The following is a 113214-nucleotide window of genomic DNA, read 5'->3' as shown; positions in this document are numbered from 1 at the left end:
TTTCACCCTGCTCGACCGTCCCGCGTGATTTGACTCGCATGGCGGCTCCCATCACGACCAGTGCGCGGGCACCCAGACACGCCCGACCCAATGGCCCGGCATCCAAACCACCGGACGCGGCGCCGGCGCGACATAGACCACCCGCGGCGCGACGTACACCGCAGGCGGCGGAGGCGGCGGTGCGTAAACAATTGGCGGCGGCGGCACGTAGGCCACCGGCGGCGCGACCACGACCGGCTTCGGTGCGATCACGACTGGCGCAGGCGCCACGACAACGGCGGGCGGCGGCACATACGCGAGCGGCGGCGCCACGACAACCGGCTTCGGTGCCACGACGACCGTCGTGCCGCCGGTCGCGACAACACCCGTACTCGCCACAACCGTCCCGCCCGACGTCACCGTGTTGCCGTGTACGCCCGTCACGCTCGACGAGGTCGCCACGACGCCCGGCGCAACGCGCGTGGCCGAACCCGAGTGGTCGACGGTTCCGCCATCCGGTCCGCTCACCGTGCCCGACCGCGAACACGTTGAACCGGCGCAATTCGTCGACGCCGAATGGCTGACCGTATTGCCGTTCGAACCGGTCACCGATCCCGACGACGAATACTGCCCCGGCCCGGTCTTCGTAACCTCGCCTGAGGTGCTCGCCGTCTTGCCGCCCGGCCCCGTGAGGGTGCCGGTATGCGAACACGTGCCACCGGCGCAGCTGGAGTCGCCCGAGTGCTGAACAGCGTTGCCATAGCGGCCCGTCGCGGTGCCCGCATTCGAGAACTGGCCCGGCGCCGTGCGGGTCACCGTGCCGGTGTTGGTGGCGAGGCCGCCGTAGGGGCCGACGACACCGCCCGCATGCGAACAGCTGGCGCCGCCGCACGAGCCGTAACGCGCGCCGTTATAGGTGCCGCGCGACGTATATGCGGTGCCGTGTTCGGACCACGCGAACGCCGATGCGCTACCGAGCGTGAGCACGGCCGTTGCGGCGCAAAGGACGAGCTTGCGCAGCGCGCCGCGTGCGGACGAAGGCGGCGTCACCGGGGCGGGCACGGAGGCAGCGGCGCATGCGCCGGCCGGAACGACGAACGAACGATTCTTCACGATATATCCTTCCTGGATTCGGGCCACTTCGATCACTGCGGCGTGGCAACGAACGGACTATAGAAGGACGCGCCGACATAATCGACAGGGAAGATATGTCACGCTGTTTCACCGGCAGGAGGGCCGGTGAAACAAGGGTTTTGCGGGCGTTTTCCGCACAGCGTGACATATTTCGACATAGATTGAACACGCTGCTTCATTGGGCGAAGCCACAATGGCGCTGTAGATTGTCACAATCCAATTGGCTACGCGCGTTTTGTTTTCCCACTTATCATTGCGCCAGTTGCAAACCGGCCCACACGAGCTGGCACAGAATGGGCCTTTCGACGCGAACCCACGCTCGTCTGTGCATCAGCCAACGTCGAGCAGACCCTGGAGGAGTGCAAAGCGTGACAATCCGCATACCTGAAATCTCCCCATCACTGCGCAAGTGGACCGAGAAAGCGGCGCTGGATCACGCGAGCGTCATCGATCGGGTCTATGCGGCGTTGATGAATATCAAGCCGTATGCCGACCTTGCTTTATCCGCCAAGCTGGATATCCGCAATTCGATCGCTCTGTCTTCGAAGCTATGGTTCGGCACGCTGTTGTCCGGGAGCGCGCCTTCCGGGGAGGAGCTTGAAACGTTCCGCGAGTACGGACGCCGGCGGGTTCAGCAGGGCGTACCCCTCGAAGCGCTGTTGCGTGCGTTTCGACTGGGCTCGCGCGAATTATGGTGCTTTTATATTGAGCTCGACGAGAAAGACGACAGCCTGCGGGATGAACTGCTATTTCAGATTTCCCCGTATTTGATGGAGTTCTTCGACATCATGGCGCAAATCATCTCGCAGACTTACCTGGAAGAACAATACAAGCAGGCCCGCTGGCGTGAATCGCTGCGATATCAGTTACACAGCATTATTTTCAACTTCCCCGAAGACACCGAAGGATTTGCCAAAACGGCAGCCGCGCTACGCCTCGACGGGACCATTCCCCGCATAGCGCTGGCCATTGACGTCGAGCGGATCGACAGCAATTCGCCCAGCTTCAAAAGCGAACTCGACCGGATCGTCGCCGCGACTGCCCGGCACCTCAAATTGCCCGCCGACGAACTCGTCGCCATCTGGTTTCGTGGACAACTACTCGTGTGGATACCTTCGCGGCTCGGCGACCTGATGAGCATCAATGATCGGCAAGTGGGCAAACAGATTGCGTCGATCGCGGAGACATTGCCGGAAATCAGGGCGATTGGCGTCGGCCTCATGGGCGAAGGCGCGGCGGGCTGGGCCACGTCCGCGGACGAGGCAAGCCGGGCACTCGGCTTTGGCCGCAGCCGCGGCGGCGAAGAGCGCGTGCGTTTGTATTCGGAGATTGTCGTCGAAGAAAGCGTACGCGGCGCGAAGAACGCGCTGCGCTATCTCGTCTCGCTGGTCGAACAGCTTGCCAGTGAGCCGGACTTGCTCGAAACACTCGGAACCTACTTCGATCAGCTCCAGCGAAGAAAGGTAACTGCAAGCGTGCTGGGTATTCATCCGAATACGCTCAACTACCGGCTGGAGCGAATCGAAAACATTCTCGGCGCAAGACTGGACGACGCCGGCTGGGTATCGAAGCTCGACATCGCCATCAAGCTGCGCGGCTCGCCCGGATAGCCGGATATCGTGTGTCCCGGCATTGTGAAAAGAGCTAACTTCATTGTGTGTTGTTACATAGGCGAGAGGTCAGGATAACTTTAAGATCTCTCGTGCTCTCCGCCGTCGATTTGAACTGGCATGCCGGTAAAGAGAAGTCAGGATCAGGACCGCCGGGTCGGATTGCCGTATATGGGCGCACATGGCGGACATGTCTTGCAGATCGGGATCGGGATCGGCATGCGCACGGCAGTCGCGATGATCAGGATGGCAAACATCTTCTTCCCCTGTTCCGGCGAACCCGGCAACTGACACAACCTATGGCCGGCAATTGACGACCCGCAACAGGCGCAGCATCGCAATCGACCTCAAATCAGGCGGGCGGCCGCGACGAGTTCTCAGGGCCGCCCGCCTCCGCGGCCCGATGGTACACTTCGACGGCGACCGACGACGCCGTTCTCGAAACCCGAATGACAGGATGGTCATGAGGCAACGACACGCACTCCTCATATCACTCGCCCTGGGCACCCTGAACGGGTGCGCCACCCGCGGCGCACCTTCTTTCGCGCTGTTCGGTGCCTTCTTTCCCGCCTGGATGTTTTGCGCGGCGCTCGGCGTCCTTGCCTCGATCGGCGCGCGAGCGCTCTTCGTGTTCTCCGGGCTGGCCGACGTCCTGCCCTTTCAACTCTTCGTTTGCACGGCGATCGGCGTCTGCGCGGGCCTGCTCGTGTGGGTGCTCTGGTTTGGGCACGGACCATGAGGGCTGCGGGCAGCCATCGTCGCCCGCTCTGGGCCAAGCTGATTTCGCTTGCAATCGTCGCCGCCGCCGTACTCTTCGCACTCTATGTGTTGCACAGGAGTTCGGTGATGCCGTCCACCGACGACGCCACGATCGACGCCGATGTCGTCCACGTGGCCGCCGTGGTCGGCGGCCGCATCGTGGCTATTCCGGTGGCCGAGAACATGCACGTCGCAAAAGGCGATCTGCTGTTTCAGATCGACCCGGTTCCGTATAGTCTGACCGTGGCGCAGACTCAGGCGGACCTGAGCGTAGCGCAAGCGGCACTGGATACCCAGCGGCGGGTGCTGTCGACCCAGCGATCCACCGCGACCGTCTCCGCGGATCAGGTGCAACGGGCCAAGGCCAATCTCGCCCTTGCGGAGCGCACGGTGGAGCGGCTTGGGCCGCTGGCGTCGAAAGGCTACGTGCCGGCCCAGCAGTTCGATCAGGCGCAGACCGCGAAGCACGATGCGACCACCTCGCTCCAGCAGGCTCGCGAACAGCAAACGGCAGCCGTCCAGGCAATCGACACGGAAGCCGGCGCCGAGGCAACGGTGCGCGCGCGGCAGGCGGCGCTCGACATCGCGCAGCACGCGCTCGGCGACACGACCGTACGCGCGCCGCACGGCGGGCGCGTCGTCGGGCTCAGCGTGCTGACCGGGGAGATCGTTGCACCGGCGCAGACATTGTTCACGCTGGTCAACGACGATGAATGGTTCGTGGTCGCGAACTTCCGGGAGACCGATCTGCATGCCATCGCCGTCGGCGACTGCGTGACGGCTTTCTCGATGATCGACCGCGCCCGGCCCATCAAGGGTACCGTTCAGGGCATCGGCGCCGGCGTACTCGACACCGACCGGATCTCCCTGCCCCGCTCGGTGCCCTATATCGAGCGTTCGCTCAATTGGGTCAGGGTCGCCCAGCGCTTTCCGGTGCGCATCCGGCTCGAGAGTCCCCCGCAGCAGCTCATGAGACTGGGCGCTACCGCCGTCGTGGAGGTCAGGCATGGCGACGCCTGTCGATAACGGGCGGGCCTTCGCGGCGGAGCGGATTCGCGCCATTGTCGAACCGTTTCCCGGGCGGCTCGAATTCGCGATCCGGCTGGCTGTCATCTGCGCGCTGACGACGCTCGCCGTCGAGATCTATCAAACGCCTGAGCCGGCGCTCACCGCCTATGTCGCCTTCTTCGTGATGAAACCCGATCGCGCGACGAGTGTCGTCATAAGCGCGGTCCTGCTTCTGCTGATTACGTTGATCGTCGGCACGGTCCTGCTGATCACCATGCAGGTGATCGACGCACCGCTCTGGCGGGTCGTCGCGATGACGCTGGTGTCGTTCTGCATGCTGTTCGCGGCGTCGGCGAGCAAGCTCAAGCCGATCGCCGCCATCGTCGCGCTGATCGCGGCTTATGCGCTCGATCTGCTCGGCACGGCGCATATCGGCGAGATCGCGACCCGCGCGTTGCTGTACGCATGGCTTTTCGTCGGCATTCCGGCGGGCGTGTCGATCGTGGTCAACCTCGTCGCCGGGCCGGCGCCGCGGCGGCTTGCCGGGCGCGCGCTGGCGCATCGGCTGCGCGCCGGCGCGAAACTGCTTCGCTCACCCGACGAGAACACCCGCAGGCTTTTCCTCGCCTGCCTGCATGAAGGACCCGGCGAAATCCCGGCGTGGCTGAAACTGGCCGGCGCGGAGAAGACCTCGCCCGCGCAGGACATTGCGGCGTTGAAGCAGGCCACTCAGGCAACCGCCGCGATCCTCGCGACGCTGGACGTCATTGCGCGCGAACCCGCAACGCCGCAAACCGGGCGCCTTCGCGAGCACATCGCGCAGACACTCGACGGGATGGCGGCAATTCTCCAGACGGGCGGCTATCCAGTCGACATCACGCTCGCGCAGATCGACGGCGAGACCGCGTTGTCGCCGCTCGCGGCGGCGGCGCTGGCGGAACTGCGTGCCGCGCTGGCCGCCTTCGCCGAGCCGCCGCCAGCCGCATTGCCGCCGCCACCGGCAGCGAAAAGCGCGGGCGGTTTTTTCGTACCGGACGCGTTCACCAACCCGGCCCACGTTCAATACGCGCTAAAAACGACCGCCGCGGCCATGTTCTGCTATGTCGTCTACTCGCTGCTCAACTGGCCCGGCATCCATACCTGCCTGATTACCTGCTACATCGTGTCGCTCGGCACCACCGCCGAGACGGTCGAAAAGCTGACGCTGCGGATCGTCGGCTGCCTGATCGGCGCGGCAGCCGGCATCGCGGCCATCGTGTTCCTGATGCCGAACGTCACGTCGATCGGCGCGCTGATGGTCATCGTGTTCGTCGCCACGCTCTTCTCGGGCTGGATCGCGGCGGGCAGCCCGCGCATTTCGTATATCGGCTTCCAGATCGCGTTCGCGTTTTTTCTCTGTGTGATTCAGGGTCCGTCGCCTGCTTTTGACATGACCACCGCTCGCGACCGGGTGATCGGCATTCTCTTCGGCAACCTCGTCGTCGCAGTGGTGTTCACGCAGATCTGGCCGGTCAGCGTGGCGAAGCGCATCGACCCCGCCATTGCAGCCCTGCTTCGCCGCCTCGCCGCAATGGCCGGCTCCGACACGCGGCCAAGGCGCTGGACGCTCGCCGCCGAGGCGCAGGCAGCGCTCGGCGCCATCGAGCAGGACCTCGATCTGTCGCGCTATGAACCGTCCTCCATTCGCCCGGCGCCTGGCTGGCTCGAGCGGCGCAGGCGCGTTGCGGAGGCCGTCGCACTGCTACAGGGGCCGCTCCTGGTCGACTTCACGCGAGCGCCTCTTGCAGCGGCTGGGGTCGCGAGCCGGCTCGATCGTCTGGCCGACGCATTCGGTCCTGACACGACAGGGCAAGCGACTCCGCCAGCGTCGGAACATGCGGCTTCACCGCGCCACGCCGGGGATGCTGCGAAAGCGAATGCGAACGCGAATGCGCCGGGCGCGACGCATACATTCGTCGATCCCTTTCTCGCCAGGCTGGAAGACGCAATCAACCAGCCGGTCAAAGACGAGGACGGGAGGCTCGGCTATGCGCGTGCGTAACGGCTCCATCGTCGCTGTCGTTTCCTCACTCCTGCTGACCGGTTGCGCAACATCGGCACTCGATATGGCGCCGCCCCGGCCGGACCAGCCCTGGTCGCCCGCCACCACGTCCAGCGGCGAAATCATCGCGGGCGAACGAAACCAGGCGGGAGCGGCGAACAGCTATGTGCTCCCGGTGAACTCCGCGTTGACGAATATCCCGCCGCCTCCCGCGGTCGATCCCACCGAGGTCTATTCGCTGTCGAGACTGATCGACGTTGCTGAGTCGAACAACTCGGCGACTCGCATTGCGTGGAACGACGCACGACGGGTGGCGCTCGCCGCAGGCATCGCCGAGAGCACCTATCTGCCAAGAATCACCGCTACGGCGATCGGCGGTTTTCAGGGCAACAGCGGCAGCGATTCCGTGCAAGGCGTGAACTTCAACAATAGCGGCTCGGCGAACGGCACCGTCTCGGCGGTGTCTCTGCAATGGCTGCTATTCGACTTCGGCAAACGCGCGGCTGTGGTCGAGGCGGCGAAGCAGGCGTCGGTCATCTCGAACATCGCCTTTAACGCCACCCATCAGCAGGTCATCTATAACGTCACTCTTGCGTTTTATACGCATGCCGCCGCCAAGGCCCGCGCCGCGACCGCCGCGCAGTCGCTGAGCGACGCGCAAGCCGTTCAGAACGCTGCGGAGGAGCGCTACAAACACGGCATAGGCACCGTGATCGAAGTCGCGCAGGCACGCCAGGGCACCGCACAGGCGAACCTCGCACTCGTGCAGGCCACCGGCGGCGAACAGGATGCGTATCTGGCCTTGCTGACGGCGATGGGCGTGTCGCCCCTCACCCACATCAAGGTCGCCGATGTAGCGGGACGCAACCTGTCACCGTCAATGGCGACCTCCGTGGAAGCGATCGTTTCCGAATCGCTCGGACGGCGGCCCGACGTGCTCGGCGCTTACGCGGCACGAAGCGCAAGCCTCGCGAACATTCGGGCGGCGCAAGCCGAGTTCATGCCGAAAATTTTCCTGTCGGCGATCGGCTCGTACAACGAGGGCGGCCTGAATCTAACCGCGCTCCCCTCGGCCAGCCAGGAACCGCCGACCGTCAATGTGAACGGGCACCGTTTCAACGGCGGCATCTTCGTCGGCCTGACCATACCGATCTACGACGGCGGCACACGCTCGGCGGTGCTGGCCCAGGCGCGGGCCGATGCCGATAGCGCCGATACCCGCCTGACGCACGTGCGCGACGAAGCGGTCCGCCAGATCGTGCAAGCCGACAATGCGTTGCGCACGAGTCTTTCGGCATACCAGGCATCGAAAGCGCTCGCCGGCGCCGCCCAAACTACCTTCGACGCAGCGCTCGCGGCGTATCACAGCGGTGTCGGCTCCATCACGGACCTGACGTTGGCGAACAGCCAGCTTCTGCAGGCACGAAACGCATCCACCGACGCATACAGCACGGCTTTGTCCGCCGCTGCCATGCTGGCGCTGGCGACCGGCACGCTCGGCGCCACACCCGAATAGCGCCAAAGGAGAACGAGGTGAATCTGACTCTGCTCTCCGCCGCCATGCTGGTGGCGATCACACTCGTGGGAGTGCTCGGGCTGCGGCGCTTCCCGGACAAAGTCCGGATCACGTTCGACGTCTGCTGTTTTCTCGTCATCAGTTTCTATTTTCACAAACAGGGCATCTTCTTTCCGGTCTTCCCGCCCTTACCCGATCATGCCGACAGCGGAGCGCTGTGGCTGCGGGCGATAGGCGGCGCCTGGTGGCTGCTGGGTTCGCGCATCGTGGTCGCCGGCCTCTGGTTCGCACTCCATCGCGACCGGCGCTCGCGCGGGGCCCGGCTTTTCTCGGACCTGTTCGCTGCCGCTATTTATATCGCGACCGCCGCGATCGTGCTGAACTCGGTCTTCGCGCTGCCGATTACCGGCGTGGTCGCCACTTCCGGCGTCGTGGCGATCGTGCTCGCCCTCGCACTGCAGAACACATTGGCGGACGTCTTTTCCGGCATCGCAGTCGGCATCGAGGCACCGTTCGGCGTGGGAGATCGAATCCAGATCGCAGACAAGATCGAAGGCGTCGTCGCGCAGATCAACTGGCGGTCGATCCGGATTCACACGGATGGAGACGACATGGCCATCATTCCAAATAGCCTGATTGCCAAGGCCGAGATCGTCAACCGAAGCAGTCCGAGCCAACGCAGGGCCGCATCCGTGGAGATTACCTGCCCCGAAAGTGCGGTTCCGGAACGCGTTATCGAAACCCTGCTTCACGCGACACTGCTGTGTCCGGATATTCTTTCGGTGCCCGCGCCGAGTGCCGTGCTCACTCAACTCGGTGCAAGGCGCAATGCCTACAAGATTTCCTTTTTCGTCGGCAACACGCGCCACCTTTCTTCCACCAAAGACATCCTGCTGCGGGCCGCGCGCCGTCAACTGCACTATGCCGGCTTTCTCGACCAGGACCGCCGGGACGACACAGCAACCCCCAACCTCTCCGATGAGGCGCTGACGGTTCGCAGACTGCTTCGCGACATCACCCTGTTCGAGTGCCTCGACGAGCGGCAACTCGACAGTCTTGCCGATCTTTTCGAATTGCTCCGGCTCGAACCCGGAGAGGCGCTTTTCTCTGAAGACACAGCGGACGCCGCGCTCTACATGGTAGCCGCGGGGATCCTGGAATTGACGCGAAAATCCGGAGCCGTAGCCGGGACGGTCGACTGCATTGGCGCCGGCGAATATGTCGGCGAGATCGGCATGCTCACCGCGGCGCCGCACGCGGCTACCGGAGTCGCACGCACCCATTGCAGAATCTACCGGCTTCCGCGCGAAGCGATCGCACCCCTGCTGGCAAAAAACACGGAACTGGCGTTTGCTTTCGACAAGTCGGTACGCCGTGGAATGGAGATACTCCATCGTGAGGTAGCCGTTCGTGCGTCGCCCGACATCGGTCCGCAAGGGCAATTGCTACAGCGAATCCGGAGCATCTTTCATTTCGGCTCCGATTGAGTTCGATGCGACAGGGTAACGAATCGATCAAACGCGTCAATACAATTCCCCGCTGCGCATATTCTCCACGTCTGCAGGTTCACTGTCCCGACGCCGGCGCCGGATGTGCCGTCGGCCCGGACTTGCGCTCGGCGTTCTGAATATCCTGCGGATAGTCGGCCTGGTCCTTACCCGGCTTATAGCCATTGCTCTCGAGTTGTTTGAGTTCCGCGGTCCGGTTCGCGCGCGCGGCTTTTCGCTGTGCTTTTCGAACCTGCTTTGGCGAAGATGCACTCGTGTCCGTACCCTGTGCATCAGCCAGCGGCGAAAACACGAATGCGACCGATATCAAGGCAGCAACGGCGGATACCCGTGCGGAAAACAGGCGGATCATGGTGGCGTCTCCAGATGTAAGACGGACCGTGTTTGATCCGTCGAGAGAATTTCTTATCGGCTACTTCTACTTTGCGACAATGCCACGCGAACGGAAGAGCGCACTCCAGGTCTGTGCTTCGGAAGCCAGCCTGCGGGCGGCAGCATCTCCCGTACTACTGACGGCGGCAAATCCCAACTGCTCGAATTCGGCTCTCACCTCCGGCGTTTCAATGGATTTAACGAGTGCGGCATGCAAACGGGCGACGATCGGCGCCGGTGTCGCAGCGGGCACGAAGATGCAATTCCAGGTCGTGAACTGATATCCGTTGAGCCCCGCTTCTTCCAGACTCGGCACGTTGGGCAAACGGGGCGCCCGCTGACGGCTCGTCACGCCCAGTGCCAGCAAGGTACCGGCCTCGATGTTGCCGGCAACATCGGTTACGCCGCTGAATTCGAGGTCGGCGAATCCGCCCAGAACCGCCATCGTGTCTTCGCCTCCGCCCTTGTACGGAATGTCGGTGAAGCGCACGCCTGTCTTCTGCTCGAACTCCAGCTTGGCAAGCGCAACCGGACTGCCGATACCCGCCGTCGCATTGGTCAGCTTCCCCGGATTGCGCGTGGCGAAATCAACCAGTTCACGGACTGTCCGCAGCCCGAGACCCGGTCGAACGGCGAGCACATAAGTCTGTTCGGACAGCATGCTCACCGGCTTGAGGTCGGCCACCTGATAGCCGATGTCCTTATAGACGAGCGGATTGGTTTCGAAAAAGGTGTTGGAGCCGAGCAGAATCGTATAGCCGTCAGGCCGCGCTCTCGCAACGTAGGCCGAGGCGATATTGCCGCCCGCGCCCGGTTGCGCCTGAACAATGATCGGCTGGCCAAGATAGGTATTCAGTGCTTTGGCAAGAATGCGTGCCTGTGCTTCGCTCGATCCTCCCGGGAAAGCAATCACCAGCCGGATGGCTCCTTCCGGCCACTCCGCCCGCGCGTCAGTCTGCGTGAACACGCCAAGCACGACGGTGCAGGCCGCCAGCATCGCACGCCAGCGCAGGTGTTCCGTGCCGGTTCGGGCGGAACTCAAGCCGCAACCATCTCGAACGCGTCGCTTTCAGGGACGCGCAGAATCCGGCCGACCGACGGCGTGGGGAAATGCGCCGTGCAGCACAGGGTCTCCGTTTCAGCGTAGCGTTCGAGAAAGCGTCGGCGGGTTGCGGTCGCGACGAGCGGATCGAAATCGCGAAGCATCGACAGTTGCGGATGCCTCAACTGCAGCGGCGAATGAATCAGATCACCCGTGACCACTGCCGAATCACGGTTCCGTCCGAGTGCGATGCTGACGTGATCGACCGTATGCCCCGGCGTGGGAACGAGGCGGACATATTCGCTACATTCATGCGTATTGCGCACCAGCTCCGCACGCCCGGCCTCGATCACAGGCAGCACACTGTCGATCAGATGCGGTACGGGCTGTTCCCGATTCTGCGCGGACCAGAAGGCCATCTCCTTCGCCGAGAACAGATAGCGCGCGTTGGGAAACGTCGGCACCCAGCGTCCATTCTCGAGGCGCGTATTCCAGCCCACATGATCGACATGCAGATGGGTGCACAACACGAAGTCCACATCCGCGGGCGTAATGCCGATGCGGGCCAGCGCGCGAAGATAGGTTTCATCCCGCCTGTGATGCCAATGCGGCCGCGTCTGCCGTTCCTTGTCGTTGCCGATACAGGTATCCACGAGTACGACATGGTCCGGTGTCTGGATCAGATACGACTGGAAACACAGCACGATGCGGTCATCCGGCGAGAGCGCGCCGATTCCCTGGAGCCACGAACGATTCACGGCGAGCACGTCTTCAGTGAGATCGGGAAACATCGTTGTTGCCGCGACCATCGGCCCCTGATAGTCGACAATACGATGGATCTTCAGTTCGTCGCAGTGGAACATCGCACTCACTATTCGTCAGGGATGGTGGGCAAGCATGCACCATCATATTCACCACACCGCGAGGCCCACAAGTTCGTTTATGTCACGCGCGAGGTGACATGCAGGCCATGTCGGCCAGACGCAGATGGAGCGCGTCGCCGTGCGTGCCTGAACGCGTAGCAGCGCTAAATGCAAGGGCTGCGGCCTCGCCACCCAGGCTGCGCACAATCTGCTCTTCCAGCACGGATATCACGGCGCCACGCCGGCGCACGACACCGACACAGCGCCAGATTTCCGGACCATCCACCGGGCGAAAGACAGTGGATGGCGTCGCAAACGCATACGCGCACAGCGCCGGCAGTACCGCAATGCTTCCGCCCTGCGCGGCGAGCGCCACCGCCGCGTGAACGGTCGAGACTTCAACGCGGGAACCGGCGCTTGCACGCAACGCGACGGAGTCATCGAAGAGTCGGCGCAGGCAGTTCTCCTCCGTGAGCTCGACCAGCGTTTCTCCCGCGAGCATGGACCAGCTCAACGCCGGCTCACCGTTTGCAAGCGGATGATGCTTCGCCATGAGCGCGCCGAACCGGTCCGACAACAGCGGGCGCGCATCGAGCTCGGGTTCGCATCCGTCGAGTGTCGTCACGCCAAACGAAACGTCACCGCTTTGCACGAGACGCCGGACATGTTGCCCGTTTGTCTCGATGACGCGCAGCGTCAGCTGCGGATGGCTCTCACGCAGCGCCGCAACGACAGGCGCAAGCAGAAGCGTGACGACCGACCCGGCGGCCGCGATGGCTACGTGAGCGCATGGCTCGCGCGCGAGCGCGCTGACCTCGATCAACACCGCGTCCATGTCGGCGAGCGCGCTGCGCAGTCGCGGCAAGAGCTCGCGACCTGCCGGCGTCAGCGCGACACTGCGCGTGGTGCGCTCGATCAACACGACCCCTAACGAGCGCTCCAACTGTCGGATATAGCCGCTGACCGCCGGCTGCGTTGCATGCAGCGCTTGCGCGGCAGCGTTGAATCCACCACGCTCGGCAACTTCACAGAACGCCCTCAACTGCTTCAGTGTCGCGCGGCGCGAGACCGTGCTTCCGTCATTCATCTCGTTCCCTTATCAAGGCGCCGGAATTTGCGATTTATCGCGCGCCGCGTTAGCCGATACAGTGGCCGAACAACTCAGCGCGAGGTAGCCAATGTCGACCGACTGTCTGCAAGAACTCGAAAACGCGCTCGGCCGCGCCGCCCTCGTGCGCGACGAAGACCGCGCACTGTACGACGTCGACTGGCGTGGCCACCTGCATGGCCGATCACTCGCCGTGGTGTGTCCATCGCGAGTCGAAGACGTAGGCGAGACGATACGCATCGCGAGGCGACATCAAATTTCCATCGTTCCACAAGGCGGCAATACCGGCCTCGCTGGCGGAGCGACCCCGGATTCGACCGGCAGGCAACTCGTGCTATGCACACGCCGCCTGAATCGCATTCGCGGCGTCGACCTGCTCGGCAACTTCATCACGGTCGACGCCGGCTGCATCCTGCAGAACGTGCAGGATGCGGCGCAAAGTCATGACCGTCTCTTTCCACTCAGCCTCGCCGCGCAAGGCAGTTGCACGATCGGCGGCAATCTCGCCACCAATGCGGGCGGCAACGCGGTGCTGCGCTATGGCAATATGCGCGAACTATGCGTTGGCATCGAAGCCGTCGACGCGCAAGGCCGCCTTATCGGCGACCTCAAATGCGTGCGCAAAAACAATACCGGCTACAGCCTGCGCGATCTGCTGATCGGTAGCGAGGGCACACTCGGCATCATCACCGGCGCGGCGCTCCGTCTGTTCCCGCGCCCCTTTGCTTACGCGACCGCGCTGGTCAAATGCGCGGACATCGACCATGCACTGCAAGTGCTCGGCATATTGCGCGCTCACTGTGCGGACTTTCTGAGTGGTGTCGAATGGATGTCGAACGGTTCGCTCTCCAATGTATCGAAGCAGTTCCTGGACACGAGAATACCGCCCGGCTTCGACGAATCGTGTCTGTGCCTCGTCGAGCTATCGGGATCCACGCCGCCCGGTCTGCTGGACGACATACTCGCCAGTGCGCTCGATCAGGCCATCACGTCGGGCTTCGCCGCGGACGCCGCACTCGCGTCGAACCTTGCCGAGCGCGACGCATTCTGGGCCCTGCGCGAACGTCTCCCACTGGCCGAAGCACGGTGCCGCTCGTTGAAACACGACGTCTCCCTGCCCGCCGGCAATATGAGCGAATTCGTCGCGCATCTCGAAGGCTATCTTTCGAGCATGACGCTGCGCTGCGCGTGGGCCGGCTTCGGACACCTCGGCGACGGCAACCTGCACGCCAACGTGCTGATTCCGGATACCATGCCGGATGCACTTTGCGACTGCATTGACGAGTTCGTGTACAGCGAGGTGCTGCGACTCGAGGGCAGCATTTCGGCCGAGCACGGCATTGGCAGCCGAAAAAACGATCTGCTGCACCGGGCGCTCGACGTCGCCAGCCTTCAGGCCATGCAAGCGGTCAGGAACGCGCTCGATCCGCACAATCTGTTCAACCCCGGCAAGCTGCTCTTCAATTGACCCTTGAGAGCAGCGGCTTGCCGGCAAGATGAAGCTTCGCATTCTCGATGAAGCGCACGACTGAAGCGTGAATCGCCTGCGGCGAGATTCCGCCGACATGCGGCGTCAGCACCACGTTGTCGAATTCGAACAGCACTCGCGGCGGCTCGGGTTCGCCTTCGTAGACATCCAGCGCGGCGTTGTACACCCGCCCCTCGCGCAACGACTGCGCCAGCGCCACCGTATCGACCACCCCGCCGCGCGCGACATTCACGAGCACGCCTTGCGGCCCCAACGCATCGAGCACCTCGGCATTCACCATATGCTGCGTCTGCGTGCCGCCGGGAACCGTGACCATCAGGTAATCGCACCATGCCGCGAGGGCAACGACGTCGGTAAAGTAGCGGTATGGCACATCGTGCCTCGGCGCGCGATTGAAATAGCCGATTTCCAGGTCGAAGCCGAGCCCGCGGCGCGCGATCTTGCGGCCGATCGCGCCGAGGCCGAGGATGCCCATGCGTCTTCCGGAGACATGCGGCGGCCGTGGGATATCGTCGCGCCAGATACCTTCGCGGCATTGCTGATTCAGTTTCGGAACGCCGCGCACCGCCGCCAGCAGGATCGCCATCGCGTGATCGGCGACGCAGTCGTCGTTGGTGTTGGCGGCATTGCAAACCGCCACGCCGCGTTGCCGCGCATAGTCGAGCGGCACGTTTTCATAGCCGACGCCCAACGTGCAGACAATCTTCAGGTTGGGCATGGCGTCGAGTTCATCGGGGGTAATGCCGTTGGTGCCGTTCGTCAGCACCACCTCGATTGCCGGTCCATGCGCGGCGATCTGCGCCGCGCCGTTCGAACGGTCCGCGCCCAGCGCGGCATTGGGCGCATAGATCAGATCGAACGATTGCGCGACCAGTTCACGATGTGCCTCGGTGATAAACACCAGCACGAGCGCAACGGGTTTGCCGGAGTTCTGCGATGTCGGTGCGTCGCCCATGTTATTGGTATCCAGAGTGATTGAGTGCGAGGCACGTCGCGGACCGTCCTGTCAGGGTTGCGGCGTGCCGTCCGGCGCACGGTTGACCGGGTTAGCGCTGTCCGTCGTTGACCGATATCTGCTCGACGCGCAGCCCGCCGAGACGTTCATGAATACGGCTGCCGGTCGCCATCACCAGCGCGTACAGCAGTTCGTCCGGACGCGGCGCGTCCACCACGCCCATGTCGAACGTATTGAAATGGCTGCGCACGTACGCGGCGCGAATGTGATGCAACGGAATCTGCAGGTGAAAGCCGGCCGACGCGACAACCTTCGCCGCCGGCACGATCGATCTGGCCTCGGTCAATACCGCGCGCATGGCCCAGCCGCCCGCTTCATGCCAGATCGCCCCATGCTCCAGTTCGCCGTTCAGACCGACGATCGCGCCCTTCCCGTATGCCTCTATCCTGTCCTTGCCGCCGAGCGCCTCGACGAGTTCGGGCACCATCTCATTGGCCATCTCGCGCGCGTCGCGCACAAGCGGACTCAGGTCTTCGACATAACGTCCGGCAAACGGGTTGTCGATAATGCACGCGATAGCGCCGAGCTTCAGCGGCACATCCGCGCGCGGCCCGCCCTCGTGATAGACGGTTTCGACGGTGAGCAGTTTCTTGCGTATCTTGATCAACGACATGGGAGCCTCTCCGGTTAAACGTGGCAAACGCCGGCGAACGCAACGGACAGCCGTTATTCGCCGGATGTTTCGGACGTCGATCCGAACTGCACGCGCGCCCATTTTTCGAAATGCTCGATCGTGTGCGCATAGTCCTTGCCGCCGTCGCCCTGCGTGATCGCGAACGACAGAAACGCGCGCGCCGCCGGACTGACGATCATCGGCACGCCGAGCTTCTCGGCCTCTTCGATGCACAGCTTGACGTCCTTGTGAATCAGTTCGGTCGTGAAACGCATCGGAAAATCACGGTGCAGGATGCACTGCGGAATCTTTTCGAGGGTCGCGAACGAGCGCCCGCTGGATACGTTCAGAATGTCCAGCATCATTGCCGAGTCGAGTCCCGCTTTCACGCCGAACACGAGCGCCTCGCAACTCGCCACCATGCCGACAGCACACAGCGTGTTGTTGATGATCTTCATGGTTTGCCCGAGTCCGGCGCCGCTACCCAGATAGAAGATGTTCTTGCCGATCACGCGAAGCCACGGTTCCACCGTTTCAAACGCTTCCATCGGGCCGGCCGCCATCACGGTGAGCGTTCCCTTCTCCGCGGCCACCGTGCCGCCGCTCACCGGCGCACCGAGAAACTGGATATGGCGATCCGCGAGTTTGCGCGCAATGACATTCGATACGCTGGGCCCCGTGGTGGACAGGTCGACTACGATGCGCACGCTGCTGCCTTGCGACACGCCGTGCGGCCCCGTAGCCACCTCCTCGACGACGGAAGGAAGCGGCAGACTGAGGAACACGACCTCCGCGCGCGACGCGAGATCGACCGTGTCCTTCGCGAGTTCGGCACCCAGCGCGCCGAATCGCTGCATCGCTTCGTCGCGCGTGTCGTACACCACCAGCGGATGACCCGCGGCAAGAAGCCGGGTGGCGAAATGCTGTCCGATGTTGCCCAATCCGATGAGTCCGATTTTCACGTCGTCATGCTCCCGTTAAGCGTTTGTTCCGAGATCCGTATGGACGCTCATCGTCCGTGGCCGGTGCGGCCGAACCGGTTTGCGACCATCCGTATGGAAATCTTAGGGATCGCGGTGACTTTCGTCGCATGCAAAAACAGCGGTCGGATATAACACGCGGTTAAGGCCCGGCGTGTTTCCGCGCGCGGGATTCGTTCCACGCACTTGACGCACAGCCCCGTCCGTATTGGCTTACGGCGATGGAGCCGGCATCGGTGCTGCGCACTCCTCGCGATTTCGTCACATTCGCTGTGACTAAAACGCGCTTTGATCCGCTCATGCGGCCTGCCTAGCATGACTACAGCCCGCTTACGGAAGCACGATATGGAAGCCGGGTTCGCCGCGTGTCGTTGCAGACAAAGTTTCGTTCGGCGAAGGTGTACGGTAATGCGAAGAGCGGTTAAAAGGCGCGGTAGCTCGTCAAGATCAAATACTAAGGAGACCATTTCATGAACATGAAATGCGCGACATCATTCGTTCTGGTTGTATGTGCCGGCGCGGCCCACGCGCAAAACAGTCTGACGCTATACGGCATTGCCGAAACCGGTATCAACTACGTCAGCAATGCCAACGGCGGGCGCCAGTTCAACATGGTCAGCGGCGAATGGTACGGCAGCCGCTGGGGCCTGAAAGGCACCGAAGACCTCGGCGCCGGTCAGTCGGTGATCTTCCGGCTGGAGAACGGTTTCGACATCGACACGGGCAAGCTCGGACAGAACGGCCTGCTGTTCGGCCGCGCGGCGTATGTCGGCATCGACTCGAAGCAGTTCGGCACGTTGACCGTGGGACGCCAGTACTCCACCGTCTATGAGTTCGTCGGCGCGAATCTCGTGGCATCGAGTCGCTGGGGCGGCGGCTTCATTGCTCATGCCGGCGACGTCGACAATCTGAACAATACCTTCCGCGTGAACAACTCGATCCGCTACAACAGCATCAGCTATCACGGCTTCACGGTTGGCGGTTTGTACAGCCTCGGCGGCACGGGCGGCAATTTCAACAAGAATTCGGGCTGGGGTGCGGGCATCGGCTATACGGGCGGTGGCCTGCAGGCCGCAGTCGCGTACACCGATATGCAGGATCCGTTCGTGTCCGCCTACAACAACGGCGCCAATGCACCCGCTGCGGTTACATCGCCGATTTATAACGCTTATGCTTCGGCCCGCAGCCTCAACATACTCGCAGCGGGCGCCATTTATACGATCGGCAAGCTGTATTTCGGCGGCACCTATTCAAACAGCCGTTTTCTGCAACTGGGTGCCGATCCGGGCAACGCGGGCGCAGGGGCCCGTCTGCGAGGCACCGCGGCACTCAATGATTACGAAGCGGAAATAGGCTATCAGTTCACCCCGGCATTTTCGACGACTGCCGCCTATAACTACACCCGGCGTGCCTCGGTGAACGGCGATGTCGGCGCGAAATACAACCAGGTGTCGATCGGGGCCGACTACATCGTCTCCAAACGCACCGACTTCTACCTGGTCGCTTCGTATCAGAAGGCCTCGGGTGTCAATTCAAACGGCACGCCAGCGGTGGCCGCGCTCAACTTCCTGTCGCCGTCCTCGGTCAATCACCAGGGCGTCGTCCGGCTTGCCATCCGGCATCTTTTCTGAGCGCGGCTTTTTTTCCCCACCCTGCCCGCCGGACAGAAGCCATCGCGGCCCTCTGCCCGACGCGCGTTTCACGCATGCCGCAGGAGCGCATATGATCATTGAAGAACGGACTTACGATCTGCAGTCCGGCCGGCTGGGCGAGTACATCGAGCTCATTCAGAACGAGGGCATCGCGATCCAACGCCCGATCCTCGGCCGACTGATCGGCTATTTTCATACCGACCTCGGTCCGCTGAACCAGATCGTCCATATCTGGGCATACGAAAGCTACGCGGACCGCGCCGCACGCCGCGCGCGGCTCGCCGCCGATCCCGCCTGGATGGAATACTCGAAGAAGGTGCGCGTACTCTCCATCCGTCAACGCAACCGGATTCTGCTGCCCATGTCGTTTTCACCGTTGCCGGACGCGTGACGGCGCGCAACCCTACACGAGTTGCACACTCACCTCGCCGAGCCCGCCTATCACGACATGAATGCGGGTTCCCGTTCTCGCGACGTTGAAACCCGTGCGGTTTCCGGTGATCACGACCTGGCCCGCGCGCAACGGTTCACGGTTCCGCGCATTGGCCAGCGCGACAAGCGTGGCAAGCGGATCGGCGCCCTTGCCGCCGTCCACGTGATCGACGACCGTTTTGCCGTCGAGCATCATGCGCACGCGCAAGGCCGACCAGTCGATTGCGCGCCATCCACTCGTGCCCGCACCCCAGACGATCGCGCCGTTGCCCATGCTGTCGGCCAGTTTATGCACCAAGGACGCGGCGTCGAAATGAACCATGCGGGGATTGCCGATTTCTATCGCTGCGTGACAGCGGTCCACGGCTTGCGCGACCTCGTCGTCCGAATACGGTTGTACTCGCGGCGGCAGGTCATGTGCGAGAGAAAACGCGACTTCGCCTTCGACGAAAGCCGTGGCCTCGCCCTCCGACGGCACACAAGGCAACCGGTACACGGCTGGGCTCTCTAGCACGTCCGCAGCAAAGACGGCCGCGCACGTGAAGCGCACACCCGGTATCAGGCCCGCTTTCCAGCCCGCCACCGCGGCGCCCAGCCGGCGGCCGACCTCGCGCTGCACCGCCATCGCATCTTCGAACGAGAGCGGCACGTCGGCGCATGGCAACGCCTGCAACGGCCGGCCGCATAGACGTGCACTCGCGAGCGCCTCGGCAAGCCGGGAAACATTCAGCGGGACCGGTTCAGCGGCGCCTTGCACGCCGGCGTCGGGTCCGGTGTCGGGTCCGGTGTCAGCTCCGGTGTCAGCTCCGGTGTCAGCTCCGGTGTCAGCTCCGGTGTCAGCTCCGGTGTGAGCGCCGGCGCCGGCTCCAGCATCAGCGCCGGCTCCAGCGTCAGCATCAGCGGCGGCGCCGCTGGCGCCGGCCTGCGCGATATCGCGCGCGCCCTCAACGTCGCGCATGCTCGTCTTCGGGTTGCCACAGCGGCGGCAGTGGCGGCGAGAACGACATGGGCAGCAGAATCTTGTTCTGCATGCGCACGAGCAACGGCTGGATGTTCTTGCGCACATACTCCTGCCATTCGGGCATGGCCAGCAGAATCGCGCGGCGGCGCGCGCGATCCTCCAGATCTTCGTAGCCCCACAGGTGCACCACCTGATTCAGCGGACCGATGTCGGTATAGAAATAGCCGATCAGCCTGCCCAGCACCGGCCGCTGGATCGCAATGCCTTCGCGCTCGAAGTGCTGCGCGAACTCACGCGCGCCGTTCGGCCGCAAATCATAGATTCGTTCCTCGACGATCATCGCTGCCTCCTGTATTTCATCTCGAACCGGCAAGGGTCATTGCGCTACGGTCTGCGGCGCGATCTTCTGAAACTTCTGCAAACTGCGCAGCGTGGCCGGCATGGGCTTGTCGGGGAACAACAGCGGCCACGACGTATACGACGTTTCTCCCACATAGATATCGCCGTGCGAGTCGACCGCGACGCCATGAACCGAAAGAAATTGCCCCGGCGCCGTGCCGGCGGACGGCGTGCTTTGAATCCGCACCAGCACTTCACCCTTGTTCGACAGAATCGACAGCCGCGGACCGAGGTTCGGCGCGCCACGATTGAAGCCGTACATGGGCCCCGTCTCGCCGACGTAACACAGTGGACACTTGCCGCGCGGCATATACATGCCATTCGGACGATGCAGGTTGTGCCACTGCGTCTCGAAGCGCCCGTCGCTGTCGAAAATCTGGATGCGGTGATTCTCGCGGTCGGCGACATAGAGCCAACCGTCCTCGTCGCAGGAAATGTTGTGCGGCAGGTTGAACTGGCCGGGCTCGCAACCCGGCTCGCCCCATGATTTGATCAGCTTGCCGTCGGGGGTGTACTTGTGAATGCGCGCATTGCCGTAGCCGTCCGACACGAACAGGTCGCCCGCCGGAGAGAGCGCGGTATGCGTGCAGTGATTGAACGGCAGGCCGCTCATGAACGGCGTCGGCTCGCGAGGCACGCCCACCGTCATCAAGGTCTTGCCGTAGAGATCGCATTTGTAGACCGCGCTGGCGCCGTCGTCGGTCAGATAGATGGTGTCGTCGGGTCCCATGTGCACGCCATGCGGACGTGCATAGAAACCCTCGCCCCAGGAGCGCAGAAACCGGCCTTCGCGATCGAACACGATCATTGGATGTTCGCCGCGATTGAACACGTAGACGTTGTCGTGCCGGTCCACGCCGACCGCGGCAACCTCGCCCATCTTCCAGCCGTCGGGCAACTGCGCCCAGCCGTCCACGGTCTGATAGGTAAACTCACCGCTGCCCACAATGGTTGCCATGAAGTCGATCCTCGAAAGTCGGAACAGGGACACGCGCGCGGCATGTGTACACGTGAATTGCCGCTGTGCACGCAACATGTCCGGTTCCGTTACAGTCCCACGGCGAAAGACCCGGTCGCAAGGTTATTTTTTGCACGCCGCATATGACCTTCAGGCTGCTCGGAGCGGCTGCCGGCGCGCGCGCCGAACCGTGGCGAGGCTTCCGTTTTGTGATGCTCGCTGTGACTTTATCTGGCTTGTGAAAGGCTTTCATTGCCCGTTAGCATGACGTGTATCCGGTATCTCGCCGGAGCCGGGCGGATGGAGACGCCGCGCCCTCGCAGCGGTTCAGCAATGCAATAGGGCGCCGCCCGCAGAACAACACGGAGGACTTCAGCGATGGTTTCCCGACGCCAATTCGTCGCCTCATTGGGCGCCACGGCACTGGCAGCCTGGCCCGCCCGATACGCAATGGCGGCCTACCCCGAAAGTCCGATCCGCTTTGTGATTCCATTTCCGGGCGGCACCCAGGAAGCCCAGGCCCGGCTTCTCGCCAAATCGCTGGGCAAGTACATCGGCCAGCCCGTGATCGTCGAAGCTCATCCCGGCGCCGGCGGCAACATCGGCGCCGCCTACGTCGCGAAGGCGCGCGGCGACGGCTATACGATGCTGCTCGGCGTCAGCACCTTCTTCGAGACCAATCCGCTGATCTACAAGGACATCGGCTACAAGCTGAGCGATCTGACGCCGGTGAGCCTGTTGTCCGAACAGCCGTTTCTGCTGGTGTCGCGGCCCACGCTGCCGGTCACCAACGTGCCCGATCTGATTCGCTATGCGAAGCAGAACCCTGGCAAGATCACGGTCGCGACCGCGGGGCCAGGCAGTCCGCTCGATCTGGCGAACCGGCAGTTCATGGCGCACGCGGGCGTGACGACGACACCCGTGCCGTACAAGGGCGGCGGTGAAGACACAATGGCCGTGATGAGCGGATTCACCGACCTGGAGTTCGGCGGCATTCCGAACGTGGTCGGCAACATCCACGCGGGCAAGCTTCGCGCGCTCGGCATCACCGGCTCTCGCCGCCTCGCGAGCCTGCCCGATATTCCCACCATTGCCGAGGCGGGCCTGCCGGGTTTCGACTTCTCGGTGTGGAGCTGCCTGTCCGTTCCCAGCACCACACCCGCGCCGATCATCCAGCAGCTCAACGCCGCCGTCATCAAGACGATTGCGGATCCCGAGGTGCGCAACGGGTTCGCGCAATTGAATCTGATACCCGTGAGCAGTTCGAGCGAAGCGGTCGTGCAGCGTATCGCTTCGGAGACCGCGCAATGGCGGTCCATTTTCGACAAGTCCGGGTTCAAGCAGATGTGAGCGCGGGCCGGAACTCCGCGCCCGGTTGATTGGGTATCCGTATCTTTTTTGGTGCGGGAGCGCCGGCTGCGGCCGGCGCTCATTCATTCAAGCGTTGACGCGGGCAAACTTCTGCAGACAGCGCAGCCCTTCGTCCGGCACGGGCACTTCCGGAAATAGCGACGGCCACGCCGTATAGCCGACCTCACCGACATACACATCGCCTCGCGAGTCGACCGCGAGTCCGTGCGGCGACAGAAACTGACCGGAACCGATGCCCGCCGCGGGATTGCTCGTGATCCGCGCGAGCAGCTCGCCCTTGTTCGACAGGATCGACACGCGCGGTCCGAGGTTTGGCGCACCGCGGTTGAAACCCCAGTACGGGCCGGTCTCTCCGACGTAGCAGACGGGGCACTTGCCCGCCGGCATATACATGCCGCAAGGCCGATGCAGTTCGTGCCACTGCGTTTCGAAGCGCCCTTCGCCGTCGAAGACCTGGATGCGATGATTCTCGCGGTCGGCGACGTAGACCCAGCCGTCCTCGTCGCAGGAAATGTTGTGCGGCAGGTTGAATTGACCTGGATCCGAACCGGACTCGCCCCATGAGAACAACAGCTTGCCGTCGGGCGAGTACTTGTGGATGCGCCCGTTGCCGTAGCCGTCGGAAACGTAAATATCGCCGCGCGGCGAGAGCGCCGTGTGCGTGCAGCGGTTGAACGGCTCGCCGCTCATGAAGGGCGCGGCTTTGCCGGGCGTCCCCAGTGTCATCAGCAGCTTGCCGTCCGGTGTGCACTTCCTGACGGTGTGAGCGCCGTCGTCGGTCAGATAGACGTCGCCGTCCGGCCCGATATGCAATCCGTGCGGGCGTTTGAACAGTTCGTCGCCCCATGCGCGGCGAAAGTTGCCGTCGCGATCGAACACGATCACCGGATGCGCTCCGCGGTGGAACACGTATACATCGTCGGCACTGTCGACGCCCACCGCGGCCACGTCGCCGAAACGCCAGCCGTCAGGCAGTTTTGCCCAATTGTCGACGAGCCGATACGTGTATTCGCCACTGCCGTAAAGTCTGTTCATGTGCTTCGCCCCATGTGGAAATGCCGGTCGTGTAGCTCAACGATCACATGGGGCATGAAGCGCCGGCAAGTCACATTTTCGTACAGCCGGTACAACCACGGTGAGGCATCGACGCCACCCACGCCATACCGACGCTATACCGGCTCGACGCCCGCCTTGCGGAAAATCTCCCGCCACATCGGCGCTTCGGTTTCGATCCGGCGCGCAACGTCGGCGCCGTTCAGATGCAACGGGAACAGCCCCATCTGTTCGAGGCCGGCGCGGCATGCAGGATCGGCAATCGCTTTCTCCGATGCCGCCTGCAGCCGCGTCACAACCTCGTCCGGCGTGCCTGCCGGCAGCGACAGGCAGGTCCAGATCGTCACGTCGTAGCCCGGCACACCGGCCTCGGCGATCGGCGGGATGCTGGGGAAATTCTTCAGCCGCCGGGTGCCCGTCACGCCGAGCGCGCGCATCTTGCCCGCCTCGATATTGCCCGTCACATCCGTCACGCTGCCGAACATCATGTCGGCGAATCCGCCCAGCAGCGCGAGCGTGTCTTCGCCACCGCCCTTGTACGGCACGCTCAGTATCTTCGCGCCGGTGCGCGACATGAATTCACGGCTGCACAGATCCAGCGGACTGCCGAGTCCGCCGGTTGCGTTGGTCAGCTTGTTGGGATTGGCGCGTGCATACGCCACCAGTTCCTGCACGGAATGGATCGGCAATTGAGGCCGGACCACGAGCACGAACTCCTGCTCGGACAGCAGCGACACCGGCCGCAGATCACGCGCCGTGAAGCCCGGATTGCGATAGATGAGCGGATTGATCTCGAAGAACGTGCTGACGCCGAGCAGCATCGTGTAGCCGTCCGCGCGGGCTTTTGCGACATACGCCGCGGCGATGTTGCCGCCGGCCCCGCCTTGACCTTGCACGATGATCGGCTGGCCGAGAATCTGCCCGAGTGTCTTGGCGACGATGCGCGCCTGCGCCTCGCCCGAGCCGCCCGGAAAGCCGACGATCAGCCGCAGCGGACTGTCCGGATAGGCGGCGCGCGCGTCGAGCGCCCAGCTCATCAATGGCACGCCGAGTCCGGCGATGAACGCACGTCTGGTCAACATGATTGTCTCCTTGCATCCCGAAGATGCGCTGGCGCGGGCGGTTCGTTGTTATCCCGGCCGCCTCGCCGAGTCTTCCTGCCGACCTCGTGCGCGCGGCCGCCGTTATGTAAGCGGGTCGTCAGTCCATACGGTCGTGCTCTCCCACGCATCGAGGTCCGCTGCCACGCGCGCCAGTTTGCTTCGCACCATCGCGAGACCGGCGCTGCCGAGCACGAGGTGCTCGGGCGGTTCGCGGTCGGTGACTGCGGCGATGATCGCTTCGGCGGCGCGCTCGGGGCTGCCCGGTTGCCGGCCGCTGCGCTCGACCACCTGCGTGCGTCGCTTGCCGGCAATCGACGCGTAGTCGTCGATCGGCGTTCCCGTCTGCTTCAGCGATCGTCCCGCCCAGTCGGTTCTGAATGGACCGGGTTCGACGGCCGTCACCCGGATGCCGAGCTCCGCCGTTTCGCGCGCGAGCGACTCGCTCAATCCTTCGAGCGCGAATTTGGTAGCAGCATAGTACCCGCTACTCGGATTGCCGACGAACCCGCCGACCGACGTGACGTTGACGATATGGCCCGAGCGGCGCGCGCGCATGGACGGCAAGACCGCCTTGACCATATTGACCGCCCCGAAGAAATTGACCTCGAACATGGCGCGCATCTCGGCGTCTTCACCTTCTTCGACTGCGGCGAGATAGCCGTAGCCCGCATTGTTCACGAGGAAATCGATCTGGCCGTAGGCGTCCAGCGTCCGGGCCACGACCGTTTCGATATCGCTTGCGCTGGTGACGTCGAGCCGCGCGGCAAGCGCGTGCGTTTCACGGCCCTCGACCAGATCCGCGATCGATGCCGGATCGCGCGCCGTGACAACCGTGCGCCAGCCGCGCGCGAGCACGGCGGCAGCCAGTTCACGGCCGAAGCCGGTGGAACATCCGGTGATCAACCAGACGGGTGGGGTCTCGACGGACTCGGACATGGGCGCTCTCCTTCCGGATGAGTAAGGCAACGGGGAAGGCGGCGGATTACTGCCATCCGGCGCCCGGGACATCCACTTCGATGGTTTCGATGCGGCCGTCGCGCAGCCCGGCCATCTGCGGCCCGCTCGACGTGTTGGTGACGATATACAGAGTACGCTTTTCCCGGCCGCCCAGCGTGCAGGTGTAGGCGCCGCGGCCCGGCTCGAAGGTGATCTCCCGCGCGACGCGGCCGCCCTCGAACACGCGCAGCACGCGCTTGCCGGCAGGGTCGGCGATCCAGATCGCACCCTCGGCGTCGAGCGCGATTCCATCCGGATTGCAGCCGTCGATCTCCGCGAAAAAACGGTGCGCCAACAGATCACCCTTGCTGTCGATATCGAACATGCTCACGCGGTGCGCGAAGGTTTCGGCGACGATCAGATGACGTTCATCCGGCGTGATCACCATGCCGTTCGGAAAACTGACCGCGCTGCCGGTCTGATGGATCGAGCCGTCCGGGTCCACGCGAATGATGCGCGTGAGCTTCGGCGGCTCGCCGTTGTTCTTGTCGTAGCCGAAGTTGCCGACATACGCGCGCCCATGCCGGTCCACCACCATGTCGTTGCACGGGCCGCCTGCCACATCGCGCAGATCGGCGACGAGCCGCGTCGTTCCGTCGGGGTTGATGGCGAGCAGGCAGCGGTCGAGCATCGACACGACGAGCGGCGTGCCGTCCGGCATGAAGCCGAGCCCCGAAGGACGCTGCGGCACTCGTGCAACGATTTCGGCGCGCCCCGCCAGATCGATCGCCTCGACCTGGTGGGTGTACAGGTCGGAAAACCACAGCCGGCCGTCGTGCCAGCGCGCGCCTTCGGCGAACGACAGCCCGCTGCGAATCGTGTGAGTGGTCGTTTGACCCGTCGTTTGACCCATCGCTTGAAACAAGGATTCTGGCATGACGTCCCTCGCGCTTGCGCCGGCTATCCCGCCAGCGCAATGGTTTTTGGACGGACCCACGTGAGGTCGTCGATGGTGGAGGCGCGATGCATCTCGCGCACGTCGGTATCCGGAAAATGGCGGCGCGCGCGATGCATCAGCGAACGGTTGTCCCACATCACGAGGTCGCGGACCGACCACTCGTGCGTGTAGACGAACTGCGGCTGCGTGGCGAATTCGGTCAGCTCGCGCAGCAGATCGAGTCCTTCCGGAACGGGCCAGCCGACGACATGCGATGCGTGCCCGGAAAGGTACAGCGACAGGCGTCCGGAAACCGGATGCCGCCGCACCAGTTTTTTATGGGTCGCCGGAAAGCGCCGCCGTTCCTCTTCGTCGAAATCCGTGAAGCCGGCCACCGCGCGCGAATGCATCACGTTGTGCTCCAGCGTCAGATCTTCGACGAGTTCCAGCCACTCGGCGGGCAGCGCGTCGTACGCCGCGCGCATGTCGGCGAACTGCGTCTGCCCGCCAACGCGGGCGACCGTATACGCGAGCAGCATCGAATAGCGGTTCGGCGTGGGCAGATAGGAACCGTCCGTGTGCCAGCGCCGGCTGCTCAGGAAATTCATCCTGCGCCGGTCGCCGGCGGGGAACGTCCGGTTGTTCTTGTCGAGGTTGGAGATGTCCGACACCATCGGCGAGAGCCGATGATCGGCTTTCGCCGTATGAAACGAAACCACCGGCTGCAACGGACCGAAGTTCTGACTGAACGCCATCAGCTGCGCGTCGTCGATCAACTGATTGGGGAAGATCAGCACAGGGTAAATGGCGCTTGCCTGGCCGATCTCATCGACCTGTTCGTCGCTGAGCGGCTGGCGCAGATCCAGACCGCGAATGCGCGCTGCGATTGTTGGATGGGCAGGTTCGATATCCAGGCTCATTTGCAGATCTCTCTGATTGGGTTAAGCGGATTCCCACGCACGGGCAGCGCCGCAGCGCGTATGCCGGTGCGATGATTCAGCACTATCGTAGGCTTGCCGGTCGCGTCGTCACAAGACAGATTAATTCACAGCATGCGTGACGTCCCGATCTCCCGCAGGCGCTCACTGCCGCGTTTCAATGCACACCGAAGCAATCCGGTGCGCGCATAGGCACCAACCCGACTGGACGCGCGGCCAGATTTCTGTACGCTTGAAAAAGCGGTGCCGCCGCCCGCCGGGACGCCCTGCCATCAGCCTCGAAGCACCGCCCGGCGCCGGCCCGGAACCGGGCTGCCTGCCCGCTTGGAGACGTCATGGACTTCCGGCTGCGTCAAATGGAGATATTCCGCTCGGTCATGCTGACCGGCTCGATCAATGGCGCAGCCAAGCTGCTGTTCATTTCGCAGCCCGCCGTGAGCCGCATCATTGCCCATACCGAACAGACGCTCGGCCTGAAGCTTTTCAATCGCGCGAAAGGCAAGCTGATTCCGACACCCGAAGGCGTCGCGCTATTCCGGCAGGTCGATGAGTTCTACGAACACGCGCTACAGGTCAACAATTTCGCGCGCGATCTGGCGCAAGGCGCGACCGGTACGCTCAATCTCTCGTCCAGTCCGTGTCTGAGCTATACGGTAATGCCGCGCGCCATTGCCCAGTTCATTGCGCGCTATCCGAAGATCCGGGTGGTTTATCACACGTCGCAACTGAACTGCATGGCGACCGAGGTACTCAGCAACAAGGTCGATGTCGCTGTCGCCGTGATGCCGATCCAGCATCCGAACGTGAAAGTCGAGGTGTTCACGACCGGCAAGATGGCCTGCGTGCTGCCCAAGGATCATCCGCTCGGCAGTCAGACCGTGCTGTCGCTCGCCGACGTCTCGGCGTATCCGCTGATCGTGCATCATCCGAGCATCACGTTCGGCAAACTCGTTTCGACCGCGTTTCGCGACGCGGGCCTCGAAATGCGCTCGCGCGTCAACGTGTTCCAGACCGACGTGGCATGCTCGCTGGTGCGGGCCGGCGCGGGTATCGCCATCGTCGACGAATACACGGCGTGCGCGGGCGCATGGCACGACCTGATGCAACGTCCGCTTGCCGAGCCGATCACGCTGACGCCGTGCATCGTGCGCTCCGCGTTTGACAATCAGGCCACCCACGCCGACAAGTTCATCGAGATCCTGCGCGGCGTCGCCCACGCGCGCTGAGCGGGCGCCGACGGTCCGCGGCGCGCGGCCGCTTTGAAGCGCCAGCGTGGTCACACGCAATGTGCGTTTATTGCGCTTGCGAGCCTTTTACCGACTCTTAAAATCGGACCGCATAGGGGGCGGCATTGAGCTGCCGACGAGTTGCCGGACAGGCCGCCCCTCTCCTTCATGCGCGCACCGGAGTCAAGATGACCGCCGCTCAACGCGTCACAGAAACGACCGATATTCTCGGCGAATGCCCGCTATGGAGCGAGGCTGAACAGGCGCTGTACTGGATCGACATCCGGCGGCCGGGCATCCAGCGCTGGCATCCCGCAAGCGACGCGCTGCGCTACTGGCCCATGCCCGACCTCGTCGGCTCGATTGCGTTGTGCCGCGACAACCGCTTGCTGGTCGCGTCGCGATCACTGTTTTACCTGGACACGCGCACGGGAGAAATGACCCGCTTCGCGCCGCAGCGCGCCGAAGATGCGGCGCTGCGCTTTAACGACGGCAAATGCGACCGCCAGGGCCGCTTCTGGGTCGGCACGATGAACGACCGCACGCGCGAGCCGGTGGGAGAACTGTTTCGCGTGGATGAGCGCGGCGCCGTCAGTATCGAGGCGGACATCCGGGTGCCGAACGGCACCTGTTTCAGTCCCGATGGCCGCACCATGTACTTCGCCGATTCCGATCTACAGACCATTTTCACTTACGCGCTCGATCCCGGAACGGGCGCGCTCGGTGAACGCCGCGAGTTCGCGAAGACGACACTGCCCGCCGTGCCAGACGGCGCGACGGTCGACGAGCAAGGCCATATCTGGGTCGCGGAATACGGCGGCTGGTGTATCAAGCGCTATGCGCCGGACGGCAGTGTGGACCGTGTGTTCGACATGCCCGTGCAGAACCCGACCAGTTGCACGTTCGGCGGACGCAATCTCGATACGCTCTACATCACCACCGCTTCGCAAAGACTCACGCCGGATGAACTGGCGAAGCAGCCGTTTGCCGGCGCCCTCCTCGCGTTCCAACCCGGCGTGCGTGGCCTGCCGGAGCCGCTTTTCCGCGGCAATGCCGAGAACTGAAACGCGTGCAGGGCGCTGCGCGACGCGTGCTGCGTGCCCGTGCTGCCGCCCGCGCGCCGGGCCGGCACACGTGACGAGCCTCGCCGGCCTCGCACCCTACTGCGGAGCAACCCCCGCCTTCTTCAGAACGCCGCGCCAGACCTCCGTTTCGGTCGCGATACGGCGCGACAGTTCGGCGCCCGTACCGCTCACAGGAAAGAACCCGATTCTGTCGAAGCCCGCCTGAACCTCGGGCGAAGCCATAGTCTGCACGATCGCGGCGTGCAACTTTTCGACCACGGGCGCAGGCGTGGACGCGGGCGCAGACAGGCAGTTCCACACGCTGAAGTCGTAGCCCTGCAAGCCCGCCTCGGCGATCGTCGGCAGGTCGGGAAAATGCGGCAGGCGGCGGCTTCCGGTCACGCAGATCGGCCGCATCTTGCCGGACTGGATCCCCGCCGTCACATCCGCCACGCCGCCGAACAGCATGTCGCAGAAGCCGCCGAGCACGGCCATCGCGTCTTCGCCGCCGCCCTTGTACGGCACGTTGATGATCTGCACGCCGGCGCGCACCATGAACTCCTTGCCGATCAGATCGAGCGGACTGCCGGGACCGGCCGTGGCATTGGTGACCTTGCCCGGCCGCGCCCTGGCATAAGCAATCAGTTCCTGCAAAGAGTGAACGGGCAGCGAGGCGTTCACGATCAGCAGGAACGGCTGCTCGGAAATGATGCTGACGGGTTGCAGGTCCGCAGGCTGGTAGCCGATGTCGCGATAGATCATCGGATTGGTCTCGAAGAACGTGCTCACGCCCAGCAGCAGCGTATAGCCGTCGCCGCGCGATTTCGCCACGTAGGCGGCGGCGATATTGCCGCCGGCGCCCGGATGCGCTTCGACGATCACCGGCTGGCCGAGCTTCGCGCCGAGCGTCTTTGCGACGATGCGCGCTTCGGCCTCGCCCGCGCCCGCGGGAAACGCGATGATGATGCGAATCGGGCTGTCCGGATAGTCCGCCCGCGCCGCCGGTATCCAGGCGCTCGCGGCAAGCGCGGCGAGCGAGGCGAGACAGGTGCGTCGCGTGACGACGTTTCTGCGCGTGGGCTCATCCATCGAGCGTGTCTCCGTTGATTCGATTCGTTCGCGTTCCGCAGAATGCCCGAAGGCAGGCGCGCGATTATGCGTTGTCGTGCGAGGTGGTTTGCGCCGAGCCTGTCACGCGAAAGGCCTTGGGTTTGCTCTTGCGTCTGCGGATCGCGGCGCGAATCGCAAAGCCCACCTGCAAGGCGATCAGCAGCACGGAGATGGCGATGAACACCGCGCTGATCGGGCGCTGCACGAACACCGCCATATCGCCGCGCGAGAGCAGCAGTGCGCGCCGGAAGTTGTCTTCGACCATCGGTCCGAGCACGAAGCCGAGCAGAATCGGCGCGACCGGAAACGCCAGCGCGAGCAGAATCGCGCCGATCACGCCGAACGTCAGGACTTCGCCCACTTCGAACAGACTGTTGTTCGTGCTGTAGACGCCGACCGCAATGAACAGCAACGCCGACGGATAGAGATAGCGATACGGCACGCGCAGGAACTTGACCCAGATGCCGATCAGCGGCACGTTCAGCAGCATCAGCAGAATGTTGCCCACCCAGAAGCTGGCGACGAGCCCCCAGAAGAGGTCCGCGTGATCGGTGATCAGTTGCGGCCCGGGCTGAATGCCCTGGATCATCAACGCGCCGAGAATCAGCGCCATGACGGCGTCGCCGGGTATGCCGAGGCTCATCGTCGGAATGAAGTCGACCTGGGTTTTCGAGTGCGAGGCAGCCTCGGGCGCGGCGACACCTTCGATCGCACCCTGACCGAACTTCTTCGGGTTGCGGGAGATCTTCTGTTCGAGTGCGTAAGCAATGAAGGTGGTGATCGTCGAGCCCGTGCCCGGCATGCCGCCGAACAGCGCGCCGACCGCCGTGCCGCGAACCATCGGCAGGAAGGCCTGCTTGAGTTCCTGCCAGCTCGGGCGCATGTCGCGCAATCGCACATGCGTGGCCCGGCTCACGACCTGCAGGCGGTTCACGTTGCGCAGGAAATCGGCCACGCCGAACAGCCCCAGTGCGAGCGCAACGATCTCGACACCGTCGCCGAGCTTCGGAAAGCCGAACGTAAAGCGCATCGTACCGGTGTTGATGTCGGTGCCGACAACGCCGATCAGCAAGCCGAACAGCGTCATCGCCACGCCCTTCAATACCGGCCCGCGCGACATCGTTCCGCCGGCCAGAAGACCCAGCAGCATGATCGAGAACAGTTCCGCGGGGCCGAACTTGAACGCGATGCTGACGAGCAGCGGCGAGGCGAAAATCATCAGCACGATCCCGCACGACGCCGCAAAGAACGACGAGATCATCGCGATGCCGAGCGCGGTTCCGCCTTTGCCCTGCCGCGTCAGCGGATAGCCGTCGAGACACGTCACCGCATGAGGCGGATGACACGGCAGATTCAGCAGGATGGCGCCGATCGCGCCGCCGTACTGCGACCCGTAGAAGATGCCCGCCAGCATCATGATCGCGGGGACGGGATGCATGGTGTAGGTGAGCGGCAACAGCATGGAGATGGCGGAAAGCGGCCCCATGCCCGGCAGCACGCCGATCAGGTTGCCCACCACCACGCCGAAGAACGACCACGCGAGGTTATGCCATTCCAGCGCGACGCCGAAGCCATACCAGAGATCGATCAGAGACTGGCTCATGCTTATCTAGCCCCATTGAAAGAGCGGGAACTGCAACGACAGCGCCCACCAGAACACCAATACACAGAGCACCGTCATTCCGGCAGCGAGCAGCAACGCGCGCCATATCGTGTTCTCGCGATCGCCGAGCGCGGAAATGAAGACGATCGCGAAAGTGGCCGGAACAAGACCGCCGTATTTGCCGAGCACGATGAATGCAACGATGCTGCCGAGAATGAAGCACCATGCCTTGCGCTCGGGCGCCAGCTTCTTTTCGCCGTCCTGCGGCGCCGCATATCTCGCCACGACCGCGATCGCCACGCCCGTGCAGACGAGCGCCACGCCGATCGAAACGGGAAAGAAGCCCGGCCCCATCTGGCTCAACGTGCCGATGCTGTAGCGTATGCCGTCGTAGATCGCGCCCAGCCCCACGGCGGCCATCAGCATGCCGGCGTAGTAGTCGCGGCGTCGCGCATCCACGTGTTCGGTCGAATCGGTCGATCCAGTCGCGTCCATCGCATTGCACTCCTGTGCGGGTCGTTGCTGCCGTGCGGTCGTCGTTCCGCCATCTACCGCCGTGTACTGCCATGTGCTGCCGGGTGCTGCCGGGTGCTGCCGTGAGCTGCTTATGCACCACCAGCCAGGTACTGGCGGGTCCACTCGTCATATTCCGGAACGCCGGTCGCCTGTTCCAGCAATTGCTTCGACGCCTGGCCAGGCAGGTGCAGCGACAGCGTGCCCGAACGCACCAGTTGCATCGAATCGTGCAACGCCTTGAGCGCGACCGAGAAGGTCTGGTGTCCCGCCGACCACGCCTTCACCCGGCGGGTAGCAAGATAGGCTGGATCGCATAGCGCTTCCGGTGCGCCCGCCATCAACAGCGGCACTTTGACCGCGTCCGAGATCGCGTCGATCTGTTCGCGCTGCTGCGGCCCCGGCAGAAAGATCGCATCGACGCCTGCCGCTTCGAATGCCTTGAAACGCGCGACCGCATCCTCGATACCGTTGAGGGTCGCGGCGCTCGTGCGCCCGAGCACCAGCAGGTCGGAGTCGCCGCGCGCCGCGACGGCCGCCTCGACGCGCGCCACGGCTTCGTCGAACGAAACCAGCGCCGGTTTGCCGGAGCTTCCGTAGGGCCGGGGCAGCAGCGTGTCTTCGATCGTCACGGCGGCGGCGCCCGCGCGGTCCAGTTCGTGCACGGTGCGCATCACCGATAGCGCGTTGCCATAACCGTGGTCGCCGTCCACGACGAGCGGCACGTCCGACACCCGCGTGCACCGATGCACCTGTTCGGCGAGCTCGGTCAGCGTCAGCACGATCAGATCCGGCGCCCCGAGCACCGCGTACGACGCGAGCGAGCCGCCCATCAGGCCCGCTTCATAGCCGAGTTGTTCGGCAAGCCGCGCGGAAACCGGATCGAAGATGGTTGCCATCGTCACGCAATCTTCGCGATCGAGAATCTGGCGCAGCCTTCTGCGCTGTGTAGTCGGTCCCAACAAGAGCCTTCTCCCGTGTTCGTTCAACATTGATCAGCAGTGTTCGAGTTTCCTGACGGCCGCAAAGCACGGCTGCCCCTATTCCAGCGTCACCGATACTTCGCCGAGACCTTCGAATGCGACGCGCGCTTGCATGCCCGCACGCGCCGGATAAATCCCCGTGCACGTTCCGGTAATCACGACATGCCCCGCGCGCAACGGCTCACGTTTATGCGGCGCGTTGGCAAGCGCCACCAGCGCATCGAATGGATTGCCCGCCGCATTGCCGCCGTGGGTTTCGGTGACCACCCCGCCGTCGATCGCGAGCGTCACGCGCAAGCTCTCCAGCGCAATGTCCCGCCAGTTGCGCTGACCGCTGCCGTAAATCAGCGCACAGTTGCCCATGTTGTCAGCAATCTTGTGTTCGAGGGGAGCTTCCATGAAATTTCCGAGGCGTGGCGCACCAATCTCGATGGCGGCACATACGGAACTCACGGCGTCGGCGACTTCGTCCGGTGTATAGGGTGAGGCTCGTGGCGGCAGGTCGCGGCTCAGGACGAAGGCCACCTCGCCTTCGACGGCCGGCGCAAGGGTCGAGGTCAGCCGGACCCGCGCGCCGCTCGCAACACACGCGTCGCGATAGACGGGCGCATGCGTGAGCCGCACGTCGCGCACGTAGCCGACCTTCCAGCCCGCGATCGGCTGACCGAGCAGCCGCGTCATGTCGCTTTGCACCGCGAATGCCTCGGGCATGGAGACGGATGCGTCCTGCGCGGCGAGCATGGGCAGCACACTATTCGAACGCCGTGCGCCGAGTAGCGCGTCGGCAATGTGCGCTATGCGCGTCACCTGCGCTGCGTCGATGTGGGCCAAATCCGTCTCCTGTTCTGTTCGCCGCATTCGCTGGTCGAAGTCCGCGGGCGCCGAGGTGATCGGTGCCTGCGTCCGCCAGTCGGATGCGTCGCGCGGCATGCGTGCCGCGATACGTCGTGAACCCAGTTTGCTCACACGGGCATGGACCCGCAACGTCATTTATGTCACAGCGCGCGTGCGATTTTCGAAAGCTTTTTGCATGTTTCGCATGCGCGGCCGGTCAACCTCGTTCAACGTGTGGGCCGCACCATCGACTGGCTTCGCCAGTAGTCGAACAGCGTCTCGACACTGTTGACGCCGCCACCCATGCCGCTCCTGTTCACTCCGGCATACGGCACGCCGAGTGGAAACAGGTTGTGTGCGTTGATCCAGCTATTGCCCGCCACCATCGCTTCCGCAACCCGCGACGCGCGTCTCGGGTCGTGGCTCCATACGCTGTTGGCAAGGCCGTAGTCGGTGTCGTTGGCGAGTTCGACGGCTTGCGCTTCGTCCCTGAACGGCGCAAGAAAGGCGACCGGACCGAAAATCTCTTCGCGCGCGGCCACGTTCTCGAGCGAGCCCGCGAGCAACGCGGGGCTCACGTAGAAACCGTCGTGCCCGGCCACGTCGACTGCGCCGCCCTTGAGCACGGCTCGCGCGCCGTCGCGTTGTCCACGCTCCAGATAGCCCAGCACCCGCTCGCGCTGTTTCGCGCTCACGACCGGTCCCATCTCCGCGCCGGGGTCGAGTTGATAACCGATCTTTGTGCGCTGCAACGCAGCGACGCTCGCATCGACGAAACGCTCGAAGATCGATTCGTGCACGAGCCAGCGAGTCGCATCGCAGCAGACCTGGCCCGTGTGGAATGTGATTGCGCGCGCAAGTTTGTCCGCGGTCTCCTCGATATTCACATCGTCGAAAATCACGGCTGCGCCCTTACCGCCCAGTTCGAGTTTGCATGGCACGAGATTTCTGCCGCAAGCTTCCGCCACCATGCGTCCGACTTCCGGCGAACCGGTAAACGACATGCGCCTGAGTCCAGGATGGCGCGACAACGCAGCGCCCGCTATCTCACCCAGACCCGTCACGACGTTGATGACGCCATCTGGGAAGCCGATCTCGCGCGCGAGCCGAGCCAGGTAAATGGCCGACAGCGGCGTGTCCTCCGCCGGTTTGATGACCACCGTATTGCCCGCCGCGAGTGCCGGAGAGATATTCCATCCGATCAGTACCATCGGGAAGTTCCACGGAACGATGAATCCGCACGCGCCCCAGGGCTGCCGCGTGGTCCACGCCTCGTAGCCGGATACCGGCAATGCCGAGCGGCGCTCCGTGTTCAGGGCCAGTTCGTTGAAGTAACGCAGCGTATCGACGAAGCTCTGCACGTCGCCTTGCGCCTGCTGTTCGATCTTGCCGGCGTCGAGCGCTTCGATCTGGCCGATGATCGCCTTGCGCCGTTCGACTTCGTCCGCGAGCCGGTGCAGCCAGATCGCGCGGTCGTTCGGGTGCATCGTGGCCCAGCCCGACCGGGCGAACGCGCGCCGCGCCGCGTCGACCGCACGATCGACGTCCGCGGGTCCCATCGCGGCAACCGTCGCGAGATGTTCGCCGGTGCCGGGGTCCAGCGTCTCGAAGGTGGCGCCGTCGGCGGCCTGTTCATCGCGGCCGTCGATCACGCCGCCGAGCGGCCCCGCATCGAGAAAGCGCGCGACCTCGGGCAATAGTGAAACAGAGCTTGATGTCAGGGTGTGCATGAGGATTCTCCAAGGCTAAACCGGAATGGCGAATTCAGGCGCGGACCAGCGCGTGCATGGCGCTGTCACGCCGCGATCTTTTCGAACTTCTGCAGGCATCGCAAACGCGGCGGCGGCTCGACACCCGGAAACAGCGACGGCCACGCGGTGTAGGAGACCTCGCCCACGTAGATGTCGCCGCGCGAATCGACCGCGAGACCATGCGGCCCGAGGAACTGGCCGGGGCCCGTGCCGGCCGCCGGCGTCGTCGTGATACGCGCGAGCAGTTCGCCCTTGTTCGACAGGATGCTTACGCGCGGTCCGAGATTGGGCGCGCCGCGATTGAAGGAATAGTAAGGACCGGTCTCGCCGACGTAACACAACGGGCACTTTCCGGGCGGCATGTACATGCCGCAAGGCCGGTGCAGGTTGTGCCACTGCGTTTCGAAGCGGCCGTCGCCGTCGAACACCTGGATGCGGTGATTCTCACGGTCCGCGACATAGACCCAGCCGTCTTCGTCGCATGAAATGTTGTGCGGGAGATTGAACTGGCCCTTGCTCGATCCTGGCTCGCCCCATGACAGGATTCTCTTTCCGTCAGGCGAATACTTATGGATCCGCCCGTTGCCGTAGCCGTCGGCCACGTAGATGTCGCCGCGAGGCGAAAGCGCCGTGTGCGTGCACCGGTTGAAAGGCACGCCGCTCATGAACATGGAAGGCTCGCCGGGTACGCCGATCGTCATCAGCAATTTGCCTTCGGGCGTGCACTTGCGCACGGTGTGATCGAAATCGTCGGTCAGGTAGAGCGCGCCGTCGTGGCCGATGTGAATGCCGTGCGCGTGGCGGAACAGATCGTCACCCCACGCACGCAGGAAGTTGCCGGCGCGATCGAACACGATCACGGGATGGCGCCCCCGGTGAAACACGTACACCTGATCGTTGCTGTCGACGCCCACCGCCGCGACGTCATAGAGTTCCCAGCCGTCGGGCAAGGTGCCCCAACCCTCGACGATCCGGTACGTCATTGCTCCACTGCCCACCACGTTGCTCATCTGGAAGTGTCCTCAAAGGAGCCAGAGCGGCCGTTCGGGAGTGAAAGCCGCAATCGCAGACACCGGTCAAGGCATGCGGCGTTTCGCGTCGAACGGTGACTCCGGCGCCCCAAGAATCACATGCGCCAAAGCGGCGTCGCAAGACACTTTTTGGCACACGCAGTATGCGCATTATCGACGGGACGCCCGAGCGGCGGGGCTTTCAATGGAAAACCCTATCTTGATAATTAGTCGCGCGAGTGCGAGCCTTTTTTAGACAGTGAGACTGCGACGCAGTTACTCACTGTTCGAACCGACATCGATCCGCGTCAGATTCGTCGCTCGAAATAATTGGCGCGACCGGGACAGCCCCCCACTGCTCCCGGATGATTGACGGAGACACGCGATGCCCAAACGCCGACTTCCTTCATTGAATGCGTTGCGCGCTTTCGAGTCCGCCGCGCGCAATCAAAGCATGACGCGCGCGGCGGAGGAGCTGTGCGTGACGCACAGCGCGATCAGCCGCCATGTCGCGAAGCTCGAGGACTACCTCAACGCCAAGCTGTTCGAGCGCGGCCACCAGCAGGTCGTGCTCACCAAGCGCGGCGCAGCTTACGCGTCCCGCTTGCAGGTGCTGTTCGACCAGATCCAGGACGTGACCGCCGAATACTTCTACGCGCGGCCGGACAATGCGTCCTTGCGTATCGGCGTGCTGTCCACGTTCGCGATGCGCTTTCTGATTCCGCGGCTCGCGCGCTTCAAGAAGCTGTATCCCGAGATCACCCTTCAGGTGGAAAGCGCGCACGAACACGTGTCGCCGCGAGACGAAGAGGTCGACGTTGCGATCTGGTTCGGCAACGGCGACTGGCCGGGTCTGGTCAGCGAGCATCTGTTCCATGAAGAACTGGTACCGGTCGGCAGCCCCACGTTGCTCGCCGGACATGAACTTGGCAATCCGGACGATCTCGAATCGTTCCTTCTGCTGCACGCGGCGGCACGCCACGACGACTGGCAGCGCTGGCTGAGCGCGACCGGCGCGACACGTGTGGACGGCTACAAGGGATTGAAGCTCGAATACTCGGGCCTTGCGTATCAGGGTGCGGTGGACGGTCTGGGCCTCGCTATGGCGCAAACGCTGTTCGTGCAGGAAGACCTCGCCAACCGGCGGCTGGTCGCGGCGCTTCCGCAGCGTGTGAAGACCGGCAGATCGTATTACCTCGTGCACAACGAAATGAAGAGCGAGCAGCCGGTCATTCTGCGCTTCTCCGAATGGCTCAAGGACGAGGTGCGCAAAACGATCGAAGAGATCGACCGGACCCAGGCCGAGCACATCGAAGTGGTGTAGCGCCGCCGCCCGACGCAACCTCACACCAGGTGTTCAATAAACTCGCTTGTGAGCCGCCGCATGCGGTCGGTACGATGGAATGGAGCGAACTCGTAGTGCGCATCCGCGCATGCCTGACGAACTCCACCCTCGTCCGATACAAGGAACATCCATGAGCCTGAACGTCGAAGCCGCCCATCCTTTCATCGCCGCGCGCATCCACGGACTCGATCTGTCAAAACCGCTTTCCGATGAGCGTATCGTCGAAATCGAGCAGGCCAGCGGCCAATACCCGGTGCTGATCTTCCCGCGCCAGTACATCGACGACGACCAGCTGCTTGCATTCGCCGCCGGCTTCGGTCCGCTGCAGGTTGCCGTCTCGTACTCGACGCGCCCGGAGGATCACCGGCTCGCCCCGATGATCAACGACATCTCCAATCTCAGCAAGGAGAACCAGACCTACCGGCCCGGTGACCGGCGCAGGATGAACAATCTCACGAGCCGCCGCTGGCATTCGGATGCTTCGTATCTGCCGCTGCCCGCACGCTATTCGTTTCTGCTCTCGTATATCGTGCCGGCGGTCGGCGGTCAGACGCAGTTCGCCGACATGCGCGCCGCGTATGACAAGCTGCCCGACCATTTACGCAAGGTTGTCGAAGGCCTGAGCTGCCACTACGACATCATGGCGTCACGCGCGGCGGCCGGCTTCTACGACGCATCCGACGAAGAACGCAAGGCGCTCGCGCCGTGCATTCACGAACTGGTCCGCACGCATCCCATCTCTGGACGCAAATCGCTGTACCTGTCGAGCCACGCGACGCATGTGGTCGGCTGGCCCGAGCCGGAGGGCCGCGATCTGCTGCGCGAACTGACCGAGTTCGCCACGCAGCCGCAGTTCGTGTATTCGCACGAATGGTCGGTTCGCGACCTCGTCATGTGGGACAACCGTGCGCTGATGCATCGCGGCCGCCCGCATATTCCGGAAACCGACGTTCGCGAGATGCATCGCGCAACGACGCTCGACGATCGCACCTGGACGCGCGGCAGCAATCAGCCGGTCGCGGCAAGCGTCGCCTAGGGTTGTGCGCCTGCCCATCTGAAAGCGCGATAAGGCCACGCCCTCGCGAATGTCACTGGGTGCATAGCGAGGGCTTCGCGAAGGCGTTTCTGTCGTGCCGCGGTCTAGTCGTGCGAGTAAGGACGGGCGCCCTGGAGCGGCACGGCGGCACGCAGAATCTGTCCGGATTCAGACTCCGTCATGTAGACGACACCGCTGTCGGCGGGATCGAATGCCACATTCGAGGTCTGCAGCCCGGCACACGAACACACCCGGGCAACCGGCTCGCCGATCCTGTCGAAGAGCCAAACCGCACCCAGGCCGATGTGCGCAACCGCAAGACTGCCGTCGCTAGCCGACGCGAGGCCATCCGGCCCGGTGCCGCCGGACAATTGCAGATAGTGGCCGACCCGCGCGACCGAGCCGTTGCCGAACGGATCCAGCGGCACACGCCAGACGGCATTCGCGCGCGTTACCGCCAGATATAGCGTGCGCTCGTCGGGGCTCAACGCGAGTCCGTTGGGACTTGGGATATTGTCGAGCAGCCTGTCGAGCCTGCCGTCCACATTCAAACGATAAAGACAGCCGAACGGCCGATCGAGGCCGGTCTGCCCCTGGTCCGTGAAGAACAGTTCGCCGGCGCGATTAAATATCAGATCATTGGGACCGCGAAACGGTTCGAACCCGCCGGTCCTCACCAGATCTTCGACCGTGCCGCGCAACGGGTCCAGCACGACGATTCCGCGCAATTGATCGGCAATGAAGATGCGGCCGTCCCGATGAATCGCAATGCCGTTAGGCCGCCCATCGTACTGGCAGACGAGTTCGAATTGACCGCTCCGCGTGATCCGGAAAATACGGCCATACGGTATGTCGACGCAATACAGATTGCCTTCGCGATCGAATGCGGGTCCCTCCAGGAATGAGTCGCGAACCACGCCGAAGCGAACTTCCGCATGGTCGGTAACACGAAAGGCGGCGGGCAGACTGGCGAAGACTTCCGTCTTGATTCTGGGTACATTGAACATGGCGGCACGCGAGCAGTGAGTGGATGAGTTTTCACACACCAGCCGCCGCCTCTCCATGCAATTCGACATGGAGTCTATCCGCGGCGCGGCCGTGCAAATGTCTCACGCTCGCACCGCCGCCGAAGACCCGCAAGCGACTTTTCGGCACTTCAGGCGTGCCATGTGTACATCACAGCGGTTCATCACAGCGGTCGTGACTTATTCGCGCTTGTCAGGAAGCTCACGCGACAACTAGCATCCGTGCAAGCTGTCCGCATGCGAACGCATGGAACGATGCAAACCGGGCGCCCCTTCGGCGGAGCTCCGGAAATCAGACTGCGCAATAGCCGACGGAGATCACATGCAATGAATGCGCGGCGCGCTTTTCTTGCTGCATTGGGGGCGGCCGCGCTGTCCGGCGTATCGCGCCCGGTTTTCGCGGCGAACTATCCATCAAGCGCGGTGCGCTTCGTCAACCCGTATGCGGCAGGCTCCGACGACGTGCAGGCCCGCATCGTCGCCAAAGCACTGCAGAGCCTGCTGGGCGCGCCTGTGGTGGTCGAGGCGCATCCAGGCGCCGGCGGCAACATCGCGGCCCACTACGTGGCCAATGCGGCGCCGGACGGCTACACGATGCTGCTCGGCATCAGCGCGATCTTCGAAGCGAATCCGCTGCTGTACAAAACGCCCGGCTTCAGTGCGAACGACTTTCGGCACGTCAGTCTGCTGTCGGAGCAGCAGTTCGTACTGGTGGTGAATCCGTCGGTCCCGGCGCGATCGATTCCGGAACTGATCGCTTACGCCAAACAGAACCCGAAGAAACTGACCAACGCAACGGCGGGCATTGGCAGCAATCTCTATCTCGCCGCACTGGAGTTCACATCGAAGGCGGCAATCCAGTTGCAGGACGTGCCCTATAAAGGAGGCGCGGAAGACACCGTCGCCGTGTTGAGCGGTATTGCGGATATGGAATTCGGCGGTGTGCCGAACGTCACCGCGCATATCCGTTCGGGCAAGCTGCGTGCGCTCGGTGTTACCGGAAAGTCGCGAGTGCCCGTGCTGCCCGATGTGCCGACAATTGCCGAAGCCGGCCTGCCCGGTTACGCGTTCGCGGTGTGGAACTGCATCTCGGTGCCGCGGGCGACGCCTGACAAGGTGGTTGCAACGCTGCACGATGCCACGGTCAGTGCCATCGCGCAGCCGGATGTCCGGCGTAGTCTCGAACAGCTCGGCTTTCTGCCGGTCAGCAGTTCACCGGGCGAGATAGATCAGCGCATTCGCACCGAAGTGCCGCTCTGGAGTCAACTTTTTGCACAGGCGGGTCTCAGGGCGCAATAGCGGCGCGTTCTTTCTGGGTTCTTTCTGCGTTCTCTCCGATAGCCAGACGTGTGACGTGCGTAGCGCCGGCGGCGGTTTTCTCGCAACCGCCGCCGGCGCATGTTTTACGCCACGCCACGCCAAGTCACGTTCCCGCTTCGCTGTGCACGCTGCTGTCCGCTCGCGTCCACGCAGGATCGTCCATTACCGTCGCGCGATGCATCTCGCGCGGGTCAGTATCGGGAATATGGCGGCGCCCGCGGTGCATCAACGCGCGGTTGTCCCACATCACCAGATCGCGTTCGTGCCATTTATGGGTATAGACGAACTGGGGCTGCGTCGCGAATTCCATCAATTCGCGCAACAGGTCGCGGCCTTCGGGAATCGGCCAGTCCACTACGTGCGTCGCGTGCCCCGACAGATAGAGCGTCTTGCGTCCCGACACGGGATGCTGCCTGACGAGCTTGTGCTGCGCGGGCGGCAGCTTCGCCCGCTCCTCGTCCGGAAACTCGGTGTAGCCGCTCAGCATGCGCGCCCACAAGATGTTGTACTCGCAGCTCAGATCTTCGACTACCGGGCGAAGATCTTCAGGCATCTCGTCGTACGCCGCCCGCATATCGGCGAACTGTGTCTCGCCGCCCCGCTGCGCCACGGTATACGCCAGCAGGAACGAGTAGCGCGCCGGAATTGCTTCATATGAAGCGTCCGTATGCCACCGCTTGCTGACGAAGTTGTTCATCCGGCGATGATCACCGCGCTTGAACGTCTGATTGTCCTTGCCGAGGTTCGAGATGTCGGTGATCTTCGGCTGCAACCGGTGCTCTTTCTCACGCGTCTGATACGACATGGCGGTGTGGACCGGCCCGAAGTTCGCGCTGAACGCGAGCAGTTCGTCGTCGTTGATGAACTGCTTCGGAAAGATCAGAACCGGATAACGGCCGCTTGTCTGCTCGATCGCCTCGACATCTTCCAGCGCGACGGGTTGATGCAGATCGAGGCCGTGAATGCGGGCGGCCAATAACGGGTGCACGACCTCAACGGTAAACGCCATAGCTGCTCCATGATGCCCCACACGAGGCGAGTATTCAGCCATCGTAGAAGGTGTCGGCATGAGCTCACAAGCGCATTTAGATCACACCGCGTGTGAGCGCCGCGCGCGAATGCGCGCAAGTGCGCCGGATCGAGCCGCGGATAGCAGTCAGCGTCTGCAAAAGTCAGACCGTGTGTGTAAAAAACGGGCTTGTGGGAATCGCTGCCGGTGTGGGATCGTAAAACGCAGTGGCGCGATTGGCCACGATCGCGCACGACAGCTTTCAATCGAGGACGAAATGACATTCTTCAGAAAAGGCGACGTTTCGATCCGCTATGAACAATATGGAGGCGGCTTTCCTTTGCTATTGCTTCCTCCTGGCGGCATGCGGGCAACCATCGACGACTGGCAGCGCATGGCGTTCAATCCCGTCGAGATCTTCCGCCACGACTTTCGGGTGATCGCACTCGATCAACGCAACGCCGGCCAGTCCACCGGGCCGCTCGCCGACGGCAATCCGTGGGATCAGTATGCGGCTGACCATCTCGGCTTGCTCGACCACCTTGGTATCGAGCGCTGTCACGTGATGGGATGCTGCATCGGCGCGTCTTACGCATTGAATCTTGCGCGGCTCGCGCCGTCTCGCGTGGCGTCGCTGGTGCTCCAGCAGCCCATTGGTATCGACGAAGCCAACCGTCAGGTCATGCCCAACTCATGGCGCAAGTGGGCCGATGAACTGACCGCCAACCGTCAGGACCTGAGCCGGACAGCGCTTGAAGAGTTCGGCCGCAGAATGTGGGCTGGCGATTTCGTCCTGAGCGTGAGCCGGGAGTTTGTCGCCGCGTGCCAGACGCCCATGCTGATCCTGCCGGGCGCCGACCTGGAGCACCCGGCGGTCATTGCGGAAGAACTTGCGCGGCTGGCTCCGAATGTCCGCACCCTGCAACCGTGGAAAGAGCCCACCGGCTGCATTCCTTCCGCGGTGGCCGTGGTTCGCGATTTCCTCGCGAGAAACAGCCATTGAGCTTCGCGGCAACAACGAAGCACGAAGCAAGCCGCGTATCACGCGGCGGGACGCTTCCGAATCGACTATTAGTGCGCGTAAAAATGCATGCCGCCGTCCACTGGAATCACATCTCCCGTGATGTACCTCGCGCGCGGCGACGCAAGAAATGCCGCCAGATAACCGATGTCGAGCGGATCGCCGAAGTAGCCGATCGGCACGTTTCGCGCAATGAATGCCTGTTTCGATTCTTCGGTGGGATGCAGGCGCTTTTCGATTTGCTCGCTATGAATTCTGCCCGGCGGGATAGTGTTGATCGTGATGCCGTCCGCGGCAATTTCGCGCGAGAGGCTCTTGGCCCATAGATGCAGCGCCGCCTTCGCCGGACCACTGGGATTGAGTCCACGCGGTTCCATCGAACCGCTGATATTGATCACGCGCCCCCATTTGCGCGAGCGCATTGCCGGCAGAACCGCATGTGTCATGCGTCGCGCCGCGGTGAAATTGAGTGCGAACGCCTCTTCCCAGACGTCTTCGCCCGAATCGAGCGGCGCGGGCCGCGACGCGCCCGCATTGTTCACCAGAATATCGATCTGCCCCAGCGCGTCGGTCGCCTGCGCAAGAATGCGCTCGATGTGACCGGGCGCGGTGAGATCGCCGACGATCACGATCGGCCGCACGCCGCCCTCCGCCACGATCGACGCCGCCACCTCCTCCAGCAGCGCATCGCGCCGCGCGGTGATCGCAAGCCGCACGCCCTCGCTCGCCAGCGCCCTTGCAATGCCCGTTCCAATGCCCGTGCTCGCGCCTGTGACGAGCGCCGTGCGTCCGCGAAGTTCGAGGTCCATGCTATCTCCCATGCAGTGAATAAGCGGTTCAATAAGGGTTATTCCAGCGCGCTGTCACTCTCCACACGCGGTATGTGTTGCGATGCTAGGGCGCAACGCCGCTCCGTCACAAGCGCGTTAAAGTCACACTCCGCGTCACAACCAGCCGCTTCCGCTTCACATCGATATCACGTCGACATCACGCCGATATCACGCCCGCTGTGACTTAATCTCGCTTGTCGCATGAAGGCGCGCGCGCCTACGCTTGATCTGACCTGGCCCGCATCCGGCCGGCCATTCCGACAAGCCGTCTTTCCGTCATCTCCATCGATGAGGCGCTCATGACCTTCGCAGTCGAAGCAATCCAGGAACCCATTGCAGCGCGCATTACCGGCCTCGACCTTCGGCAACCTCTGTCGGCTGCCGACGCGCAAGCCATCGACAACGTAATTGCACAGTATCCGGTACTCGTATTCCCGGCGCAGGATATCGACGACAATCAACTGCTCGCGTTCAGCGAAAACTTCGGGCCGGTGCAGGTCTCCGTGCAATACGCGACGCGTCAGAACGAACATCGCCTGCAGCCGCGTATCAGCGACATTTCGAACGTCGGCAAGGACAACGAGACGTTCAAGGCGGGCGACAACCGCCGCATGAATACGTTTGTGAGCCGGCGCTGGCATTCGGACCAGTCGTACCAGCCCATTCCCGCCCGCTACTCTTTCCTGCTCAACTACTCGGTGCCCGCGAGAGGCGGCGAGTCCCAGTTCGCCGACATGCGCCTCGTCTATGACTCGCTGCCGCAGGATCTTCGCGAGACGATCGAAAATCTCTCCGCGGAGTTCGACATCCTCCATACGCGAGCGATGTGTGGTTTCACCGATTTCCCGGAAGAAGAGCGCGCGATGCTCAAGCCGTCGATCCACCGGCTGGTGAAAACGCATCCGCTGTCGGGACGCAAGACGCTCTATCTTTCCGTGCATGCGACTCACGTAGTGGACTGGCCGATTCCCGAAGGCCGCGATCTGTTGCGGGAACTGATGGAGTTCGCCACGCAGCCGCAATTCATTTACACCCACCACTGGACTGTCAAAGACCTCGTGATGTGGGACAACCGCACACTGATCCACCGCGGCCTGCGCTACTCGCCGCCGACGGATCGCCGCGAAATGCATCGCGCAACCGTCATGGACGAACCGGAATGGACGCGGGCCGCCGCGCCGGTGAACGTTCCCGCGTAATGTGGCGCGCCACGGCGCGGTAAGGCATGGCGGTTGTGACTCACACCGAACCGGAGAATATCGATGCGCGGCGTCCGTCATTGGCTTGTCCTCGCGCTGTCGTGCATAGCGTGCACACTCGCGACAACGGTTGCGCGGGCTGAATATCCCGACCACCCGATACGGATCGTGATTCTGTTTCCTCCGGGCGGCGAGACCGATCCGCTGGCGCGCATAGTCGGCCAGGAACTCGGCAAGGCGCTGAACACCTCGGTCGTGATCGAAAACCGGCCGGGCGCGGCGGGGAACATTGCAGCGGCGCTCGTCGCTCATTCGCCGAAGGACGGCTATACGCTGCTGTGGGGACTCGGCACGCAATTGACCGTCAATCCCATTCTGTACAAGGATCTGTCGTACTCGGTCGAAAAAGATCTCACACCGATCTCGATGATGGCCGAATCGGGTTTCGTGCTTGTCGTCAATCCGAAGGTGCCGGTTCACTCGCTTCAGGAACTCGTTCAGTATGCCCGCGACCATCCCGGCAAGCTCAATGTGTCGACCGCAGGCGTCGGCAGTCCGCTGTATCTCGCGAACATGCTGTTCATGGCACGCACCGGCACTCAGACCGTGAACATCACGTATGCGGGGAATACGGCGTTACCGGTGCTCACCGGTGAGGCCGACCTCGTGTTCGGCAGCCTGTCGAGCTCGATCGGGTTTATCAAGGCCAACACGGTCAGGCCGCTCGCGGTAACGGGCACGCAGCGCCTCGGACCATTGCCGGACGTGCCCACCATGAAGGAAGCGGGCGTGCCGAGTTACGTCATGACGACATGGCATGCATTACTCGCGCCTGCCGGCACGTCCAAAGACGTCATCGACAAATTGCACAACGCATTGGTGAGAGCCCTCGCCGCGCCCGACGTGCGCGGGTTCGCGGCTTCCCGCGGCATTACGCTGGAGACCAGCACGCCGGCTCAATTGCGTCAGCGAATTCGCGACGACTCGACCATGTGGAGCAAGATTCTGCATGACGCGGGCGTGGGTGCGTTGAATTGAGCTTGTGTTCACCGCCCTATTCCAGTCGCCTCAATCGTGGCGCTTCAACCCGCCGCTTCGCGATAATTCGCGAACTTCGACATCTGTCCGATTCCCGGGTTGAAGCAGTTGCAAGGATCGAGTTGCTGATAGAACGCGGCGAGTTGCGGCTTCGCGTGATACAGATGACCGACGTTATGTTCCGCCGGATATTCCGCGCCACGGCGGTCCAGCAACGTCCACATCTTGTGCTCGACTTCGAGGCAATCGTTGCCCTTCTTCACGATGTAATCCTGGTGGAATACATGGCACAGGAAGTGGCCGTAGTACAGCTTGATGGAAATCGTCTCTTCGATCTCCGGTGGCAGCGTCTCGATCCAGTCGCGATCGTTGCGGCGCAACGCCACGTCGAGCGCGACGATGTTCTCCACCTCACGCGGATGTACCGCGCGATAGCGCACCGCGGCGCCGGCCGCGGCAAAGCGGTGCAGGAACGCTTTCCTGCCTTCCTCGTCGGTGCATTCGAAATAACCGCCGGTCGCGCTTTCGAAATAGCTGGAGAGAAAAGCGCGCGTTTCCTCGACGCTGCCGGCCGCCACCTTCAGCATCAGGTGATGCTCGTATTTGTCGCGATACTGCTTCATGCGCGGCGGCAGATGGCTCGGAAACAGCCGGCTCGCGGCCTGCATCACGCGGTCGGTGAAATGCGAAGGGAAAACACCGAGACGATCGAATAGCGCGTCGAAACGGCTTTTCAGTCCGAATAGCGCGGGCAGTCTGGAAGTGCCGAGGTAATTGATCGCGAGAAAAGTATCCTTGCCGTACTCCTCCGCAATGTCGAAGGCATCGCGATGCAGGTATTCGCCTGAGATCGGCAGATGTTTGAAGTCGTGCAGCGCGTGGCGGCGGATCGCGGTAAGTTCGTCCGGCCGGTTCGTGCCGATATAGAACACCTTGGCGTTCTGCTCGATCGGAAACGTGTCGAGCCGCACGCCGAACACCATCAGCTTGCCAGCGGAGCCCGACGCTTCATGGAGGCGCTGTGGATCGGCGTTGAAGCGCGCCGGCGTATCGGCATCGATTTCACGCACGTGGGTCGTGTAGCCGTGGTCCGATCCGGCGCCAGCGTCGTGCCGGACATCGGCAGCAGAAAATTCGCCGCGTTCGAGCCGGCCGAGAATCTCGTCGGGCGTCTTGCCGAGTGAAATGCCGAGATGGTTGACCAGGTTCAGTCTGCCTGCCGCATCGACCTGTGCGAATACCGCCATTTCCGTATAGGCCGGCCCGCGCTGCACCAGTGCGCCGCCCGAGTTGTTACACACACCGCCGAACACCGAAGCGCCGATGCAGCTCGAACCGATCACCGAATGCGGCTCGCGGCCGAGAGGCTTCAGCACTTTCTCCAGCTGGTCGAGCGTCGCGCCCGGCAGGCAGACTACCTGCTTGCCGTCGTCGATGACGTACACCTTCTTCATCCGGCTCGTGCTGACAATCACGATGTCGCGATCGTAGTCGTTGCCATCAGGCGTCGAGCCGCCCGTGAGGCCCGTATTCGACGCCTGCGTAATGACGATCACGTTCGCCGCGATGCATGCCTGCAACACCTTCCACTGTTCGACGACTGTGCCGGGGCGCACCACGGCGAGCGCCTTGCCCGCGCCGAAACGGAAGCCCGTGCAATAGCGGCGGGTCGCGCCGTCACCCGTCAACGTGTGCTTCCCGCCGACAATGTTGCGCAAATCCGCAACGAGCATTTGGGCCGCGTTGGCCGACAGGTTGGCTAGTGGTGCACGCGCTGCGGACATCGAACTTCTCCTCGGGAAACGTTGGGTGAGATACGCGTCGATTCCGGCCGGTGGGTCGGGTGCGGCCTTTGAGCGCATCGGGTTGACGCAAAGGTTAGAATGAGCGCAGTCATTAGTCCAATATCTCGAAGTCACTTTCTGGAGACGAAAAAGATATGGAATTTCGCCAGTTGCGCTACTTCCTCGCGGTCGCCGAGCACCTGCATTTCACGGACGCCGCAACGTACCTCGGCATCGCCCAACCGCCTTTGAGCCAGCAAATCCTGAAGCTGGAGCGGGAAATCGGCACGCGGTTATTCATCCGCCATCCGCGCCGCGTCGAATTGACCGAGGCCGGGCGGCTGTTTCGCGAGCGTGCGCAGCGCATCGTGGAGGATGCGCGAGAGGCGTTTGTCGAAGTGCAGAATGCGGGGCGCGGCGAGACCGGGCGGCTTTCGCTCGGGTTCGCGGGTTCCACCGTGTTTCATCCCACCGTCGCGATGACGATGCAACGGTATCGGCATGCCTATGAGCGCGTGTCCATCAGCTGTGAAGAGAGCAACAGTTCGCTGCTGCTCGACAAGGTGGCCGAACGGCAACTCGACGCCGCTCTGGTGCGCATGCCGCTGAACTGCCGGGATCTGGTCGTGGAACCGCTGGTCGACGAAGACATGCTGGTCGTGCTGCCCGCGAGCCACCGTCTGAGCCGGCGGCGGCGCGTCGATCTGGCGGGCCTGGCGAAAGATCCATTCATCCTCTTTCCGCGGCCGATCGGCCCGAACCTGTACGACTCGATCATCAGCGCGTGCCGTGAGGCCGGCTTCGCGCCCTCCATCGGCATGGAGTCGCCGCAGATCTCGTCGGCGGCCAACCTCGTGGCGGCCGGATTCGGGGTTGCAGTGGTGCCCGCATCGATCCGGCAGATCCAGGTGGAAGGCGTGTCGTACCACGAATTGCAGGGCAAGCCGCTTTCAACAGGTATCGCGCTGATTCATCGGCAACGCGAGAAGTCGCCGACCGTGCTCAATTTCGTGAAGGTGTTGCGGCAGCAGCGGGCTGCCTCGCGCGCGGCGTGAGACCGCCGCGAATGCCGCCTCGATCAGTCAGAACGGTCTCAGGCGGCGCATCGCGGTCGATCATTGCTTGCTGGAGGTTGCCGCGGCTTGCTCGATCAGTTTCGCAACTTCGGCGGGATGCGAAATGTAGGCCACGTGGCTGGAGTTGATCTCGACCGTCTTGCTGCCGGCGCGCTTCGTCATGAAGCGTTCGAGATCGGGATTGATCGCACGGTCCGCGGTTGCGACGACTGCCCAGCTCGGCTTGGTCTTCCACGCCGGGTTCGTGATCGGCACGCCAAACGACTGGGCTGCGGGCATGACCTGCGAGACCGCCATGAAGCTGGCTTCGGCTGCGGGCACGTCCGCGGCAAAGTCCGCGTGGAATTCGGCCTGGTCGAGATACAGATGGCCGTCCTGGGTTGCCTTGATCGCTTGGGTTGCGGGCGGCATCTTTTTGGTCAGGTCGAGCGGGCTTTCGCCTGCATCGGGTAGAAAGGCGGCCACATAGACCAGGCCGGCCACCTTCGCGTCGTTGCCGGCCTCGGTCACGACCGCGCCGCCGTAGCTATGACCGACCAGAATGCTCGGGCCGTCCTGTGCGTCGATCACGCGCTCGGTTGCTTTCACATCATCCGCAAACGAGGTTTCCGGCTCCTGCACAACCGCGACCTTGTAGCCGTCGCGTGTCAGGATTTTGGACACGGCTTGCCAGCCCGAGCCATCCGCGAAAAAACCGTGAACCAGCACGATGTTCCTGACCGGCTCGGCCATTGCGGCCTGCGAACCCAAGGCGGCGAAGGAGAACGCGAGCGCGGCGGCGATACGGGTGATGCGTGAGGCTGCTTTCATTTTCATGCTCCAGAAGGTAGGTGTTGAGAAGGATATCGACAGTGAATTGCTTGATCGATGCAGCCATCCTACTAGTAGGATGGCTGCATCGCAAGCACTTTCCTGAAACTCAAAATTGCACTTTCTGGTGTAGACTTGAAGAATTAACCAACCGACTAGATGGTAGGTCAACATGACCACGACAGGCGAAGGCACGGCGGCGAAGATTGTCGAAGCCGGGCGGCAACTCATCATGCGTCGCGGCTACAGCGGCTTCAGCTATGCCGACGTGGCCGAGGCAATCGACATTCGCAAGGCGAGCATTCACCACCACTTTCCCGTGAAGGCCGATCTGGTGATCGCCGTGGTGAGGCAGTCGCGCGAAATGTTCGACGCCGACATGGCGTCATTGCAGGCGAGCGGCGCCGATGCGCTGGCGCAGTTGCGGGCCTACATCGGTTACTGGGAGCAATGCATTGCGGACGACAGCGCGCCGTTCTGCGTAGCCGGCATGCTAGGCGCGGAACTCCCTGCTCTGCCCGACGAAGTGGCACAGGAGGTGACAGCGCATTTCGAGAACCTCACTGCGTGGCTCGAACAGGTGCTAGCGTCGGGCGTGAAAGGCAAACAGTTCAAACTGGGCGCGTCGGTTAAGGACGAGGCCGCAACGCTGGTGTCGCTCGTCTACGGCGCGATGCTGGCCGCGCGGGCATATGGAAACGCCGCGCTCTTCAGGACCGTCACCAACGGCGCAGTCGAAAGGCTTGTCAAAGCGGGCAAAGCAACCGGAGCCCGATGAGAACGAGCGTGCCGGGTTTGCGTGCGTAAAGCGTGTTCATGGTCGATTGTTCGTGGTGGTTGTGAAGACACCCCTACGCGGTCGGGGTGCCTTCACACGCTCGCCGCGAGCAACGAGGCTGATATGAAAGCGTTACGCATTGCGAAGCATCCATGCTGCCGAGATTCGCCCTAACGTCGCGCGAATCCGGACATGTTGAGCCGCGCCGACTGCGCGCGGATCGCGTAGCCGTTTGCATGGATTGCGATTTCCTGTTGACAAGACCCGCGGCAAAACGGCACACTCAATCCCATGTTGACGCACATCTCCATCGCTAATGCGATTACACACCCGAAGCGAGCCATGATCGGCTGGCCATTGGGGGTATGCGTGCGTTAGCAGTCTGAATCTGCGTAACCAATCCCCAAGGCCCCGCCGGTAACGGAAGGGGCCTTTTGTTTTGTGCGCGCCTCCGTCCGCCGGCTTGATGACGGAGAGCAAGATGGATCAGGCAAGCCCGCAGTGCATGGACGACGACTCGAGTCTGGTTGCACATCAGCAGCACGAGCGTCTACCAACGGTGGTGGTGCATTTTTCCGTGATGCCGCGCGCAACACTGACCTGGCGTGTCGAAGCCGACAGCACGCTTGCAGTGAAAGACGAGCGCCTCTGGCTCACACGTGTCAGTTCCCCTTATGATCATTGGCTCGACCCGGGACAGACATTCCAGTTGCAACGCGGTGAGCGCGTGTGGCTCAGTACGGAGGGCGAATGCGCCGCGCGAGTGTCGTTGAGCTACGCGCTTCCGCCGAAAGTCGGCCTGTTCAGACGCTGGCTGGGAAGGCTCGCATGGTTGAGCCTCGGACCGCCTGCGCCGCGTTAGCCGCGCAAATTAACGCGCGATCAACAAGGCTTGTGCGTACCGGATAAACAAACACCCCTGCTACGAGGGGTGTTTCGGTACGCCTGTCTGAAAACAGGCTTGCGGACTCGGAACGACCCACATGCGGTCTTGCATGAAGGCATTGTCACGCTCGCGCGCATAGCGTTGATGCGAACGTTAGTGCGAGCGTGACGGCGATCACTTCGCCGCGTCTTGCGGCGTGACTTCCACGGCCGCTGCCGACACGAACACCGCATGGATCGTATCGCCCACCTTGACGTCCTTCAGATCGACGTCCGGTCCGACCTGCAGCGTTTGTGTCTGATACGCGCCGCGCAGCGTAACCAGCCGCTTTTTGCGATCGATCTTCTGCACCGTGGCAAGCACCTCGACCTGGCGCGCCGATTCGAAGCCGCCCGAGGCCGGCGCGTACACCTGCGTATCGACGCGCGCGCGAACACCCTTGTCTTTAGCGCTGACCTTCTCGGCCTTCACGAGCAGCGCGTTCTTGTAGAGCACGTCGACCTGGTCACCTATTTTCAACTGGTCGAAACTGGCAACCTGCTGGCTCACCAGCACGACCACCGCGTTGCCGTCCGGCCCTTTGAGCGTGAGCGTGCGGGTGCCCGGGTCGATGCCGACGATCTGCGCCTTCACATGCACCGGCTCCACCGAGCTGACAACGCCCTGCGCGGCACTGGCCATTGCATCTTGCGCGCACGCCGGCTGAGCTGCGGCGAATGCCGCGACCATCAACGCTGCGCCAATTGTCGCTGCCTTCATATATGTGCTCCTTGAAAAATTATTTGATTCGGCGAGACGGCAATCTGAAACGCTGGAATGCCGATGTTTAACGCCGCGAGTACCCAGGATATCGTCAGGAAGATAGTTTTAAAAAGGTACGACGCGGACGATTTTACATGGCTTGCGGCGAACTTTGATTGATTGAATTGTGATTTTCCAATGAATGCAGCCCGTGCTGTCAGGCGCCGCGGCGTTGCGTCGCAGCGGGAAGCCGCCCGTTGACAATGCTGTGACATTCGCGGCCGTTCATAATGATCCGCATGTTTCAAATGCAGACAGCATTAAATACATACTGCAAGACTGGCGAATGCGCAATCAATGTTCCGTGATATTCGAACATAATCGGATCAGACGTAAATTTGATATACGCCCGATCTACCCACGGCATAAAAAAACAGCCTCTTCGCGTAAGCGAGGAGGCTGTTTTCCTGCTTGAACCAAAGCCCGAAGCGCCCAGGCTAGCCCCCTAAACCCTCACACCCGTTCAATCGCGATCGCAATGCCCTGGCCGACGCCGATACACATCGTACACAGCGCAAAACGGCCCTGCGTGCGATGCAACTGATACATCGCGGTGGTCACCAGACGCGCGCCGCTCATGCCGAGCGGGTGGCCGAGCGCGATCGCGCCGCCGTTCGGATTCACGCGAGTGTCGTCGTCGGCCACGCCGAGTGCGCGCAGCACCGCGATACCTTGCGAAGCAAACGCCTCGTTCAGTTCGATCACATCGAATTGATCGAGGCTCATGTTCAGGCGCGCCAGCAGTTTCTGCGTGGCGGGCGCCGGGCCGATGCCCATCACGCGCGGCGCGACGCCCGCCGTCGCGATACCCAGCACGCGAGCACGCGGCGTGAGGCCGAAGCGCCTGGCGGTTTCCTCGTTGGCAAGCAGCAGCGCCGCTGCGCCGTCGTTCACGCCCGACGCATTGCCTGCCGTGACCGTGCCGTCCGGACGCACCACGCCCTTGAGTTTGGCGAGCGCATCCAGACTCGTCTCGCGCGGATGCTCGTCTTGCGACACGGTGACCGGATCGCCCTTCTTCTGCGCGATCGTCACGCCGACGATCTCCTGCGCGAGCGTGCCGTCGCGTTGCGCGCGCGCCGCCTTCTGCTGGCTGCGCAACGCGAAAGCGTCCTGATCGGCGCGGCTGATGTTGTAGTCGGTGGCGACGTTTTCGCCGGTTTCCGGCATCGAATCGACACCGTACAGTTTCTTCATCAACGGATTGACGAAGCGCCAGCCGATGGTCGTGTCGTAAATCTCGGCCTGGCGCGAGAACGCGCTGGTCGCCTTACCCGTCACAAACGGCGCGCGGCTCATGCTTTCCACGCCGCCCGCCACCATCAACGCGGCCTCGCCCGATTTGATGGCGCGCGCGGCAATGCCGACCGCGTCCATGCCCGAGCCGCACAGGCGATTCACCGTCGTGCCCGGCACGCCTTGCGGCAAGCCGGCCAGCAGCAGCGACATGCGCGCGACGTTACGGTTGTCCTCGCCAGCCTGGTTCGCGCAGCCGTAGATCACGTCGTCGATCGCGTTCCAGTCGACCTCTTTGTTGCGCTCCATCAGCGCTTTGAGCGGCACGGCGCCGAGGTCGTCGGCACGCACCGACGACAGCGCTCCCGCATAGCGGCCGATGGGGGTGCGAATCGCGTCGCAGAGGAATGCTTCGGTCATGTGATGTCTCCAATGGATGTGCTGCATGCGCTGCGCCACAACCGGAATTGCGGCGTGGCGCGGCGCGGGCTGGATGCACGGATGCGCCGGCCCGGGCGTTCTGCAAGTGGACTGGAACGCGACGGGAAGCGGCTGCGGGCAGCCCTCACGTCAGATCAGCCGCGCGCGAATGACGAATGACGAATGACGAATGACGCATGACGAGCCCGGAATCGAGGTCATTTGTTCTTTACACGAACACACGGTCATATATCGAACAACCAGGCCTGATAATAGGCGCGCGGCCGAAACCATGTCAAGCGCGGCCACGCCCGCACCAGGGATTACGCGCAGACTGCGACGGATCTTGCAAACGATCCGGCGATTGACGCGCCCGTGCCGGCGCGCATGGGTTCAAGGCGCCGGCACGAGGCCTGAAGACTGTCTGGGCGGTGCGCGCAAGAGAACCGCTGAGGGCCTCTGCGCGAAATCGCTGCAAGCGAAACCGCGACTAGCGGATCTGGATCTGCTCGTCCGCAACGTAACTGCGGATCACGTCGGCAAAGCTGCGCTCGCCGCTCAGCCCCAGCGCTTCCGCGCGCGACGTATCCCACCGTCCCGGCCAGCTGCCCACGATTTTTTCGACTCGCGCATCCGGTTCCCACACGATCCGCCCGACGGCCGCCTCGCCCGCCACTTCGCGCAGCGCGGCGACCATCTCGTCGACGCTCACCGAAATGCCCGGCAGATTCAGCACACGCTGGTTGCCGAGCGCAGCGGAATCGAGTTCGAGTCCCGCGATCAGGCTCTCGATCGCCTTGCGCGGCGACAGCAGCCACAGGCGCGTCGAGCCCGCGACCGGGCACACCGCCGCTTCGCCGTTCAACGGCTCGCGAATGATGCCGCTCGCGAACGACGAGGCCGCCGCATTCGGCTTGCCCGGCCGCACGCTGATGGTAGGCAGCCGCAGCACCCGGCCGTCGACGAAACCACGCCGCGCGTAATCGTTGAGCAACAACTCCGCGATCGCCTTCTGCGCGCCATACGATGACTGCGGATTCAGCGCGGTATCGTCCTGCACGACGTCGGGCAGCGCGCCGCCATACACCGCCACGGAGCTCGTGAACAGCACGCGTGGGCGATGGCCACGCTGCCGGCACGTTTCCAGCAGCAGTCGCGACGCATCCAGATTGATGCGCATGCCGAGATCGAAATCCGCTTCGGCCTGCCCGCTCACGATCGCGGCCAGATGGAAGATCGCCGAGGTCCTGTCGTCGATCACGCGCTCGAGCACGCCGCGCTCGGCGATATCGCCGACTTCCGCGCGCACGCGGCTGTCGCCGAAATCGTTGGCCTTCACCACGTCGAGCAGCACCAGTTCGGTAATGGCTTGCGGCGTGCCTTGCGTGTCCTTCAGGGAACCGCGCGCGAGCAGTTCGCGCGCGAGACGCTGGCCGAGAAAACCGGCGCCGCCGGTAATCAGTACTTTCATGATGTATGTCGTCCTTGTTAGCGGTTCGCGTTCAGATACGGTTCGAGCCAGCCGAGACCGGCCGAGGTGCCCGCGCGCGGCCGGTATTCGCAGCCGATGTAGCCGTCATAGCCGAGCGAATCGATCAGTTCGAGCAGATACGGGTAGTTCAGCTCGCCCGTGTCGGGTTCATGGCGCTCCGGCACGCCCGCGATCTGAATGTGGCCGATGCCCGCCATATCGCGTTTGAGTTTGACCGCGAGATCGCCTTCCACGATCTGGCAGTGATAGCAGTCGAACTGCACCTTCAGATTCGGCGCGCCGACTTCCGCGCAGACCGCTTGCGCTTCGTCCTGACGGGTCAGGAAAAAGCCCGGCATGTCGCGCGTATTGATCGGCTCGATCACGACCGTGATGCCTTCGGCTTGCGCGGCCCTGGCGGCATGCGCGAGATTGCTCAGGTACACCTCGCGATGCTTCGCGCGCGGCTGATCCGCGCCGATCAGGCCGGCCATCACATGCAGCTTGCGATTGCCGATCACGCGCGCGTAATCGAGCGCCGTGTCGATGCCGCGACGGAATTCGTCTTCGCGGCCCGGCAGCGAGGCAATGCCGCGCTCGCCGCCGGCCCAGTCGCCGGGCGGCGCATTGAAGAGCGCTTGCGTCAGACCACTTGCGTCGAGCCGCGCCTTGATCTCGCCGGCGCGGAAGTCGTAGGGAAACAGAAACTCGACCGCTTTGAAGCCGTCTTGCGCCGCGGCGGCGAAACGGTCGAGGAAAGCGTGCTCGTTGTACATCATCGTGAGGTTGGCGGCGAAGCGAGGCATGGCAGCGACTCCTTGAAAACGGTTTGATCCCGCGCGCGGCAGTACTCATGCCGCACGCGAGTATCGGTTTATCGGTTGACCAGTCTGGGCGTCGTGAGCCACGCGGCGATCGAGAGGGTCACGTGCAGGCCGGCCCGCGTGCTGTGCGTGAGGTCCTTCGGACAGATGCGGTCTGATACGAACTCATGCATTGCCTCCTTGAATGGACGGCCGGCGCGGCGCATCGGGCGCGGCCTGGCTTTGTATTCTGCGTGTCGTCTACCAGCGCGCGCCGAACACGGTGCGCAGTTCTTCGAGTGCGGCTTCATCGAGCGGCGCGGGCCGCGGGTTCGTCGTCAGCCACAAACGCGCGGTTTCTTCGAGTTCTTCGAGCGCATACGCGGCTTGCGCCACCGAGCGCTCCCACACCACCGGGCCGAGACGCTCCAGCAGCACCGCGCGAACGCTATCGGCAAGCGCAGCGATCTGTTCGGCAACCTGAGGATCGCCAGGACGTCTGTACCGAATCAGCGGGACGTGACCCACTTTCATCACGTAGTACGGTGTGATGGGCGGCAGAACGTCGGTCTCGCGCCACACGCCCGCGAGAGTCAGCGCGACAAGATGCGTCGAATGGGTATGGACGATGCCGCGCGCTTCGCCGTTGCGCGCATAGATGCCGCGATGCAGCGCCAGCGTTTTCGACGGGCGTGCGCCGGAAACCGCATTGCCGTCGAGATCGACCTTTGCGATATCGGCGGGATCGAGCCGGCCGAGACAGGCATCGGTCGGCGTGATCAGCCAGCCGTCGTCGAGCCGCGCACTGATGTTGCCCGCGGTGCCCACCGTATAGCCGCGTTGATAAAGGCTCGCGCCGGTCACGCAGATTTCTTCGCGCACGCGTGCTTCGTTCGTCGTATGGAGTGCGGGCGCGCTGGTCATTGCATGTCTCCGTCCAGATGGCGCAGCGCCTTTTCGAAGAAGTCCGTCGTGCCGAAGTTGCCGGATTTCAGCGCGAGCGCGAGCGGCTCGGCGCCGGTCGTGGCGGTGGCCGGCACGCCGGGATCGATCTGCGCGCCGATTCGCAGCGTGTGGACGTCGAGCGCCTGCACCACCGCGCCCGAGGTTTCGCCGCCCGCCACCACGAACTTGCGCACGCCGCGCTCGCGCAGGCCGCGCGCAATCGAAGCCAACGTGGCTTCGACCAGATGCCCTGCTTCGTTCACGCCGAGTTCGCGTTGCACCGCCTTGACTTCGTCGGGCGTGGCGGTGGCGTAGATCAGCATGGGTTCGCCTTTGTCGAGGTACGGTTGCGCGAAAGCCAACGCCTGCTCGACGACTTTCTCGCCACGCGCCGCGGCGAGCGGGTCGACGCGAAACGCAGGTCGTGTGGCACGCCATTCGGCCACCTGCGCGTTGGTCGCCTTCGACGCGCTGCCGGCCAGCACCGCCGACAATCCGCCGATACGCGGCAGTTGCGCGGCATCCGCCTGTTCCGCCAGCAAACCCACCCGCCGAAAGTTGGCCGGCAAACCCAACGCAATGCCGGAACCGCCTGTAATCAGCGTGAGATCGGCGCAGGCTTCGCCGAGTATGTAGAGGTCGGCGTCGGACACCGCATCGGCAATCGCCATGCGCACGCCTTCGCGGCGCAACGTATCGAACGACTCGCGCACCGCCGACACACCTCGCGCAACGGCGTCGTAACGTACGAGACCGACTTTCGACCGGGTCTGCCGTTGCAGCACGCTCACGAGGTTCGCGTCGCGCATCGGCGTAAGCGGATGGTTCTCCATGCCGGACGCGTTGAGCAATGCGTCGCCGACAAACAGATGGCCGCGAAAGATCGTGCGCCCGTTCTCGGGAAACGCCGGGCAGGCAATCGTGAACGCGCCGGCGTTGCCGCCGGCGGATAACGCGTCGAGCAGCGCATCCGTCACCGGGCCGATATTGCCCGCGTCGGTCGAATCGAAGGTCGAACAGTACTTGAAGAAGAACTGGCGGCATCCTTGCGCGCGCAACCAGTCGAGCGCGGCGAGCGATTGCGCGACCGCGTCGGCGGCGGCAATGGCGCGCGATTTCAGCGCGACCACGAGAGCATCGGCCTCGATCGTTTCGTCCGATGCGGGCACGCCGATGCTCTGCACCGTGCGCATGCCGCCGCGCACCAGCATGTTGGCGAGATCGGTGGCGCCGGTGAAGTCGTCGGCGATGCAGCCGAGCAGCGCGCGTTTCGTATTGGCCGTCATGGCGCGACTCCTGGTTGCTTCGCCGTCGGCACGTCGATGCCGGGGAAAATCTTGATCACCGCCGAATCGTCTTCACCGCCGTGACCGGCCGTGGACGCCATCATGAACATCTGATGCGCCGCGGCGGACAACGGCAACGGGAATTTCGAACCACGCGCGGTATCGAGCACGAGGCCGAGATCCTTGACGAAAATATCGACGGCCGAGAGCGGCGTGTAGTCGCCCTTCAGAATGTGCGGCACGCGGTTTTCGAACATCCACGAATTGCCCGCGCTGTGCGTGATGACCTCGTACAGCGCAGCCGGATCGACGCCCTCGCGCAAGCCGAGCGCCATAGCCTCGGCGGCCACCGCGATATGCACGCCGGCCAGCAACTGATTGATGATCTTCACCTTCGAGCCCGCACCGTGTTCGGCGCCGAGTCGATACACCTTGCCGGCCATCGCGGCCAGCACGTCTTCGCAGGCGGCATAGGCCGCCGCCGGCCCGGACGTCATCATGGTCATTTCGCCGGATGCCGCACGCGCCGCGCCGCCCGAGACCGGTGCGTCGAGCATCTGCAAACCGGCGGCCTCGATCCGCTTGCCGAGTTCGATCGCGAAGTCCGGCGCCACGGTCGCGCTCGCAATCACCACGCCGCCCTTTTTCATCGCGGCGATTGCGCCCTGCTCGCCGAACAGCACGGCCTCGGTTTGCGCGGCATTCACGACCAGCGTGACGATCACCTCGCATTGCGCGCCGAGTTCGGCGGGCGTGGCGCAACCCACGCCGCCTTCCGCGACGAACGCATTCAGGACCTCGCTGCGCAGATCGCACGCATGAACCCGCAGACCCGCGCGCAACAGCGAGCGCGCGACGCCGAGGCCCATTGCGCCAAGACCGATGACACCGACGTTTCTGGACATGCTTGACCTCTATGTATTCGTTGGACGTTCGCGGCCGTAGCCGAACCCGGACGCACCGCACTGAAGCCCTGTAATGAAGCTCAGCAAATCCCCGCTTCCGCGAGACGCCGCGCCGCGTTGTACATATGGGTTCGCGCCGCATTGCGCGCCGCCATCGGATCGCCGGCCCGGATCGCGGCGGCGATCGCGGCATGCTCGTCGCGCACCTGCCGCGAGAAGTCTTCGCGCAACGCTTCGTTGCGGCGCGTGACGACCGTGCCGGCTTCGAGGTACTGGTTCAGGAACGTGAGGGTCTTGAGAAAATACGGGTTGCCGGTGGCCGCCGCGATCGCGCGATGGAACGCCACGTCTTCCGCCACGCCGTCTTCGCCTTCGGCCACGGCTTCGTCGATCTTCGCGAGCGCTGCGTCGATCGACACCATGTCGGCGTCGCTGCGGCGCATGGCGGCCTCCGACGCGACTTCCGCCTCGATGGCCCGGCGCAACGCGAGAATCTGCACCACCGAGCCCGGCTCGACCGCTTCCGCGTAATCGATCCGCAGCGGCCGGATCGCGCCGTGCGCGGCGATGAACACGCCGCTGCCCTGGCGCGGTTCGACCACGCCCTCGTTCTTCAACCGCGAGATCGCCTCGCGGATCACCGTGCGGCTCACGCCGAACTGCTGCGCGAGCACGGCCTCGGTGGGCAGTTTGCCGCCGCGCCTGAAGGTGCCTTTGTCGATCTGCTTCAGCAACTGTTGTGCGACCGTGTCGCTCAGCGCTCGCGCAGGAATCTTGTCGAACATCGATGCCTCGATTGATCAAGTTATCAGGTCATCATACAAATTCCGGCGGCGGCCTGCATCCATGCAAACCCTGGCATTTTTGCCCGTGAGGCGGCAAAGTTGGCGAAACAGAAGGCTTAAGCTATCGTCACGCCTTTGCGTCGCATTGCGCCCGGTGAACATGTGCGACGCGCGTCCGCCCTTTCCCGAACGCATCTTTCAAGGTCCATGAGCCAAGCCCTGCCGCCGTCTTCCGCCGTTCCCGCCAGCGCCGAGCCGGCCCCGGACAAACCGGGCGACTCCTATGTGCAGTCGTTTGCGCGCGGCCTCGCCGTGATCCGCGCGTTCGACGCCACGCGCCCCGAACAGACGCTCACCGACGTTGCCGCCGCCACCGGCCTCACGCGCGCCGGCGCACGCCGCATCTTGCTGACCTTGCAGACGCTCGGTTATGTGGAAGCCGAAGGGCGCCTCTTTCGCCTCACGCCGAAGATTCTCGACCTCGGTTTCGCGTATCTGACCTCCATGCCGTTCTGGAACCTCGCCGAGCCGGTGATGGAACAACTGTCGGCACAGGTTCACGAAAGCTGCTCGGCGGCCGTGCTCGATCGCACCGAGATCGTCTACGTGCTGCGCGTGCCGACGCACAAGATCATGACGATCAACCTGTCGATCGGCAGCCGCTTGCCGGCATATTGCACGTCGATGGGCCGCGTGCTGCTCGCCGCGCTCGACGACGAAACGCTCGAGGCGACGCTGAATTCGGCGCCGCTCTATGCGCATACGCCGCGCACGGTCACCGACAAGGAAGAGTTGAAGAAGCTGATCGCGCAGGTGCGCCGCCAGGGTTGGGCGATCGTCGATCAGGAGCTGGAAGGCGGACTGATTTCGCTATCCGCGCCGATTCGCAACCGCCAGGGGCGCGTGATCGCCGCGATGAATATCAGCGGCAATGCGCAGCGCAATTCGGCGAAACAGATGGTGAAGGCGTTTCTGGAGCCCCTGCAGCACGCCGCGCAGACCGTCTCGGAGATGGTGGCAAGGCGCGGGTAATGCGCGCTCAGCGGCATGATGACGAGCAACCGCGGAAAGCGGTTGATCAGGACGAGCGGGCGCGGCGTGCCGCGTGAAGAGCTCATGCGGCACGCCGCGCCCGGTCACCGCCCCAGATAGCGCTCCACCAGCCGCGTCCAGAACGCCGCGCCGACCGGCAGATTGCGGTCGTTGAAGTCGTAGTGCGGGTTGTGCACCATGCAGCCGTCTTCTCCCGCGCCGTTGCCGATCCGTAAAAACGTGCCGGGCCGCTTCTGCAGCATGAAGGCAAAGTCCTCGCTGCCCATCAGGATGTCGGTCTGCGCGACCACCTTGTCTTCACCGACCAGTTCACGCGCCACTTCCACTGCGAAATCCGTTTCGGCATCCGAATTGACGACGACCGGATAGCCTTCGATGTATTCCACCACCGCCTTGCCGCCATAGCTCGCGGCCTGCGATTCGGCAAGCTCGGTAATGCGCTTCTTTAGCAGCGCGCGCACTTCGGGGCTAAACGAACGCACGCTCAACTCCAGCTTCGCGCTGCTGGAAATCACGTTGTTCGCGGTGCCCGCATGCATGGCGCCGACCGTCACCACCGCCGGTTGCGACGGATCCACATTGCGCGCCACGATGGTCTGCAACGCCATCACGATGCTCGCCGCCACCACCACCGGATCGACCGTCAGATGCGGACGCGCCGCGTGGCCGCCCACGCCTTCGATCGTGATGATCGCCTTGTCGCCCGCCGACATGAACGGCCCTTTGCGAAACAGCAGCACGCCCGGCTGTTCGCCGGGATGGTTGTGCATGCCGAACACGGCGTCGCAGGGAAAGCGCTCGAACAGGCCGTCGTCGATCATCTTCAGCGCGCCGCTGTCGATGCCGCTCTCCTCGGCCGGCTGGAAGTACAGATGCACCGTGCCCGAAAAATTGCGCGTGGCCGCGAGGCGTTGCGCCGCGCCTAGCAGCATGGTGGTGTGGCCGTCGTGGCCGCATGCGTGCATCTTGCCGTGCGTGCCGCTCGCATAGGGCAAGCCGGTTTGCTCGATGATCGGCAACGCGTCCATGTCGGCGCGAATACCAATGCTGCGCGTGCCGTCGCCCACCTTCAGCGTGCCGACCACACCCGTCCGGCCGACGCCGCGCGTCACCTGCCAGCCCCACTGTTCGAGCTTTGCGGCGACCAGTTCACCCGTCTGGTGTTCCTCGTAAGCCAGTTCCGGATGGTGGTGAATGTGATGGCGGATCTCGCGCAGGCTCTCGGCGGCAGGCGCCAGGTCGGACACTTCGGTAAAACGCGCGGCTTCGCTCATTTATATGGCTCCGTGGATTCATGGCCGCGGCACAACGCGGCGAACAAGCGAGCACTATAGCTACGCCGCTTTGTTCGAACAAGATGCTGTTTTCTCATCCTGACCAACAACCGTCCCGGAAGGGCTTATCCGAACGAAGCTGCAGCAGTTGCACGCATTCGCCACCGCAGCCCCATCATCGCTGCCCGCGCGCCGCCGCGCGAGCTCCGCGTGACGCAATCGGCCGTGACGCAAACCAGAAAGTACGGGTTACTGAACGTCGGCTTCCGCCTTCAGGAACGCAATCAGCGCGTGGCCCGCTTCGTCCAGCACGCCGGAGTTGTCGATCGTGGTGCAGCGCACGCCGTCCGGCAACGAGAACGGCGCGCGGCGCGCGAGCCTCGCCGCCACCTGTTCCGCCGACTCGCGCGCCCGCGCGCCGAGCCGGGCTTCGAGAATATGCGGCGCCGCGTCCACGTGCACCACTTCCATGTGCGGATAACGCGACAGCGCATGCTGCACATACTGACGCGAACCGTTGACGACAACCGTGCAGCCACGCGCGAGCCATGCATCCAGTTCGATACCGATGCCGTAGCGCAGCGAGTGGCTCGACCATTCGAGCGCGAACAGGCCGAGCACCGAGCGCGCCGCGAACTCTTCGACGCTCAATGCAACATGCGCTTCACCATTGCCGCTCGGCCGCGTGATATAGCGGTGCGCGAACAGAATCGATTCGCCCATCAGGTGCTTGCGCGCGAACGCCAGCAACGAGTCCTTGCCCGCGCCGGACGGTCCCATTACGTAAATCAGGCGACCTGTCATTGTTATTTCACCTCGTCGGTCTGAAACGGCACGCGCTGCCACAACACGAACGGCTCACCGGGCGCCGGTTCGACGAAGAGCGCGGCGTGGTCGACAATCAGCGGTCCGAGCGCGGGCGTTCGCGCCCGCCACCATGCAACCAGCGTGGCCCGCTCCTGCGCGTCCGCGAGCGAACTGGAGAGCGTCATGTGAAAACGGAACTCGTCGAGCACGTACGGATAACCCCATTCGGCCAGCAACGCGCGTTGCCGTTCGCTCAGCGGCGCCGCCGACCGGCGCGCCACCTCGGCGGCGGATGGCCGTGCACGGAATGGATCGAGCGTTTGCAACGCGCTCGTTGCGAGGTCGCGAATGCCGGTTTCCCCTTGCGCGGTTGACGGCCTCAGTGCGACGAAATCGCCCAGCGTCGCGGCTTCCACCGGCAACGCAAAGGCACTTTGCGTTCGCGCCCATTCACGCGTGGCTTGCAGGACATCTGCCTGTGTGATGCCTTCGGCAAGCCGGAACGGCGCGACCAGCGTGCCGTGCCAGCCGTAGCGGCGCGGCGCCTCGGTCAGCGCCGCAAGCGGACGCGTCAGTTCCGGAGGTTGCGGCGCCGCGCACCGCTCGCCGCTTTCGGCGTCGCGCTCAAGCCACGCCGAACCGGCCCGCCACCACGCCGATTCACGCGAAGGCGCGTAATACACGGCAAAACGCGCCTCCGCGCCCCATGCGGCGCCGCTCACAGGTCGTGCTCCACCAGCAGCTGCACGCGGTCCGCGGCAAAGTGCGTGAAGCCGTATTTGACCGGCGTGCCTTGCAGATCCACGTCGACATTCTCGACCCACAGCACCGGCTGCTGGCGGTTGATATTCAAACGCCGCGCCACTTCCGGTTCGGGCAGCACGCTGCCAATCCGGCTCCATTTGCGCAGATAGTCGTTCACGCCGAATTCCGCCATAGCCTTGGTGATGCCGCCGGTGCGCTCCAACACGTCGGGCAGGTCCGCGAAGCGCGCCGCCGGATACCAGTTGCGCGCGAAGGTGAGCGGCACGCCGTCGGATTCATGCAGCGATTCGATCCGGTAGACCGGCGCGCCGGCCCGCAGACCGAGCGCCTTGGCGACGCTCGGCTCGGCCTTCACGCGCGCGGCCGACAACATGGTGCCCGCCGCCGCGTGATGCTGCTGGCGCAGGTTTTCCGTGAACCGCGTGCGGCGGCCAATCGTATAGTCGATGGCGCCGGGCTGCACGAAGGTGCCGCGCCCCTGTTCGACGCTGACGAGGCCCAACGCGGCCAGCCCCAGCATGGCCCGGCGCACGGTATGACGGTTCACGTCGAAGCGTTTGGCCAGCTCGCCCTCGCTCGGCAGGCGCCCTTCTTCGCCGAAACCGCTGGCGGCGATTTCCGCCGCCAGAATCTGCTCGATCTGCCGCCACACGGCAACGCCCGCGCCGCGTTCGAGCATCGTGCCCGGCGTCGCGTTGTCGTTCGATGTCATGGTGCTGTCATTCCCTTGGGTTCAAATATTCGCTATGACGTGCATTGTAGTGCGCAAGCCGTGATGGAAATGTGAAACGGCTCGCAAGCGCTATACAGCTCGACAAGCATACTCCTAAACGTCTAGACGTTTAGATGAATAGATGGTCAAATGTCTACTCGCTGGATCAACAGGAAATTCGATGAGTGCCACTTCCGCCTCGCCTTCCTCCGCTGAGCCCTCGCCGGTCCGGCGCGCCTGGATGGCCGTGCTGGCCCGCACGCCGCGCGGCGATCTCGAAGCCGCGCTCGAACGCGCATTGCGGGACATTCCCACGCCACCATACGACTGGCTGCGCCCGCCTGAAATCGGCCTCGCGATGGTGCGCGGGCGTATCGGCGGCAGCGGCGACCCGTTCAATCTCGGCGAAGCCACGGTCACACGCGCCACGCTGCGTTTGCGCGCGTCGGCCGGCGCTGACGCGACCGTTGGGGTGGCGTGCCACCTGGGCCGCGACCGCCGCCGCGCCGAACTGGCGGCGCTCGCGGATGCGCTCCTGCAAATGCCGGAGCATCACGCCGTCTTGCAAGAGCAACTGATCGAACCGTTAGCCGCGCAGCAGGCCGCGAAACGCGCCGTGCGGCAACAGGGCGCCGCGGCCACGCGCGTCGAATTCTTCACGATGGTCCGGGGCGACTGATGGAAAATTCACAGATTGCATTGTCCACCTTGACGCCGGGTTTCGCAGACCCGGTGCACGACACGCAGGCGGTGTTCCGCACCTTGCTCGATGCGCTATCGCGTCCGGGCACGGTCGGCGTGGTCGAAAACGTGCTGCCTGAAGTGCGCGCCACGCGTGCCGGGCTCGCCGCCTTCGCCGCGCTGCTCGCACTGTGCGACTACGCGACGCCGGTTTGGCTCGCGCAACCGGATACGGCGCTCGGCTCGGCATTGCGCTTTCACACAGGCGCCCCGCTCGTCGGCGAACCGGCACAAGCCGCCTTTGCCTATATCCACGACACCGGCACGCTGCCGCCGCTGGAATGCTTCGCGCTAGGCGCGGCGGAATCGCCCGAGCAATCGGTCACGCTGCTCATCCGCGTCGAGGCGCTCACGGGCGGCGCGCCGGTCGTGCTGAGCGGACCGGGCATCCAGCACACCGCGACGATTGCGCCGGTCGGCCTGCCCGCGCATTTCTGGCGCGAACGCGCCGCCCTCGCGCCGCTTTTTCCGTGCGGTGTCGACTGCTATCTCGTCTGCGGCGCGCGCCTGATCGGCCTGCCGCGCACAACTCAAGCGAAGGTGAACTGATGTACGTTGCCGTCAAAGGTGGAGAACGCGCGATCGAAGCATCGTGGCGTCTGCTCGACCAGGCACGCCGTGGCGACACGCGGCTGGCCGAGCTCAGCGTCGCGCAGATCCGCGAACAATTGCGCCTCGCGGTGGCGCGCGTGATGACCGAAGGCTCGGTCTACGACGAAGAACTCGCGGCGCTCGCCATCAAGCAGGCCGCCGGCGATCTGGTCAAGGCGATCTTCCTGCTGCGCGCGTATCGCACCACGTTGCCGCGGTTCGGCTACACGCAGGCCGTCGATACCGAAGCGATGCAGGTGGAGCGCCGCATTTCGGCCACTTTCAAGGACGTGCCCGGCGGGCAATTACTGGGCGCGACTTACGATTACACACAGCGTCTGCTGGATTTCGCGCTGCTCGCTGAAGGCCATGCAAATGGCGATGCGGCGTCGTTGTCTTCGAGTCGAACCGCCGTGTCTGAAGCTGAAACCAAAGCCGAAGCCGAAGCAATGCCGCGTGTGGTCAGCCTGCTCGACAAGGAAGGCCTGATCGAACAGGAACGTCCCACGCCGGATGCGCCCGAACCCGGCGACCTGTCGCGCGAACCGCTCGCCTTTCCCGCAAGCCGCGCCACACGCCTGCAAAACCTCGCACGCGGCGACGAAGGCTTTCTGCTTGCGATGGGTTACGCGACCCAGCGCGGCTATGCGCACTCGCATCCGTTCGCGGGCGAAATCCGCTTCGGCACGATCGCCGTGGAAATGGAACTCGACGAGTTGGGCGAAACGGTCGAGATCGGCGACATCGATGTAACCGAATGCCAGATGATCAACCAGTTCGCCGGCAGCGGCGATGTCCCGCCGACGTTCACGCAAGGCTACGGTCTCGCGTTCGGCCACTCGGAGCGCAAGGCAATGGCGATGGCGCTCGTGGACCGCGCGTTGCGCGCCGAAGAACTCGGCGAAACACTGGCCTCGCCGACGCAGGATATCGAGTTCATGCTCTCGCATAGCGACAACGTCGAAGCATCCGGTTTCGTTCAGCATCTGAAACTGCCGCATTACGTCGACTTCCAGTCGGAGCTTGAACTCGTACGGCGATTGCGCGCGCAGCACGCCGCGCACAGCGAGGATCGAGACACGAGCCCGTGCGTCGATCAAACCAACGCTCAGCAGGAGCAGGCAGCATGAATGCGCCCGACACATCTCTCGCCGGCGCGTCCACTGCGTCCACCGCGTCATACGACAGCGCAGCCGACGGCTACAACTTCGCGTACCTCGACGAACAGACCAAACGCATGCTGCGCCGCGCCCTGCTCAAAGCCGTTGCCGTGCCGGGTTATCAGGTGCCGTTCGCCTCGCGTGAAATGCCGCTGCCGTTCGGCTGGGGCACCGGCGGCATTCAGGTCACCGCGGCGATCATCGGCAGAAAGGACACGCTGAAAGTCATCGATCAGGGTTCCGACGAAACGACCAACGCGGTCAACATCCGCCGTTTCTTCGCGCGCACCACCGGCGTGGCGACCACGCGCCGCACCGTCGACGCGACGATCATCCAGACCCGTCACCGCATTCCCGAAACGCCGCTCACCGAGCGGCAGATTCTGGTCTATCAGGTGCCGATGCCCGAGCCGCTCTTTCGGCTCGAACCGCGCGTCGCCGAATGCAGAAAGCTGCACGCGCTCGCCGATTACGGCCTGATCAGCGTGAAGCTCTACGAGGACATCGTGCATCACGGCAGCATCGCGACCACCTACGACTACCCGGTGATCGTCAACCACCGCTATCTGGCCTCGCCCTCGCCGATTCCGAAGTTCGATAACCCGAAGATGCACATGAACCCCGCGCTGCAATTGTTCGGCGCCGGCCGCGAACGGCGCATTCACGCGATTCCGCCTTACACGCCGGTGCGCAGCCTCGACTTCGACGATCATCCGTTCGAAGTGCAGAAGTGGCACCACGCCTGCGCGTTGTGTGGCTCGACGGAAAGCTTTCTCGACGAAATGATCGTCGACGACGCGGGCAAACGCATGTTCGTCTGCTCCGACAGCGACTACTGCCACGAACGACGCGGCGACGCCGACTTCGATCCGCCGTCGCGCGATGCAGGCAAAGGAGAACCCGCATGACGCCGCTGCTGAGCGCCCGCTCGCTCACCAAACAGTATGGCGGCCGCAACGGCTGCCGCAACGTCAGCTTCGATCTGTATCCGGGCGAGGTGTTGTGCATCGTCGGTGAATCCGGCTCGGGCAAGACCACGCTGTTGAATACGCTCGCACTGAAAACCGCGGCCGACAGCGGCTCGCTTCACTACACGGCCACTCACGGCGACCAGCTCGATCTGCTCGCGTTGTCCGAACCGCGCCGCCGTCTGCTGATGCGCACCGAGTGGGGCTTCGTCCAGCAGAATCCGCGCGACGGACTGCGCGGCGGCGTATCGGCCGGCGCGAACATCGGCGAACCGTTGATGGCCGTCGGCGCGCGTCACTACGGCGATATCCGCTACGCGGCCACGCAATGGATGGAGCGCGTCGAACTCGATTCCTCGCGCATCGACGAATTTCCGGCGGCGTTTTCTGGCGGCATGCAGCAGCGTTTGCAGATCGCGCGCAATCTCGTGACCAGTCCGCGGCTCGTCTTCATGGACGAACCCACCGCCGGTCTCGACGTCTCGGTGCAGGCACGCCTGCTCGATCTGCTGCGCACGCTGACCTCCACGCTGCATCTGTCGGTGCTGATCGTCACGCACGATATCGGCGTCGCGCGTTTGCTCGCGCACAGGTTGATGGTCATGCAGGGCGGCGAAGTAGTCGAGGCAGGTCTGACCGACCAGGTGCTCGACGATCCGCAGCACCCGTACACGCAAACGCTGGTTTCCTCGGTTCTGCCGGTTTGAGGCTCACAATGCGATCCATTGAAACAGGCACTGAAGCGCACGCCGACGAGCGCGCGTTCATCCACAACGCAGCGCTGATGCTGCGCGCGGTCGATCTCGGCAAGACCTTTATCCTGCATGGCCAAGGCGGCGTGCGGATCGAAGCGCTCGCGGGCGTCTCGCTCGAAGTCGGGCGCGGCGAATGCGTGGTGCTGGTCGGACCGTCCGGTGCGGGCAAGAGCACGCTGCTGCGCTGCCTGTACGGCAACTATCTGGCGACGAGCGGCTCGATCGCGATTCGCGACGCAGCGAACGGCGGCCGGCCCGTCCCGATCACCGGCGCCGAACCGCACGACGTGTTGCGCCTGCGCCGCGGCGTAGTCGGTTACGTGAGCCAGTTCCTGCGCGTGATTCCGCGCGTGCCGACGCTCACGCTCGTGGCCGAGCCGCTGCTCTCGCGCGGCGTGCCGGAACACGAAGCGCGCTCGCGCGCCGCCGCGCTGCTTGCCAGATTGAATGTGCCGGAGAGGTTGTGGTCGCTCGCGCCCGCTACTTTCTCGGGCGGCGAGCAGCAGCGCGTGAATATCGCACGCGGTTTGATCGCGGAGCATCCGCTGCTTCTGCTCGATGAACCGACCGCCTCGCTCGACGCGGAAAACCGCGACGTGGTCGCGGACCTGATCGTCGAAGCGCGCGAGCGCGGCGCGGCGATCGTCGGCATCTTTCACGACGAAGATACCCGCAACAAGGTGGCCACGCGCCGCCTGGAACTGAAGCCGCCGCTTCGTCACTGAATATCACAAAAGCGGCGCGCGGCGGCACTACACTGACGCATGCGGCGCTGCATGAAACGCCCACACTCAAGTCTGACTGACTACGGAGCAAGTCGATGTTGATCAGGAACGCTCGCATCGTGACGCGAGACGAAGTATTTACCGGCGTGATACGCGTCGAAGACGGCGTGATCCGCGAGGTCGAGCGCGGCACGACCACGGCGCGCGAAGCCGAAGATTGGGACGGCGACTATCTGTTGCCCGGCCTGATCGAACTGCACACGGACAACCTCGAGAAGCATCTCGCACCGCGTCCGGGCGTGCAATGGAACACCGACGCCGCCTTCGTGATTCACGACGCCCAGGTGGCCGCGGCCGGCATCACCACCGTGTTCGACGCGCTCGCGATCGGTTCGCGCACCAACGTGGGATTGCGGGGCCGCGATCTGCAGACGCAATGCGCCGAATCGCTCACGCGCTTCTCCGAGCGCAAGCTGCTGCGCGCCGAACACTTTCTGCATCTGCGCTGCGAAATCGCCACCGCCGACGTGGTGGACGTGTTCGATTCGTTGTGCGCGCATCCGTTACTGCGGCTCGCCTCGGTGATGGATCACACGCCGGGCCAGCGCCAATGGCACGACCGCGAGCAATGGCGCCGCTTCCAGGAACGCAACGGCAAGCTGAGCGACGAACACGTGGCGACCGCGCTGACCGAGCTGTCGGTCGAACAGGCTCGTTACGCCGACGCGCATCGCCGCGAGATCGTGACGCGCTGCAAGCGGCTCGGCATTCCGGTGGCGAGCCACGACGACACGTTGATCGAGCACGTCGAGCAGGCCAAGGCGGAAGGCATCGTGCTCGCCGAGTTTCCCACCACGCGCATCGCGGCCGAGGCCGCGCGCGAGCACGGCATTTCGACCATCATGGGCGCGCCGAACATCGTGCGCGGCGGCTCGCATTCGGGCAACGTGTCGGCGCTCGAACTGGCGCAAGCTGACCTGCTGGATATTCTCTCGTCGGATTACGTGCCGTCGAGCCTGATGACCGCCGTGTTCGAACTGGTCGACAAGGCGGGCTGGAGCTTGCCGCGCGCCATCTCGACGGTTTCCGCCGAACCGGCGCGCACGGCCGGTCTGCACGACCGCGGCGCGATCGAAACCGGCTTGCGCGCGGACTTCGTGCGCGTGACGATGCTCGACAGGCTGCCGGTGCCGCGCGCCACGTATCGCGGCGGGGCACGGATCGTTTGAAGGTGTGACACGGGCCGTTGCGCGCGGAACGTGCGCGCCGGCCTAACTGCGCGCGGCTCACCGCGAGCCTCAGGCAGTCGGCTCGGCCTCGTGTCCTTCCGGCGCGCCTTCGCCGGCGCGCATGCAGGCTTGTTCAGCCTGTCCCCGCCGGCGCGCTTCGAGCACATCGTGGTAACGCATATACGCGCAGCGTCCGCCGGATTTGGCCGCGTACATGGCCGCGTCCGCGTTCAGCAACAGTTCCTCCGCCGTGCCGCTGTCCTCGGGGAACTGGCTGATGCCAATGCTCGCGCCCACCGTCATGCTTTGCCCGTCTACCCGCACTTCTTCATTCAACGTCGCCATGATGCGCGAGGCGATCGCAGGCGCCGCTTCTCCCGAACGCGGCCCTTCGATCAACACGATGAACTCGTCGCCGCCCAAACGCGCCACCACGTCCTCGGACCAGAGCACCTGCTTCAGGCGGTGCGCCACCGTGGCGAGCACCTTGTCGCCGACGGAATGGCCGAACTGATCGTTGATCTGCTTGAAGCGGTCGAGGTCGACGAACAGCACGGCGAGGCGTTCCTGACGCCGCATCGCTTCGTCGATCGCGTTTTCGAGCTTCTCCATGAACAGCACGCGGTTCGGCAGGCCAGTCAGCACGTCGTGCGTGGCGAGATGCACGAGCTCACGCTGTTTGGCGTGCAGCACATCCATTTGCGATTTGATCTCGCGGCGCAGCCGCTCGAAGCAGCGCGCCAGCACGCCGATCTCGTCGGTGCGGTTGAGCGGCAGCGTATGCATGGTGTGTTCGGCGAACAGATGCGTCGCCGCGTGCGCGAGAATGTGCAGCGGCTTGGTCAGCGCGCGCGCGAACAGAATGGCGAGAATCAGCGCGAGCACACTGAAAATCAGCACCATGCGCACGATCTGGTTGCCGAGCAGATTCGCGCCGGACAGGACGTCTTCGAGCGGCTTGGCGAGACCGAGTACGATAAAGCGGTTGCCCTCCAGATCGCCGAACGGCCTGCGCACGAAAGCCAGCACCTGGCCGGCGGCCTGCCGCGGCTGCGCAAGACCGTTTGCAAGCACCTCGCCCCGCGACTGTTCGAAGAGCGGCCTCGTGACGGAGAAACTGTCCTGCATCAGCACGCGCCGGCCCCGATCGAAGCCGAAGGTTTTCGAGGCATCGGGATGAACGAGGAAATCGCCCCACTCGTTGGCCAGATAGACCTGATAGTCGCTCGGCAAATCGCTTTGCAGCCGCTTGAGCAGAACCGCCAGATCGATATCGATCACGACCACGCCTACCACCACGCCGTTCGCGTTCGACACCGGCGTGCCGAGCCGCAGCGTCGGCTTGCCCTGCGCCGCATGCGTTCCGTACTCGTGGTTGACGGAGATCGGCGAGGTGTAAATGCGGCCCGGCGCGAACGTCAGCGTGTCGAACACATAGGCGAACTGACCTTTTTCCTGCAGGTTGCCCCCTTCCACCCGCACGAGGCCGTCGGAGTCGCGGTCGAAGCGGACCAGTTCGAGCCCGTAATGCTGGCGCGTAATCAGCCGGATTTGCAGGTATTCGAGGTGGTGAACCATGAAACTCGAATACACCTGCGCGAGCCGTTCGCGCGCCGCGTTCGGGCCGACACCGTCGTCGCTTTGCGCGACCTCCGCCGTGGACGGCATGCTCGCGAGCACCAGCACGTCCGCGCCGATATCGTCGATCGAGGCGGAGAAACGCTGACCCAGCAATTCCGTCGATGTGAGCAGGCTGCGCCCGGCCTCGTTCACGAGCATCGCGCGGTTGGCATGATAGGCGTAGTAGCCGGTCGCGCCGGATGCGAGCACGCCAATGCACGCGAGCAGCACGGATAACTTGAAGGTCAGCCCGGGGCGTATCATCAAAAACGCTCCGACCGGTCCCCGGACACGATTCTGGCCCACAGGTCCTCGCGCCGCTGAATATCTTCCACCGGGCCGATCCACACGATGCGCGCGCCATCGCTGTTTTCCACGGGCGCCGTCAATGTGTTGGCGAGTCCCTGGCGCTGCGTGAGCAATGCGCTCACGTCCGGTTCGATCATGTAATTGATCCACGCGAGCGCAAGCGGCGGATCGGTCGCGGCGCGCGTCATCGACCAGCAATCCAGCCACGCGAGCGCGCCTTCGTCCGGAATCACGTAGCCCACGTCGGCCCCGGCGCGGCGCAGCAATTCCACCTGCTGGGTGCCGTAGTTGCCGAACATCAGCGCGACCTTATGCTGGATGAAAAAGGCGGTCGCCTCCTCGGGCAATGTGTAATAGGTCAACAGATTGCGGCGCAGATCGACGAGCTTGTGAGCAATCGTGCGCATTTCCGTCGGGTCGAGCTGGAAAGGATGGGGATAGCCCAGCGCCAACGCCGTGAACGAGAAATTGTGCTGCGCGCTGTTGAAGTCGAGCACCTTGCCGCGGTAACGCGGATTCCACAATTCGCGCATGCTGCGCGGCGCCACGGCGATCTGCTTGCGGTCGTAGATCAGCCCCATCGACGAATACGTAAACGGAATGGCGTAAGCCTTGCCGCCCGACGTAAGGCCGCCGATCGACGCGAGCGCCTGAAAACGCGGCAATTGTTTTCGGGTATTCGGCAACTTGTCGAGCTCGAGCGGCGCCAGCAGATTGGCCTTGGTATAGCGCTGGATTTCAGCGGTATTGGCGGCGAGCACGTCGAACGGCGGCGTGCCTTTGGCATGCATCTGGGTCCACAGCGCTTCGTCGGAATCGACCAGCGTGACTTCCACCCTGGCCTTGTAACGCGCCTCGAAACGCTTCACCACGTCGGCGTCCGCGTAGCCGGGCCATGCCAGCACGCGCAGAACTTTCTCGTCGGCTTTAACCGGCGCGGCCGAAAAAAGACCCAGGCAAAAAACCGCGCCGCTCAGAAACGTCAAAAATCCTGCGCAAACGCCGCGACGCAATAAAAGCGCGCGCGCAAATGCGGCGATTCGCGAGTGAAAGAATCGTTTACAAAGGCGCTTTTCATCTGCCGTCAACATCATGTGCATATACAACACCGTTTAGCCGAAGGCCTTGTGACGAGCGTCAACGCGCGGAGTCGATCCGCGAACGGCCGCCCGGCGGGTTTCTTCATACGGATACGCGCTGTATGAGGCATCGGGCCGGGCGCGAGGAGAAACGATGATAGCGCTAAGGAAACCATTTTTGGTTTTCGGCTTCGCCGGAGTCGAAAAAAATCCCGTCAGACGTGATACAGCAATCGCGCTCATCTGCATTTGACGGCAATTTATTCGGAATCTTTAACGCGCCGCCAGGCTGTTGAAAACCCAAACGCAAAAAGCAGGCGGTTTGCGTAATAACACGTACTGGTCGCCGCGAAAATAGCACCGTGCGAAACCCGGCGACACGCCTCTAAAGAAGCACTGCGCAAATGCCGATAAACGTTCTCCTGCCCAATCCGCCGCCGGCGGTTAAAGACAGCGTCGCCCGATTCCGGACGGCCTGTCTTCCGGGTAGCCGAAGAGCCGGACAAGAAACAGACAATGCGCTTGAGCAAAATGGAATGGATGTGGGTGGCCGTCGCAGCCGGGTCGATTGCGGGCTTCGGCAGTTGGCTTCAGGGCGAGATGAACCGCGCGGCACTCGCGCGCACCCAGCGCGAAACGCAGGACATGCGTGGCACCTGCGCGGGCATGTCCGCGCAGGACGCGCGGATGATGGACAAGGGCGAACTGTGGTGCGGCACGGTCGGCGCCGGGCGCGCGGATTCGCTGGCCAGGGAGTAAATAGCCGGCGCCATTAGCCAACTTCATTACTGCGGCATTACGCCCCGAAGCGGGCGGCTCATCCGACTCAATACGCATCGATGCCGCTTTTTCCCACGCCACCACATTCAGGCTTTAGACGCTATCCTCGTGCGCCATCCGGTGTTTCACTAGCTACCCAATCTTTTTGAACTGATAAGCTTGGCGCGCGCTGCTGGCCGCCCCGGCTGGCAGCTTCAACCCAAGCCCGGTCGTGAGTCGCGCCGGGTGCCCCGCAGCGGCACAACCGCATGCGGGCGTATTTGAACTACACCGAGGAGTAAAACAGTGAAAAAACTGCTAGCGGCTTTGACGGTTGCTCTGCTTGCTACCGTCTCGATTGGCGCACACGCTAAAGATTGGTCGACTATCCGTTTCGGCGTTGACGCCAGCTATCCCCCGTTTGAGTCGAAGGGCTCGGACGGCAAGCTCGTTGGCTTCGATATCGACCTTGGCAATGAAATCTGCGCGCGCCTGAAAGCCAAATGCGTGTGGGTCGAAAACGACTTCGACGGCATGATCCCGGCGCTGAAGGCGAAGAAGTTCGACGGCGTGCTGTCGTCGATGTCCATGACGCCGCAACGCGCTGAACAGATCGCTTTCTCGTCGAAGCTGTTCAACACCCCGACGCGCCTCGTGGCGAAGAAGGGTTCGGGCATCCTGCCGACGGCCGAATCGCTCAAGGGCAAGACGGTTGGCGTGGAACAGGGCACGATCCAGGAAACCTACGCCAAGACGTACTGGGAGCCGAAGGGCGCGAAGGTCGTGCCGTATCAGAACCAGGACCAGGTCTATGCCGACTTGCTGTCGGGCCGTCTGGACGCGGCGCTGCAAGACGCGGTGCAAGCTGAGATCGGCTTCCTGAAGACGCCGCGCGGCGCCGGCTTCGACTTCGTCGGCAAGGACCTCGAAGATCCGAAGATCCTCGGCAACGGCGCAGGCATCGGCATGCGCAAGGAAGATACGGATCTGAAGACGAAGGTCGACAAGGCAATCGCCGAGATCATCAAGGACGGTACGTACAAGAAGCTCGAGAAGAAGTACTTCGACTTCGACGTGTACGGCAGCTAAGCCGGCAACCCGGCCGGCCATGCGCGTCTGACGGCGCGCCTGCCGGTCCACAGAAACGGGCTCCGCCACCTGCGGAGCCCGTTTTCATTTGCGGCGCCCCATAAAACCACACGCTGCGTCATATCGGCTAAGATCGTGCGATCGAGGCGGTCACGAGGCGTCCCTTCGCGGCCCGAGCCGAACCCATCACCCAAGCAACTTTCCCTACTGTTATCAACGAGATAGCGCGGCACGCCCACCTCGCCGCGGATTTGAAAACCATGCAAACCCAAACCCATCCGCTGATTGCCCCGACGCTCGGCACCGCCCGCAACCTGACGAGTTTTCACTACGGTCCCGGCGGCGGCCAGAAGATTTACATCCAGTCGTCGCTGCATGCCGACGAACTGCCCGGCATGCTGGTGTCGTGGGCGCTGCGCCGCAAGCTGGCCGCGCTGGAGGCGGCCGGCAAGATCCGCGGTGAAGTCGTGATCGTGCCGGTGGCCAATCCGATCGGCCTGAACCAGCACTTTCTCGGCCATCTGACGGGGCGTTTCGAAACCAACACGGCACAGAACTTCAACCGCAATTTCCACGATCTGTCGGCACTGGTGCAGCCGGTTATCGAGTCGCGCCTGACCGACAATGTCGACGCCAACCGCGCGGCGATCCGCACGGCCATGCGCGAGGCGCTGGACGCGCAAAACCCGCAAACCGAACTCGAATCGCAGCGGCTCGCGCTGCAAAAGCTCTCGTACGACGCCGACGTCGTGCTCGACCTGCATTGCGACTGGGAAGCGGCAATGCACATCTACACGAACCCGGATCTGTGGCCGGAAGTCGAGCCGCTCGCCTGCTACCTGGACGCCAAGGCGTCGCTGCTCGCGCTCAATTCGGTGGGCAATCCGTTCGACGAAATCCACAGCTTCTGCTGGTCGGATCTGCGTGGCCGCTATGGCGAGCGCTTCCCGATTCCGAACGGCTCGATCTCGGTCACGATCGAATTGCGCGGCCAGCGCGAAGTGTCGTACGAGTACGCCGGGCACGACGCCCAGGCGATCATCGAATACCTGACCTCGCGCGGCGTGATCGACGGCACGGCCGCCCCGCTGCCGCCGCTCGAATTCGCCGCCACGCCGCTCGCCGGCGCCGAGCCGATCGTCGCGCCGGTCAGCGGCGTGCTCGTGTATCGCTGCGAAGTCGGCACGTGGGTCGATGTCGGGCATGAGATTGCCGATATCGTCGATCCGCTGACCGAGCAGGTCGTCACGTTAAAGAGCAGTGTGGCCGGCGTGCTGTATGCGCGGCATCTGACGCGCTTTGCAACGGCCGGCCTGGAATTCGCGCGGATTGCCGGCTCGAAGGCGTTCCGCAGCGGCTCGCTGTTGAGCAACTGAAGGGGCGAACGCGGGCCGGTCGCGTTATCGCCGCGTCACGTCACGTCACGTCGCATTGCGTGCGGCGTGCGTAAGAGCTTGAGCCGCAACGCAAATCGCCCGCTGAAACAGCGGGCGATTTGCGTTGACGCGCCTTTTATCAAAACCGTGCTCAGAAAGCCGGAATGATCGCGCCTTTGAATTGCGTGTCGATGTACTTGCGCACTTCATCCGACTCATACGCCGCCACCAGTTTCTTCACCCACGGCTGATTGCGGTCCTGCTCGCGCACCGCGATCAGATTCGCGTACGGGCCCTTGAGGTCTTCGATCGCGATGGCGTCTCTGGTCGGTTGCAGCCCGGCCTTGACCGCATAGTCGGTATTGATCGACGCCGCGTCGAGGTCGCCGAGCGCGCGCGGCAATTGCGCGGCGTCGAGTTCCACCAGTTTGATCTTCTTCGGATTTTCAGCGACATCGAGCGGCGTGGCGTTCACGCCGTTGGCGCCGACGCCGGGCTTCAGTCTGATCACGCCGTACTTCTGCAAAAGCAGCAGCGCGCGATTGCCGTTCGACGGGTCGTTCTGGATGCCGACCTTTGCGCCTTCCGGCAAGTCCTTGAGCGACTTGAGTTTCTTCGAATAGAAGCCCATTGGCGACACATAGGTCAGGCCGACGTTGACGATCTTGTAGCCGCGCTGCCTGATCTGGCTGTCGAGGAACGGCTGGTGCTGAAACCCGTTGGCGTCGAGGTCGCCCGCGTCGAGCGCGGCGTTCGGCTGCACGTAATCGTTGAATTCGATGACCTTGAGGTTCAGGCCTTCACGCGCCGCCACCTTCGTCACGACCGACCAGATCTGCGCATCCGGGCCGCTCATCGTGCCGACCTTGAGTTGTTTGTCGTCCGCGTGCGCGAACGTGGCCATCAGCGAAATGGCGGCGATGGCGAGCAGGTTCTGGATGATTGTCCGGCGTTGCATGCGTCTTCCTACGTGTGATGGATTGGAGGCACGCATCGTCGCATGCGGCCGCGGCGGCGGAAAACCAATCGTTTTTCACACGCTTATATGCGCGATCCGGAAAAAGCTTATGCACGGGTGCGTTGCGGAATTCCGGCTTGCGAGGCGATGCGAGTGTCGCGCGCGCGCGACACATTTCGAAAATAACCACGCTGTCACATACCTTACTCTGCGTTCCCTTAAATTGCGGGCCATCGCACGACCTTACCGAAGAGTTGGCGTAGCGATCGCTTACTTTTTAATCGGAGAAAGTTTTGAACAAGAAAATATTGACTGCCGCTACTCTCGCTCTGTTCGCCACCGCTGCTCATGCACAAAGCAGTGTCACGCTGTACGGCTTGATCGACGCCGGTATCAGCTACGCGAACAATTCGAAGACCGCAACGGGCCACGACAACATCTTCAAGTACGACGACGGCGTCGCACAAGGCAGCCGTTGGGGCCTGCGCGGCACGGAAGATCTGGGTGGCGGCCTGAAGGCGCTGTTCGTGTTGGAAAACGGCTTTAACAGCGGCAACGGCACGCTGGGCCAGGGCGGCGCGCTGTTCGGCCGTCAGGCTTTCGTGGGTCTGTCGAAGGACGGCGCCGGCTCGCTGACGTTCGGCCGCCAGTACTCGTTTTCGACGGACTATCTGGGCGGCAGCTACTCGAACGGCGGCCAGACCGTCGCGGGTAACTACGCTTACCACATCAACGACGTCGACCAGCTGACCTCGAGCCGTATCAACAACGCAGTCAAGTTCAGCAGCGCGAATTTCGCCGGCCTGACCTTCGGCGCGATGTACGGCTTCTCGAACCAGGCTGGCGCATTCGGCGGCGCACCGGCAACCGGCCCGGCCGCTGCACCGGTGGCGGGTTCGTCGCGCGCTTACAGCTTCGGCGCGAACTACGCGAACGGCCCGTTCGGCGTTGGCGCGGCGTACACGGACATCCGCTTCCCGGGTCAGGCATCCCCGACGTTCTCGACGGCTCTCGCCAACGTGACGACGGGCACGGTCCGCGATCTGCGCACGTTCGGCGTGGGCGGCCGCTACTCGATCGGCGCCGCGACGCTGTGGGCGTTGTACACGAACACGCGTTTCGAACCGATCTCGGGCAGCTCGACGACGTTCACCGCGTACGAAGCGGGCGCGAAGTACGCGTTCACGCCGGCACTGACGGCGGCCGCGGGCTACACGTACATGCACCTGAGCGACGCGAACACGGGCCACTGGAACCAGGCGGACCTGAGCGTGGACTACGCACTGAGCAAGCGTACGGACGTGTATGCACTGGGTATCTACCAGATCGCCGCCGGCCGCAACAAGGGCCAGGATCTGCAGGCGCAGATCGGTTCGAGCACGAGCTACTTCAATACGTCGGGCACGGGTGCGGACAACCAGTTGGCATTCCGCGTTGGTATCCGTCACAAGTTCTGAGCGAGTCACCTGACTTCCGCTCAGCGGGAAACGTGAATTCCCCGCTGGACCGGAAGTCTGGAAAAACGCCCTGCGGGGCGTCATGACGTTTTCACGCCCACCCTACTCGCAGACAACGCGGTAGGGTGTTTTCTTTTCTGGGCGGACTGACTGCAGAGCGGACAACACAGCGGCTTCCAGCCTCCAGATCAGATAGAAGCGGAAATACACGCGCCTGAATCCACGCTCAGGTTCGAATCCCACCCTCGTGGCGTCACCCCACCTCTCGTCCGTTTCCAAGCCATCGGCATAACGGACTGCCTTCTTCCGACTCAATCCAATATCGCTTCTCTGAAATCCGTAGTGAAACCCGGACTTCGGCCAAGCCGCACGTCAAGTGAGCTATCACCACCAGCATCGACATGCAGATCGACACACTCCCTGTTACCGCGCCTACCGCGCGGAACCGTGGCGTGTCGCGCATGCATATCAGCAGAACGCGACACGCATCTCAATCATCCATACCGCAGGTGAATGATTATGGAATCGAATATGCGTGTTGGAATGCAGCCGGTTACTGGACAGGAATCGTACTGGGGCGACGTGAAACTCACGCCCAAAGAAATCGGACTCATCAACGCAAGCCCAACTCTGCAGTCCCAGCTACGGCACTATGGCGCCGACGTCAGTTCGGGCACGACCAAACCAATGGCGCTGGGCACGGGCCGCGGCACCTATTTCGAGTATAAAGGCACGAATAAGCGCATTGTGATCGGCAAGGGAAACCAGACATTGAGGGAAGCTGGAGCAATGGTGGGCACTCTGTCGCACGAAATGGGCCATTACGAAAATCAGACCAACGATAAAACGTTCAGATCCCGGTATGAGATTAATCCGCGAGACCCCAACGCCTACAACGTAGCAGCGCTAACCGGAGTGCATCAGGAAGGGGAAGCGGGCGCCAACAACTGGCAAGTGCAGCAGGAAATCGAAAAGAACACGGCCACGCCAAACGCGCCCGGAACCCGGATTTACCTGGCAGGAACCAACAGACTCCAGCAGACGCTGGATGAGCAGCACGCCGCAGACAGGCAAGACGGAAAAACAGATGCTGTGCATCGCAACCATCTCACCATTGCAGGAATGAGCGATTTCGCCAATAACAGCCCCAGTACCGCACCGGGCAAAAGCTACTACCAGTCTCATGGAGACTCCACCGGCGTGCCGGCGCCTGTGCCCGGGCGTCCGAAGGACGTCACATTTCAAGGCGACGACAACGGTGACATCAATCAGATGACGGAGAGCTGGGAGTCTGGAGAGTCGGCCACGCAGACATTCTCCGAAGGGAAGATTCAGTCTTCAGAGATACTGAACGACACCGGCAAGGTGACTTCCGCATCGGTTTACAAGCACAACCAGGATGGCAGCTATTCAGTCGACGTCAGGAACGGTGACGGACATGAAACCGAACATGCAGAATTCAAGGCAGACAAGTCAGGCATAGTGCGCAACTACGCGAATGACGGCTCGGCGCAAGCCGTTTCGTTCAACACCGACAGTCTCGCCACGCAGATTATGGATTACAACGTCAGGGGCCAGAGGATAAATGCCAATTATCTGGACCCGGACACGGGCCATTACACAGTTCAGGACAAAACGACGCCGGACGGCGGCCACACGGTAATCAACTGCGACACCGAAGGCCGCGTCCGTTCGCAATCCCAATACGATCGCAATGGGAAGATCACGTTGTCGGCTGACTTCAGCGAAACGGGCGACAATACATTCGCTGTGCACTACAAAGAGGACGGCAGCCGGCTCGTGGTGAAGTTCAACGCCGATGGTTCGCAAACCAACCATATCATCGACAGGAACGGCAACCGGGGGCGCGATTACACGGCACCGACGCCAAGCTCGGCAAGGCCGTGGAACGCGACGGCTTCCGCGTAAGATCGGCCGGTTAAAGGCGTAGATGCGTGCAGCGCGCCGCGGCGACAGTCAGCCCGGCGCCTGCCGCTTCTGAAAAAGTACTTGACTATCTATCTAGTAGTAGATAAAGTTCAGTCATGGAAACGACCCCGACAATTCGCGAGCAGATTCTCGATCACGCCATCACGTTGATGATGCAGCGCGGTTACAACGGTTTCAGCTACCGCGATCTGTCCGAACTGGTCGGCGTCAAGACATCGAGCATCCATTACTATTACCCGTCGAAAGACGACCTGGTGCTGGAGGCGGTCAACGCGTATAGCAAGGAAGTGCTGGCCTCGCTGTACGCGATCGACTCCAAACTGCCGGCCAATACCAGGCTCAGCAGGTACACCAGGCTTTTCGGCCGGACGCTCGGCGACGGTGACCGGATCTGCCTGTGCGGCATGCTGGCGTCTGACATCGCGTCGTTGCCGGAAAATATCCGCGAGGCGATCCAGGCGTTTTTCAAAGCCAACGAAAAATGGCTGGCGCAAGTGCTCGCGCAGGGCGCGCAGGAACACACGCTGGTGGTGAACGGCAAGCCTGAGGCCGCCGCGCGCGCCCTGTACGCCGCTTATCAGGGCAGCGTGCTGGCAAGCCGGCTGTTCGGCACGAAGGCCCGGCTGGAAGATGTAGAAGCATCGTGGAAGAAAGCGCAGTAATGCTGTCACGGAGGTGGTCGCCCGCCTCCTTATTTTTACCCTCAAATCTATCTATAAGTAGATAGATTTGAATTCGAAGTCATCGGCGCGAACCATGCGTCTTTTTTAATGCCTTTTTATCTATCTAGTAGTAGATACCCACCTGAAAGGAGTTGACCATGACCAGGATCGACAACGTGCTGTACCGCGCTCATGCCAAGGCAACCGGCGGCCGTGACGGCCGCGCTGTGGTGCCCGAAAGCAACCTCGACCTCAAGCTGACCACGCCGAAACAACTCGGCGGTGCGGGCGGCGAAGGCGCCAACCCGGAGCAACTGTTCGCAGCCGGCTATAGCGCGTGCTTCGTCGGCGCGATGAAGTTCGTCGCGGCGCGCGACCGGATCGCGATTCCCGCGGACGTCTCCGTGGAAGGCAGCGTCGGCATCGGCGCGATTCCGAACGGCTTCGGAATCGAGGTCGAGTTGAAGATCTCGCTGCCCGGCATGGCGCAAGAAGCGGCGCGGGCCCTCGTCGACAAGGCGCACATCGTCTGCCCGTATTCGAACGCCACGCGCAACAACATCGCCGTCACGCTCACGCTCGTCTGATTCGAGATCCTTTTCCCATTTATCGAATGACCCGGAGTTCATCATGAAGATCAAGTTCGTTCCTGTGCTGCTGGCTTCCGCCCTCGCCTTCGGTTCCGCCTTTGCTGCGAGCCCTGCTTCGCAACCCACGCCCGACCGCGTGACGTCCGGCTTCCTGAAAGCGCTCAACAGCGGCAAGGGTCCTGCGATCAACACCCTGCCGCCTGCCCAGGCACGGCAGGTTCTGGTGGATGCACAGAACGGCGTGAAAGTGGATCTGTCGGGTATCGACGTCTCCAACCGCACCATCGAGCAGGACGGCGTCAGCGTGCCGCTGACCATTGTCCGGCCGCACGGCGCGAGCGGGACGCCGCCCGTCTTCATGTTCTTCCACGGAGGCGGCTGGATACTCGGCGACTTCCCGACTCACGAGCGTCTGGTGCGTGATCTGGTGGTGCAGTCGGGCGCCGTGGCGGTCTTCGTGAACTACACGCCTTCGCCGGAAGCCCGCTATCCGGTCGCGATCAACCAGGCCTATGCCGCTACGAAGTGGGTTGCCGCGCACGGCGACGAGATCGGCGTGGACGGCAGCCGCCTTGCGGTGGTCGGCAATAGCGTCGGCGGCAACATGGCCGCGGTGGTGAGCCTGATGGCGAAAGACAGGCAAGGCCCGGCAATCCGCTTCCAGGGATTGATGTGGCCCGTGACCGACAACAACTTCAACGACGGTTCGTACAATCAGTTTCAGGAAGGCCACTTCCTGACCCGGCCGATGATGAAGTGGTTCTGGGACGCCTACACGAAAGATCCGAAGCAGCGCAACGAGATCTATGCTTCGCCGCTGCGCGCAACGACGGAACAGCTGAAGGGCTTGCCGCCGGCGCTGATCCAGGTTGCCGGATCCGACGTGTTGCGTGACGAAGGCGAAGCGTATGGCCGCAAGCTCGACGCAGCCGGCGACGAGGTTGCCACCGTCCGTTACGACGGCACGATTCACGACTTCGGCTTGCTCAACGCGCTCGCCGAAGACGCGCCGACCAAAGCGGCCACGCGGCAACTGGCGAACGAGCTGAAGCAACGTCTGCAATAACGCCTTTGGCAAGCGGCCGCGGCGCGGGTATCGCCGATACTCGCGCCGCGGCCGCTCCGGTTCGTGCGCCATGCGGTATCGTGTCCGTTCTGATCCCGATCTTCCGACCATGCCGACGCCAGGGAGTAGCACGCCATGAACAGTACGCCGCAGACCATCGAAATCGAAACCGCACCGAATCCTGAATTCGCCGTGATCCTGCTGCATGGTCTCGGCGCCGACGCCAACGACTTCGTGCCGCTGGTTCCGGAATTGCGTCTCGCCAATGGACCCGCCGTGCGTTTCGTGTTTCCCAACGCGCCGGAGATCGCCGTGACCGCGAACAACGGCTACGTGATGCGCGCGTGGTACGACATCCGTTCGTTCCAGTCGATCGAACGGCAGGTCGACGAGGCGGGCATCGAGGCGTCGTGCGCGACCGTGAGGCAACTGATCGCCGGGCAGAACGCGCGCGGCATTCCGACCACGAGAATATTCCTCGCGGGGTTTTCGCAAGGCGGGGCGATGACCTACTCAGCGGGGCTCACACATCCGGCCACGCTCGGCGGGTTGATCGTGATGTCCGGTTACCTGCCCTCCAGAGCCTTCATCGAGAGCCGCCTCGCGCCCGCGAACCACGGCACGCCGATCTTTGCCGCGCACGGCGAGTACGACCAGGTGTTGCCGATCCAGCTCGGCGAGGCCGCGCGCGACTTCGCGCTGGCGCAGGGCAGCAAGGTGGAGTGGCATGCGTATGCGATGGAGCATTCCGTATGCGGCGAAGAAGTCGCCGCACTGCGCGCATGGCTTGGTGCGCGCATCGCGGCGCTGGCCTGAAGCGGCGGGCGAGCCGGGTTCGCGGGTTCGCGGGTTCGCGGGTTCGCGGGTTCGCGGGTTTGCCGGGATTTTGCGCGGGCGCCGGGAAGCCTGGCGCATGGCCTCGCGCTCTGCCTGACTGACATCAAGAAATCCGGCAACTTCGCGCATTTGAAGTCTGGTACGCTGCGCCCTTTGCTACCGCTTGAACTGGACCCGATGGAAACCCCTTTCAATGATCGTGGCGTGTCGGTCACGCGCAACGCACTCTCGGCTGCCGGCCAGGTCTTTCCGCTGCGCGACATCGTGGGCGTGCAGGTCGTCACCGTGCAGAAGAACAAGGTCTTGCCGCTCACGATTTCGCTTGTCGGCGTCGTCGGCGCCATTGTCGGCGCGATATGGCGCTCGCCGGTGGGCATGGTGTGCGGCACGATGCTGGCCGTGGTCGGCTGGCTCACCTGGGCGACCCAGGACATTACCCATCGTCTGATGGTGCGAACCGCGAATGGCGAGCGCGAAGCGCTGATGAGCACCGATCGCGATTTCGTCGAACGCGTCGGCGCGGCCGTAAATGAGGCGAAGAGCGCAGGCGCGGCGCCGAAAGCCTGACGCTGCCATCAATCCGGCAGCGCGCAGCATGGGATGCGTCGAATTGCCGCCCCGCGCGTTAACACAAAATTGATTCGCCGCGTGGCAGCTTTTGCGTGTCCTTGAGACGCGCGCCGCTAGAGTGAACGGGTGTCAACAACGCGCGCCGCCTGCCGGGCCGGCGCAATCATGATGCTCACTTCCGTCGCAACGTCTGATCTCCCCCTCACGCGCACCTCGCGCACGCCACGCATGGCGCGCCGCACGCATGTCGTCGTGCCGCTCGTCATTATCGACGTCACCGTGCCCGGCACCTCGTCGGCAAACGGACGGCGCGCACTGCACGCCGCGCTCGGCGACGATCTGCGTCTGTATATCGTCACCGTCGACCAGCAACACGAGCGCGTGACGTTTCGCGTGGAAGTGACTTCCCGCACCCTCGACGACGTGATCGGCCTGCTGACCGCCGCACTCGATCGCGCCACGCTCGGCCGCGCGCACACGACCGTGATTCGCCGTCCGCGCGACCATTGACGCGGATCGAAACCCACACGCGCCCACACGCGCCCGCTTTCCGGCCGCAGGCAAACCCGCATGCAAACCCGCGCGCAAACCCGCATCAAACCTTCACAGACCTTCACACATCTTTGCAATTGCACCCGAGCGGCCATGTAGAGTCGCCGCTCCTGTTATTGCGTGTTCCCTCCCGCAGACCCGCAGGCCTCGCGGTTTCACTGCCCACGCCGCGGCAATCCGCTGAGATTGCCGCGACGCGCTGTCCGCCTCGCGGCTCGCGACGCCTCGCCTTCGCCGGGGAACACCTTTTTGCAAAGCGTAATCTATGTTCCTGTCGTCTCATGGTGCCGCGCGCCGGCATCTGCGTCCCAGCCGGCGCCGTTCCGGCGTGGCCGCGCTCGTCGTCGCCGGCGCACTCGTTGTGCTCAGCGGTTGCGCCGTCACCTTCCCCACGCCCACGCCGCCTGCGCCGGCTGCCTCGCTGATCAACGGCGGCAACGACGGCCTGCTGATTCCGCTGCAAGTGGATCGCGGCGACAAAGATCAGGCGCGCCTCGGATTGCCGGTCCAACTCGACGGCAAGCCGGTCTATGTCGCGCTGGATACGGGCACGCAAGGCGTGCGCGTGCTGAAGTCGGTCTTGCCCAACACGAACTATCCGAACGCCGGCCCGGTGAGTTCGCTGCCTTTGACGAACGGCGCACAGGTCACCGGCGCGGCCGTGAAATTGCCGCTGAGCATCGCGGGAACGAAGCCCGCGCAAATCGACGCGCAAGCCGTCGACGTGGTCAACTGCCAGTCCACCTCGCGGCGCTGCGTGGGCATGGACGGCTACACCGCCGAATTCGGCTGGGCGTTTTCGGGTCTCTTCGGCATCGGCGCAGCGCAACCGGACGACACATGCTGCACGCAGCCGCTGCGTGCTTTGCCCGGCAACATCGGCCAGCGCTATCTGGTGCATGCGAACTTCGCGAAGCCTTACCTCGTGCTGAGCCCGTCGAAGGCGATCACGAAGGACTACACGATGGTGCCGATGACCGTATTGGAGAACGGCACGGTGCAATGGCCGAGAGGCTGCGTCAACGTGGCCGACAAGATGACCTTTTGCGCGCCGCTGGTGTTCGCCACCGCCAGCACCGACATGATCCGCATTGAAATGGACAAGGCGCCGAACTGGACCGGCGACGACGAAGTCGGCAAGGTGCTCAATCAGGGCAACTACAATGCGGCGATCGGATCGGGCAAATGGATGCACCGCTATGAAGGTGCGCAAGTCACGATCGTCAAGGTCAAACCAGGTGCCAACCGCATCGTGATCGGTCTGATGGGCATGCAGAATATCGACGTACTCTTCGACTTCCCGCAGGGTCAGTTGGGCCTGCGCGCGACGCGCGAGGTCGAGAAGCTCGCGCAGTAGTCGCCGCAAAGGCAGCAACGACAACAACGACAACCGGCAGAAAACGGAAAGGCCGCGCGGCACAAACCGCGCGGCCTTTCCGCTTCAGCGCCCGAACGAGGCGATCCGCCCGCTATTCGATATTGAGCGGACTCACATGCCAGATGTTGCGGGCATATTCGCCGATGGTGCGGTCCGACGAAAACTGCCCCATGCCCGCCACGTTCTCGATCGCGCTTTCGGTCCACGCGCGCTTGTCGACGAAGCGCGCGTCCACCTCGTCCTGCGCCTTCGCGAACGCGGCGAAATCGGCCAGCACCATGTAGTGATCGCCCCAGTCCACCAGCGTATGGAAAATATCCGCGAAGCGCAGCGGATCGTCCGGCGAGAAGAAGCCCGAGCGGATCTGATCGAGCGCCATGCGCAGTTCCGGATTCTCTTCGTAGATCTGCCGCGGCCGGTAGCCGGTGGCACGCAGGCGGTCCACTTCGTCCGCCGTGTAGCCGAAAATGAACATGTTCTCACGCCCCACCGCGTCGCAGATTTCGATGTTGGCGCCGTCCATCGTGCCGATCGTCAACGCGCCGTTGAGCGCGAGCTTCATGTTGCCGGTGCCGGAGGCTTCCGTGCCGGCCATCGAGATCTGCTCCGACAGATCCGCGGCCGGAATGATCAGCTCCGCCACGCTCACGCCGTAGTTCGGCACGAACACCACTTTCATGCGGTCGCCGATCAGCGGATCGTGATTGACCTTCTGGCTCACGTCGCCGATCAGCTTGATGATGCTTTTGGCCATCCGGTAAGCGGACGCGGCCTTGCCGGCGAACAGCACCACGCGAGGCACCCAGTCACGCTCGGGGTTCGCGCGAATCTGGTTGTAGCGCACGATCACATGCAGCACGTTGAGCAACTGCCGCTTGTATTCGTGAATGCGCTTGACCTGCAGATCGAACAACGCATCCGGATCGAAATGCAGCTTGGTGTGATGCGCGAGGCGGTGCACGAGCCTTAGTTTGTTCTGCCGTTTCGCTTCACGGAAAGCATCGATAAAGCCGCTGTCGTTACGCAGTTCGCGCAACTGCTCCAGCTCGAACAGATTGGTGCGCCAGTGCCTGCCGATCTTCTGGTCGATCAGCGACGACAGCGACGGGCTCGCCTGGGCGAGCCAGCGGCGCGGCGTGATGCCGTTGGTGACATTGGTGAAGCGGTCTGGATAGATACGCGCGAAGTCGGCAAAGATATCGCGGGTCATCAGTTGCGAATGCAACTTCGAGACGCCGTTCACCTTCTGGCTCGCCACGATCGCCAGATACGCCATCCGCACGCGCCGCTGCCCATATTCGTCGACGAGCGAAATACGGCGGATCATCTCGCCGTCATGATCCGACTGCTCGCTGACGTGCTTGAGAAACTGCGCGTTGATCTCGAAGATGATCTCGAGATGCCGCGGCAACAGGCGCGCAAGCATCTCGACGTCCCACGTTTCGAGCGCTTCGGGCATCAACGTGTGGTTGGTGTACGAGAAGATCTGCGTGACATGGTTCCACGCCTTGTCCCATTGCAGACGGTGCACATCCACCAACAAACGCATCAGTTCGGGAATCGCCAGCACGGGGTGCGTATCGTTCAGATGCACCGCCACTTTTTCGGAGAAGCGCCCGAACGTGCTGTGCGTGCGCTGATAGCGGCGAATCAGATCCTGCATGGTCGCCGAAACGAAAAAGTATTCCTGACGCAGACGCAGTTCGCGGCCGGCCGGTGTCGAGTCGTCCGGATACAGCAAACGCGACACGTTCTCCGACATGTTCTTCGTGTCGACCGCGTTGCGGTAGTCGCCGCGATTGAACGCGCCCAGATCGAGCTCTTCGGTCGCACGCGCCGACCACAGGCGCAAGGTGTTGGTCGCGTCCGTGTCGTAGCCGGGAATGACCGTGTCGTACGCGGTGGCGTTCACATGCTCGGTGTCGATCCATTCGACATGGTCGCCGCGCTGCACCGTGCGGCCGCCGAAATGAACCATGTACGTGACTTCCGGCCGCGGAAATTCCCACGGATTGCCCGCGCGCAACCAGTAGTCCGGCGCTTCGACCTGCTCGCCGTTGACGATCTGCTGACGGAACATCCCATACTCGTAACGGATGCCGTAGCCGAAGCCCGGAATGCCGAGCGTCGCCATCGAATCGAGAAAACAGGCCGCGAGCCGGCCGAGGCCGCCGTTGCCGAGCGCGGCGTCCGGCTCGATATCGGTCAACATCTGCATGTCGACGCCCAGACTCGCGAGCGCCTCCTTCATCTGGTCGTGGATGCCGAGCGCCAGCAAGGCGTTCGTAAAGGTCCGGCCGATCAGGAATTCCATCGACAGGTAGTAGACGCGCTTCACGTCCTGTTCGTATTGCAGGCGCGTGGTCTTCATCCAGCGCGCGACCAGCCGGTCGCGCACGGCGAGCGCCGCGGCGTGCAGCCAGTCGTGCGGATGCGCGGTGACGGCGTCTTTGCCGACGCCGTACATCATGCGGTTGGAAATTGAGCGCCGTAGCGCGTCGACGGTACTGTTGAGCTGGTCGAATTCCAGATCGACGGCTGTCATCGAAGCCTCCGGGGAAATGAGCAACGCGGCATGCGCGAACCGCACAGATGACGGACGGGAGGCGCGTGCCGGTCAGGCGGGTTAAGAAACAGAGTAGGACATTTTACGACCACCGGAGACCGGCGAGCGCGAGCGCTTCTCACGCACATGCCATGCCCGCCGGGATGCGGCGGCGCGCCGTTGCTCCGCACACGAGAGGTGCAAGCCGCGTCCACATGGCACTGCGCGCGTGCAGCGGCTGCGCAAAAAAAGACCAGGGATTGCGAATCGCGTGATGCGCATTGGATGGGACACGACACTATTATTTTTTAGCGGCGTGACGTGCGGATGAATGACGCGATGGGCTCGACGCGTGGTCAAATCAGGGTGCCTCGTCTGCCGGGCGGTTGTCGAGCAAGGGCGTGCGGTACGTGGGCGCGGGTCAGCTTGTGGACGTGGCGCTCGCTCGACCGTTAGTTGCATTAGTCGACATGTCCTGACCTACCCGATCACTACCTGCCGCTCGGTTCGGGCTGGTTTCATGGTCACAGTCGCCCGCTCCGCTCAAGGGCGACACAACCCCGTGAGAAACCAGCGAGAGGTGCAGCGATGACGATTTCCGCAGCAGGTAACCGCCCCACGAATTTCATCGATACAGATCCGGATGCGACGCGAGGCGGCGAGCTAACGGATCGACAAACGCGAGCCCTGTCATTTGGCGCAGCGCGAACCGGAGAGGACGAGCAGGAGGACCCGACGCGAATTCAAGGCGTGACGTCCCGGACGCAAAACGCAAGCACGCTCGCGCATCGGGCCCGCCCCGCATCCGGCTTTGCGAGCACCCTTTTCAGAACGCGCGGGACCGCCCGGACCACGCACCCGCCCGGCGCGGCACCATTGCGGCCTGACGTCGCCCGAAGGGAAGCGTCGGCGCGCAGTGTCTGGCCGGGCGCAGACGCCGCGGCCAACCGGGCGGCAGCGTCTCTGGTTGCGAGCGGCGGGCCCGCCGAGGCCCGGTTCAAGCGACAGACGCCTCCCGTTCACGATTCGTTTGAGGACACTCAACAGGCTTACGCGGGTTCCGCGGCAGGACAGAACGGCCTGAATGTGGAGATCCTCGATTCGGCGGCCACGCAGCCGGATGTACTGGATGACCAGTGCGCGGGTCTGGCCTGGCTGGCCATGCACAAGATCTTCGAGGGCAGATCGCTCGACTTGATGGGAGCGACCGACGCTGTTTACCGGCGGCTTCTCGCCCCTTCAACGCGGTCGTCGACGCTCGACGAAATTCGCCGCCTGCAAACGGCGTACGAAAACGTGCCGCCCAGTGATTTGCCAGGTTACGAAATGCGCCTGGGTCGCGATAAATTGACCACTGCCGGTGCTCTCGTCAACGATTTGCGACGTCACTTTTCTGCCTCGCTCCCGTCGCAAGACGGGTTGGGCACGGCGCAGGATACGTTCACGGACGTGACCTTGAGCTTTGGGGAAGGGAGTCACCATGCGATCCTCATCCAGCGCGTCAACCGGTCGGCAGACTACCGGAACGATGAATACCAGCTTTACGACGCAAGTCACGGCGCGTTCAGATATCAGGGCTTCGATTCGCTCGGCACCGCCATCAATGCGCTCTACGAGCGGGGTTACAGGAGTTTCGGCGGCGTGACGGAGACCTGGACGACCTACTACGCAGACCCGCTCACCTGGCGCGCCTATACCGGCCTCGCGCCGGACGCCTATCGCGAGATGATGCAGAACGCCGCGCTTCACGCTTTCGGCAACGAGCGGACCCCCGTGCTCGCGCCAACGGATCCCGGCCAGTTGCCGCCGCCCCCGGATTTCGACCAGCCCGGCCCGTCGGGCTGGGACGGCGGAGCGCGGACCGAATTCAGGCGATCCACCGGCGAGGACCACCCCGATCATCCATTCGCGCTCTTCCGGCCGTCGCAGACGAGTCCCGCTCGGCTCAAGGAGCAACAGGGCTTTTCGGTCGAAGACACCCCGCTTCGCAATACCAGTCTCGACCTGCACGACTCCATCGTGGCGGGCAACCCGGCGGCCACCGATGGCGGCGGCTACGTCGGCACCTTCACCGGGCGGGCCGAGGCGCAGGCACGTATCGATGCGACGGCTGCGAAGAAGGGCTACGTCTATTACGTTGCTCCGTCGCCCAACATGGTCGATGTGCGGGGCAGTCTTGGCAGCGAGCACGCGCGTGCCCCACGCGACGGCGAAGTGGCCGCGATGGGCCATATCGACTACACGCAGGTCCGCGGCTGGCAGAAGTACGAGAACGGCAAGCTGGCGCCGTATGTCGCCAACCCGGACTATCGCTGGGATGTCTATGACGCGACCCGCACTGCCGGTGCGCAACCGCAACTGGCGCATTTCTCGCCGGACAACCCGGCATGGGCGGACGCCGGACATCGTCCGTTCGTCACCCCGTTCCAGCAGGACGGCAAAACACTCTACCGGCCGAACGAGCATCCCGCGCTGGTGCAGGCGAGGTTCTACCAGCACGCGAATGCCGACATACAGCAAAGAGTGAAAGACCAGGCGAATCGTCTCGACTATCGGGGCCCCGTGACCATCGAAACGGAGTGGGCCAATAGCGGAGCCGGCAATCCGGCGCGGCTGAACTTCACCGCGGGCTATCCCTCTATCGACCGCTCGCCCGCCAACGGCAGAGGCGACCGCTTCCGCATGGGCGACGACGGCCGCATCCATCTGGCGAGCGATTACAGCAAGGTGCTGCGCATCGGCGGTGACGGGAATGCGTACATCGGCTCGAATCCCGGCGCCGGCAGCCTCAACGGCGTGTTTTTCCATGATCCGGAGACCGGTGCCATGATTCACGTCGAGGACCGCAAGCTGCTTACGGAAGGTGTCCTGGCCTATACGCCCTACGTCGCGCCGCCCCAGGGGCGCTCCGGACTGACGGCGCGGCAAAGCTGGACGTTCAGCGATTCGTCGGGAAACAAGGTACAGCCTCCAGTTCCTCCCGCCACGTTCAGTAACTCCACGGCGGGCAGTCCCGACCAGCTTTACCGGTTCTACCAGAATCCGGACAGCGCGTTGCCGGACGGCGCGTCGCATTTCGTCACCAGCGTGCCGGGCGTGACGCCGCATCAGGGCGCCGGTTTCCTGTTTTATCCGGATCACATTGCGCAGGGCGATGCCGCCGCCGCGCGCCAATGGCTTGCGGCCCACAACGCCGCGTGGCTGTTCAAGGATGGCTTCTACGCAGTGGCGAGCGGCCCCGCCGCGCTGGAAGTGCGCACGCTAGGCGGCACGCCCGTATGGCGCGCGCAGATCGACCCGGCGACAGCTCATGAAAGCTATCTGATGCTGCAAAACGGCATCACGACGAATTACGACACGCCAGCTCGAACGTGGCAGCTTGTGCTGGACAACGAGAAGCGGGACGACTCGCTGCGCCGGCACACGGGTCAGAACTACATGTGACCTGCCTGCGAGTGCCCGCGGTCGATAGCGGGAAATTCCGGCACGCTCAGCACGATTTCCGCGTCTCTGTAACAATTGCTACATTCACCGCGCGCCCGCCTGAAAGCCTCGAAAGCTTGGCTCAGGCCACGCGCGCCTCGTGCCACGCAATCCTGCCGCTCGCGCGCCGCGCTCCTCTCGAGCGGCGCACCGGCATGCTTAACCGACGAGCCACGCCTTGTCCGACAAACCCAGCGCCACCGCCACCCAGCCCTTCCCCGCGGACGCCCCGATGTCCGCCGCCAACCGCCGCGCGTTGGCCGCGATCATGCTCGCCGTCGCGCTCGCCACGCTCGATACCGCCATCGCCAATACGGCGCTGCCCGCCATTGCCGCGGACCTGCATGCGGCGCCCGCGGCGTCGGTGTGGATCATCAACGCTTACCAGCTGGCGATGGTCGCGACCCTGCTGCCGCTCGCCGCGCTCGGCGATATCGTCGGGCATCGGCGGATCTATATCAGCGGCATCGCGCTCTTCACGCTGGCGTCGCTGGCGTGTTCGCTGGCGTCGACGCTGCCGCTGCTCGCCGCCGCACGCGTCATGCAAGGCCTCGGCGCGAGCGCGATCATGAGCGTGAACACCGCGCTGATCCGCTATCTGTATCCGCCCCACCGGCTCGGACGCGGCCTCGGCATGAACGCGCTGGTCGTCGGCGTGTCGTTCGCGGTCGGGCCGACGGTGGCCTCGCTGATCCTGTCCGTCGCCGCATGGCCGTGGCTGTTCGCGGTCAACGTGCCGCTCGGCCTGCTGGCGCTGGGTTTCGCATGGCCGGCGTTGCCGCACACCGAGCGCGGCAAGCACAACTTCGATCCGGTCGCGGCGCTTCTGAACGTCATCACCTTCGCGGCGCTGATCTTCGCGCTCGGCGAGGCGGCCCAGCGTGCCTCGGCGCAACTCGTGCTGAGCGCGGCGGCGATCACGGTGGTGTTCGGACTGCTGCTGATTCGCCGCGAAGCCGGCCACCCGGCGCCGATGCTGCCCGTCGACCTGTTCAAACGGCCGGTGTTCGCCCTGTCGGCGGTGACGGCCGTGTGCTCGTTCGCCGCGCAGGGGCTGGCGTTCGTCTCACTGCCGTTTTATTTCGAGGATGTGCTGCATCGCAGTCAGGTCGAAACCGGGTTTCTGATGACGCCGTGGCCGGTGGTGGTCGCGCTGGCGGCGCCGCTCGCGGGCAGTCTGTCCGACCGCTATCCGCCGGGCCTGCTCGGCGCGATCGGGCTCGCGGTGCTGTCGGCAGGCATGGCCTCGCTGGCGCTGTTGCCGGTTCACCCGCACGTTCTCGACATCGGCATTCGCATGGCGGTTTGCGGTGCGGGCTTCGGCTTCTTCCAGTCGCCGAATCTGAAAGCACTGATGGCGAGCGCGCCGCCGGAGCGCAGCGGCGGCGCGAGCGGCATCGTCGCGACCGCGCGGCTGCTTGGGCAGACCACCGGCGCGGCGCTGGTCGCATTGAGCTTCGGCATTGCCGGCCGGCATGGGCCGACGCTGGCGCTCGGCACCGGCGCCTTCTTTGCCGGCGCGGCCAGCCTGGCGAGCGGGCTGCGCTTGCTGGCGCCGTCGCATCGGTCGGGCGGGCATGCGAAAGCATCGGTGAAGTAAAAAAAAGCGGGCGCGCAGGGGTGACTGTGCGTCCGCTTTTTGGTTGTGCTGATTCCTGCGGCTTCAGGCTAACCGCCTGAGCGCGCGCGGCCGCGCCAACCACTCAGCGTGCCGCGAAATACGCCTTCACCGCGGCGATAAACGTATCGATATCCGCACGCGACACGTCCTTATGCGTCACGAATCGCGACGCATACAGCATCTGCGTGAGAATGCCGCGCTCCTTGAGCCACGCTTCGAGCGGCGCGCAATGCTGCTGCGGAAACTGCGCGAACACCATGTTGGTGGCGACCGACTGCACCTTGACGTGCTCGATACTTTCCAGACCCGCTGCCAGATGCGCGGCGTGCGCGTGGTCGTCGGCGAGACGCTCGACGTTGTGATCCAGCGCGTACAGGCAAGCCGCCGCCAGGATGCCCGCCTGCCGCATGCCGCCGCCCAGCACCTTGCGCCAGCGGTGCGCCACGTCGATCAGCGCCTGGCTGCCCACCAGCACCGAGCCGACCGGCGCGCCCAGTCCCTTCGAAAAACAGATCGAGATCGAGTCGAACGGCTCGCACAATGCCGCGACCGGCTTGCCCGAGGCGACCGCCGCGTTGTAGACGCGCGCGCCGTCGAGGTGAACCGACAGGCCGCGCTGACGCGCCAGATGCACCGCCTCGTCCACATAAGCGGCCGGCAGCACCTTGCCGCCGATGGTGTTTTCCAGCGCCAGCAGCCGCGTGCGCGCGAAGTGGTCGTCGATGGGCTTGATCGCGGCAGCGATCTTCTCGAGCGGGATCGAACCGTCCGCGGCATTCTCGAGCGGCTGCGGCTGAATGCTGCCGAGCACTGCCGCGCCGCCGCCTTCGTACTTGTACGTGTGCGCGAGCTGGCCGACGATATATTCGTCGCCGCGCGCGCAGTGCGCCATCAAGGCGGCGAGATTGCTTTGCGTGCCGCTCGGAAAGAACAGGCCCGCCGCCTTGCCGGCGCGCTCGGCAACCGTGGCCTGCAGACGCAGCACGGTGGGGTCGTCGCCCCACACGTCGTCGCCCACTTCGGCGGCCGACATGGCCGCGAGCATGGCCGGAGTCGGACGGGTTACGGTATCGCTGCGCAAATCGATCATTGTGTGTCCCTGTGCGTCCATGAATGACAGCCTGCGGCGGCCGGTCGCCGCACCGCTGCGCCGCTATCGACGCGGCGAACCTGCCGCAGGCAGTTTAGCCACCCAGTATATTCAATTCGCGCAGCGCTGAAATCGCGCTAAAAAGAAGCCTCACCCACCCGACTTCGGCAGCCACGCGAGCGGATCGACCGGCTGGCCGTTCTGACGGACCTCGAACTGGATCGACGCCACGCCGCGGCTGTCCATCCCCACCTCGCCGATGGTCTGCCCTTGCGCGACCGCATCGCCCTCCTTCACCAGCAGCGTGCTGTTCTGCCCGTACGCGGTTATCAGCGAGTCGTCGTGTTTGATGATGATGAGCGGACCGTATGCCTCGATACCCGAGCCCGCATAGACCACGCGGCCGGTGGCGGCAGCCTTGACCGGATCGCCCGGCCGGCCGCCGATCACGATGCCGTTCGACTTGCCAGGCGCGAAGGCTTTCAGTACCGGCCCACGAAGCGGCCATTGCAGCACGCCTTGCTGCGGTCCCGCGGACGCCGTCGGCGCGCCGGGCGCCACAGGAGAACCATTCGGCCCGACGGCGACCGGCGGCGTCACCACGCTGCCCGAGGCCATTGGCGGAGACACCCGCAACACTTGCCCCGGATTGACCGCGGCGTTGACCGCGAGGCCGTTCCACGCGGCGATTTCCTGAGGCTTGCGGCCGTAGGCCGATGCAATGCCGCCGATCGTGTCACCCGGATTGACCCGGTAGAAACCGGCAGGCACAGGAACCGTGCCGAGCGTGGTCGGCCGGGACGGCGTACTGCTGTAAAACGGCGTGCTCTCCCACGGCATGGTCGTGCAGCCGCTGAACATCGCGCCGAGCGCGACCGCCGTCAGCCACCGGGTCCCCGTCAATTGCCATGCTCTTGTCATGTGATTTCCTCGACTCTTCGTTCAATCAATCGGATTCAATCGATGCCCAAGCATTTGCCGTGCCGCCCGTCCTGAAGGCGCGGCAGCCGTTATCCATTATGCCGCCCGGCGCGGCGACAGCCACGCCGGTATGGCAGCGGCCTTGCGCCAACCTTCAGACGCTGCCTGCCGACTCCACCACCAGAATGCGCGCCGCGCCGAGCGGATGAGCCACATGTTCGGTACCCACCGCAGCGTAAAACACGTCCCCCGTTTCCAGAACGGCCGACTGTTCGACACCGTCTTCGCGATAACGCATCTCGACGCGGCCATCGAGCACGGCAAACACTTCCTCGCCATCGTTGACATGCCACTTATAGGGCTGATCGGTCCAGTGCAGGCGCGTCGTAATGCCGCCCATGTTGGCGATATCGAGCGCGCCCCAGGCGCGCGTCGCGGTGAAATCCTTGCTGCGAATGATCTTCATGGACACCAGGCAGTTGAGGAGAGACAGCGCCGCCAGGCACGGCGCGCCGGACATGGCGAACCGCTCGGCTAGGCGCGAGCCACGTACCGGCTGGCCTCATTATAGGTGTGGCGGCTCGCCGGCTCGCCGCTGTCGGGCCGCGCCGCCGATTCGTGTGATTATTGAATCATTCGAGCCCTGGCCTATACTCAGTTTTGCTGCCGCGGCGCGCCGTAAGCAAAACGTCTGAATTGTGCGAGGGAGTTGAGGATGAACAAAGCCACTTTTCTGGCCGTGCAACTCAACGTAGACGACATCGCGGCGTCGCCCGGTCTGGTCGAACTCCTGAACACACACCTGGTTTTCGCCGCCGACGTGGCCGAAGCCGCCGACGCGCTGGTGCAACTGGCCAGCGTCGCGGGATTGTCGAGCGGCGTCGAAGCCAGCGTCGAGATCCCTGCCGTGGCGATCGAGCGGCTGCGCGAGGCGCTCGACAATCTGAGCGGCTACGACGAATCCTGGCTGCTGGCGCTCGAACCCAGCCGCGCGTTGTTCGATGAAATTGGCCGCCGGCATCGTTCGCTGCATTAGACGTTCGTTCCCGATTACACCCGCATTGCCGCGCACCCCGGCGTCCCTTCACCGGCGCCGCCGGTCCGCCACGTTTCACTCACCGCCTGGCCTGCCACGCTAACCGGCATGCTTCACTGTCGGCGCCGTTCGCAGATTTCGGGCGACTCAACCCGGAGGACCGCCGTGAAAAGTCTCCTGAACCGCCGCAGCGTGCTGGCAGGCCCATCGCATCTCGTGCAGGATGCGCGAGCAAGCGCCTGCGCTCCTTCATCGCCCGACGACAACGAGGAGGCAGCGCTGGCCGCGGCAGCCGGGGCCGCTCCTGGAGACTGCGCGGCGCCCGCTTCGTCGCCGGGACCGGCCCGACCGGTGACGACCTTGCGGCCGGTGCCCGTGGTGCCGTCGCAGGTCAGCGTGCGCGGCGTGCAGGTCGCCGACACGGCCGAGGTCGAGTGGCTCGCCGAAGAAGAAGCGCTGACGCCGTTTCGCGTGTTCCGCAGCTTTGCGTATTCGGTCAGCCTGCTGTTTCACGCGAAGGAACTGGCGTACTACGTCGCCCTGTATCAGGACGGCTCGCTATGGCGCGCGCTCAAAGCCGCCGATCTCGAAGCCGCCGAGGCCGCCTTTCACCATTTCGAAGAACAGGCGACGCGGCTCTCGGACGGCGAAACGCGCCGCGCGCAACTGGAGGCGCAGAACGAACAGCTCGCGCGGATGATCGCCCGCTCAGAGGCACAGGCGGAGCGGCTGCGCAGCGAACTGCAAAGGCGCGGCACGCAGGAGCAGACGGTAGCGAGCCGGCAGCATCAGGTGCGCAAGGACGTGTCGCAACTGGAAGCGCAACGCGTGGCCGCGCAGGCGCATCTGAACAAGACGCATCGGCAGATTCACCAGCTCAATCTGACAAGCAACGAGGCGATTCCGCATTTGCCGAGCCGTTGAATGCCGGCGGCCAAAAGCATGCGCCGCTGTTCTCCGCTATTCGCAGCAACAAATAGATAGAAAGCGGCACATGCGAGCCGCCGTGCCGTGCGGTAAACGACAAACGCCGTCCGGCAATCCGGACGGCGTTTCCATTTACGCGCAGCCTGTTACCCAGCCAGGCGGCGATTCCATCAGTTTCGGCGTGAATCAGTTGCCGAAGTAGACCGAGTTACGGTCGGTGCTGCTCACCGGGCGGCCGGCTTGCGAAGTGCCGACGGCGGGTGCGCCGTAGCCGCTGTTCACAGCCTGGGCGGTGCCGTTTTGAGCATCGACACGTGCCTGAGCGGCCTGAATGTTAGCCGGGTAATCGAAATGATCGCCCACCGGGTTGTAGCCGGCCTTCTCCAGCTGGACCAATTCCGCGCGGACTTGAGCGCGCGTAACCGGCTGGTTCGATTGAGCAAACGAAGCAACCGGGGCAACCAGAGCGGCGGCAACGACAACTGCAGAGATAAGGGACTTCATGATGTAAACCTCCAGAACTTGTTTTTTAATGCGCTTGGAACTTGGTGTCCCGCAGCGGTTAAGTAGAAGTTTAGGAGGGTCGGCACCTAGGGGAAACCCCTAAAACGACGAAACTCTATTTCGATATTCGCAATAGTAGCCGGCGCGTGGTGCCGGGGCGCTATCTGTCCGATAGCTTTCAGCAATAATTCACTATCTTGAATTCAAGCGCATGCGCCGCCCGGCGTGCCTTGCCGCAAGGACAAGCCGGGCAGCCATTCAAACGCTCAGCTCCAGTTCGCGTGGAAACTGCCCGGCTTGTCGATACGTTCGAACGTATGCGCGCCGAAGAAATCGCGCTGCGCCTGCACCAGGTTCGCCGGCAGGCGTTCCGAACGGTAGGCGTCGAAATACGCGATCGCCGACGCGAAAGCCGGCACCGGCACACCCGCGTTGATCGCCGCGATCACGACTTCGCGCAGAGCCGACTGGTAGTTCTTCGCGATGTCGCGGAAATACGGGTCCAGCAGCAGATTGGCGATCGCCTTGTCTTTCGTATAAGCGTCCGTGATCTTCTGCAGGAAGCGGGCGCGGATGATACAGCCGGCGCGGAAAATCTTCGCGATCGTGCCGTAGTCCAGATCCCACTTGTATTCTTCCGACGCCGCGCGCAGTTGCGCGAAGCCTTGCGCGTACGAAATCACCTTGCTGAAATACAACGCGCGGCGCACCGATTCGATGAAAGCCTCGCGCTCGGCGCCGAGCGGCCTGGCCGCCGGGCCCTCCAGCACCTTGCTCGCGGCCACGCGCTGCGTCTTCAGCGACGACAGCACGCGCGCAAACACGGCTTCGGTAATCAGCGGCAGCGGCGCGCCGAGGTCGAGCGCGTTCTGGCTGGTCCACTTGCCGGTGCCCTTCTGCGCGGCGCGATCGAGAATCACGTCGACCAGATCCTTGCCGGTTTCTTCGTCTTTCTTGCTGAAAATCTTCGAGGTGATTTCGATCAGATAGCTGTCGAGCTCGCCCTGATTCCACTCCGTGTAGACCTTGCCGAGTTCCTCGTTCGAGAGTCCAACCACCTGCTTAAGCACCGCGTAGCTTTCCGCGATCAGCTGCATGTCGCCGTATTCGATGCCGTTGTGCACCATCTTCACGAAGTGGCCCGCGCCGTCCGGTCCCATGTAGGCGACGCACGGCTCGCCGTCCGGCGCCTTCGCGGCGATTTCGGTGAGGATCGGAGCGACGAGGTCGTAGGCGTCGCGCTGGCCGCCCGGCATGATCGACGGGCCTTTCAGCGCGCCTTCCTCGCCGCCCGACACGCCCGTGCCGATGAAATGCAGGCCGGATTTAGCCAGATCCTGATTGCGCCGGATGGTGTCGGTGAAATGCGTGTTGCCGCCGTCGATCAGAATGTCGCCCTTGTCCAGCAGCGGTTTCAACTGGTTGATCGTGGCGTCGGTGCCCTCGCCCGCCTTGACCATCAGCAGAATGCGGCGCGGTTTTTCCAGCGACTCCACGAATTCTTCCAGCGTGAAGGCCGGCACCAGCTTCCTGTCCGGATATTCGGCGATGAGTTCGTCGGTTTTCTCGCGGCTACGGTTGAACACCGACACCGCATGGCCGCGGCTCTCGATGTTGAGCGCCAGATTGCGGCCCATGACCGCCAGCCCCACCACGCCGATTGCCTGTTTGCTCATGTGAATTCTCCAGAGTCCAAAAAATGTCGTGACGCCGCGCCGGAAGGAACATCAGCGGGACGTCGAGGGTGAAAGAATAAAAGAAATGCCGACTTGCCGCTGAGCGGCAGCCGGCCGGCAGCGCGCCATACGCTGTGTCGAACGTTTGTCAGACCCGCGCCGCGTCCGTGCGTTTCCGGAACACCAGACTGAAATTGTTGGCCGGCATGGCGAGCGGCCCGTCGCACACGAGTCCGACCGAAGCGCCCAAGGCCACCACGGTTTCCATATCGCGCACGCCCCATGCCGGATCGCGGCTGCGCAACTGCTGATCGAAAGCATCGTTGCTCGGCGACGTATGCGCGCCGCCGCGTTTGTAAGGACCGTACAGATACAGCACACCGCCGTCGACGAGACGGCGGCTCGCCCCCGCGAACAGCGCCTGCGTCGCGCTCCACGGCGAGATGTGAATCATGTTGATGCACACCACGGCGTCGAGCGTGTCCACGCCCCAGTCCGGCTGATGCACGTCGAGCGCGAGCGGCGCGCGCACGTTCGCTAGCCCCTCGTGCGCGATCCACGCGGCGATCGAAGCGCGCGCGGCAGCATCGGCGTCGCTCGGTTGCCAGTCGAGACCGGGCATGGCGCGGGCAAAGCAGACTGCATGCTGGCCCGTGCCGCTCGCAATTTCGAGCACGCGGCCGGTGGCCGGCAGTGCTTCGCGCAGCACGGCGAGAATCGGTTCGCAGTTGCGTTCCGCGGATGGCGAACGCTGCCGCAAGGCCACCTGGGAATTCGTCATGTTGACCTTCGGTTTCAGTACAGGGCCGTGCGCACGCGTTCAGCGAGCTCGCGGTCGTAAGTGGCCGCGTCGAACTGCGTGCCGTTGATGCGCCGGTGAATTTCGCCCGCGCTCGGCAGGCGCGAACGTTCGACGTGATGCGCCGGATCCCACAGTTTCGAGCGCACCAACGCTTTCGAGCAGTGAAAGTAGACGCTGTCCACGTCGATCAGCAGCACGGTGCGCGGCAGTTTACCTTCGACGGCGAAACTGTCCAGCCACTGCGGGTCGTTGGTAACGCGACCGCGGCCGTTCACGCGCAAGCTCTCGCCCACGCCGGGAATGATGAAGAGCAGCGCGAGCCGCGGCTCGGCGATGATATTGCGCAGACTGTCGAGCCGATTGTTGCCGATACGGTCCGGCAGCGCGAGCGTACGTTCGTTGACGATGCGCACAAAACCCGGCGCGTCGCCGCGCGGGGAACAGTCGAGGCCTTCCGGGCCGGCGGTGGCGAGCACGGCGAACGGCGCGACCTCGATGAACGCGCGGTAGTCTTCATTGATATACGGGATCTCTTTACGCACCGCGCGCTCGTGCGGCTGACCGTAGAGGGCTTCGAGCTGGGCGATCGTCGTCAGCATGGGTTGTCCTTTCGAGATGCGTATTTGCCGAAGCAGACGGTTCAATCCAGCGCCAGCAGGCCGGCCAGCGCGGTCAGCGTTTCGGCGCACGGCGCCGCGATTTTCAGCGACAGCAGCGAATCCGCGCGCGTGCGCCCCAGGTTGATCGCGACCACCGGCTTGCCCTGCTTCTGCGCCCACACGCAGAAGCGGAAGCCGGAGTAAACCATCAGCGACGAGCCGACCACCAGCATGGCGTCCGCCGCGTCGAGCGCATGCGAAGCCGCTTCCACGCGCTCCTTCGGCACGCTTTCGCCGAAGAACACCACGGCCGGCTTCAGCAGGCCGCCGCAGTTCGGGCACGCCGGAACGCGAAAGCCGGCAAGATCGTGCCATTCGAGATGCGCGTCGCCATCCGCGGCGGTTTCGGCCGTCACGTTCAGCAGCGCGGGGTTGTCCGCTTCGAGCGTCTGCTGGATCGACGCGCGCGAGTGTTGCATGCCGCAGTCCAGACACGTCACGCCATTGATGCCGCCATGCAGTTCGATCACCTCGCGGCTGCCCGCCCGCTGATGCAAACCGTCGACGTTCTGCGTTACCAGCGTCGGCACGTGGCCGGCCGCTTCGAGCCGGGCGAGCGCGGTGTGTGCGGCATTGGGCTCGGCGTGCGCGACCACCGGCCAGCCGACCATGCTGCGCGCCCAGTAGCGCTGCCGCATGGCGGGCGTGCCGAGAAACTCCTGCAGCGTGATGGGCGGCGAGCGTTTCCATTCGCCGTTGTCGTCGCGATAGCCGGGAATGCCCGAATCGGTGCTGATGCCCGCGCCGGTCAGCACGAAGAGCCGCGGATAACGCTGCACGAAACGATGCAGCTCGTCCAGCGTGTGCGATTCATTGAGAGGTTCGAGAGGCGCGGACTGAAGGTCGGTCATGACGGGGCATGGTGAAGGGCGGCGGCGTTCGAGGCAAAACATGGAGCGCCGTTCAACGGCGCGGGCGCGGCTTGCTATGCTGCGCTGCCGTCATGGGCTGCGCCTGGTGCGCTTGTTGATGGTCTTGCTGGTGTTCTTGCTGGTGTTCTTGCTGGTGCGCCTGCTGCCGTGCTTGCCATGCGGCGAGCGCAACTCGATAACGTTCGAGCGCTTCGTCGTAGCGATCGAAAACACACGGATTGCAGCCGCTATGACAACAATCGTCGAGATCGGGCTGCACGGGCGGCGCCGGCTGCGGGTCGTCCTCAGGTGTGGCTCGGGACACGGCGAATCGCATTCCATCAAAACGGAAAGCGCCCAGTATAAGTTGATCCCGCGCGGCTTGCTGTTCGCGCCGCGCCGTCAACCCCGGCCGATGAACGGCATCTTGCTCGCCATGATCGTCATGAACTGCACGTTCGCCGTGAGCGGCAGTTCGGCCATGTGCAGCACGGCGTCCGCCACGTGCTGAACGTCCATCAGCGGTTCGACCGCGATCTCGCCGTTGGCCTGCGGCACGCCGCGCGCCATGCGCTCGGCCATTTCCGTAGCCGCATTGCCGATGTCGATCTGCCCGCACACGATGTCGTATTTGCGGCCGTCGAGCGAGACGGCTTTGGTGAGGCCGGTAATGGCGTGCTTGGTTGCCGTGTAGGCAATGCTGTGCGGCCGCGGCGCATGCGCCGAGATCGAACCGTTGTTGATGATGCGCCCGCCGCGCGGACTCTGCGTTTTCATCAGACCGAAGGCCGCGCGCGTGCACAGGAATACGCCGGTGAGATTGGTGTCCACCACCGAGCGCCATTCGTCGATATCGAGTTCGTCGATATCGACGGGCGACCCACTGCGGCCCGCGTTGTTGAACAGCACGTCGAGCCGGCCGCGCCGTTCGCGGATCGTGTCGAACAGGGCCGCGACGCTGCCCGCGTCGGTGACGTCGCACGCCACGGCCAGGGCGTCGCCGCCGAGATGCTGCGCTTCCTCGACCACGGCGTCGAGCGGCGCCTGGCGGCGGCCGGCCAGCACGACGCTATAGCCGTGCTCCAGCATCTTCAGCGCGCACGCCCGGCCGATCCCGCTACCCGCGCCCGTTACCAGCGCGACCTTCTTGATTCCCGTTCCCGTCACGACACGTCTCCTCGTTGTGCAGATGGTGCAGACTGGCTGCATGCGAACCAGCGAACCGGACCGGACGGCGCGGCAAGCGCCGCCCGCGAGCTTCCTGAACTTCGGGTCGTCCTTGCGGAACATGTGACCCTGCGCCCGGCGCGTCGGCGCGGTGCAGGTGATCAGGCAGTGGTCCGCCTCTTTGGCTTTAGCACCATACAACAGCGGGTCGTCCATCACAAATGCCACGGCGCGGCCCGTGTTCACGTCGACGAACGATTCCGCGTGGTCTTTCGCGCTGAGCAGGCGCGTGGTCGTGCCGTTCCCGTTGTTCGTTTGCCGCAAGAGGCGCTCTTCGGAAGTGTCCGCTGCGGGCCGAGGTCTGCGAGTCCGTGGCGCCGCCGCACCACGTCTTTCAGCGTGCTTTCATAGGTAACCGTTCCTGCCGGCGGGCGCGTCGCGGTGCGCATCGATGGTATCGTTTGCCGTTGCGCGTCACGCGCGCGATTCAAGACCTTCCCAGGAAGGAGGAAGGAAGACAGGAAGCACGCTTTATGAAAGAACTCTCCACGCCGCCGCACGGCGCCCGCCACGCGCCGCTGTCCCGCTGGCCGCGCACCGGCTATCCCGCGATGCTCACGGCCACCGCCGCATGGCACGTGTTCGTACTGGCCGGATGGCTGTTCGCGCCCGCCGCCTGGCCCTGGTGGTTAGCCGCGATTTTTGCGAATCACGCCATTTTTACGGTGGCCGGCCTGTTGCCGCGTACCTCGCTGCTCGGCCCGAACTGGACGCGCCTGCCCGCTGCCGCGCGTAATGCCGACGCGATCGCGCTGACCATCGACGACGGCCCGGATCCGCTCGTCACGCCGCAAGTGCTCGATCTGCTCGACGCCTTCGGCGTGCGCGCCACCTTCTTCTGCATCGGCGCCAAGGCGCAGCTTTACCCGGACCTTGCGCGCGAGATCGTCGCGCGCGGCCATGCGCTCGAAAACCACTCGCAGGTTCACATGCATACGTTTTCCGTGACGTTGCCGGGCGCGCTCACGCGTGAGATCGACGCCGCGCAACGCACGCTCGAAGCACTGAGCGGCGAGCGGCCCCTGTTCTTCCGCGCGCCGGCCGGCTTGCGCAACATCTTTCTCGAACCGGTATTGCGCAACCTCGACCTGCGGCTCGCGGCATGGACGCGGCGCGGCTACGACACACGCGAGCGCGATCCTGACGTGGTCACGCGGCGCCTGCTCGACGGTCTTGCGCCGCGCGACATTCTCCTGCTGCACGATGGCAACGCAGCGCTCACGGCCGCGGGCACGCCGCTGATCCTCGCGGTCCTGCCGCGCGTGATCGGCGCCGCCCGGCAACGGCATCTGCGTTTCGTGACGTTGCGCGAAGCGCGTGTCGACGGTGTCGACGACTGAGCACGAGCACGCACGTATGCGTGTAAGGCGCGGCGCACGCCGGCTGGCTGCGCGGGTCTCGCCCGCAGCCCAACCCGGCGAGCCACGCGCACGCCGCTGCTACACGCGGAAATCCGCCGCCATGTCTTCGTCCGTGCGCGCTTCCAGTTCACCGCCGCGGCATGCCTTCAGGAACACGTCGTAATCGCGCTCCACCTGGTCCGCGTAGGTCGTCGCATAGCCGGTGAGCGCCTCCGCGAACTGGTCGCCACGGCCGATATACGCGCTCACTTCGATGGCCTGCCCGCTCGCCTTGGCATGCGCGCGCGCCATGATCCAGCCGCACAGGCGCGCGTAACCGTCCAGCAGATCGTTGTCGAATAACTCGATGTTTGCCGACAGCTTCATGTCGCGTAACTGGCGAAAGTAAAAGTGCCGGCCGAGCGGCCCGGTCGCCCAGCCGAGAAAGATGTCGCTCGCCGCCTGCAGCATGCGTTGCCCCTGCACGACGCGTTCGCCCTCGTGCCTGATGGCCGGCGACTTGTGGAACTGCGCGATTACCGAAGGCCGCGCTTCCTTGATTTGCAGGAACAGCGGCTTGCCCATGTGATCGACCATCAGCATCACCAGGCAGCGCGTGCCGACGCTGCCGACGCCCACCACCTTGAACACGAGATCCTGCGCGGTGAAATGGTCCAGCAGTTCGCGCCGGTCGTGCGACAGGGTCTTCATGTACTCGCCCCACATCCGTTCGAGCATCTTGCGCCAGTTCGCGCCGCGGAATGCTTCGGTCTCCTCCGGTGTGAACAGTGTGTTGGCGCCCAATACGTGGAACAGGGCCGGTGGCGCGTCGCGAATCGTCCAGTGGCCGCCGTCATGCTCCGCCATTTTTTCGAGCAGGCTTTCGTGCGTCCGGCTCGCGGCCTTTTCCATGCCCCGCCGCACGGAGCGGCGGCGTTCGGGCGTCAGCGCGGTCTCCGCCATCAACTCGAAGGTAATGCGGTCGTACCAGAGTTCGAGCGCGCCGCACTGCGCGTACTGTGCCATGCGGTCGCGATACTCGGTGACCGCCGTCATTACCAGACTTTCCGCCGTGCCCCGGCTCAGACGCATGTGACGCGCGGCGACGACGAGGCTCGCGGTCAGACGTTTCAGATCCCATTCGAACGGCCCGACTGCCACTTCGTCGAAATCGTTCAGATCGAAAACGAGTTGCCGCTCGGGTGTGGCGAAACCGCCGAAGTTCATCAGATGGCCGTCGCCGCAGATCGGCATGACGAGACCCGTGTCGCTCACCTTGCTGAGATCGTGTGCCTGCAAGATGGCGGTGCCGCGAAAAAACGTGAAAGGCGAGACGGCCATGCGCCCGTAACGCAGCGGCACGAGGTTATGCACCCGGCCCTCGCTGCTTTGCTTGAGCAACTCGATCGGATTGCGATGCAATTCGCCTACCGTTTTATGGCTCGAACGTTTCGAGTGCTCACGGGCGGCACGGCCGCGGGCCTCCCGCTCGGCGATGGTGCTGGCTTTCATGCTGTTCTCCGTTGTTCCGAGTCTTGACCTGCGGTTCGAGAGACTGCTTCTGCTGGCACGACAACACTTGATGCCTGACACCGTGAGCCTTCACCAACGATAGCCCAGACCACCGAAAATCACATCCGAATCACGATCATAGCGGGTCACGACGCGGTTCCATTCGAGCCGCGCGTCCCAGTGCCCGCTCAGGCGATACGAGCCCGCGATCGTCACGAGGCCGGAGAACTTGCCCGCACCCGGCCCGGGCGACTCGCTGTTTTCGTTCTCGTTGATCGCATAGTAGGCGCCGAGGCCGAGCGCGAGCGCGACCTTGTCGTTGAGAAATGCGCGAGTGGCCCACAGCTGGCTGGTGAAACCATCTCGACGCGCCACCTTGCTGCTGCCTTCGTGAAGATAGCCGACCGTTACGTCGAGATACTTCGCGAGGCCGCGCCGGTACTCGATCGCGCCGCCGAACGCGCTCGGCGAACTGGTTGAATTGACGATGGTTTTGCCGAGATACAGCGCTACTTCGTTATTCGTGACCTTGTGCGTGCTGCCGCTTGCCCAGTCACGCGGACCGGGCGAGCCCGGAGCGTCGAGCTGATAACCGACGCCGAACATCATGCTGGTCGCATCCGGCCCGCGCTGCACATGCACGCGATTCAGCTGGAGCTGCGTGATCCAGCGGCTCGACGCGTAGTACGCGGCGCGCACGCTATACACCACGCCCCAGCCGTGAGTGTCGGAATAACTGCCGCCCTGGCCGGCAGTGGTCGTATCGAAGTAACGGTATGGGCCGACGCCCGCCTGCAGAACGAATTGCGGGCTGCCCACCGGAATGCGCCCCCACAGCTGGATCATCTGGCCGTCGCGGTGATGATCGGGAATGTGCCCTTCGTTGAGCCACGTGAAGCTGGCGGCGAAATATTGCCCCAGGCCTTCCTGATAGTTGAAGGCCCATGTATAGGTGTTGGTACTGCCCGCACGCGAGCCGCCGCCGAATAGCGAGAACTCCTGAGCGTGACCGGGCGTTGGGATGAACAGCAGACTGAGGCCCGCAATGCCGGTGGCCGCCGTGGGCACCAGCCAACTCTGGACAGCAGATCTCCGTTTCCGCATGCGGCAATTCCTCCCCGGTTGAGTCGCTAGCGCTGCCGGTGCCGATAGACGACAGGCCGTGACGCGACAAAGCGGCGCGAGAACGGCCGTCGGTACAAATCGATCGTCATGCTACCAGACCGATCGGTAAAAAGGTTAGCCGTGCATTCTGGCGTCAGCGGCATATTGCCCGGGTCTTGCAGCGCAACAGCAAATAAGGATCGCGCTGCTGACATCGCAAGATGCAGACAGATTTACCTGCGTATAGTCAGAAAATCAGGCGATCGGTGAACTTATTTCTCGTTTCAGGCAAGCCAGCACTTCAGCACTTCAGCACTTCAGCACTTCAGCACTTCAGCACCATAAGATGGCGCCGTTTACCGGTACATACAGGAGTTTTGTGACGTACCAGAAAAGCCTTCAGATAAGGGCCGTCTGGATCGAATGTGGCCGCGCAAGATAATCGGAGAGACGCGGTGCGCGCCACCAAGATGCCGAAGTCGGCCTGACGCGGAGCCGCATGATGAGCGAAAAGAACTCGCGCGCGCCGCAGGGGGAACAGGCGCTCGCGCCTGTGATCGTGCGCCGCTCGAAGAAAGGCGAGGATCATGGCGGCCATCACGGCGGCGCATGGAAAATCGCGTACGCCGATTGCGTCACCGCGATGATGGCGTTCTTCCTGTTGATGTGGCTGCTTGGCTCCACCTCCAAGTACGACAAGCAGGGTATCGAAGACTATTTCAACACGCCCCTGTCGAGCCTGATCGGCGGTAACGAAGGCACGGCCGCGGCGCGTCCAAGCGTGGTGCAAGGCGGCGGCCGCGACATCTCCGATACGCGCCCGGCGACGGCAGTGTGTATAGAATCGAACGCATGCGCCCTGTCCTTTCCGAGCCACGGGAGCCCGAGCTTCCGCTGCATACGCCCAGTGTTGCGTCAGTCACATTGGCGGCGATCATCGCCGTCATTGCGTGGATTTCGATCGTCGCGCAAGCAGACGTCACGATCGATCGCACGCTCGCGCGCGGGCTGAGCGTGTTCGACGGGTTTGCTCGCATGAGCAGTTACCTCACGAATCTGACGGTACTCGCCTGCGCAATCTGTTTTACGTGCGTGGCCTTGCGTGCGCAGAGATCGGCGCCGGCAAGGTTTTTCCGGCAACCCACTGTTGTCACCGCCGTGGTTGTCTATATGGTGTTCGTCGGCATCGCCTATAACCTGCTGTTGCGCGGTTTGTGGTCGCCGGCTGCCTTCCGGCTGCTGCTCAACGAATCGCTCCACAGCGTCCTGCCGATGCTGGCCGCCCTCTACTGGGTGCTGTTCGTGCCGCGCTTTCATCTGAAGCTGCGGCATTGCCTGTTGTGGCTGGTATATCCGCTGGCCTATCTCGGGGTGACGTTCTGGCGCGCGAGTCTGTCGGATTTCTATCCCTATCCGTTCATCAATGTCGAGATGCTGGGGCTCAGGCATGTCGTGCTGAATTCGGCATTGCTGTTCGGCGGCTTTCTGATGCTGATGGCCGTGTTCGTGGGGATCAATTCGCGGCGCCGGCGCTGACATCCACTACCGCTTCGCCGGTTCCGCTGTTTGCCGGGCGCGCTTCTTGCGCCCTGTCTGGTGGACGTAAGCCGCGCTTTCCGGGCGGCGTGCGCGAAACCCTGGTGCGGGCGTATTGCGCTGTGCAAGGGCTCACACGTAAATATGACAATGGGAGCAAATTCGTATGGACACCAATTCGGCAGCCAACTCGGCAGAAGGCGCAGTCAAGGAAGTCGCGGGCAAGGTTCAGGGCGCGGTGGGCGACGTGTTGGGCGATACCAGCACGCAATTGGCCGGCAAGGCCAGAGAGCTCAGCGGTAAAGCGCAGCAACTGTGCGCCAGCACCACCAGCCTCGTGCGCGAAACTACGGCGGAAAGCCCATTCACCGCCATTGCAGTGGTCGCGCTGGCGGGTTTCGTGGCCGGCGCGTTGTGGGCGCACGGTGCGTCTGAGCGCGACTATCGCCGTTGATCTTCAACGCGGTTGAGACCGGGCGATCTGCGTGATGCGATCGCCCGGTCTGTTTTCATGCGCCGCTTTTCTTGCGGCGTCCCGCGCCCATCTCCAGTTCGACCCACGTCGGCGCATGATCGCTCGCGTGCGGCTCTCCACGCACCCAGCGGTCCACGCCCGCATCGCGCAAGCGCGGCGCGAGGTCGGCGCTCAGCAGCAGATGGTCGATACGCAAACCGGAATTGGTCTCCCAATGCCGGCGGAAATAGTCCCAGAAGGTGTAGACCCGTTCGTTGCCGAAACGCGTTCGGAGCGCGTCGGTCCAGCCCTGCGCGAGCAGTTGCCGGTAGCGCTCGCGGCTCTCGGGTTGCAGCAACGCGTCCTTCAGCCAGGAGCGCGGGTTGTAGATGTCTTCGTCGGTGGGAACCACGTTGAAGTCGCCCGCCAGCACGACCGGATGACCGCTCCTGTACAGCTTCGCCGCGTGCCTGATCAGATGATCGAACCACGCGAGCTTGTAGTCGAACTTGGGCCCCGGTTGCGGATTGCCGTTCGGCAGATAGAGGCACGCCACCACGATGCCGCCGACAGCGGCTTCGAGATAGCGGCTGTGCGTGTCGTCCTCGAAACCGGGCAGGCCGCGGCGGCTCTCCAGCGGCGCCTCGCCTTTCGACAGGATCGCCACGCCGTTCCATGCGCTCTGACCTTGCCAGATCGCGCCATAGCCGGCGTCACGCAGTTGCTCGACGGGAAAGGCGCTGTCCGCCGCCTTCAATTCCTGCAAACAGACAATGTCGGGCGCCTCGCGTTCGAGCCATTGCAAGAGCGCCGGCAGGCGCGAGCGGATCCCGTTGATATTGAAGGTTGCGATTCGAAGCTTGGCCACGACGTGTCCTCCCTGCAATGCGCTCTATTGCGCCGCCGCGTCGCACCACTCCATTGCCCACGACTTCGCGCATGAAATGGCATCGGCTTCGCTGGCAAAGGCGTCGATGTCGCCGGAATCGTGCGACTGGACGTGTTCGTTCTTGCGCGGCACGCGAGTGATCTTCGCTCTCGCATGGTACAGGCCGTCTTCCGCGTGACGGGCGCGGCAATCGATATGGAAGTGTCGGTAGTCGAACTGCATTCGCTCTCCTTTGAACGCGGTTTACTTCATCTGACCTAGCATCGCTTATACCCGGACCCGCTTGCCCGCAGGCAACGATTCACGCATGCCGGCTCGCGTGCGC

Annotated in this window: 109 protein-coding genes (1 of these 109 running past the window's edge); 49 read left to right on the top strand and 60 right to left on the bottom strand. The window is 63.7% G+C overall.

The window, feature by feature from the left end:
- Both BXE_RS26605 and BXE_RS26600 read right to left on the bottom strand, forming a co-directional pair.
- On the bottom strand, window positions 1–40 hold the start of the coding sequence (locus tag BXE_RS26605) for a hypothetical protein (RefSeq protein ID WP_148223005.1). 332 nt of this gene lie to the left of the window's left edge; only the first 40 of its 372 coding nucleotides appear in the window; the start codon lies at window positions 38–40; the stop codon falls past the left edge of the window.
- A gap of 11 nt (window positions 41–51) precedes the next feature.
- Window positions 52–1092, bottom strand: coding sequence for a hypothetical protein (locus tag BXE_RS26600; protein WP_040124917.1), 1041 nt, complete (start codon window positions 1090–1092; stop codon window positions 52–54).
- A gap of 182 nt (window positions 1093–1274) precedes the next feature.
- On the opposite strand from BXE_RS26600, the gene BXE_RS26595 reads away from it, so the two are divergent.
- The 6 genes from BXE_RS26595 (at window position 1275) to BXE_RS26570 (ending at window position 9534) form a co-directional block, all read left to right on the top strand.
- The gene (locus BXE_RS26595) at window positions 1275–2723 is read left to right on the top strand and encodes a PucR family transcriptional regulator (protein WP_233518972.1); all 1449 of its coding nucleotides are present in this window, start codon (window positions 1275–1277) and stop codon (window positions 2721–2723) included.
- A gap of 463 nt (window positions 2724–3186) precedes the next feature.
- The gene (locus BXE_RS26590) at window positions 3187–3462 is read left to right on the top strand and encodes a hypothetical protein (RefSeq protein ID WP_040125447.1); all 276 of its coding nucleotides are present in this window, start codon (window positions 3187–3189) and stop codon (window positions 3460–3462) included.
- On the top strand, window positions 3459–4508 hold the full coding sequence (mdtN, locus tag BXE_RS26585; RefSeq protein ID WP_011491222.1) for a multidrug transporter subunit MdtN: 1050 nt from the start codon (window positions 3459–3461) through the stop codon (window positions 4506–4508). The genes BXE_RS26590 and mdtN overlap by 4 nt, the downstream gene beginning before the upstream one ends.
- A complete protein-coding gene (locus BXE_RS26580) occupies window positions 4489–6531 on the top strand; it encodes an FUSC family protein (RefSeq protein WP_011491221.1) in 2043 nt (680 codons plus the stop codon). Before mdtN ends, BXE_RS26580 begins: the two co-directional genes overlap by 20 nt.
- Window positions 6518–8047: a TolC family protein gene (locus BXE_RS26575; RefSeq protein WP_011491220.1), complete on the top strand. Its 1530-nt coding sequence runs from the start codon at window positions 6518–6520 to the stop codon at window positions 8045–8047. Before BXE_RS26580 ends, BXE_RS26575 begins: the two co-directional genes overlap by 14 nt.
- A gap of 17 nt (window positions 8048–8064) precedes the next feature.
- A complete protein-coding gene (locus BXE_RS26570) occupies window positions 8065–9534 on the top strand; it encodes a mechanosensitive ion channel family protein (protein WP_011491219.1) in 1470 nt (489 codons plus the stop codon).
- Window positions 9535–9613: 79 nt separating this feature from the next.
- Here the strand turns inward: BXE_RS26570 and BXE_RS26565 are convergent, their stop codons facing one another.
- From BXE_RS26565 to BXE_RS26550, 4 genes are all read right to left on the bottom strand, one after another.
- The gene (locus BXE_RS26565; RefSeq protein ID WP_011491218.1) at window positions 9614–9907 is read right to left on the bottom strand and encodes a DUF4148 domain-containing protein; all 294 of its coding nucleotides are present in this window, start codon (window positions 9905–9907) and stop codon (window positions 9614–9616) included.
- Window positions 9908–9973: 66 nt separating this feature from the next.
- Entirely contained in the window at window positions 9974–10969 is a 996-nt protein-coding gene (locus BXE_RS26560; protein WP_148223004.1) for a Bug family tripartite tricarboxylate transporter substrate binding protein, read from the bottom strand.
- Window positions 10966–11832, bottom strand: coding sequence for an MBL fold metallo-hydrolase (locus BXE_RS26555; protein ID WP_011491216.1), 867 nt, complete (start codon window positions 11830–11832; stop codon window positions 10966–10968). Before BXE_RS26555 ends, BXE_RS26560 begins: the two co-directional genes overlap by 4 nt.
- A gap of 82 nt (window positions 11833–11914) precedes the next feature.
- Window positions 11915–12919 carry a LysR family transcriptional regulator gene (locus tag BXE_RS26550; protein WP_011491215.1) on the bottom strand — a complete coding sequence of 335 codons (1005 nt, stop codon included), beginning with the start codon at window positions 12917–12919 and terminating at the stop codon, window positions 11915–11917.
- 91 nt (window positions 12920–13010) lie between these two features.
- On the opposite strand from BXE_RS26550, the gene BXE_RS26545 reads away from it, so the two are divergent.
- Complete coding sequence (locus BXE_RS26545) at window positions 13011–14408, top strand: FAD-binding oxidoreductase (RefSeq protein ID WP_011491214.1); 1398 nt, start codon at window positions 13011–13013, stop codon at window positions 14406–14408.
- Here BXE_RS26545 and BXE_RS26540 read toward each other — a convergent pair.
- From BXE_RS26540 to BXE_RS26530, 3 genes are all read right to left on the bottom strand, one after another.
- Window positions 14401–15384 (bottom strand): 2-hydroxyacid dehydrogenase, encoded by a 984-nt coding sequence (locus BXE_RS26540; RefSeq protein ID WP_011491213.1) that lies wholly within the window; start codon window positions 15382–15384, stop codon window positions 14401–14403. The two genes, BXE_RS26545 and BXE_RS26540, sit on opposite strands and share 8 nt — an antisense overlap.
- 91 nt (window positions 15385–15475) lie before the next feature.
- The gene (locus BXE_RS26535; RefSeq protein ID WP_011491212.1) at window positions 15476–16057 is read right to left on the bottom strand and encodes an amino acid synthesis family protein; all 582 of its coding nucleotides are present in this window, start codon (window positions 16055–16057) and stop codon (window positions 15476–15478) included.
- A gap of 53 nt (window positions 16058–16110) precedes the next feature.
- Window positions 16111–17019 carry an NAD(P)-dependent oxidoreductase gene (locus BXE_RS26530; RefSeq protein ID WP_011491211.1) on the bottom strand — a complete coding sequence of 303 codons (909 nt, stop codon included), beginning with the start codon at window positions 17017–17019 and terminating at the stop codon, window positions 16111–16113.
- A 488-nt stretch (window positions 17020–17507) separates the two neighbouring features.
- Here BXE_RS26530 and BXE_RS26525 point away from each other — a divergent pair, with 488 nt between their 5' ends.
- Window positions 17508–18668, top strand: a complete 1161-nt coding sequence (locus tag BXE_RS26525; RefSeq protein ID WP_011491210.1) for a porin — start codon at window positions 17508–17510, stop codon at window positions 18666–18668.
- Between the two features lie 91 nt (window positions 18669–18759).
- Window positions 18760–19080 carry an NIPSNAP family protein gene (locus BXE_RS26520; RefSeq protein ID WP_011491209.1) on the top strand — a complete coding sequence of 107 codons (321 nt, stop codon included), beginning with the start codon at window positions 18760–18762 and terminating at the stop codon, window positions 19078–19080.
- Between the two features lie 12 nt (window positions 19081–19092).
- Here the strand turns inward: BXE_RS26520 and BXE_RS26515 are convergent, their stop codons facing one another.
- From BXE_RS26515 to BXE_RS26505, 4 genes are read right to left on the bottom strand one after another with little or no spacing between them, the layout of a single operon-like run.
- Entirely contained in the window at window positions 19093–19878 is a 786-nt protein-coding gene (locus tag BXE_RS26515; protein ID WP_011491208.1) for a 2-keto-4-pentenoate hydratase, read from the bottom strand.
- Window positions 19848–20018, bottom strand: coding sequence for a hypothetical protein (locus BXE_RS46665; RefSeq protein WP_158340980.1), 171 nt, complete (start codon window positions 20016–20018; stop codon window positions 19848–19850). Before BXE_RS46665 ends, BXE_RS26515 begins: the two co-directional genes overlap by 31 nt.
- 47 nt (window positions 20019–20065) lie before the next feature.
- Entirely contained in the window at window positions 20066–20422 is a 357-nt protein-coding gene (locus tag BXE_RS26510; protein ID WP_007176646.1) for an NIPSNAP family protein, read from the bottom strand.
- 36 nt (window positions 20423–20458) lie between these two features.
- Entirely contained in the window at window positions 20459–21439 is a 981-nt protein-coding gene (locus BXE_RS26505; RefSeq protein WP_011491207.1) for a peptidyl-alpha-hydroxyglycine alpha-amidating lyase family protein, read from the bottom strand.
- Window positions 21440–21817: 378 nt separating this feature from the next.
- Here BXE_RS26505 and BXE_RS26500 point away from each other — a divergent pair, with 378 nt between their 5' ends.
- A complete protein-coding gene (locus BXE_RS26500) occupies window positions 21818–22789 on the top strand; it encodes a Bug family tripartite tricarboxylate transporter substrate binding protein (protein ID WP_011491206.1) in 972 nt (323 codons plus the stop codon).
- 87 nt (window positions 22790–22876) lie between these two features.
- Here BXE_RS26500 and BXE_RS26495 read toward each other — a convergent pair whose 3' ends face one another.
- From BXE_RS26495 to BXE_RS26475, 5 genes are all read right to left on the bottom strand, one after another.
- On the bottom strand, window positions 22877–23845 hold the full coding sequence (locus BXE_RS26495) for a peptidyl-alpha-hydroxyglycine alpha-amidating lyase family protein (protein WP_011491205.1): 969 nt from the start codon (window positions 23843–23845) through the stop codon (window positions 22877–22879).
- A 134-nt stretch (window positions 23846–23979) separates the two neighbouring features.
- Window positions 23980–24945, bottom strand: a complete 966-nt coding sequence (locus BXE_RS26490; protein ID WP_007176642.1) for a Bug family tripartite tricarboxylate transporter substrate binding protein — start codon at window positions 24943–24945, stop codon at window positions 23980–23982.
- Window positions 24946–25047: 102 nt separating this feature from the next.
- Window positions 25048–25902, bottom strand: a complete 855-nt coding sequence (locus BXE_RS26485; protein WP_011491204.1) for an oxidoreductase — start codon at window positions 25900–25902, stop codon at window positions 25048–25050.
- 46 nt (window positions 25903–25948) lie between these two features.
- A complete protein-coding gene (locus BXE_RS26480) occupies window positions 25949–26839 on the bottom strand; it encodes an SMP-30/gluconolactonase/LRE family protein (protein WP_011491203.1) in 891 nt (296 codons plus the stop codon).
- A 23-nt stretch (window positions 26840–26862) separates the two neighbouring features.
- A complete protein-coding gene (locus BXE_RS26475) occupies window positions 26863–27759 on the bottom strand; it encodes a TauD/TfdA dioxygenase family protein (RefSeq protein ID WP_011491202.1) in 897 nt (298 codons plus the stop codon).
- A 353-nt stretch (window positions 27760–28112) separates the two neighbouring features.
- On the opposite strand from BXE_RS26475, the gene BXE_RS26470 reads away from it, so the two are divergent.
- Window positions 28113–29003, top strand: coding sequence for a LysR family transcriptional regulator (locus BXE_RS26470; RefSeq protein ID WP_011491201.1), 891 nt, complete (start codon window positions 28113–28115; stop codon window positions 29001–29003).
- Between the two features lie 188 nt (window positions 29004–29191).
- Window positions 29192–30067: an SMP-30/gluconolactonase/LRE family protein gene (locus tag BXE_RS26465; protein ID WP_011491200.1), complete on the top strand. Its 876-nt coding sequence runs from the start codon at window positions 29192–29194 to the stop codon at window positions 30065–30067.
- A gap of 96 nt (window positions 30068–30163) precedes the next feature.
- Here BXE_RS26465 and BXE_RS26460 read toward each other — a convergent pair whose 3' ends face one another.
- The 7 genes from BXE_RS26460 to BXE_RS26430 form a co-directional block, all read right to left on the bottom strand.
- Window positions 30164–31156: a Bug family tripartite tricarboxylate transporter substrate binding protein gene (locus BXE_RS26460; RefSeq protein WP_011491199.1), complete on the bottom strand. Its 993-nt coding sequence runs from the start codon at window positions 31154–31156 to the stop codon at window positions 30164–30166.
- A 64-nt stretch (window positions 31157–31220) separates the two neighbouring features.
- Complete coding sequence (locus BXE_RS26455; protein ID WP_011491198.1) at window positions 31221–32780, bottom strand: tripartite tricarboxylate transporter permease; 1560 nt, start codon at window positions 32778–32780, stop codon at window positions 31221–31223.
- Window positions 32781–32786: 6 nt separating this feature from the next.
- On the bottom strand, window positions 32787–33275 hold the full coding sequence (locus tag BXE_RS26450) for a tripartite tricarboxylate transporter TctB family protein (RefSeq protein ID WP_011491197.1): 489 nt from the start codon (window positions 33273–33275) through the stop codon (window positions 32787–32789).
- Window positions 33276–33385: 110 nt separating this feature from the next.
- On the bottom strand, window positions 33386–34258 hold the full coding sequence (locus BXE_RS26445; RefSeq protein WP_040124924.1) for an isocitrate lyase/PEP mutase family protein: 873 nt from the start codon (window positions 34256–34258) through the stop codon (window positions 33386–33388).
- 75 nt (window positions 34259–34333) lie between these two features.
- Entirely contained in the window at window positions 34334–35107 is a 774-nt protein-coding gene (locus tag BXE_RS26440; RefSeq protein ID WP_148223003.1) for a 2-keto-4-pentenoate hydratase, read from the bottom strand.
- Between the two features lie 230 nt (window positions 35108–35337).
- A complete protein-coding gene (locus BXE_RS26435) occupies window positions 35338–36840 on the bottom strand; it encodes an aldehyde dehydrogenase family protein (protein WP_011491194.1) in 1503 nt (500 codons plus the stop codon).
- Window positions 36841–36905: 65 nt separating this feature from the next.
- A complete protein-coding gene (locus BXE_RS26430; RefSeq protein ID WP_011491193.1) occupies window positions 36906–37871 on the bottom strand; it encodes a peptidyl-alpha-hydroxyglycine alpha-amidating lyase family protein in 966 nt (321 codons plus the stop codon).
- A 385-nt stretch (window positions 37872–38256) separates the two neighbouring features.
- Between BXE_RS26430 and gcvA the strand changes: the two genes are divergently transcribed.
- Together gcvA and BXE_RS26420 are read left to right on the top strand one after the other, a co-directional pair.
- Complete coding sequence (gene gcvA, locus BXE_RS26425) at window positions 38257–39195, top strand: transcriptional regulator GcvA (RefSeq protein WP_007176629.1); 939 nt, start codon at window positions 38257–38259, stop codon at window positions 39193–39195.
- Window positions 39196–39346: 151 nt separating this feature from the next.
- The gene (locus BXE_RS26420) at window positions 39347–40252 is read left to right on the top strand and encodes a TauD/TfdA dioxygenase family protein (protein WP_011491192.1); all 906 of its coding nucleotides are present in this window, start codon (window positions 39347–39349) and stop codon (window positions 40250–40252) included.
- A 104-nt stretch (window positions 40253–40356) separates the two neighbouring features.
- Here BXE_RS26420 and BXE_RS26415 read toward each other — a convergent pair whose 3' ends face one another.
- The gene (locus tag BXE_RS26415) at window positions 40357–41259 is read right to left on the bottom strand and encodes an SMP-30/gluconolactonase/LRE family protein (RefSeq protein WP_040123931.1); all 903 of its coding nucleotides are present in this window, start codon (window positions 41257–41259) and stop codon (window positions 40357–40359) included.
- Between the two features lie 345 nt (window positions 41260–41604).
- Between BXE_RS26415 and BXE_RS26410 the strand changes: the two genes are divergently transcribed.
- Window positions 41605–42576, top strand: coding sequence for a Bug family tripartite tricarboxylate transporter substrate binding protein (locus BXE_RS26410; protein ID WP_011491190.1), 972 nt, complete (start codon window positions 41605–41607; stop codon window positions 42574–42576).
- 124 nt (window positions 42577–42700) lie between these two features.
- Here the strand turns inward: BXE_RS26410 and BXE_RS26405 are convergent, their stop codons facing one another.
- Window positions 42701–43606 (bottom strand): TauD/TfdA dioxygenase family protein, encoded by a 906-nt coding sequence (locus tag BXE_RS26405; RefSeq protein WP_011491189.1) that lies wholly within the window; start codon window positions 43604–43606, stop codon window positions 42701–42703.
- Between the two features lie 277 nt (window positions 43607–43883).
- Here BXE_RS26405 and BXE_RS26400 point away from each other — a divergent pair, with 277 nt between their 5' ends.
- Window positions 43884–44609 (top strand): alpha/beta fold hydrolase, encoded by a 726-nt coding sequence (locus BXE_RS26400; RefSeq protein WP_040123934.1) that lies wholly within the window; start codon window positions 43884–43886, stop codon window positions 44607–44609.
- A 68-nt stretch (window positions 44610–44677) separates the two neighbouring features.
- On the opposite strand, the gene BXE_RS26395 is transcribed toward BXE_RS26400, so the two are convergent.
- Window positions 44678–45436, bottom strand: coding sequence for an SDR family NAD(P)-dependent oxidoreductase (locus BXE_RS26395; RefSeq protein ID WP_011491187.1), 759 nt, complete (start codon window positions 45434–45436; stop codon window positions 44678–44680).
- Window positions 45437–45756: 320 nt separating this feature from the next.
- Here BXE_RS26395 and BXE_RS26390 point away from each other — a divergent pair, with 320 nt between their 5' ends.
- Window positions 45757–46656, top strand: a complete 900-nt coding sequence (locus BXE_RS26390; protein WP_011491186.1) for a TauD/TfdA dioxygenase family protein — start codon at window positions 45757–45759, stop codon at window positions 46654–46656.
- A gap of 63 nt (window positions 46657–46719) precedes the next feature.
- On the top strand, window positions 46720–47694 hold the full coding sequence (locus BXE_RS26385) for a Bug family tripartite tricarboxylate transporter substrate binding protein (RefSeq protein ID WP_011491185.1): 975 nt from the start codon (window positions 46720–46722) through the stop codon (window positions 47692–47694).
- A 44-nt stretch (window positions 47695–47738) separates the two neighbouring features.
- Here BXE_RS26385 and dld read toward each other — a convergent pair whose 3' ends face one another.
- Window positions 47739–49478 (bottom strand): D-lactate dehydrogenase, encoded by a 1740-nt coding sequence (dld, locus tag BXE_RS26380; protein WP_011491184.1) that lies wholly within the window; start codon window positions 49476–49478, stop codon window positions 47739–47741.
- Window positions 49479–49633: 155 nt separating this feature from the next.
- Between dld and BXE_RS26375 the strand changes: the two genes are divergently transcribed.
- The gene (locus BXE_RS26375; protein WP_011491183.1) at window positions 49634–50533 is read left to right on the top strand and encodes a LysR family transcriptional regulator; all 900 of its coding nucleotides are present in this window, start codon (window positions 49634–49636) and stop codon (window positions 50531–50533) included.
- Between the two features lie 60 nt (window positions 50534–50593).
- On the opposite strand, the gene BXE_RS26370 is transcribed toward BXE_RS26375, so the two are convergent.
- Window positions 50594–51364: an alpha/beta hydrolase gene (locus BXE_RS26370; RefSeq protein WP_011491182.1), complete on the bottom strand. Its 771-nt coding sequence runs from the start codon at window positions 51362–51364 to the stop codon at window positions 50594–50596.
- 172 nt (window positions 51365–51536) lie between these two features.
- On the opposite strand from BXE_RS26370, the gene BXE_RS26365 reads away from it, so the two are divergent.
- Together BXE_RS26365 and BXE_RS26360 are read left to right on the top strand one after the other, a co-directional pair.
- Window positions 51537–52142 (top strand): TetR/AcrR family transcriptional regulator, encoded by a 606-nt coding sequence (locus BXE_RS26365; RefSeq protein WP_011491181.1) that lies wholly within the window; start codon window positions 51537–51539, stop codon window positions 52140–52142.
- 481 nt (window positions 52143–52623) lie between these two features.
- A complete protein-coding gene (locus BXE_RS26360) occupies window positions 52624–53004 on the top strand; it encodes a DUF2917 domain-containing protein (protein WP_011491180.1) in 381 nt (126 codons plus the stop codon).
- A 198-nt stretch (window positions 53005–53202) separates the two neighbouring features.
- On the opposite strand, the gene BXE_RS26355 is transcribed toward BXE_RS26360, so the two are convergent.
- The 8 genes from BXE_RS26355 to BXE_RS26320 form a co-directional block, all read right to left on the bottom strand.
- Window positions 53203–53787 carry a hypothetical protein gene (locus BXE_RS26355; protein WP_011491179.1) on the bottom strand — a complete coding sequence of 195 codons (585 nt, stop codon included), beginning with the start codon at window positions 53785–53787 and terminating at the stop codon, window positions 53203–53205.
- Window positions 53788–54282: 495 nt separating this feature from the next.
- Window positions 54283–55485 (bottom strand): 3-oxoadipyl-CoA thiolase, encoded by a 1203-nt coding sequence (pcaF, locus tag BXE_RS26350; RefSeq protein ID WP_011491177.1) that lies wholly within the window; start codon window positions 55483–55485, stop codon window positions 54283–54285.
- Between the two features lie 490 nt (window positions 55486–55975).
- Window positions 55976–56956 (bottom strand): D-erythronate dehydrogenase, encoded by a 981-nt coding sequence (gene denD, locus BXE_RS26345; RefSeq protein ID WP_011491176.1) that lies wholly within the window; start codon window positions 56954–56956, stop codon window positions 55976–55978.
- A gap of 17 nt (window positions 56957–56973) precedes the next feature.
- Window positions 56974–57762 (bottom strand): 2-oxo-tetronate isomerase, encoded by a 789-nt coding sequence (gene otnI / locus BXE_RS26340; protein ID WP_011491175.1) that lies wholly within the window; start codon window positions 57760–57762, stop codon window positions 56974–56976.
- Between the two features lie 258 nt (window positions 57763–58020).
- Window positions 58021–58683 (bottom strand): aldolase, encoded by a 663-nt coding sequence (locus tag BXE_RS26335; protein WP_011491174.1) that lies wholly within the window; start codon window positions 58681–58683, stop codon window positions 58021–58023.
- Window positions 58680–59990, bottom strand: a complete 1311-nt coding sequence (gene otnK / locus BXE_RS26330) for a 3-oxo-tetronate kinase (protein WP_011491173.1) — start codon at window positions 59988–59990, stop codon at window positions 58680–58682. The genes BXE_RS26335 and otnK overlap by 4 nt, the downstream gene beginning before the upstream one ends.
- Window positions 59987–60895: an L-threonate dehydrogenase gene (gene ltnD, locus BXE_RS26325; protein WP_011491172.1), complete on the bottom strand. Its 909-nt coding sequence runs from the start codon at window positions 60893–60895 to the stop codon at window positions 59987–59989. Before ltnD ends, otnK begins: the two co-directional genes overlap by 4 nt.
- Before the next feature lie 80 nt (window positions 60896–60975).
- The gene (locus BXE_RS26320; RefSeq protein WP_011491171.1) at window positions 60976–61680 is read right to left on the bottom strand and encodes a FadR/GntR family transcriptional regulator; all 705 of its coding nucleotides are present in this window, start codon (window positions 61678–61680) and stop codon (window positions 60976–60978) included.
- A gap of 207 nt (window positions 61681–61887) precedes the next feature.
- On the opposite strand from BXE_RS26320, the gene BXE_RS26315 reads away from it, so the two are divergent.
- Window positions 61888–62712, top strand: coding sequence for an IclR family transcriptional regulator (locus tag BXE_RS26315; protein ID WP_007176608.1), 825 nt, complete (start codon window positions 61888–61890; stop codon window positions 62710–62712).
- A gap of 104 nt (window positions 62713–62816) precedes the next feature.
- On the opposite strand, the gene BXE_RS26310 is transcribed toward BXE_RS26315, so the two are convergent.
- The 4 genes from BXE_RS26310 to phnF all read right to left on the bottom strand — a co-directional run bounded on the left by BXE_RS26310 (window position 62817) and on the right by phnF (window position 66291).
- Window positions 62817–64007 (bottom strand): M20 aminoacylase family protein, encoded by a 1191-nt coding sequence (locus tag BXE_RS26310; RefSeq protein WP_011491170.1) that lies wholly within the window; start codon window positions 64005–64007, stop codon window positions 62817–62819.
- Window positions 64008–64256: 249 nt separating this feature from the next.
- Window positions 64257–64811: a phosphonate metabolism protein/1,5-bisphosphokinase (PRPP-forming) PhnN gene (gene phnN, locus BXE_RS26305; RefSeq protein WP_011491169.1), complete on the bottom strand. Its 555-nt coding sequence runs from the start codon at window positions 64809–64811 to the stop codon at window positions 64257–64259.
- A 2-nt stretch (window positions 64812–64813) separates the two neighbouring features.
- Window positions 64814–65536 (bottom strand): DUF1045 domain-containing protein, encoded by a 723-nt coding sequence (locus tag BXE_RS26300; protein ID WP_011491168.1) that lies wholly within the window; start codon window positions 65534–65536, stop codon window positions 64814–64816.
- Window positions 65533–66291 carry a phosphonate metabolism transcriptional regulator PhnF gene (phnF, locus tag BXE_RS26295; RefSeq protein WP_011491167.1) on the bottom strand — a complete coding sequence of 253 codons (759 nt, stop codon included), beginning with the start codon at window positions 66289–66291 and terminating at the stop codon, window positions 65533–65535. The genes BXE_RS26300 and phnF overlap by 4 nt, the downstream gene beginning before the upstream one ends.
- A gap of 181 nt (window positions 66292–66472) precedes the next feature.
- Here phnF and phnG point away from each other — a divergent pair, with 181 nt between their 5' ends.
- The 7 genes from phnG to BXE_RS26260 all read left to right on the top strand — a co-directional run bounded on the left by phnG (window position 66473) and on the right by BXE_RS26260 (window position 72460).
- Window positions 66473–66970, top strand: coding sequence for a phosphonate C-P lyase system protein PhnG (gene phnG, locus BXE_RS26290; protein ID WP_011491166.1), 498 nt, complete (start codon window positions 66473–66475; stop codon window positions 66968–66970).
- Window positions 66970–67581 carry a phosphonate C-P lyase system protein PhnH gene (phnH, locus tag BXE_RS26285; RefSeq protein ID WP_011491165.1) on the top strand — a complete coding sequence of 204 codons (612 nt, stop codon included), beginning with the start codon at window positions 66970–66972 and terminating at the stop codon, window positions 67579–67581. The genes phnG and phnH overlap by 1 nt, the downstream gene beginning before the upstream one ends.
- Window positions 67581–68753 carry a carbon-phosphorus lyase complex subunit PhnI gene (locus tag BXE_RS26280; RefSeq protein WP_011491164.1) on the top strand — a complete coding sequence of 391 codons (1173 nt, stop codon included), beginning with the start codon at window positions 67581–67583 and terminating at the stop codon, window positions 68751–68753. The genes phnH and BXE_RS26280 overlap by 1 nt, the downstream gene beginning before the upstream one ends.
- On the top strand, window positions 68750–69691 hold the full coding sequence (locus tag BXE_RS26275) for an alpha-D-ribose 1-methylphosphonate 5-phosphate C-P-lyase PhnJ (RefSeq protein ID WP_011491163.1): 942 nt from the start codon (window positions 68750–68752) through the stop codon (window positions 69689–69691). Before BXE_RS26280 ends, BXE_RS26275 begins: the two co-directional genes overlap by 4 nt.
- A complete protein-coding gene (gene phnK / locus BXE_RS26270; RefSeq protein ID WP_011491162.1) occupies window positions 69688–70458 on the top strand; it encodes a phosphonate C-P lyase system protein PhnK in 771 nt (256 codons plus the stop codon). Before BXE_RS26275 ends, phnK begins: the two co-directional genes overlap by 4 nt.
- An 8-nt stretch (window positions 70459–70466) precedes the next feature.
- Entirely contained in the window at window positions 70467–71231 is a 765-nt protein-coding gene (gene phnL / locus BXE_RS26265; protein WP_011491161.1) for a phosphonate C-P lyase system protein PhnL, read from the top strand.
- Window positions 71232–71326: 95 nt separating this feature from the next.
- A complete protein-coding gene (locus BXE_RS26260) occupies window positions 71327–72460 on the top strand; it encodes an alpha-D-ribose 1-methylphosphonate 5-triphosphate diphosphatase (protein WP_011491160.1) in 1134 nt (377 codons plus the stop codon).
- Window positions 72461–72529: 69 nt separating this feature from the next.
- Here BXE_RS26260 and BXE_RS26255 read toward each other — a convergent pair whose 3' ends face one another.
- Both BXE_RS26255 and BXE_RS26250 read right to left on the bottom strand, forming a co-directional pair.
- Window positions 72530–74344, bottom strand: a complete 1815-nt coding sequence (locus tag BXE_RS26255; RefSeq protein WP_011491159.1) for a diguanylate cyclase domain-containing protein — start codon at window positions 74342–74344, stop codon at window positions 72530–72532.
- Entirely contained in the window at window positions 74344–75489 is a 1146-nt protein-coding gene (locus BXE_RS26250) for an ABC transporter substrate-binding protein (RefSeq protein ID WP_040123942.1), read from the bottom strand. The genes BXE_RS26255 and BXE_RS26250 overlap by 1 nt, the downstream gene beginning before the upstream one ends.
- 495 nt (window positions 75490–75984) lie before the next feature.
- On the opposite strand from BXE_RS26250, the gene BXE_RS26245 reads away from it, so the two are divergent.
- From BXE_RS26245 to BXE_RS26235, 3 genes are all read left to right on the top strand, one after another.
- Entirely contained in the window at window positions 75985–76227 is a 243-nt protein-coding gene (locus BXE_RS26245) for a hypothetical protein (protein WP_011491157.1), read from the top strand.
- A gap of 306 nt (window positions 76228–76533) precedes the next feature.
- Window positions 76534–77316, top strand: coding sequence for an ABC transporter substrate-binding protein (locus BXE_RS26240; RefSeq protein ID WP_011491156.1), 783 nt, complete (start codon window positions 76534–76536; stop codon window positions 77314–77316).
- A 260-nt stretch (window positions 77317–77576) separates the two neighbouring features.
- On the top strand, window positions 77577–78692 hold the full coding sequence (locus BXE_RS26235; protein ID WP_011491155.1) for a succinylglutamate desuccinylase/aspartoacylase family protein: 1116 nt from the start codon (window positions 77577–77579) through the stop codon (window positions 78690–78692).
- 151 nt (window positions 78693–78843) lie between these two features.
- On the opposite strand, the gene BXE_RS26230 is transcribed toward BXE_RS26235, so the two are convergent.
- Entirely contained in the window at window positions 78844–79650 is an 807-nt protein-coding gene (locus BXE_RS26230; protein ID WP_011491154.1) for a MetQ/NlpA family ABC transporter substrate-binding protein, read from the bottom strand.
- A gap of 293 nt (window positions 79651–79943) precedes the next feature.
- Here BXE_RS26230 and BXE_RS26225 point away from each other — a divergent pair, with 293 nt between their 5' ends.
- From BXE_RS26225 to BXE_RS26185, 9 genes are all read left to right on the top strand, one after another.
- Entirely contained in the window at window positions 79944–81107 is a 1164-nt protein-coding gene (locus BXE_RS26225; RefSeq protein ID WP_011491153.1) for a porin, read from the top strand.
- A gap of 519 nt (window positions 81108–81626) precedes the next feature.
- A complete protein-coding gene (locus BXE_RS26220; protein WP_011491152.1) occupies window positions 81627–83036 on the top strand; it encodes a hypothetical protein in 1410 nt (469 codons plus the stop codon).
- A gap of 116 nt (window positions 83037–83152) precedes the next feature.
- Window positions 83153–83719 (top strand): TetR/AcrR family transcriptional regulator, encoded by a 567-nt coding sequence (locus tag BXE_RS26215; protein WP_011491151.1) that lies wholly within the window; start codon window positions 83153–83155, stop codon window positions 83717–83719.
- 158 nt (window positions 83720–83877) lie between these two features.
- Window positions 83878–84306 carry an organic hydroperoxide resistance protein gene (locus BXE_RS26210; protein WP_011491150.1) on the top strand — a complete coding sequence of 143 codons (429 nt, stop codon included), beginning with the start codon at window positions 83878–83880 and terminating at the stop codon, window positions 84304–84306.
- Between the two features lie 43 nt (window positions 84307–84349).
- On the top strand, window positions 84350–85375 hold the full coding sequence (locus BXE_RS26205; RefSeq protein ID WP_011491149.1) for an alpha/beta hydrolase: 1026 nt from the start codon (window positions 84350–84352) through the stop codon (window positions 85373–85375).
- Window positions 85376–85510: 135 nt separating this feature from the next.
- On the top strand, window positions 85511–86191 hold the full coding sequence (locus BXE_RS26200) for an alpha/beta hydrolase (RefSeq protein WP_011491148.1): 681 nt from the start codon (window positions 85511–85513) through the stop codon (window positions 86189–86191).
- A 198-nt stretch (window positions 86192–86389) separates the two neighbouring features.
- Window positions 86390–86779, top strand: coding sequence for a DUF6232 family protein (locus BXE_RS26195; RefSeq protein ID WP_011491147.1), 390 nt, complete (start codon window positions 86390–86392; stop codon window positions 86777–86779).
- Window positions 86780–86947: 168 nt separating this feature from the next.
- Window positions 86948–87292, top strand: coding sequence for a hypothetical protein (locus BXE_RS26190; protein ID WP_011491146.1), 345 nt, complete (start codon window positions 86948–86950; stop codon window positions 87290–87292).
- 307 nt (window positions 87293–87599) lie between these two features.
- Window positions 87600–88691, top strand: a complete 1092-nt coding sequence (locus BXE_RS26185; protein ID WP_011491145.1) for a hypothetical protein — start codon at window positions 87600–87602, stop codon at window positions 88689–88691.
- Window positions 88692–88803: 112 nt separating this feature from the next.
- Here BXE_RS26185 and BXE_RS26180 read toward each other — a convergent pair whose 3' ends face one another.
- Window positions 88804–91257: a glycogen/starch/alpha-glucan phosphorylase gene (locus BXE_RS26180; RefSeq protein WP_011491144.1), complete on the bottom strand. Its 2454-nt coding sequence runs from the start codon at window positions 91255–91257 to the stop codon at window positions 88804–88806.
- A gap of 1086 nt (window positions 91258–92343) precedes the next feature.
- On the opposite strand from BXE_RS26180, the gene BXE_RS26175 reads away from it, so the two are divergent.
- Together BXE_RS26175 and BXE_RS26170 are read left to right on the top strand one after the other, a co-directional pair.
- Complete coding sequence (locus BXE_RS26175) at window positions 92344–94701, top strand: enterotoxin A family protein (RefSeq protein WP_233518973.1); 2358 nt, start codon at window positions 92344–92346, stop codon at window positions 94699–94701.
- 271 nt (window positions 94702–94972) lie between these two features.
- Window positions 94973–96340, top strand: a complete 1368-nt coding sequence (locus tag BXE_RS26170) for an MFS transporter (protein WP_011491142.1) — start codon at window positions 94973–94975, stop codon at window positions 96338–96340.
- A 103-nt stretch (window positions 96341–96443) separates the two neighbouring features.
- Here the strand turns inward: BXE_RS26170 and ltaE are convergent, their stop codons facing one another.
- The 3 genes from ltaE to BXE_RS26155 all read right to left on the bottom strand — a co-directional run bounded on the left by ltaE (window position 96444) and on the right by BXE_RS26155 (window position 98838).
- Entirely contained in the window at window positions 96444–97451 is a 1008-nt protein-coding gene (ltaE, locus tag BXE_RS26165) for a low-specificity L-threonine aldolase (RefSeq protein ID WP_011491141.1), read from the bottom strand.
- A gap of 150 nt (window positions 97452–97601) precedes the next feature.
- Window positions 97602–98372 (bottom strand): peptidoglycan DD-metalloendopeptidase family protein, encoded by a 771-nt coding sequence (locus tag BXE_RS26160; protein WP_011491140.1) that lies wholly within the window; start codon window positions 98370–98372, stop codon window positions 97602–97604.
- Window positions 98373–98526: 154 nt separating this feature from the next.
- Entirely contained in the window at window positions 98527–98838 is a 312-nt protein-coding gene (locus tag BXE_RS26155) for a cupin domain-containing protein (protein ID WP_040124929.1), read from the bottom strand.
- 249 nt (window positions 98839–99087) lie between these two features.
- Here BXE_RS26155 and BXE_RS26150 point away from each other — a divergent pair, with 249 nt between their 5' ends.
- The gene (locus BXE_RS26150) at window positions 99088–99408 is read left to right on the top strand and encodes a hypothetical protein (RefSeq protein WP_011491138.1); all 321 of its coding nucleotides are present in this window, start codon (window positions 99088–99090) and stop codon (window positions 99406–99408) included.
- Window positions 99409–99573: 165 nt separating this feature from the next.
- Window positions 99574–100332 (top strand): DUF2968 domain-containing protein, encoded by a 759-nt coding sequence (locus BXE_RS26145; protein WP_011491137.1) that lies wholly within the window; start codon window positions 99574–99576, stop codon window positions 100330–100332.
- A 189-nt stretch (window positions 100333–100521) separates the two neighbouring features.
- Here the strand turns inward: BXE_RS26145 and BXE_RS26140 are convergent, their stop codons facing one another.
- The 7 genes from BXE_RS26140 to BXE_RS26110 form a co-directional block, all read right to left on the bottom strand.
- Window positions 100522–100839, bottom strand: a complete 318-nt coding sequence (locus BXE_RS26140; RefSeq protein ID WP_011491136.1) for a DUF4148 domain-containing protein — start codon at window positions 100837–100839, stop codon at window positions 100522–100524.
- A gap of 266 nt (window positions 100840–101105) precedes the next feature.
- Complete coding sequence (gndA, locus tag BXE_RS26135) at window positions 101106–102515, bottom strand: NADP-dependent phosphogluconate dehydrogenase (protein ID WP_011491135.1); 1410 nt, start codon at window positions 102513–102515, stop codon at window positions 101106–101108.
- 148 nt (window positions 102516–102663) lie between these two features.
- Window positions 102664–103296, bottom strand: coding sequence for a DUF938 domain-containing protein (locus tag BXE_RS26130; protein WP_011491134.1), 633 nt, complete (start codon window positions 103294–103296; stop codon window positions 102664–102666).
- Between the two features lie 14 nt (window positions 103297–103310).
- Window positions 103311–103916 (bottom strand): pyridoxamine 5'-phosphate oxidase family protein, encoded by a 606-nt coding sequence (locus BXE_RS26125; RefSeq protein WP_011491133.1) that lies wholly within the window; start codon window positions 103914–103916, stop codon window positions 103311–103313.
- A gap of 41 nt (window positions 103917–103957) precedes the next feature.
- Complete coding sequence (locus BXE_RS26120; protein ID WP_040123950.1) at window positions 103958–104827, bottom strand: NAD-dependent protein deacetylase; 870 nt, start codon at window positions 104825–104827, stop codon at window positions 103958–103960.
- 52 nt (window positions 104828–104879) lie between these two features.
- On the bottom strand, window positions 104880–105164 hold the full coding sequence (locus BXE_RS26115) for an oxidoreductase-like domain-containing protein (RefSeq protein ID WP_040124931.1): 285 nt from the start codon (window positions 105162–105164) through the stop codon (window positions 104880–104882).
- A 65-nt stretch (window positions 105165–105229) separates the two neighbouring features.
- Window positions 105230–105994, bottom strand: coding sequence for an SDR family oxidoreductase (locus BXE_RS26110; protein ID WP_011491131.1), 765 nt, complete (start codon window positions 105992–105994; stop codon window positions 105230–105232).
- A 533-nt stretch (window positions 105995–106527) separates the two neighbouring features.
- Here BXE_RS26110 and BXE_RS26105 point away from each other — a divergent pair.
- Window positions 106528–107394 carry a polysaccharide deacetylase family protein gene (locus BXE_RS26105; protein ID WP_011491130.1) on the top strand — a complete coding sequence of 289 codons (867 nt, stop codon included), beginning with the start codon at window positions 106528–106530 and terminating at the stop codon, window positions 107392–107394.
- Between the two features lie 99 nt (window positions 107395–107493).
- Here the strand turns inward: BXE_RS26105 and BXE_RS26100 are convergent, their stop codons facing one another.
- Both BXE_RS26100 and BXE_RS26095 read right to left on the bottom strand, forming a co-directional pair.
- Window positions 107494–108906, bottom strand: a complete 1413-nt coding sequence (locus BXE_RS26100) for a DUF2252 domain-containing protein (protein WP_011491129.1) — start codon at window positions 108904–108906, stop codon at window positions 107494–107496.
- 90 nt (window positions 108907–108996) lie between these two features.
- Complete coding sequence (locus tag BXE_RS26095; protein WP_011491128.1) at window positions 108997–110010, bottom strand: hypothetical protein; 1014 nt, start codon at window positions 110008–110010, stop codon at window positions 108997–108999.
- A gap of 553 nt (window positions 110011–110563) precedes the next feature.
- Between BXE_RS26095 and BXE_RS48230 the strand changes: the two genes are divergently transcribed.
- The 3 genes from BXE_RS48230 (at window position 110564) to BXE_RS26085 (ending at window position 112000) form a co-directional block, all read left to right on the top strand.
- Window positions 110564–111022 (top strand): flagellar motor protein MotB, encoded by a 459-nt coding sequence (locus BXE_RS48230; protein ID WP_407668631.1) that lies wholly within the window; start codon window positions 110564–110566, stop codon window positions 111020–111022.
- Entirely contained in the window at window positions 110935–111546 is a 612-nt protein-coding gene (locus tag BXE_RS26090; protein ID WP_407668630.1) for a Pr6Pr family membrane protein, read from the top strand. The genes BXE_RS48230 and BXE_RS26090 overlap by 88 nt, the downstream gene beginning before the upstream one ends.
- A gap of 166 nt (window positions 111547–111712) precedes the next feature.
- Window positions 111713–112000 (top strand): CsbD family protein, encoded by a 288-nt coding sequence (locus tag BXE_RS26085; RefSeq protein ID WP_011491125.1) that lies wholly within the window; start codon window positions 111713–111715, stop codon window positions 111998–112000.
- Between the two features lie 55 nt (window positions 112001–112055).
- On the opposite strand, the gene BXE_RS26080 is transcribed toward BXE_RS26085, so the two are convergent.
- Together BXE_RS26080 and BXE_RS26075 are read right to left on the bottom strand one after the other, a co-directional pair.
- The gene (locus BXE_RS26080; RefSeq protein ID WP_011491124.1) at window positions 112056–112868 is read right to left on the bottom strand and encodes an exodeoxyribonuclease III; all 813 of its coding nucleotides are present in this window, start codon (window positions 112866–112868) and stop codon (window positions 112056–112058) included.
- A 24-nt stretch (window positions 112869–112892) separates the two neighbouring features.
- On the bottom strand, window positions 112893–113111 hold the full coding sequence (locus BXE_RS26075) for a hypothetical protein (protein WP_011491123.1): 219 nt from the start codon (window positions 113109–113111) through the stop codon (window positions 112893–112895).
- Window positions 113112–113214: the final 103 nt, after the last annotated feature.

The sequence above is a fragment of the Paraburkholderia xenovorans LB400 genome, assembly GCF_000013645.1.
In the GTDB taxonomy this organism is placed as follows: domain Bacteria; phylum Pseudomonadota; class Gammaproteobacteria; order Burkholderiales; family Burkholderiaceae; genus Paraburkholderia; species Paraburkholderia xenovorans.
Note: the sequence above shows the minus strand (reverse complement) of the source record. Positions and strands in the feature narration are given on the sequence as shown.

What these genes read in the sequence shown, in the direction of transcription:
- BXE_RS26590 (WP_040125447.1), top strand. Translation starts at nt 3,187, where the DNA reads ATGAGGCAACGACACGCACTCCTCATATCACTCGCCCTGGGCACCCTG.
- mdtN (WP_011491222.1), top strand. Translation starts at nt 3,459, where the DNA reads ATGAGGGCTGCGGGCAGCCATCGTCGCCCGCTCTGGGCCAAGCTGATT.
- BXE_RS26580 (WP_011491221.1), top strand. Translation starts at nt 4,489, where the DNA reads ATGGCGACGCCTGTCGATAACGGGCGGGCCTTCGCGGCGGAGCGGATT.
- BXE_RS26575 (WP_011491220.1), top strand. Translation starts at nt 6,518, where the DNA reads ATGCGCGTGCGTAACGGCTCCATCGTCGCTGTCGTTTCCTCACTCCTG.
- BXE_RS26565 (WP_011491218.1), bottom strand. Translation starts at nt 9,907, where the DNA reads ATGATCCGCCTGTTTTCCGCACGGGTATCCGCCGTTGCTGCCTTGATA.
- BXE_RS26555 (WP_011491216.1), bottom strand. Translation starts at nt 11,832, where the DNA reads ATGTTCCACTGCGACGAACTGAAGATCCATCGTATTGTCGACTATCAG.
- BXE_RS26550 (WP_011491215.1), bottom strand. Translation starts at nt 12,919, where the DNA reads ATGAATGACGGAAGCACGGTCTCGCGCCGCGCGACACTGAAGCAGTTG.
- BXE_RS26545 (WP_011491214.1), top strand. Translation starts at nt 13,011, where the DNA reads ATGTCGACCGACTGTCTGCAAGAACTCGAAAACGCGCTCGGCCGCGCC.
- BXE_RS26540 (WP_011491213.1), bottom strand. Translation starts at nt 15,384, where the DNA reads ATGGGCGACGCACCGACATCGCAGAACTCCGGCAAACCCGTTGCGCTC.
- BXE_RS26535 (WP_011491212.1), bottom strand. Translation starts at nt 16,057, where the DNA reads ATGTCGTTGATCAAGATACGCAAGAAACTGCTCACCGTCGAAACCGTC.
- BXE_RS26525 (WP_011491210.1), top strand. Translation starts at nt 17,508, where the DNA reads ATGAACATGAAATGCGCGACATCATTCGTTCTGGTTGTATGTGCCGGC.
- BXE_RS26520 (WP_011491209.1), top strand. Translation starts at nt 18,760, where the DNA reads ATGATCATTGAAGAACGGACTTACGATCTGCAGTCCGGCCGGCTGGGC.
- BXE_RS46665 (WP_158340980.1), bottom strand. Translation starts at nt 20,018, where the DNA reads ATGCTGACGCTGGAGCCGGCGCTGATGCTGGAGCCGGCGCCGGCGCTC.
- BXE_RS26510 (WP_007176646.1), bottom strand. Translation starts at nt 20,422, where the DNA reads ATGATCGTCGAGGAACGAATCTATGATTTGCGGCCGAACGGCGCGCGT.
- BXE_RS26505 (WP_011491207.1), bottom strand. Translation starts at nt 21,439, where the DNA reads ATGGCAACCATTGTGGGCAGCGGTGAGTTTACCTATCAGACCGTGGAC.
- BXE_RS26500 (WP_011491206.1), top strand. Translation starts at nt 21,818, where the DNA reads ATGGTTTCCCGACGCCAATTCGTCGCCTCATTGGGCGCCACGGCACTG.
- BXE_RS26495 (WP_011491205.1), bottom strand. Translation starts at nt 23,845, where the DNA reads ATGAACAGACTTTACGGCAGTGGCGAATACACGTATCGGCTCGTCGAC.
- BXE_RS26490 (WP_007176642.1), bottom strand. Translation starts at nt 24,945, where the DNA reads ATGTTGACCAGACGTGCGTTCATCGCCGGACTCGGCGTGCCATTGATG.
- BXE_RS26485 (WP_011491204.1), bottom strand. Translation starts at nt 25,902, where the DNA reads ATGTCCGAGTCCGTCGAGACCCCACCCGTCTGGTTGATCACCGGATGT.
- BXE_RS26480 (WP_011491203.1), bottom strand. Translation starts at nt 26,839, where the DNA reads ATGCCAGAATCCTTGTTTCAAGCGATGGGTCAAACGACGGGTCAAACG.
- BXE_RS26475 (WP_011491202.1), bottom strand. Translation starts at nt 27,759, where the DNA reads ATGAGCCTGGATATCGAACCTGCCCATCCAACAATCGCAGCGCGCATT.
- BXE_RS26470 (WP_011491201.1), top strand. Translation starts at nt 28,113, where the DNA reads ATGGACTTCCGGCTGCGTCAAATGGAGATATTCCGCTCGGTCATGCTG.
- BXE_RS26465 (WP_011491200.1), top strand. Translation starts at nt 29,192, where the DNA reads ATGACCGCCGCTCAACGCGTCACAGAAACGACCGATATTCTCGGCGAA.
- BXE_RS26460 (WP_011491199.1), bottom strand. Translation starts at nt 31,156, where the DNA reads ATGGATGAGCCCACGCGCAGAAACGTCGTCACGCGACGCACCTGTCTC.
- BXE_RS26455 (WP_011491198.1), bottom strand. Translation starts at nt 32,780, where the DNA reads ATGAGCCAGTCTCTGATCGATCTCTGGTATGGCTTCGGCGTCGCGCTG.
- BXE_RS26450 (WP_011491197.1), bottom strand. Translation starts at nt 33,275, where the DNA reads ATGGACGCGACTGGATCGACCGATTCGACCGAACACGTGGATGCGCGA.
- BXE_RS26435 (WP_011491194.1), bottom strand. Translation starts at nt 36,840, where the DNA reads ATGCACACCCTGACATCAAGCTCTGTTTCACTATTGCCCGAGGTCGCG.
- BXE_RS26430 (WP_011491193.1), bottom strand. Translation starts at nt 37,871, where the DNA reads ATGAGCAACGTGGTGGGCAGTGGAGCAATGACGTACCGGATCGTCGAG.
- gcvA (WP_007176629.1), top strand. Translation starts at nt 38,257, where the DNA reads ATGCCCAAACGCCGACTTCCTTCATTGAATGCGTTGCGCGCTTTCGAG.
- BXE_RS26420 (WP_011491192.1), top strand. Translation starts at nt 39,347, where the DNA reads ATGAGCCTGAACGTCGAAGCCGCCCATCCTTTCATCGCCGCGCGCATC.
- BXE_RS26415 (WP_040123931.1), bottom strand. Translation starts at nt 41,259, where the DNA reads ATGTTCAATGTACCCAGAATCAAGACGGAAGTCTTCGCCAGTCTGCCC.
- BXE_RS26410 (WP_011491190.1), top strand. Translation starts at nt 41,605, where the DNA reads ATGAATGCGCGGCGCGCTTTTCTTGCTGCATTGGGGGCGGCCGCGCTG.
- BXE_RS26405 (WP_011491189.1), bottom strand. Translation starts at nt 43,606, where the DNA reads ATGGCGTTTACCGTTGAGGTCGTGCACCCGTTATTGGCCGCCCGCATT.
- BXE_RS26400 (WP_040123934.1), top strand. Translation starts at nt 43,884, where the DNA reads ATGACATTCTTCAGAAAAGGCGACGTTTCGATCCGCTATGAACAATAT.
- BXE_RS26395 (WP_011491187.1), bottom strand. Translation starts at nt 45,436, where the DNA reads ATGGACCTCGAACTTCGCGGACGCACGGCGCTCGTCACAGGCGCGAGC.
- BXE_RS26390 (WP_011491186.1), top strand. Translation starts at nt 45,757, where the DNA reads ATGACCTTCGCAGTCGAAGCAATCCAGGAACCCATTGCAGCGCGCATT.
- BXE_RS26385 (WP_011491185.1), top strand. Translation starts at nt 46,720, where the DNA reads ATGCGCGGCGTCCGTCATTGGCTTGTCCTCGCGCTGTCGTGCATAGCG.
- dld (WP_011491184.1), bottom strand. Translation starts at nt 49,478, where the DNA reads ATGTCCGCAGCGCGTGCACCACTAGCCAACCTGTCGGCCAACGCGGCC.
- BXE_RS26375 (WP_011491183.1), top strand. Translation starts at nt 49,634, where the DNA reads ATGGAATTTCGCCAGTTGCGCTACTTCCTCGCGGTCGCCGAGCACCTG.
- BXE_RS26370 (WP_011491182.1), bottom strand. Translation starts at nt 51,364, where the DNA reads ATGAAAGCAGCCTCACGCATCACCCGTATCGCCGCCGCGCTCGCGTTC.
- BXE_RS26365 (WP_011491181.1), top strand. Translation starts at nt 51,537, where the DNA reads ATGACCACGACAGGCGAAGGCACGGCGGCGAAGATTGTCGAAGCCGGG.
- BXE_RS26360 (WP_011491180.1), top strand. Translation starts at nt 52,624, where the DNA reads ATGGATCAGGCAAGCCCGCAGTGCATGGACGACGACTCGAGTCTGGTT.
- BXE_RS26355 (WP_011491179.1), bottom strand. Translation starts at nt 53,787, where the DNA reads ATGAAGGCAGCGACAATTGGCGCAGCGTTGATGGTCGCGGCATTCGCC.
- pcaF (WP_011491177.1), bottom strand. Translation starts at nt 55,485, where the DNA reads ATGACCGAAGCATTCCTCTGCGACGCGATTCGCACCCCCATCGGCCGC.
- denD (WP_011491176.1), bottom strand. Translation starts at nt 56,956, where the DNA reads ATGAAAGTACTGATTACCGGCGGCGCCGGTTTTCTCGGCCAGCGTCTC.
- otnI (WP_011491175.1), bottom strand. Translation starts at nt 57,762, where the DNA reads ATGCCTCGCTTCGCCGCCAACCTCACGATGATGTACAACGAGCACGCT.
- BXE_RS26335 (WP_011491174.1), bottom strand. Translation starts at nt 58,683, where the DNA reads ATGACCAGCGCGCCCGCACTCCATACGACGAACGAAGCACGCGTGCGC.
- otnK (WP_011491173.1), bottom strand. Translation starts at nt 59,990, where the DNA reads ATGACGGCCAATACGAAACGCGCGCTGCTCGGCTGCATCGCCGACGAC.
- ltnD (WP_011491172.1), bottom strand. Translation starts at nt 60,895, where the DNA reads ATGTCCAGAAACGTCGGTGTCATCGGTCTTGGCGCAATGGGCCTCGGC.
- BXE_RS26320 (WP_011491171.1), bottom strand. Translation starts at nt 61,680, where the DNA reads ATGTTCGACAAGATTCCTGCGCGAGCGCTGAGCGACACGGTCGCACAA.
- BXE_RS26315 (WP_007176608.1), top strand. Translation starts at nt 61,888, where the DNA reads ATGAGCCAAGCCCTGCCGCCGTCTTCCGCCGTTCCCGCCAGCGCCGAG.
- BXE_RS26310 (WP_011491170.1), bottom strand. Translation starts at nt 64,007, where the DNA reads ATGAGCGAAGCCGCGCGTTTTACCGAAGTGTCCGACCTGGCGCCTGCC.
- phnN (WP_011491169.1), bottom strand. Translation starts at nt 64,811, where the DNA reads ATGACAGGTCGCCTGATTTACGTAATGGGACCGTCCGGCGCGGGCAAG.
- phnF (WP_011491167.1), bottom strand. Translation starts at nt 66,291, where the DNA reads ATGACATCGAACGACAACGCGACGCCGGGCACGATGCTCGAACGCGGC.
- phnG (WP_011491166.1), top strand. Translation starts at nt 66,473, where the DNA reads ATGAGTGCCACTTCCGCCTCGCCTTCCTCCGCTGAGCCCTCGCCGGTC.
- phnH (WP_011491165.1), top strand. Translation starts at nt 66,970, where the DNA reads ATGGAAAATTCACAGATTGCATTGTCCACCTTGACGCCGGGTTTCGCA.
- BXE_RS26280 (WP_011491164.1), top strand. Translation starts at nt 67,581, where the DNA reads ATGTACGTTGCCGTCAAAGGTGGAGAACGCGCGATCGAAGCATCGTGG.
- BXE_RS26275 (WP_011491163.1), top strand. Translation starts at nt 68,750, where the DNA reads ATGAATGCGCCCGACACATCTCTCGCCGGCGCGTCCACTGCGTCCACC.
- phnK (WP_011491162.1), top strand. Translation starts at nt 69,688, where the DNA reads ATGACGCCGCTGCTGAGCGCCCGCTCGCTCACCAAACAGTATGGCGGC.
- phnL (WP_011491161.1), top strand. Translation starts at nt 70,467, where the DNA reads ATGCGATCCATTGAAACAGGCACTGAAGCGCACGCCGACGAGCGCGCG.
- BXE_RS26260 (WP_011491160.1), top strand. Translation starts at nt 71,327, where the DNA reads ATGTTGATCAGGAACGCTCGCATCGTGACGCGAGACGAAGTATTTACC.
- BXE_RS26255 (WP_011491159.1), bottom strand. Translation starts at nt 74,344, where the DNA reads ATGATACGCCCCGGGCTGACCTTCAAGTTATCCGTGCTGCTCGCGTGC.
- BXE_RS26250 (WP_040123942.1), bottom strand. Translation starts at nt 75,489, where the DNA reads ATGCACATGATGTTGACGGCAGATGAAAAGCGCCTTTGTAAACGATTC.
- BXE_RS26245 (WP_011491157.1), top strand. Translation starts at nt 75,985, where the DNA reads ATGCGCTTGAGCAAAATGGAATGGATGTGGGTGGCCGTCGCAGCCGGG.
- BXE_RS26235 (WP_011491155.1), top strand. Translation starts at nt 77,577, where the DNA reads ATGCAAACCCAAACCCATCCGCTGATTGCCCCGACGCTCGGCACCGCC.
- BXE_RS26230 (WP_011491154.1), bottom strand. Translation starts at nt 79,650, where the DNA reads ATGCAACGCCGGACAATCATCCAGAACCTGCTCGCCATCGCCGCCATT.
- BXE_RS26220 (WP_011491152.1), top strand. Translation starts at nt 81,627, where the DNA reads ATGGAATCGAATATGCGTGTTGGAATGCAGCCGGTTACTGGACAGGAA.
- BXE_RS26215 (WP_011491151.1), top strand. Translation starts at nt 83,153, where the DNA reads ATGGAAACGACCCCGACAATTCGCGAGCAGATTCTCGATCACGCCATC.
- BXE_RS26210 (WP_011491150.1), top strand. Translation starts at nt 83,878, where the DNA reads ATGACCAGGATCGACAACGTGCTGTACCGCGCTCATGCCAAGGCAACC.
- BXE_RS26205 (WP_011491149.1), top strand. Translation starts at nt 84,350, where the DNA reads ATGAAGATCAAGTTCGTTCCTGTGCTGCTGGCTTCCGCCCTCGCCTTC.
- BXE_RS26200 (WP_011491148.1), top strand. Translation starts at nt 85,511, where the DNA reads ATGAACAGTACGCCGCAGACCATCGAAATCGAAACCGCACCGAATCCT.
- BXE_RS26195 (WP_011491147.1), top strand. Translation starts at nt 86,390, where the DNA reads ATGGAAACCCCTTTCAATGATCGTGGCGTGTCGGTCACGCGCAACGCA.
- BXE_RS26190 (WP_011491146.1), top strand. Translation starts at nt 86,948, where the DNA reads ATGATGCTCACTTCCGTCGCAACGTCTGATCTCCCCCTCACGCGCACC.
- BXE_RS26185 (WP_011491145.1), top strand. Translation starts at nt 87,600, where the DNA reads ATGTTCCTGTCGTCTCATGGTGCCGCGCGCCGGCATCTGCGTCCCAGC.
- BXE_RS26180 (WP_011491144.1), bottom strand. Translation starts at nt 91,257, where the DNA reads ATGACAGCCGTCGATCTGGAATTCGACCAGCTCAACAGTACCGTCGAC.
- BXE_RS26170 (WP_011491142.1), top strand. Translation starts at nt 94,973, where the DNA reads ATGTCCGCCGCCAACCGCCGCGCGTTGGCCGCGATCATGCTCGCCGTC.
- ltaE (WP_011491141.1), bottom strand. Translation starts at nt 97,451, where the DNA reads ATGATCGATTTGCGCAGCGATACCGTAACCCGTCCGACTCCGGCCATG.
- BXE_RS26160 (WP_011491140.1), bottom strand. Translation starts at nt 98,372, where the DNA reads ATGACAAGAGCATGGCAATTGACGGGGACCCGGTGGCTGACGGCGGTC.
- BXE_RS26155 (WP_040124929.1), bottom strand. Translation starts at nt 98,838, where the DNA reads ATGAAGATCATTCGCAGCAAGGATTTCACCGCGACGCGCGCCTGGGGC.
- BXE_RS26150 (WP_011491138.1), top strand. Translation starts at nt 99,088, where the DNA reads ATGAACAAAGCCACTTTTCTGGCCGTGCAACTCAACGTAGACGACATC.
- BXE_RS26140 (WP_011491136.1), bottom strand. Translation starts at nt 100,839, where the DNA reads ATGAAGTCCCTTATCTCTGCAGTTGTCGTTGCCGCCGCTCTGGTTGCC.
- gndA (WP_011491135.1), bottom strand. Translation starts at nt 102,515, where the DNA reads ATGAGCAAACAGGCAATCGGCGTGGTGGGGCTGGCGGTCATGGGCCGC.
- BXE_RS26130 (WP_011491134.1), bottom strand. Translation starts at nt 103,296, where the DNA reads ATGACGAATTCCCAGGTGGCCTTGCGGCAGCGTTCGCCATCCGCGGAA.
- BXE_RS26125 (WP_011491133.1), bottom strand. Translation starts at nt 103,916, where the DNA reads ATGCTGACGACGATCGCCCAGCTCGAAGCCCTCTACGGTCAGCCGCAC.
- BXE_RS26120 (WP_040123950.1), bottom strand. Translation starts at nt 104,827, where the DNA reads ATGACCGACCTTCAGTCCGCGCCTCTCGAACCTCTCAATGAATCGCAC.
- BXE_RS26115 (WP_040124931.1), bottom strand. Translation starts at nt 105,164, where the DNA reads ATGCGATTCGCCGTGTCCCGAGCCACACCTGAGGACGACCCGCAGCCG.
- BXE_RS26105 (WP_011491130.1), top strand. Translation starts at nt 106,528, where the DNA reads ATGAAAGAACTCTCCACGCCGCCGCACGGCGCCCGCCACGCGCCGCTG.
- BXE_RS26100 (WP_011491129.1), bottom strand. Translation starts at nt 108,906, where the DNA reads ATGAAAGCCAGCACCATCGCCGAGCGGGAGGCCCGCGGCCGTGCCGCC.
- BXE_RS26095 (WP_011491128.1), bottom strand. Translation starts at nt 110,010, where the DNA reads ATGCGGAAACGGAGATCTGCTGTCCAGAGTTGGCTGGTGCCCACGGCG.
- BXE_RS26085 (WP_011491125.1), top strand. Translation starts at nt 111,713, where the DNA reads ATGGACACCAATTCGGCAGCCAACTCGGCAGAAGGCGCAGTCAAGGAA.
- BXE_RS26075 (WP_011491123.1), bottom strand. Translation starts at nt 113,111, where the DNA reads ATGCAGTTCGACTACCGACACTTCCATATCGATTGCCGCGCCCGTCAC.